This is a genomic window from Segatella baroniae DSM 16972 = JCM 13447 (assembly GCF_000426585.1).
GTDB classification, from domain to species: Bacteria; Bacteroidota; Bacteroidia; order Bacteroidales; family Bacteroidaceae; genus Prevotella; species Prevotella baroniae.
The window spans coordinates 1-115,343 of sequence record NZ_AUFQ01000007.1 but is presented as its reverse complement, the minus strand read 5'-3'; the positions used below and the strand labels follow the sequence as shown (position 1 = coordinate 115,343).

The window sequence follows — 115,343 nt, the reverse complement described above, 5'->3', positions numbered from 1 at the left end:
AGAAGTCGGGCATGTTTCCGTTCTTGTTCTTCACCTCATAGCCTGCCGGAATCGTGATGAACACATAGCCATACTTCTTCTTCGACGACAGATAGTAGACTCCGCTGTCGTCCGTTGTTGTCACTTCGACACCATCCGACACCTCCACCCGGGCCAGTCCACGGCCTTGACAGGTCACCCTGCCCTTGAGGGTCATGCCCTTTCTGTCTTGGATGACAGCCTCCTGGCCAGGCTTGTCAGGAGCCGTGTGTGGATTGACGGTGTCCGCCCTCGCGCAAGCTATCAAGCCTCCGGCGAAGATTCCAAGCACAAACAGCAGCAAATCCGTATGGACGGATTTACCAAAGCTGCGGTGTCGTTCCATAAAAATCCTCCTTTCTTATTTCATTCTCCTCGCGACTTGAGGAGCAGTTTGCCAAATTCGGCGATGTTGAGGGCCGTGATGTCGGGCTGACGCTCGTACTTGAGCGACATCTCCAACGTGGTTTCGCCCGACAACACCAGCACCCCCAGCGAACCTGCGTTCTGCGCCGTGGCCACATCGGTGTAGATGCGGTCGCCGCACATGGCGATTTCATCCGACTTCAAACCGTACTTGTCGCGGATGCAATAGAGCATGTTCGGGTTGGGTTTGCCTATCACGATGTCTGGCCGGCGGCCTGTCGCCCCCTCTATTGCCTTGCAAATGGAACCACAGTCCACCAAAATCGTTTCCTCATCCGTGGGACACACCCAGTCGGGGTTGGTCGCGATGTAGGGAATTTCGGGCTTCGACGCCCACCACGCGGCACGGCACAGGCGCGAATATGCCAGCGTCATGTCGAAGGCCACGACCAGAATGTCGGGCCGGTCTTCGGCGTTGTCTTCGCAAAGGATGAATCCCGCCTTCTCAAACTCGGCCTGCATGCTCGGCGTCCCCAAGCAGAAGAGGCGCTTGGCTTCGGGATGGTTCAGGCGGATGTAGTCGATGGTGGCGATTGAAGAGGTGTACATCTGCTCTTCCGTGGCCTCAATGCCCAGTCGTCCCAGCTTGGCCAGATAGTCCTTGTTGCTCTTCGTGGGGTTGTTGGTCAGGAAAGAGTAGGATATTCCGTGGCGGGTGAGCATGTCCAAGAAGTCCTTTGTATAAGGAAACAGCGTGCTGCCCAGGTATATGGTGCCGTCCATGTCGAGGGCCACGTGCTTGATTCGTGCACAGGCCGCCATCAGTTTCCCCTCCGAAAGGGGCGATATATATTTGTCAAAGTCCATCTCCATCGTCTATTCTTCGTCGTAATTGATTTGCTGACTGCGTGCGTAGCCGTCGCGCGGGGCCTGCCACATCGAGAGGATGATGAGCATTCCGATGACAGCCACCAAGATGATGGTTTCAAAAACGCGTGTCCATCCGTACATGTCGGCCACGTAACCTACGAGCAGACCGCTGAAACCAGAACCGATGTAGCCCAGGATTCCGGCTATGCCGTTGGCTCGTGCCGACGCTTCCTTGGTGGCTTGCTTGCTCAATTCGATACCGACGAGGGCCTGCGGGCCGTAGATGCAGAAGCCCGCACCTATGAGAACGGCCGCCGTTATGGTGATTCCCGCACTCTGGGGGAGGAACCGGAAGAGCGTCATGAACGCGGCGGCACCCAGCATGCACACCACGCACATGTGGTGACCCTTGCCCTTGAAGATATGGTCGGTGGCCCAACCGGCAAACAGGGTGCCCACTATGCCGGCTATCTCGAAGGCCGCCACCGTCCAGCCCGCGGTCGAAATGTCCATTCCCCGGCTCTCCGTCAGGAACTTGGGGCCCCAGTCGAGCACGCCCATACGCACCACATATACGAACATGTTGGCAATGCAGAAGGTCCAGACCCAGCGGTTTCTCCACACCATAACGCACTCGAACTTCTTGCGAGCCTTGCCGCTCATGCCCTCGGAGTAGCTTCCGAGCGACGTGTCGGGCAGGTCGGGCAAGCCCACTTCCTTGGGTTCGTCACGCAAGCCCACGAAGATGAACACGGCACCGGTCACCGCCAGACAGGCCGGAATCCAGAAACACCACTTCCAGGCACCGATATGCGTGGCATAGGTCAGCGCCTGTGTCGTCGCGTTGGCCACGTCGTTGTTGGTCAGATTGGCCGTAATGCGGGCCACGACCTCCGCGTTGGCGCTCATGTCGGCGCCCATCGACCCCATGATATAGCCGCAGACAATCACGGCGAAGGCCGCGCCTATCGAGTGGGAGGTGTTCCATATCGACATCTTCGTTGCCAGTTCGGCGGGATGAATCCAGTGGGGCAGGATGCGGGCGCACGGCGGAAAGCCCATGCCTTGGAAGTATTGGTTCAGAATTATCGTGATTCCCATCACCAGGATCAGCGCGCTTGTGAAGTCGGGGCCGCTCGTCGTGCCTGTGAACACCTGACTCAGGTTGACACCGAAGCCGAAGGCGAAGTTGGCTGCGGCGCAGAGCAGCAGGCCGAGGGCCATGACGATGCGCCCCTTGACGCGGTCCACCGTGTAGCCGTTGATGAATCGCGAGAAGCCGTAGACCAAAGAACTGGCGAAGATAATCCAACCGAAGCTCTTGTTGGTGATTCCGTATTCAGCCGTCAGGCCGGGCATGGCCAGCGAAAAGTTCTTTCTTACGAAGTAGAAGATGGCATAGCCCAGCATGGTTACCAAGATTGTTCGCATCTGCCAACTGAGAAACTTCTTCCGCTGTGAGCCCAACGAACTGTAAACATCCATTTTTTCCATGTGATTGATAGATTGTGATATGATTGATTGACTATTGATTCTTCTTGATGAGATATTGTTCTTCCTTGTAAGTGAGGCCCATGAAGACTATCGACATGACGCAGGCGCCGATCAACAACACGAAGGTCCAACTCCAACCGGCGGCATCGGCCACGTAGCCGATGACCACATTGGCCAGCAGGGCCGTGCCCAACACGTAGCCCATGAAGCCTGTCAACCCGGCTGCGGTGCCCGCCGCGTTCTTCGGGGCCAGGTCGAGGGCCTGCACGCCGATGAGCATCACCGGCCCGTAGATGAAGAAGCCGATGGCGATGAGGCAGACAATCACGACGTTGATGTTGTCGAAATTCCGCCAATAGATGAAGATGAAGACGGCCACGACGGCCATGAAGAGTATCGTGGGCAAGGCGCGGCGTCCGTGGAAGAGGCGGTCTGACATCCAACCGCAGATGATGGTGCCCGGAATGGCGGCCATCTCGTAGGCGAAATAGGCCCAACCGGCGTTCTTGATGTCGATTCCCTGCTCGGTCAGGATGGTCGGCGCCCAGTCCAGGCAGCCGTATCTCACCATATATACAAAGGCATTGGCAAAAGCAATGTACCACAGGAACTTGTTGGAGAGCACCGTCTTGAAGATTTCCATGGTGCTCAACACCTGCTCGGCCTTCTCGTTGTAGGTCTTGGCATAGTCGTCGCGCCACTTCTCGATGGAGGGAAGACCGCACGACTGCGGCGTATCGCGGATGAGACTGTAGGCGACGATGGCGATGAGGATGGCCACACAAGCCGGAAAAAGGTAAGTGCCGATGAGGAAATAGCGCTGCTCGTCGGCACCGTAGAACCAGCTGCCGAACCAGACGGCGCCATAGACGGCCATCGGACCGACCAACGCTCCGCCCACGTTATGAGCGCAGTTCCACACCGACATCCACGTGCCACGCTCCTGAATGCTGAACCAGTGGGTCATCACACGGCCACACGGAGGCCATCCCATGCCATTGAACCAGCCCACAAGGAAGTTCAACGCCGCCATCAACGCTATGGCCAGACCCTTGTGGTCGGGGCCGATCCACTGCACAGGCACGATCATGAACATCATGGAAACGGCGGCCAAGACCAGTCCCAGCGGCAGAAAGCGGCGGGCATTGCTGCGGTCGGACACGCTGGCCATGATGAATTTGGAGAAACCGTAGGCGATGGCGTTCATCGAAAGCACGACGCCAAGCTCGCCTTTCTCGAACCCGAAAGGCGCCAACATCGGTATGGCCATCGAGAAGTTCTTGCGAACGATATAGAAACCCGCGTATCCGATGAAGATACCGAGGAATACCTGCCAGCGCAAAGCCTTGTAACGGGCGTCGGCTGCTGGGCCGGTCTGCTCCGTCTTGTACACTGGAGGTGTCAGGAAGTTCCACATAACGATTCAGGTTTGGTTACAGAATATTTCCAACGATATGCAAAGTTAATGATTATTTAGGTGCGCCGGGCTGGCAGAACATGAAAATCCTACGAATCAAGTACGTCCTTTTGGCTTCTTCAAGCATTCATCCGGCGGGTCTCCTCCACGTCGAGGGCTTCGGCAACGATACTGATGGGGTTCTTCACACCGCAGCCGGTCGACATTTCTATCTGCCATTTGCAGGTCTCGCAGTCGGTCGACACGCAGTCGGGGGCCACCTCTTCAATCTGTCTGAACACGCCCGAACCGATTTTCTGCGACCTTTCGTAGTTCTCTTTCTTGAAGCCGTAGGTGCCCGCAATGCCGCAGCACTGGCTTTCGAGCATGACGAGTTCCAGTCCGGGAATCATCTTCAGCAGTCCCGTGGAATAGGGAATCCAGCCCAGACGCTCCATGTGGCAGGCGCTGTGGTAGGCCGTCTTCATCTTGAAATCACGGCGGAAAGCCAGCTTCAGCTGGCCGTCCTCCACCATGCGGTAGAGCCAGCGGGTGGCCAGCGTCAAGCTGTCGCGCACGTCGCCGTTGTCTATCCCGAGCAGATGGCTGTACTCGTCGCGCATGGTGAAGGTGCAAGTGGAGCTTGTCGTCAGGACAGGCTCGCCCTTGGCCACGGCCTTGCGCATCGACGCCATGTTGACTTCGCCCTGCCGGCGGGCCTGTTTGGAGAGACCGTTGGCAATCAGGGCCACGCCACAACACTTCTCCTTCTCCAACAGATGCACGCCATAGCCGCAGGCATTCATGATTTTGACCAAATCCTTGGCCAGCTGCGGATAGTTGTAGTTGGCATAGCAGCCGTGGAAATAGGTGACGAAACGGCCGAACCGCTGCTGTTCGGCCTCATGCCGGCGGTACCATTGCTCGAAAGTATGGAACGAATAGGCTGGGAACGTGCGGTGCCTGTCTATGCCCATCACGCCATGGAGCACCGCCTTGACAGGAGCCAGCCGCAAGGCGAAGTTCGTGAGCGGCGCGAAGTTGTGCGCCAGCGTGCCCACAAAGTCGGTGTTGGCCAGCATGCGGTCGCGAAGACCAGGCGTATGGGTGCTGTATCGGATGCGGGCAGCCTGGATGATGTCGCCCACCTTCACGTCATGCGGGCACGCCACTTCGCAACGCTTGCAGTTGAGGCACAGTTTGAGCGACTCGTTGAAGAACTCCATGCCCTTCAGTCGGTAGCGTTCGTTGTCCGGCCCCGACTGTTTTGGACCCGGATAGTCGGGCTCCACGGCCGAGACGGGGCAGTAGACCGTGCAAATGGAGCATTTGAGACACTGCTCGAAGTTGAACGCGCTTTTGCTTTCTATCTGTGTTTCGTCTGCCATTGTCTTACTTTTCAAGAATGTTGTGGGCCACCTGCAAGGCCGTGAGCATGTCGACGCCCGAGCCGTCGGCCAGTTTCAGGGCGTCGTGGCCGCTGAGCACGGAGCCTGCCGCGTAGAGATTGTCGATGCGGGCGCCTCCGCGACAGGTCAGCAGCCGCTCGTCGGTGCGCACACCGAACCGCATGTAGGGCTGGGCGTCGTACACATATTCGGCCGTCCAGGCACGACGGTCGCCGGCCGCGTCGACATCGAGTCCGAAAACAGGCTCGAACACGCCATGGTAGTTGCTCATCAGGCCTCTACTTTGAAACGAACCCGTGGCCAGCACGAAGTGGTCGGCATAGAGACGTTCGTCGGGCATGTTCCCGATGGTGACATAACGCAGGCGACCGGCTTCAAAACAGCCGCCCGTCACGGTGTCGGACGCGCAGAACATGCCGCCCAGCTGCTGATAGGTCTGCCGCAGACGGCTCTGCAAGCGCACGCCGGGAACGGACGGCGGCATGGTGGCGACAAAGCGGACCGGCCTTTCCACGAGCTGCCGCAGGCTACTTTCGGTCCGCGCGTCGGCCATACCCAGCACGGCCGGCAGCAAGACGACCTCGCCATCGGCCCCCAGCGCGTCGATGGCTTCGACCACCCGGCGCAGCGAAGTCTCGTCGGCCAGCACCTTGGCCACGTTCGTCGCCCGCATCTCCGACGGACTGCGACGCGCCTGTTCCAGTTCGGGCGTGGTGAAATGCTTCACCTCCACGTCGGTGCCCATGCGGCGGATGTTGTCCACAAGAAACTCGGTGGGGATGTCGAGAAAGCCCCGGATGTTGGCGAAAGTCACCTCCCGCCAGGGCAAGGTCTGCTCTTCTGTGCTCTGCACAAGGCCTTGCAGCGTCAGCCACGTCGGCTTTCCGACGCCCATCGGCGTGAGTCTGAAATGGTTGCGGGCCGCCGTTCCGTCCATCGGAAGGCCGGCCGAGGCCAGCAGTCCCGCGGCCTCTTCGGCCAACGCGCCCACGTCAGCCACTTTATGGTAAGGGTGTGACGCGCCCAACGCGGGTATGGCGTCGAGCGGATGGAGCACCGTCCGGCCCTGTTCGTCGTAGCCCAGCAGATCGATGGAGCCCGAATGGAAGTGCAACGTGCTCTGTCCGGCCGTGACGAGGGCCGTCCGCTGTCCGGCCTTGGCCAGCGTCAGCGCGCACGTGAGGCCCGCGAGGCCTCCACCTATTATAATAGAGTCGAATGTCATAAGGCTATCTTCTTGTCATCTCCACAGAGACGGTTGAGGCCGCAGAGGCCTTCATAGATCGTTGCGGTGAGCTGCGCCTCGCCCAGCGTGTCGCCCCAAGCCACGGGACGGGCCCCTTTCCACCGCTCGGCCATGAAGGCGGCCAGGTCGTGCTCGGCGGCACGCGGCTCGGTGCGGGCCACCTGGCAGAGCACGTTGGCGCCACGGCAGGCGCAAAGCTCGCCCTGACAGGTGCCCATGCCCATGCGGGTGCGGCGGCGCAGGTTGATGAGGTTGCGCACGTGGAGCTTGTCGACGGCAAACTTCACTTCGCCCACCGTCACATCCTCACATTCACACACCAAGGCACGCGTCTCCACGCTGCCGGCGTCTATCAACCGCGTCATCGTTCCGTGCCGTCCTTCCTGCGCGTGGGTGCTGTATTCGGTGGCCCGACGGCTGGTGTGGCCCGCGGCCACGGGCTTTTCGGAGCCAGGCAGCGGCGTGACGGCCGTCAGACAGGGCTTGTCGACGCCCAACTTGCGGCAAACCAGGTCGGTGGCCAGCTGGGCCATCATGCGATAGGTCATCATCTTGCCGCCCGTGATGGTGATAAGACCCGCCAGACCGTCGCGCATCTCGTGGTCGAGGAGGACTATGCCACGGCTGATGCTGCGGCCCGACGGGTCGTTGTCGGCCGCCACGAGGGGACGCACGCCCGCGTAGGCACGCAAGATGCGGGTCTTCGCCAGGGCCGGAGCCAGCTTCTCGCCTTCACGGAGCAGCACGTCCACTTCCTCGGGGGTTGCTTTCAAATGGTCTATGGTGTCGAAAGACACGCGGTCGCTGGTCGTTCCGATGACGCAGACGGTGTCGTCCGGCACGAGAATGTCGGCGTTGGCGGGCCGGCGGCAGCGGTTGACGACCATGCCGTTGACCCTGTGGCCGAAGACGAGCAGCGTGCCCTTGGCGGGAAACATGTTGACCGTGACGCCCGCCAGCCTGGCCACGAGGTGGCCCCAAATGCCCGCGGCATTGACGACCATGCGCGAACGCACCTCGAAAGTGTCGCCCGTGTGGTTGTCGCGCAGCCTGACGCCCCGCACGCAGCCGCTCTCCACAACGAAGCCCACGGCCTCGTGATAGGTCAGCATGTCGGCCCCGTGGCGACGGGCGTCGATGACATTGGCCGTCGTCAGGCGGAAAGGGTCGACCGACGCGTCGGGAACACGGACGGCGCCGATGAGCGACGGATTGACGGCGGGCTCCAGACGACGGGCCTCTTCGGGCGAGATGATGTCGGCCCTGATACCCGCCTTCCGACATGAAGCTACGAAAGTAGCCTGATAGGCAAGGTCGTCTTCGGGCAGGGTGATGAAGAGTCCGTCGGTCTCGTCGACGCAGTGGCGGGCTATCTTGCGCAGAATCATGTTCTCCTTGATGCACTCCGAGGCCGACTCGGGGTCGGTCACGGCGTAGCGCGCGCCACTGTGCAGCAGGCCGTGGTTGCGTCCGGTGGCGCCGTTGGTGAGGTCGTACTTCTCCACCAGCAGCACCTTGAGCCCACGCATGGCACAGTCGCGGGCCGTTCCGGCACCGGTGATTCCTCCGCCGACAACGACGACATCGTATTCTTTAAGGATATCCATGTCCATTGTAATGCAACTTGATGATATAAACGGGCTTTATCCACCCGAATGGAACAGAAACAAAACTTACGTTGCGAAACGTTTTTATCTTCTAACGGAACAAAGATAGCTTTTATTTGGTAATAATTGTGCTTTCATAGCTAAGATTTAACAATTATTCAACACAATATCGTTGCGAAAGCAAGCCTTTGCTTTCGCAACGATACCGCACGACGACCACGACGCCGCGGCCTTATGGGCTTCCCAAAGGGTGGTTGTCAGATGGGTCAGGCTGCCGTCCGGCGCGCGCGAAGAAAGGCGCCGGCGCACGGACTACAGCAATTCGGGCAATTGAAAGAGGCGGATTCCGTTGCTGCCTTTTATCAATATGTCATAACCTTGGGGCTGATGGGCGCGAATGGCGGCCTTCACCTCGTCCACGTTGCCGAACTTCCGGTAAGCCGTCGTGGTCTTGGCGAACTCCCCGCCCACGAGCCACACCTCGTCGAAGCCCTCCCGGCGGAGCTTGTCCACCACCTTCTGGTGCTCCGCTTCGGCCACTTCGCCCAGCTCGCGCATGTCTCCCAAGATGGCCATCTTGCGCTCCGCGTCCATCAACTTGAAGTTGTCGATGGCGGCATTCATGCTCGATGGGTTGGCATTATAGGCGTCGACGAGCAGTCGGTTGTGTGCCGTCACGACGAGTTGGCTGCGGTTGTTGGTGGGTTCATACCCTTCCAGCGCCTCGCTGATGCGGGCGGGAGCCACTCCGAAGTGCAGCCCCACGGCGATGGCGGCCAGCATGTTGTCGATGTTGTAGGCCCCGACGAGCCGCGTCCGCACCTCGTAGACGGCCCCAGGAAGGCACGGCGGAACGTCGGCCTGCCACTCGAAGCGCAGGAAGGGGTCGCAGGCCACCACCCGGCCGCTGACGGCATACTCGCCGTCCGTGCTCTGTCCGTAGCCCACCACACGCTCGAAGGCGCGGCGGAGGGCCATCTCCGTCAGGTCGGCGTTGCCCTCGTTGAGAAAGAGCGTGCAGTCGTGGGCCTTCAGATAGTCGTAGAGTTCGCCCTTGGTGCGCTTCACGCCCTCGAAACTGCCGAAGCCCTGCAGGTGGGCCCGCCCCACGTTGGTGACCAGTCCGCACGTGGGTTCCACGTAGTCCACCAGCTTCCGGATGTCGCCGGGGTGGCTGGCGCCCATCTCCACCACGGCAATCTCGTGGTCGGCGGTGAGCCGCATGAGCGTCTTGGGCACGCCCACGTCGTTGTTGAAGTTGCCTTCGGTGTGCATCACGTTGTACTTCCGGGCCAGCACGGCCGAAATCAATTCCTTGGTCGTGGTCTTGCCGTTGGTGCCGGTGATACCGATGACGGGGATGTCGAACTGCCGCCGGTGCTCGCGGGCCAGCTCCTTGAAGGTGGTGAGCACGTCGTCGGTCAGGATGTAGCGGTCGTCGCCGGCCACGGCATATTCCTTTTCGTCGACGACGGCGTAGCGGCAACCTTGCTGCAAGGCCGAGGCGGCAAACTTGTTGCCGTCGAACGAATCGCCCTTGAGGGCAAAGAAGATACTGCCCGCCGGACAGTCGCGGCTGTCGGTGGTGACAACGGGGTGTTGCCGATAGAGTTTATAAAGCTGATGTATGTCCATTGTAGAAAGGATGAGGGGGTGTTGAGGGTGAAAGGATGAAAGGGTGAAAGGATGAGGGGTGGAGTGTCAGAGCCTGCCCTCTTCGTGATAGGAGTAATAACGGCCGTCGGTGACGATCACGTGGTCGAGCAGATGGACGCGCATGAGCTCAGAAGCCTCCTTGATGCGCTGCGTCAGCGTGTCGTCCATGCGGCTCGGCCGGGCGTTGCCGCTGGGATGGTTGTGGCAGAAGGCCAGCACGGTGGCGTTGCAGAGGATGGCCTCGCGCATGATGACCCGCACGTCGACGGCCGTCTCGCTCAGTCCGCCGTGGCTCACGCAGAGCGACTTGATGAGCTTGAAGTTGCGGTTCATGAGCAGAATCCAGGCCTCCTCGACGTCGAGGTCTTGCACGCGCGGGTGCATATAATTATAGATAGCGGTGGCGGAACCCAGGTCGGGCCGCTCCTCGGGCCGTTCCATGCCGCGTCGTTTGCCCAGTTCGCAGGCCGCCAGGATGGTGATGGCCTTGGCCGGACCTACGCCGTTGTACTGCTGGAGCTGGCGGATGGTGAGCTTGCCCAGCGTGTTGAGGTTGTTGTTGCAGTCGTTCATCACGCGTTTCATCAGGTCGACGGCGCTCTCCCGGGGCGACCCCGAGCCGATGAGGATGGCCAGCAGTTCGGCATTGCTCAAGGCCTGGGCGCCCAGCCGCTCCATCTTTTCGCGGGGGCGGTCTTCTTCGGCCCAATGGTTGATGGTCAGTTTTTCCATGACACGGTGTAAAAGGAATGCGCCGGCGGCTATTGATAGAAGTTCTTGCTGTAGGCCTGGAACTCATCCTGCCCGCGCACGCAACGCTTCCACCAGGCTTCGAGGAAGCCGCAGCCGTAGCCCAGCAGCTGGATGAAGGCCGAAACGACGCTCAACAGGCCTATCCGGCAACTGTCGTTCCGCTGCGTGGCGTCCACGAAAATGAGCAGACTGTAGAGCGCGAGCGGCGCGAGAGCCAGCAGACTGACAGCAATGCCCAACGCTTGTTGCATGCCCGGGGGCAAGGTGAAGAAGAGAACGACGCCCGCAAGGAAAGCCGATGCGAGCAGGGCGCAGCCCACCGTGAACACCATGGGCAGCAGATGGACCGGTTTGAGGCTATCGGGATATTTCTTGTAGAGGTTGATTCGGGCGATACCGCTGTTGTAGACTTGCCGCCAGAACTTGCGGAAGTCGGTGCGACGCTTGTGCCACACCCACGCTTCGGGGAAGAGACGGCAGCGGCATCCGGCCTTGAAGATGCGGATGGAGAAGTCGATGTCCTCGCCGAAACGCATCTTGCTGAAGCCTCCGAGGCGCATGTAGACGTCGCGGCGAATGCCCATGTTGAACGAGCGGGGATAGAACTTGTCGAGCTTTTTCTTGCCGCCGCGAATGCCGCCGGTGGTGAAGAAGCTCGTCATGGAGTAGGAAATGGCCTTCTGCACGTCGGTGAACGACGCGTGGGCACGGTCGGGGCCGCCGAAGGCGTCGGCCGGCTGGCGGCGCAACTCGCTGTCGACGGCCTTCAGATAGTCCGTGGGCAACACCACGTCGCTGTCGAGCACGATGAGATACTCGCCCCGGGCGCGCTCGGCCCCGTAGTTGCGGCTCTGTCCGGGGCCGCTGTTGGGCTTGTCAAAATACTTCAGGTCGAGCCGGTCGGCATACTTGTCGCAGACCGAACGGCAGCCGACCGACGAGCCGTCCTCGACGATGATGACCTCGAAGTCGCGCAACGACTGGCGGGTGAGGCTTTCGAGCAACTCGTCCACCTCGTCGGGACGATTGAAAACAGGGACGATAACAGAGTATTTCATGGGCAAATGGTAATCGGTGGAACGACTTGGAGACGCCGTCGACGGTGTGGCTGATTGCGGCCGCAGGCTACTCGTTTTTCAAAAGCACTGCCTTCGGCCGCCAAAAGGGCTGCTTCGGCACGCTGAAAGCACTGCTTTGACCTGCTGAAAGCACTGCTTTCAGCCGCCCAAAGGGCTGCTTTCAGAAAGTCCAAGGGCCACCCTGACCGACCAAGCGTCTAAAAACCATTGGGTGATGGCTGCCGACCGAGCCGATCGTCGCAGCCATCACCCAATGCGGATTGTATCTTGTTTATTCCTTGACGCGGCTCAGATAGCTGCCGTCGCGCGTGTCGACCTGGATCAGGTCGCCCTCGTTGATGAAGAGGGGCACACGCACCTCGACGCCGGTTTCGAGCGTTGCGGGCTTGGTGGTGTTGGTGGCGGTGTCGCCTTTGATACCCGGTTCGCTGTGGGCGACGCGCAGATTGGTCTTGACAGGCATTTCGGCAGAGAGAATCGTGCCGTCGGAAGTGTCCGTAACGACATCAACGACGTCGCCTTCCTTCATGAACGCGAAGCCGGTGACCTGGTCTTTGGCGATTGGGATCTGCTCGAACGTCTCCTGGTTCATGAAGATGCAGCCCGTAGGGTCTTCATAAAGATACTGGTAGGGACGGTGTTCCACGCGCACATCGTCCAACTTGAAGCCCACCTGGAACGTACGTTCGAGCACACGCCCGTCGGCTACATTCTTCAATTTGGTGTTCATGACAGTGTTTCCCTTTCCGGGTTTGCGGTGCTGGAAGTCGATACATCTCCAGATGCCGCCGTCCATTCGGATGCAAGTTCCGATCTTGATTTCCTGTGAGTTGATCATTTTTATCTTGAAAAAAATTATTATTCTACAACAATCGTTAGAATCCGGCTGCAAAGTTACGGCAAAATGGGAACAACACAAAAAAAATACAGCGAAAAAACAGCTGGTTCTTTGGTATTTCGAAAAATATGAGTAATTTTGCAACCCAAAAGGTCCGAGGCCATCGGCGGGCCTGCATCATCCGTGCTCAACGGACGTTGGCAAGCGAACAATAAACAATAAACAACATACAAGATGAAAAGAACATTTCAGCCTCACAACCGTCGTCGTGTGAACAAGCACGGCTTCCGCGAGCGCATGTCCACCAAGAACGGTCGACGCGTATTGGCTTCGCGTCGCGCGCACGGCCGCAAGAAGTTAACTGTTTCTGACGAGCGCCACGGCAAGTAATTACCAAGCAAGCGGAATATTAGCAGAAAACAGAAAGAAGCAGGGCGTTGTCTTTGCTTCTTTCTGTTTTTTTCGTACTTTTGCATATATATAATATGTCTTATGAAGTCTTCTGAATTCATCAGGAAGTTTAAAAGCTGGTATCTCTGGGGCAACATCATGGCCATGGCGGCCGTCGTTGCGGGGCTGCTCATCGGCGTCAGATACGGCATTGACGTATATACACATCATGGAGAAGCCATCGCCGTGCCTGACCTGAAGCACCTGAAATACGCCGACGCCCTACACATCCTGCAAGACAAAAGGCTCGAAATCGCCGTCAGCGACACGGGATATGTCAAGAATCTGCCACCCGATTGCATCTTGGAACAGATTCCCGCCGCGGGCTCCAAGGTGAAAGCGGGACATATTATATATGTAATCATCAATTCAAGTCACTCCCCCACGCTGGCACTCCCCGACATCATCGACAACAGTTCGCTCAGAGAAGCCATGGCAAAGCTGACCGCCATGGGATTCATCCTGGGCACGCCGCAGATGGTGACGGGCGAAAAGGACTGGGTCTACGGCGTGACGGTGCGCGGCAGACACGTCGTGGCGGGCGAACGCATTTCGACGGAAGACTCACTGGTCATCCAGGTGGGCAACGGCATGAGGAGTTCGGAAGACGACATCGACTTCATCGACCCCGCACGGCTGCCCGACGAGGAGGAAGGAGACGTCGACGAGTTCGACGTGGTGACAACACCGGACCCATCGGAACCCGCACACAAGCCCGAAACACCGCAGAAACCCTCAAATCCCTGACGTGCGACAATGGAACAAAACGACATGATCGAGATGGCAGACGACTTCTTGGAAGACTACGAAGCCTTGGACAACGACAACAACGGCCTCTACGAGCACTGGAAAATGGAGGTGGACCCGGGACAGAAGCCCGTCAGAATCGACAAATACCTGGCCGAGAAGAACCCGTACCAGAGCCGCAACCGCATTCAGAACGCAGCCGACGCCGGCTTCATCCACGTGAACGGAACGCCCGTCAAGAGCAACTACAAGGTGCGTCCGGGAGACATGATCACGCTGATGCTCGACCGACCGAAGCACGACACGTCGATTGTGGCTGAAGAAATACCGCTGAATGTCGTCTACGAGGACGACCAACTGATGGTCGTCGACAAGGAGGCGGGCATGGTGGTGCACCCGGGGGCGGGCAACTTCACGGGTACGCTCATCAACGCGGTGGCCTGGCACATGAAGGACGTCAAGGACTTCGACCCCAACGACCCGGAGGTGGGACTGGTGCATCGCATTGACAAGGACACGAGCGGGCTGCTGGTGGTGGCCAAGACGCCCGAGGCCAAGACGGCATTGGGCAGACAGTTCTTCAACAAGACGACCCACCGAAGCTACAACGCCTTGGTGTGGGGCAACCTGACGGAGGACGATGGCCGCATCGAAGGCAACATCGGACGCGACCCGAAGGACCGCCTGCGCATGAAGGTGTTCGCCCCCGACTCGGAGACGGGCAAGCCGGCCGTCACCCACTACCGCGTCATCGAACGCTACGGCTACACGACATTGCTGGAATGCGTGCTCGAAACGGGACGCACCCACCAGATACGGGCCCACATGAAGCACATCGGACACCCGCTGTTCGGCGACGAACGCTACGGCGGAACGGAGATATTGCGGGGACAACGCAGCAGCACCTACAAGGCGTTCATACAGAACTGCTTCGCGCTCTGCCCACGCCAGGCCTTGCACGCCCAGACCCTGGGCTTCGTCCACCCCGCCACCGGACGGCAGATGGACTTCGACAGCGAATGGCCGGACGACTTCAGACGGCTGATCGACAAATGGCGAAACTTCATCAAGGGCACCACGGCCGACACATTTGAACAAAATCAAACCGTAAAATAAATGGAAACATTCAAGAGAAACATTGCCATCGTCTGCGGTGGAGACTCCTCGGAACACGACGTATCCCTCCGTTCGGCGCAGGGACTCTATTCCTTCTTCGACAAAGAGAAATACAACATCTATATCGTGGATATCAAAGGACAGGACTGGCACGTAGACTTGCAGAACGGAGAGACAGCCCGGATCGACAAGAACGACTTCTCCTTCCTGCTCAACGGCAAGGCCGTGCTCTTCGACTACGCCTACATCACTATCCACGGACAGCCCGGCGAGAACGGACTGATGCAGAGTTACTTCGAACTGCTGGGCATTCCCTACAGCACGAGCGGCGTTCTGGTCGAGGCGATGACCTTCGACAAGTACGTGCTCAACAACTACCTGCGGGGCTTCGGCGTCAATGTGGCCGACAGCATTCTGCTCCGTCGCAATGACACCTACGACGAAGCAGCCATCGAAAAGCGCATAGGCATGCCCTGCTTCGTGAAGCCCGCGGCCGACGGGAGCAGCTTCGGCGTCTCGAAAGTGAAGAACGCAGACCAGCTGGCGCCCGCGCTTCGCGTGGCATTCATGGAAAGCGACGAGGTGATGGTCGAAAGATACCTCGAAGGAACGGAGATTTCGCAAGGCGTCTACAAGACGAAGGACAAGAGCGTGGTGCTTCCCGCCACGGAAGTGGTCACCAAGAATGAGTTCTTCGACTATGACGCGAAGTACAACGGACAGGTTCAGGAAATCACGCCGGCCCGCCTTTCGCCCGAGACCGCTGAGGCGGTGGCCCGCGAGACCGGCCGCATCTACGACATCCTGCACGCCAACGGCATTATCCGCATCGACTACATCATCACGAAAGACCAGGAAGGAAACGACAAGGTCTACATGCTGGAAATCAACACGACCCCCGGCATGACCGTCACCAGCTTCATCCCGCAGCAGGTTCGCGCCGCCGGCCTCGACATCAAGGATGTCTTGACCGAGATTGTGGAGAACCAGTTCAACGACTGAAGACCAGCAAACAAAAAGTTGTTTTTTTATAGAAAACAGGCCGTAGCAGTGTCATCACACCGTTACGGCTTTCTTTTTCGCAGATGACATGTGGGGGATGTCAGAAATCCAGGTAGGGTTCGACGCGCGCAAGGGCCTGGGGCGTGAACGACTTGAGCAAACGCAGGTCGCCGATGGCATGGATGGGACCGCGCAACCGTCGGTAGTCCACGATGTCGCGGGCCTGGGTATAGGTGATGTAGGGATGGCGGCTGAGCTGCGAAAGGGTCGCGGTATTGACGTTGAGACGCACCAAGTCGTCGTCGGGAAGAATGAAATAGGACAGCGACTTCTCGGGGAATCCTTCGATTTCACGCAACTGTCCGATGCGATGGAAGCCGCCGAGACGCCGTCGGTAGTTGACGATTTGGCGGGCGAAATAGCTTCCTATGCCGGGTATATGGCGGAGCAGGGCCGTGTCGGCCTTGTTGAGGTCGACCCTTTCGACGTCGGTTATCTTCCTTGGAAAGCGCATGCTGTCGCGCGTAAAGGCAGGGGCCTCGTCGGCCAAGGCCGCCACCGGGAGATAGTCGGGGCCGATCTTGATGTGCGGCAGCAGCAGCCGGAACTCCTTGCGGGTGAGCCCGTAGAGCCTCGCAAAGTCGGAAGGACGCCGATAAATGCCGCCTTTGGCCCGATACTTATAGATGTTTCTGACTTGCCAAGGCCGCAGACCAAGGGCCAGCAACTGGGTGCTGTCGGCGGTGTTGGGGTCGAAGTCGAACAGCCTGGCGGCAGCAATGGGCACTTGGTAATAGCTATGGGGATGGCGGCGGGACGGATATGGCCGGGACTTCTCCGACAAAGTGTCGCCGACGATGGCCGTAGAACGGTCGAAACGCTCGGAAGTGAAGTACACGAAGAGCATGAACAGGAAGCCAAACGCCAAGGCGGTCAGCAACACGATGCGGTCGCTCTTGATGAAATAGGTAAGGTCGCTCCACTTCATAGGCCCTGTTTTCCGCTAAATCACATTGAACTGGTGGAGCAGGATGGCCAGGATGGCCAGCGGGCAGAAGTATCTGACGAGGAACAAGTAGAACCCGAAGAAGCGCAGGCTGGTGGTTCCCCAGTTCGTAAACTCGTCTTTCACCAGCTTCCTGGGCACAAACCACCCCAGGAAGATGCAGGTGAGAAGCCCTCCTATGGGCAGGAATATCTGCCCGGTGATGAAGTCGAACCAGTCGAAAAGGCTTTTTCCACCGACTGTCAGGACATCCACCGCCCCCAAAGAGAACGAGCAGAGCGCGCCAATCACGCAGGTGGTGGCCGTCACGAGGGCCGCGCCGTGATTCCTGGAGATGTGGAGTTCCTCGTAGAAGAAGGCCGTGCTCACCTCATGGAGGGAAATCAGAGACGTGAGGGCAGCCAGGGAAAGGAGCGTATAGAACATGATGGCGAACAGCCAGCCCACAAACGGCATGCCCGCAAAGGCCAGGTTGAAGACGTTGGGCAGGGTGATGAAGATCAAGGAGGGGCCGCTGTCGGGGTTGACGCCCACGGAAAAGGCCGCGGGAAAGATGATCAGACCGGCCAAGACGGCCACAAGCGTGTCGATGGCAGATATCTGGACAGCCGAATTGAGCAGCTTCACCTTGCGGCTGTAATAGGAGGCATAGGTGCAGATGCAGCCCATGGCAATGCTCAACGAATAGAAAGACTGGCCCAAGGCGCCCAGGAATACGTTCTTGTCGACCTTCGCGAAGTCGGGTTTCAGCAGAAACTCGACGCCCTTTCCTGCGTCGGGCAACAGCAATGCCGCCACGACGATGACCAGCAACAATATGAACAAGGTGGGCATGAGCAGCTTGGAAGCCTTCTCTATGCCCCCTCTGATTCCATGGATGATTACGAAATGGGAGACCAGAAGGATGGCCACCGTCCAAAAGACAGGGCGGACGGGGTTGGCCGAGAAGGTCTGGAAGTAGTGGAGCACATAGTCGGGATTGCCGTTCAGCTCACCCGCTATCGAGGCATAGACGTACTGCAGGCACCAGCCGGACACCACCGCATAGTAGCCGGTGATGAGATAGCCCGTCATCACGCCCATCAGTCCCACCAGTTTCCATGCTCCGCGCGGCGAAAGCGTGGCGTATGCACGATAGGTGTTGGAGGAACCGTGGCGGCCGATGATGAATTCGGAGACCATGCAGGGCAACCCCAGCAACAGGACACACCCCAGATAGATGAGGATGAAGGCCGCTCCGCCGTTCTGACCGGCCATATAGGGGAAACGCCAGACATTTCCGAGCCCCACGGCACCGCCCGCCGTGGCCAATATCATGCCGACTTTACTTCCAAAACTTGCACGTTCTTGTGACATACGCTACGCTGTATTGGTTTTGCAACGCAAAAATATAAAATAAATCTGTATCCCGGAACAGTATGAAAGCAAAAAGACCGCAATGGCGTTACTTCTCGTTTTCCAGGCCATCGTCCACTTCCAAATCGTCACACCAGAGCCTGTAGGGATGCGTGAGCAGGTTGGAGTTGTAGAAGCGGCGGTCTCCCGTCACCTCCCTTCCTATGAAATCGGGCTTCTCAAAGGGCTCGTCCGCGTCACGAAGCTCCACCTCGGCCATGACAAGACCACTGTTGTCGCCGAAAAACTCGTCCACTTCGAAGACGTGGTCGCCGCACGAAACCAGGTAGCGACGCTTGTCGATGACACCTCCCTTGCACAGTTTCAGAAGTTCGGCGGCCTCCTCCGGCGTTATCTCCTTCTCAAATTCATAGCGCGTCAGGCCGTCGTCGCCGGCATGCGACTTGATGGTGAGCCACGCGCTGTCGTCCCGCGTCCTCACTCTCACCGTCGCGCCGTCGGCCGGAATGTAGCCCTGGCGGATGTGACTATCAGAAAAGGCGACACGCTTAAACGTATCGCCTTTCTTCACCAAAAACTTGCGTTCTATTTCTAACCCACTCATTACGTCAAGATAGAATATAGCATAAACAAAATCGCCAAGATAATCAAGGTGCCGAATATGCCATTGACAACCTTTCTGGCCTGTTCTTCCTGTTTTGCCTCGCGCTTCACGCGGGCCATTTTACTTTTTTCACTCATAGTACATCTGCCTTCCTTTTGCCTCGCCACAAAGGCCGAGGAGTGTCGCAAAGGCGTAGACACTTAGGTTAATTCTTCGATTAATTACTAAAACTCAAGTTAATTTAAATGTTATAGATACGTTATTGTCGATAAAAATATGACTCTACTTTGATTTACAGACATGCTTTCTTGTCGCATCGCGCGGCTTTTCATCCTGTCACGAGTGGCTCCATGGGAGTTCTTTTCACGGTGTGGCCTTGCCGCCTCAGTCTTCCTGCACGGGAAACTCCATGAGGTAGGCCTTGATGAAGTCGTCGATCTTACCGTCCATCACGCCGTCCACGTCGGCAGTCTGGTAGTTGGTGCGATGGTCCTTCACGCGTCGGTCGTCGAAGACGTAGCTCCGAATCTGGCTGCCCCACTCTATCTTCTTCTTGCCGGCCTCTATCTTGGCCTGCGCCTCCAGGCGTTTCTTCATCGCCCGGTCGTAGAGTTGGCTCTTCAGGAGCAGCAAGGCCTTCGCCCTGTTCTTGGGTTGGTCGCGCGTTTCGGTGTTTTCGATGAGGATTTCCTCTTCCTCTCCCGTGTCCGGGTCTTGGTACCAATAGCGCAACCTGACGCCCGACTCCACCTTGTTGACGTTCTGTCCGCCGGCGCCACCCGACCGGAAGGTGTCCCATGACAGGCGGGCGGGGTCGACAAACACCTCTATCGTGTCGTCGACGAGCGGCGAGACGAAGACCGAAGCGAAGCTTGTCATGCGCTTGCCCTGGGCGTTGAAGGGGCTGACACGCACCAAGCGGTGGACGCCGTTCTCGCTTTTGAGGAATCCGTAGGCGTATTCGCCGCCGGTGATTTCCATCGTCACGCTCTTGATTCCGGCCTCATCGCCCTCTTGCAGGTTGATGACGGACGTCTTGTAGCCGTGCGCCTCGGCCCACCGCATGTACATGCGCATGAGCATGGCCGCCCAATCCTGGCTCTCGGTGCCTCCCGCGCCGGAATTGATCTTCAGCACACACTCCATCGGGTCTTCCTTCTGGCGCAGCATGTTGCGCAATTCCAGGGCTTCGATGGCCTCGATGGCCTTGGCGTAGTCGCGGTCCACTTCGGCCTCGGTGACCATATCGTCCTTGTAGAAGTCGAAGGCCAGCCTCAATTCCTCGGCCAGCTGCTTCACGTTTCTGTAGTCGACGAGCCATTGCTCTATGCCTTTCACGAGTTTCATCTGCGCCTGGGCCCGCTCCGGGTCTTCCCAGAAGTCGGGTGCCTGCGTGCGCAACTGCTCCTCCTCGAACTCCACTTGTTTCCTGTCTATGTCCAGATAGCGGTGCAGTGCGTCGGCACGTTCCACCACATCCTTCAACTGTTCTGCCGTTATCATACGTTCAATTACTCCTCGTACATCTTGTCGATGAGCGACTTATATATTTTATTGATTACCGGACGCTTCAACTTCAGCGTGTTGGTGAGCTCCCCTTTCTCCATGGAGAAGTGATGGGGCAGCACCGTGATGCGCTTGATCTGCTCGTAGGGGGCCAGCCCCTGCTGCAAGGTCTGGATGCGTTCCATGAGCATTCCGTGCACGAGCTTGTCGGCACAGAGCTCCTCGCGCGAGCCGAACCTTATGCCGTGGTCGGCCGCCCATTGCTCCATCGTCCTGAACTCGGGCACCACCAGGGCCGACACGAACTTGCGCTGGTCGGCGATGACGGCGCACTGGTCGATGTATTTGTCCACCAGCAGCAGGGCTTCGACCTGCTGCGGGGCCACATACTTGCCGTTCGAGGTCTTGAAAAGGTCCTTGATGCGCTCTTTCAGGAATAGCTCTCCGCTCTCCAGATAGCCCGCGTCGCCGGTATGGAAGAAGCCGTCCTTGTCGAAGGCTTCGGCATTGATGGCGTCGCGCATGTAGTAGCCGGGCGTGATGGTCGGACCTTTCAGCAGCACTTCGTCGTTCTCGCCGATCTTGATCTCTATGCCTTCGATGGGCCGTCCGACCGAACCTACGGTGAAAGGTTTGCCCCGATGGTCGCACGAGACGGTGGCCAGACTCTCCGTGAGGCCGTAGCCCACGATCATGTCGATACCGATGGAGTGGACAAACTCCTCCACTTCGGGCGACACGTAGGCCCCGGCCGTGGGGAAGATGTTGGGCTCTTCCAGTCCAATCTGCTTCCTGACGAGGCTCAATATCGAGCGGTTCAGCACTTTATATTCCAATTCCACGGCCAGCGGAACGCGTCTGCCGCGGCTCAAGTATTCGATGTTGCGCTTGCGGCCGACGGCCAGCGCGTGGTTGAAAAGCGCGCGTTCCACGGCGTTGGCGCTTTCCATGCGCTGCTTCACGGCCACGTAGACCTTCTCCCAGAAGCGGGGCACGCTCGACATGCACGTGGGATGGGTCTCGCGCATGCTGTCCTGAATCTCCTTCGGATAGGTGTTGATGATGAGCCGCGCGCCCTCGGTCAGGGCCAGATAGGCCCAGCCGCGCTCGAACACGTGGGCGAACGGCAGGAAGTTGATGACCCGGTCCTTTTCGCCCACAGGCACACACTTGTCGTTGGCCTCCATCGCGGCGTGATACTGGCGGTAGTTCAGGATGACACCCTTGCTCTCGCCCGTGGTGCCGCTGGTGTAGAGGATGTTGCAGATGTCGTCTTCGCAGGCCTGTTTCCACAGGTTCTCCACCTCCGACTGCCGAGGAAGGCCCTCGCCCAGCTTGATGAAGTCCTCGAAATAGAGGGCCGCCGGGTCGTGCGTACTGATTCTGACGCTGTCGTCGAAGATGATGATGCGCTCCAAAGAGGGGCACAGGGCGAAGATGCGGTGGGCCTTGTCGTACTGTTCCTGCTCACCTACGAAGAGGAAACGGACGTGCGCGTCGTTCACTACATATTGGATTTGCTGCTCGCTGCTGGTGGCATAGATGGGTATCGAGACGACCCTGTCGCCGTAGGCTCCGAAATCGGTATAGAGATAATGGATGCAGTTCTGCGAGAAGACGGCTATCTTCTCCTGGGGCTTCAGGCCCAGATTGAGGAGCGCGTTGCTCACCTGCTTCACCCGCAGGGAGAACTGTTTCCAGGAAACGGTCTTCCATTTCAGGCTACCAAAGCTGCGAAAAGTCAGGGCCGGTTTGTCTCCGTACTTTTTTGACTGTTCGTGGATTAGCACTGATAGATGACATCGTGTTTGCATACGTAAACCTGTTAGTGAATGCGCAAAGGTAATTATTTCTTCAAGAAACGAAAAATCTCTTTGGATTTATTTGTTTTTATTAAAAGTAATGTGAAAGAGCTGACGAGAAGGAACTTGGCTCCAAGAAGATGAAACATCCAAACTACCGACGGTGCCGCCAAGACATGCGTGGGTGGATCATGGTCTACTGTTGTCAGGCTGATGGGGCTTTGAAAATGTTTGTTGCGCCCTGCTGACCCAATTGCAAAGATAGCAAATATCTGGGAAAATGCAATTATCTTGCGTGAAAATCATTTAAAAAGCTTATTTTTGCGCTATGAAACCTTCCGAAAGCCATCTGGAAGAAGCTGTTCGGCTTCTTTCGCGTCTCATTTCGATCCCTTCCGTCAGCGGCGAAGAGCGAGAAGCGGCCGACTTCTGGGCCTCCGTCGTCGGCTCGTCGGGCTTCGACTGCCGCCGTGCGGGCAACAACGTGTGGGCCGTCGACCCATTCTTCGACAGCCGACGCCCCACGCTCTTGCTCAACGCCCATCTCGACACGGTGAAGCCCGTGGCCTCGTGGACGCGCGACCCCTTTGCTCCTGCCGTCGCCGGAGGCCGCCTCTACGGGCTGGGGAGCAACGACTGCGGCGGCGGTCTCGTGACGCTGCTGCTGGCGTTCCGTCTCCTTTGCACCGACGAAGCGGCCGCCCGACGGCGTCACTACAACCTCGTCTACCTGGCTTCGGCCGAAGAGGAGACTTCGGGGGCCGACGGCATCGGCCTGGCGCTGCCCCTGCTGCCCCACATCGACGTGGCGCTCGTGGGCGAACCGACCTCCATGCAGCCGGCCATTGCCGAGAAAGGACTGATGGTGCTCGACCTCATCGCCCGGGGAAAGAGCGGCCATGCGGCCCGGAAAGAGGGCGTCAATGCCATCTATGAGGCGCTCGACGACTTGATTTGGCTGCGCGACCACCGCTTCGAACGCGTCAGTCCGCTGCTGGGGGACACCCGGATGACCGTCACGGTGGTCAACGCGGGCACACAGCACAATGTGGTGCCCGACCGGCTGACGGCCCTCATCGACGTGCGTCCCAACGAACTGTACACCAACGAGGAGCTGCTCAGCTTCATCCAAGCCCACTGCCGTTCCGAAATCAAGGCCCACTCGCTCAGGCTGCGCTCGTCGCGCATCGACCCCGCCCACCCGCTCGTCCGCAAGTGCGTGGCCATGGGCATGACGCCCTTCGGCAGTCCGACGCTCAGCGACCAGGCCCTCATGCCGTTTCCGTCGTTCAAGCTGGGTCCTGGTGCGTCGGCACGCTCGCATTCGGCCGACGAGTACATCGAGATCGACGAGCTTCGCCGCGCCCTCAACGTCTACGTCGACCTGCTGTCCTGACCGTTTCGCGCCGCGCTGAAAGCCCTTTTGCGGCGCAATCCCCGCCCGTCGGTCTGCCAAAGCAGCCCTTTCGCAACGTCAAAGCGGCCTTTTTACAACGCAAAAGCAGCCCTTTCGCGTCACGAAAGGGCTGCTTTGATATTTCATCGGAATGCCATTTCACATTCCACACTTCACATTTTGCAAATGACAAGATGGGCAAAGGGGGGCAGAACGTGCAGAAATCGCCATAAAGCAAATAGGGACGCACGGCTTGTGCGTCCCTACATGCGGGCTTTTGAGGTGCCCTTTTTGTGAACAAATCAGTTTACTTGAACTCCTCGTAACCGGGATTCTGCTGGATGGAAGCGTCATTTGTGTGGGTCCTGATTGAGATTGGCCACAACGTCTTGTAAGCTTCCGCCTCCGACAAGATAGGCTTCTTGGCTCCACCGGGGATGAACAAATAGTTTACATCAGCATTGAAGACCAGCGCTTTGCCCGCTTGATCCGTCATGCGCTGCAGCGCAAACCACCTCTTACCTTCGAAAACAAATTCTTTATCCAGCTCACCGAGGATGTTGAGGGTGTTCTGATACTTGCCCTGATTGGCGAAGTTGTGGGCAGTGTTGCCGTAGGCACGCTCACGAACCTTATTTAAATAAGGTGTGGGATCGCCACCCAGGTCGTTCTCTATCTCTGCCATCAGCAGCAGCGCCTCGGCATAACGGAAGATGGGACCGTCGCAATCGAAGCGATGGGTGCCTTCGTCGGGATAGTAAGTTCCCGAGAATTTCTTGAGCAGAATGCCGAAATTGCTGCCCGTCTTCGGCGCGGCAGGATTGTTGCACACCACGAAGAACGTGGCATCGCGGCGTGTATCGTCAGCGTCGTAAGCTTTCCAGAGCGTTTCCTTATACTGGTAACGAACGAGTCCGCCCGTCAATGTGCGGTTGCCATAGGAATCGTTGTCCAGCGCAACATGTTTGCCGTCCTTGTCATAGGCTGCGGTGAGCAGAGCTTCCTGTGCCACACAGTGCGAGATGTAGGGCATGTAGGCATTATCGGTCTTGTTATAGGGCACGGCCAGAATCATTTCCTTGGTTGTACTCTTGGCGTCAGTCCTGAAAGTTTGTACGAAGCTGGGCGTCAGCGCGAACTTGTTGCTATTGATAACCTCCTGCAAGGCAGCCTTGGCGGTTTGCAAGTCGGCATTGCCCGTAGCTTTCTGGTCATCCGTGGTGACAGTAGCAGCCCACGCATAGATGTTGGCCTTGAGCATGAGAGTGGCATATTTGCTCCAAGTATATTTGTTGCTGAAGCCGTCTGCACCGTAAGCGCCATAGGCTTTCTCCGATTCGGTAATGTCCTGTTTGAGCAAATTCATGATTTCCGAAGCCTTGGCGCGTGGGCGTTTCAGTCTTTCGGCCGACACCTGACCTTCAGTAATCGCTACGTCGGTCACCAACGGCACACCGCCCCAAGTGGTATAAAGCAGATAGTAATAGTAAGCACGTATGCCATAGGCTTGTCCCAAATAGAGATTCTTCTGCGCTTCGGTCAGTACCGAGGTTTTGCTTATCTCCTGAATCGCGAGGTTCACGCGCACGATTTCCGAGTAAAGGCCGTTCCAGTTGTCCATGCCGGCCTTGTCGGCAGTCAGGTCTTGCTTGATGATATTCTGGTTGTCAAGCGACTCACCCATCACGGATGTGCCCATGCCGTCGTCACCATCACCCAGCAATCCATTGCGAAGTTCGCCCATGACAAACCAACTGCTGTAGGTACCGCGCAGGTAAGCATGCAGGCCAACCATATAGCCCGAAGCCTGGGACTGGTCTTTCCAGAAGTTGCCGCTGCCAAAATAATCTTGCGGTGCCTGGTCAAGAGATTCACAAGCGCTGAAACTTGCCATCATGCCGAGGCACAGAACAAAAGTCAATATCTTATTCTTTTTCATTTGTACTGTCTATTTATAGTAAATGATACATAATTGGGAAATAGCTCAAAAGGGTTAGAACGTTACGTTCAGACCGAGCACGAGCATGCGAGGCAATGGATAGTGGCCATAGGTTGTAGACACTTCGGGTGTAGCCATGGAGGGTGCTTCGCACAGATAGCCGAGGTTCTGGCCCGTCACGGAGACCCGAACAGCTTCGAGATGCAACGGTGCAAGCCACAACTTAGGCAGATCGTAGGACAATGTCACTTCGCGGAATGACAGATAGTCGCCCTTGTAGCAGAACATAGAGCTACGGCGTGAGTAGTTACGTGCATTCTGCTGATCGGCCCAAATGTAGGTAGGATACTTGGCATTGATGTTGTCTTCCGACCAGGTGTCCTTGACATTGGTCAGCGTGTTGTAGGTTCCCTGCGCGTTACCCATAATCCATGGTGTGCGGTAGTCATACTGTACGAAACCGAGCGCGAAGTCCAGGCGAGTAGAGAGAGTGATTCCTTTCCAAGAAGCGGCCAGGTTGAAGCCACCTATCCATTTGGGAGTAGCGTTGCCTTTCTTCACCAAATCGTAGTTATCGATCACGCCATCGCCGTTCACGTCTTTCCATTTCACGTCGCCGGGCCTGATGGCCATGCCGCCGGCATCCTTTCCTTTGGACTCATAGATAGCAGGTCCGTAGAGCACTTTATTGTTTCCACCGTAGTAGCTATCTGCCGTTGACCTATCAATCAGGTTGCCCGGAATCTCTTCGGCTGTGCGATAGATACCTTCGGCTTCGAAAACCCAGACGTCGCCCGGGCGTTCGCCTTCGGCATAGCCGCCTACCCATTTCTTCTCATCGCCATTACCGGTGTAGACTTGGAAGCCTCCCTGGCGGTTCTTCTCGTTGCCGTTGGCAGGCAGCTTGATTACTTTGTTGGTGTTTCGGGCCAGGTTCAAGCCTATGTCGAGACGCCAGTCCTTGGTCTTGATGGCATGATAGTTGAGTTCAAGCTCAACACCCGTATTCTGGAAAGTACCGTTGTTAGAAGTGACCGTTGTCCAACCCGATGAAGCGGGGACGGTGATATTGGCATATTTGTCTATCGTACGACGGTTGTACCATGTGAAGTTGGCTTGCACCTTGTTGTCGAGGAATGCCAGATCGAGACCGGCTTCAAATGTGCGTGAGGTCTCCCAAGTCAGATAGGGATTGGGGATGTTGTTGAGATAGTAACCTTGCTGACCGTTGTAGGTAGTCTGTAGGTAGTTGCCCTGCACGGTGTAGTTACCTACCCAGTTTCTGTTCACATTACCATTTTTACCATACGAAGTGCGGAGTTTGGCAAAGTTCAGCCATGAGGCGGTATTCTTCATGAAGTTTTCTTTTGAGAATACCCAACCCAAAGACAGTCCTGGGAATACGCCCCAGCGGTTTTCCTTGCTCAGTTTGGAGATTCCGTCACGGCGGATGGTGAAGCTGGCCAGATACTTCCCGTCGTAGTCATAGTTGGCACGTGCAAAGTAGGATTCGGTGATGAACTTGCTGTGCTCCGAGTCTACCGTGCGTGCGCCCTCGTCTTTGATAGTATATTCCAGATCGGGGAAATAGTTGTTGTTGGGATTGTAACCGGCACCTCTCAACATATTATACTTCTGGTGGAAATATTCCCAACCTCCCAGTACTGCCACATTGTGGAGACCGAAGTTTGCATGGTAGTTGAGCAGGATGTTGTAGGTCTGTGTCAACTGCTTCCGCGTCTGCGAAGAAGAGTTGTGCCTGGTGTTGTAGCTGCCCGGTGATTGCAGGTAGGTATGAAACATGTACTCATTGGTATAGTATTCATAGTACCAGTTGCCCTTGAAGTCGACATCCAAGTTCTTCACCGGCGTGATTCTGAAGTCTTGCGCAATGTTGAATTTCTGCCAGTTGTCGTCCTGCCATACGGCGTCTTGCAGAAACTGCTGGTTACCATCGCCCGAATTCTTGCCCAAAAGCAGTTCGCCATCCTTGTTGTGGGTGCGGAATGTCGGAGGATAAGAGAAGTTGCGTGAGAAGTAATTGGCCTCTCCTGCGAACGGAGAGATATCCTGTTCCTTGGAAGTAGAGACGTTCACGTTGCTGATCGACATGAGCCACGGCTTGATTTTATAGTCGACATTGAGCAGCCCCGACAGGCGACGGCTGTAGTTATTGATGGCGCTACCCTCACTCCTGTTGTAACCCAAGCCGGCATAGTAGTGACCACGTTCATTACCGCCACTGAAACTGAGGTTATAGTCTTGTGAGAAGCTGGGGCTCTTGATGTTCCAGTCTTCCATCTTGTTGTTGATGTAGACCAGTTCCTTTTTTGTCACGGGGTCTATCATGGTTTTATACCCCTTGCTCAGCAACTCGTTGTAGAGTTCCGGCGTCAAGTCGTCTTTGGCATAGACGCCCCAGATACCGCGAGAACTCTTGTTACCGTCGGCATTGTAGTCGTTGCCCGTTCCGTAAGGCTGGTTGCCCGAGAGCGAATTTAGGTTGGTTGAGCCTCGCTGTGAAGCGTACTGATAGGCCCGGCGCATATAATAAAGGTAGTCGCCGGCGTCTAAGAACTCGTAAGGATTGTTGAAGTAGTTCCACGACAGCTTGGTGTTGAAGTTGATTTTCGACGTTCCGCTCTTGCCCTGCTTTGTGGTGATAAGGATAACACCGTTGTTGGCACGCGAGCCATAGATAGCGGTGGCGCCGGCGTCTTTCATCACTTCCATTGACTCAATGTCGTTAGGGTTGATGTCGTCCATACTACCACGAATCATACCGTCGACCACCACCAGCGGTGAACCGCTGCCGTCGTAATCGGTACCGCCACGCAGAATGATCGTAGGGGCTGATGTCGGGTTACCGGAGCTTTGGATGACACGCAAACCCGCCACACTACCGCTCAGAGCCTGTGCGGGGTTGGAGAACATTCCTGTAGTGAGGTTTGAGTTCTTGACTTTCGAGATGGAGTTCGTTAGTTTAGAACGGGTGATAGAGCCGCTATAACCCGTCACCACAACTTCATTAAGTGACGTAGAAGCCTCTCGAAGCGTAAAGGTGAGCCCCCCCCCCCCCATCCAAGTCTTTTCCATGGCGTCATATCCGATGTAAGACACCTGAATGACAGAACCTTTGGTTACATTGGATAAGGAGAAATTACCCTCCAGGTCTGTCACCGTCCCGTTCTTGGAACCTTTGACAAGGACTGTGGCGCCGATAATCGCCTCACCGTTTGCGTCTTTTACCACGCCACGACAATCACTTTGTTGTTGGGCAATCTGCGTAGAATAGCCTGAATGCGCCAATACGTTGGCTGCCGAGCACGCCAGTATTGAGCACACACTGAAAATTAATATTTTGCGCATAATAAATAAAGGTTAGGTAAATAGTTTTAATGGTAAACTTTTGCAAATATAAAAAAGTATATTAATTTACAAAAATATTTCCAATTGATTTGCAAATATAATTAAATATTTTTACGAAATACATCCCGGAAGAAAGAAAGGAATTAACAAATGGTTCCACATCATAAAACCTTTAAGGTATAAGTTCGTTGTTTTATCTCGCCATAGGAATGATATGATGAGACCGACCTGGTATGAAGAAGCTATAAAAAGAAAAAAGGATATGTCCTCAAAACGACATATCCTCTTCTGAATGGGTATCTGTTTGCAACATACAAAGTAAATCTACGTTAGTTGTATGCCGCCGATGACACATCTACACGAACGAGATGACGCCCTGCACGGGCTCGCTCCCTCCGCCTTCGGCGTCGTCTTCGGACATCTTCCCCTGGGCTTGCTTGCGTATCTCCTCCAGCTGTTGGCGCGTCCTCTTGTAGGTCGGCGTGTTCTCGATGGCCAGTATCACGTCTTCGTTGTTGAGGTCGTCGGGGTGGAAAAGGTAGATTTGCGGGTGGCGTTTGTACTGGTTGGCGCCCCCCTGACGGCCATAATAGGTTTCCATCCGCTCCTGACGTCTGGCCTTCTCCTCCTCTTCGCGGGCGCGACGGTCGGCCTCTTCCTGCGTATACTTGTGTCCGAGGTGCTTGTGCATACCGTCGACGTCCTCTATTCCGAAGCCTGTGGCGAGGATGGTGACCTTCACTTTCTTGCCCAATTCGGGGTCGAAGGCCACGCCCCACTTGATTTCGAAGCTGCTGTCGAACTTCGCCATGAAGTCGTTGATTTCATTCATCTCGTCCATCATGAGGCCTTCGTTGTCCTTCTCCTTGGCGAAGGCGAGGCTGAGGAGTATCTTCTTGGAGTTGTAGACGTCGTTTTCGCTGAGCAACGGCGAGTTGAGCGCGTCCTCGATGGCGGCCTTCACGCGTCCCTCCCCTTCGCCGTAGCCGGTGCTCATGATGGCAACGCCACCGTCTTTGAGCACGGTCTTGACGTCGTTGAAGTCGAGATTGATGAATCCGTGCGTCGTGATGATCTCCGCAATGCTCTTGGCGGCAATGCTCAAGGTGTCGTCGGCCTTGGCAAAGCCGCTCGTCAACGACAGGTCGGGATAGATTTCGAGCAGCCGTTCGTTGTTGATGACGAGCAGGGCGTCCACGTGTTTGGCCATCTCCTCTACGCCGTCGAGGGCCTGGTCGATCTTGAGCGGACCCTCGAAACGGAACGGAATGGTGACGATTCCGACCGTCAGAATGCCCATTTCCTTGGAGACGCGGGCGATGACGGGGGCCGCTCCCGTTCCGGTTCCGCCCCCCATGCCGGCCGTGATGAAGGCCATGCGGGTGCCGTCGCTCAGCATTTGCTTGATGTCCTCTATGCTCTCCTCGGCTGCCTGGCGGGCCTTCTCGGGCTTGTTGCCGGCTCCCAGCCCTTCGTTGCCCAGCTGCAGATGCACGGGGACGGGCGAATCGCTGAGCGCCTGGTTGTCCGTGTTGCACAATACGAACGTTACATCGTGGATTCCTTCACGATACATGTGGTTGACGGCATTGCCGCCGCCGCCGCCCACACCGATGACCTTGATGATGCTGTGCTCCTTCGAGGGCCCTACAAAATTGACTATATTGCTTGACATATACGCTTTCGTTTGATGTGATTACTCTTCTTCCTTGATCATTTGCTCACCGAAGCTCTTGGCTTTTCTGAAGACCTTGTGCCAGAAGCTGTTCTCCTTGCGGCGGGCGGCCTCTTCCGCCTCGAGCCTCTCCTGCTCCAGACGGGCCGCCTCCTCCTCGGCGTCCTTCTTCCTGCGCAGCTCTTCCTCGGCCTTCAGCTTTTCGGCTTCCGTGCGGACGACGCCGCTTCCGGCCACTTCGTTGACCTGTCGGGCGGCCACATGGGCCTCGCCGGCGTTGGGCATGGGCCTGGCGCCGTCTTCGGAACTGAACAAGTCGCTCCTCAACTCCGCGCCGGCACAGTTCATGTCGCCCTTGGCAAGCAGTCCGAGGAGCGTGTTCATTTCGCCGTCGTGGCGGTTGACGTCTTCGTTTGTGGAGTTGATGGTCTGCGTTACGAACCTGGCAACGCGTATCTTCTCGACCTGGGTGTGGTTGCGGAAGGCCGTCTCGATGTTCTTCATGCTCGAACCGCCGCCAGTGAGGACGATACCTCCCAGCAATTTGTCGAGATATTCGTTCGGCACTTGGAACCAAGCGTTCCTTATTATCTCCTCCAGTCTGCCCTCGACAATCTCTATGAACTTGCGACTCTCTATCTTCCTGTCTTGGTCGAGCGGCAGCATGAGCGTGTTGTCGATGTCGTTGACGGGCGTGTAAGCACTGGCGTATTTCAGCTTCATCTGCTCCGCGGCCGCCTCTTCCAGCTGCAACGACGCGATGTCCTTCGTGATGTTGTCGCCTCCAAGCGGGATGACGGCGAGGTGGCGGAGTATGTTCTTGTAGTAAACGGATACGGTGGTGGTGCCCGCTCCCAGGTCGACCAACACGCAGCCGGCCCTCTTTTCCGCTTCGGTCAACACGCTGTCGGCCAACGCCAGCGGCGCGAGATACATCTCGGCGATGGCGATTCCCGCCTGATCGAAGCACTTGTTGAGGTTGCGATAGAACGTTTTGGCCCAGAGGATGTTCAGGAAATTGCCCTCCAGATGGCTGCACTGAATACCTACGGGGTCCAGCTGATACTGCGCATCGACCTTGTATTCCTGGGTGGCAGAGTCAAGAATCTCCTGGTCGGGATAAGGCATGCTGCGGTTGGAGTCCATCAGTTCGTTGATCATGTCCTGCGACACGAGCGTGTCGGCGGGCAACTCTTTGGCGATGGTGTTCTTCACGCTCAGGATGGACTGGCCTCCCACCCCGACATAGACATGCGTGATGTTTGTCTTCAGCGCCGTCTTGAGCCGCTGCATGATGTTTGACAGACATTGCACCGTCTTGTCGACGTTGTAAACCACGCCCTTTCTGATACTGGATGTAGCGTCTTCCTCCACTACAGTCAGCACGGTGATGCTCCCGTCGAGATTCTTTTTTCCCGCAATGCCTGAAATCTTGGTCGATCCCAGTTCGATTGCCACAATAAATTCTGCCATACTTTATCTTTTTATATCTTGTATCTAATGTGTTATAACGCCTTTTTCTTCTTGCAGATGATTTGGTTGTCAAACTCCAGATTGATGTAGGAATACTTGTTCCAGCCGGCCTGTGAGAGGCCATACTTGTAGAAGTTCTCCAGCCGCTGGAGCTTTCTGTCCATGAACTCGCCGACCAGTTTCGTCCTCTCCTCCTTGTACTTGCTCTCCGGCAGGCGGCCTATCTGAACGATCTGGTCCCCCACCCGGGGCACCAGCTCTATGCTTCGGTCAGGCAATACATTGATCTGCACAATCTGGTTCTTCCACAGATTGTCGTCCATGATGGCCTTGCTCATCGGTGAAATGTAGTTCATGGCAAACCATTTGGATATGTATCCCGTCGCAATGATCAAGTCGGAAGTGTAGTGGGAGTTGGGCATGATGCAGTCGTGGTCGTCCAAATAGTAGTCATCCCCTTGAACGGCTTTGATTCTGACGACAGGCATTCGCTGCGTCAACAGTATGCAGACGTGTCCGTCCTGCGTCTTGAAGCACTCCGCTGTCTTGACGAACGGACTTGACTTGAGCCGCTCTTCAATCTTCCTTGCGTCCACATAGCGCATCGGTTTGTCCAGCGGATAGAGCTTGTCGGCCTCAAGTCTGTGCTTGATCTCCTGTGTATTGATGAATCCGTTGGTAGCTTCGTCTTGGATGTCGATGGTAACCTTGGTGCATACGCTGGCTTTCTCATCCGGCTTGTTGAACCTTGTGAATGCCAAAATGAGGTATACGCCAATCAACACGTCGAGCGTCAAGGTCATCGTCTTCTTCCAATTGATTCTCATTTACTTTCTATGATCTTGGCCATCTGGGGCACATAGTTGTCCAAGTCGCCCGCTCCCAGCACGATCAAGACGTCGAAGTCCCGGCTCTTTACAAAGTCGATGACGTCTTCCCTGTGTATCATCCGCTTTTCAACACCTGGCTTCAGATTATCATAGATCAGCTTGCTGGTGACACCGGGGATGGGTTTCTCGCGAGCAGGATAGATGTCGCACAGCACAACTTCGTCCAGTTGGCTCAACGCTTCGGCAAATTCCTTGTAGAAATCGCGTGTCCGTGTGTAGAGATGGGGCTGGAAGATGGCCGTGATCTTCCTGTCGTGATACAGCTCTCTCATGCTCTTGGCACTCTGGAAGATTTCCTTGGGGTGGTGGGCGTAGTCGGAGAGGAAGACATGGCGGTCGTTCTTCACCTTGAAATCAAAGCGGCGGTCCACCCCGCCATAGGTCTTCATGCCGTATTTCAGCTCTTCGGCCGTGCAGCCGTTGAGTTGCGCCATGGCCATGGCGGCCACCCCGTTCTCTATATTGATGGGTACGGGCTGTCCCAACACGATGTTCGGAACATTCTCGATGGGGGAAATGAAGTCGAAAGTAATCTCGCCATTCTTCATCCGAATGTTGGCGGCATGGAAATCGCCCTCCTCCAGACTGTATTCATATACCTTCACGCCTTCCGAAACGTCCTGTTTCATCTCCAGATTCTTGTGCAGAATGAGTGCGCCTCCGGGCTGAATCAGGGTCGTGTAGTGGCGGAAGCTCTCCAGATAAGCCTCCTTCGTGCCGTATATGTCCAAGTGGTCGGGATCCGTAGAGGTGATGACGGTCATCCAAGGGCGCAGCCAATGGAAGGAACGGTCGAACTCATCGGCCTCGATCACCACGTAGTCGCTGCTGTCGGACAGGATGTAATTGGTGCCGTAGTTCTTGGATATGCCGCCCAGGAACGCGTTGCAGTCCAGATGACTCTGGTGCATGATGTGCGCGCACATGGTCGACGTGGTCGTCTTGCCATGCGTTCCGGCGACACACAGCCCCTTGTGCGTCCGCGTCAGCGTACCCAACACCTGGGCGCGCTTCTCTATCTCGAATCCGTTTTCGCGGAAATAGGCCAGTTCCCGATGGTCGGCGGGGATGGCGGGCGTGTAGACGACGAGACAAGCGCTCCTGTCCCGGCAGGCCTGCGGTATCTCCTCCACGTTCTCTTCATAGTGAATCAGCATGCCTTCCTGCTCCAATTGGCGCGTGAGGGCCGACGGAGTCTTGTCATATCCGGCCACGACCATTCCCTTGTGAATGAAGTAACGGGCGATGGCGCTCATGCCAATGCCACCCGCCCCTACGAAATATACGGCTTTGATGTCTTTCAGTTCCATGATGATTGGTTTGCCAACGCGATCACTTTGTCGGCAATCGTGTCGGCAGAGTCTTTTAATCCTAACTTGAGAATGTTCTCCTTCAATTGCTTCAGCTTCTCATCGTCGCCGACAACGGCCAGCGCCTGCTTGATGAGGACATCGGGGGCTTCGCTGTCTTTCACGTAGACGGCGGCATCCTTGTTGACCAACGCCATGGCGTTCTTCGTCTGATGGTCTTCCGCCACGTTGGGACTGGGCACCAGGATGACCGGTTTGCCGATCAGGCAGAACTCCGAAATGCTGCTGGCGCCGGCCCGGCTGACGACCAAATCGGCCGCCTCATAGGTAGCCCCCATGTCGCTGATGAAGTCGGTAATGACCAGATTGTCGGGCTTTCCAAGCTCCTTCGTCCGTCGTTGCATCTCTTCCAAGTACAATTTGCCTGTCTGCCAGATGAACTGCACGCTGCTTTGGCCTATTTCCGTCAAATGGTTGAGCACGCTCTCGTTGATGGTTCTGGCCCCCAGGCTGCCGCCCACGAGCAGCACCGTCTTCTTTTCAGGGTCCAGTCCCCATGCCTTTCGGGCCTCTTCCTTGCCTACTTCCGCGGTCAACACGTTCTGTCTCACCGGATTTCCGGTCATGACAATCTTGTCGGCAGGGAAGAATCGCTCCATGCCCTCGTATGCCACGCAGATGACCGCAGCCTTCTTGGCCAGCAATTTGTTGGTCACGCCCGCGTAGGAGTTCTGCTCCTGTATCAGACAAGGTATGCCTTGGTCCGCGCATACGTTGAGGGTCGGTCCGCTGGCGTAGCCTCCCACGCCGACAGCCACCATGGGTTTGAAGTCCTTGATGATTCTCCTTGCCATGCGCTGGCTGCGCCAAATCTTCAGCAGAACGCCGATGTTCCTGAGCAGATGCTTGCGGTCGAACCCGCTGATGGGCAGTCCTTTGATCTCATATCCCGCAGCGGGGACGCGCTGCATCTCCATCCTGCCCAAGGCGCCGACAAACAATATCTTCGCATCGGGACGCTTGGCCTTGATGGCATTGGCGATGGATACGGCCGGGAAGATGTGTCCTCCGGTTCCTCCCCCGCTGATAATGATCCTCAATTGCTTATCCATTTGATTCTTATCTATATTGCAAAAGTAATCAAAAAAATCCTTTTCCACTCATTTTGCCTGTTTTTTATGCTTTTGCCGACAATCCGTCGCCCGCAGCCTGCGGCACTTCGGGCTGCCGCCCGGCGTCTTTCTTCTTCTTGGCCGACCTGCTGACGCTCAGAATGGCGCCTATATAGATGCAGTTGATCATCGACGACGTGCCGCCCTTGCTTATCAAAGGGAGCGGCTGTCCCGTGACGGGGACCAGCCCAACGGCCACACACATGTTGAAAAGAGCTTGTGTCACGAGCAGCAACGCCAGCCCCATGGCAAGGAAGGCGGGGAAGTTGTTCTCGCACCGCATGGCGATGTTGCCGGTTCGGAACAGCAGGATGATGTAGAGCAAGGCCACGAAGACGGCCCCTGCTATGCCGAGTTCCTCGATGATGATGGCATAGATGAAGTCGGAGAAGGCCTGCGACAGGAAGTCGCGCTCTTCGGAATTGCCCGGTCCTTTGCCGATGACCTTCGAGGAGGCGATGGCGATGTTGGCGTGCGCCGTCTGCGCATCCTTGTCCAAGTCGACTTCCGAAGGCTTGATGTCTCTGTTGTTCACGAACGTGAGCACGCGTCCCTTCCAGGTGTCGGCTCGATGAAACAAGAAGCTGGAAGCCCCTTCTTTCTTTTCGGTTTGCGCTCCGGCAGGAATCCGTTTCTCCGTCAGCGTCCTGTTGGCGTCGACCGCCTCGTTCTCATGTCCCACCAACATGATGAACGACAGGGCGCCGACCGCGACAAGCATGACGACTCCCATCAGCATTCCTATCTGCCGCATGGGCACCCGTCCTATGATCATCATCATGACCAGGACGGCTCCCAGCAGCACGGCTGTCGAGAAATTCTCCTTCGCTATCAGCACGATGAAGATGGCGGAAGTCCACAACACGTACTTGAAGGCGTTCTTGTCGGCTCCCCTGTCCGTCTGCATGGCGCTCAATATCTGTGCCGTGGCCAGCACCAGCGTGCCTTTCGCTATCTCGGAAGGCTGGAACTGCATGCCGAAGAAGCTGATCCAACGCTGCGCTCCGTTCGTGGCGCTGCCCGCGACGACCACCCACACCAAGGTCACCAGCGAGATGATGAGCAGGAAGGGGGTCAGCAGCTTGAAGTAACGGCACTGTATGTTCAGCGTGACGACCATGAAGAAGATTCCCAAGAGCAGGATTCCGATGTGCTTCAACATCGGCGCCCAGTAGCTTCCTCCTTTGTAAGTGAGTTCGGAAGAGGCCGAAAACACCTCCACCACGCTGATGATGCAGAGGAAGAAGAACACCATCCATATCACCTTGTCGCCCTTGAAGACGTTGCCAAGTGTTTTGTTCATGACGCCATTCTTAGAGGTTTCTCACCAATGTCTTGAACTGGTCGCCCCGGTCTTCCATGTTCTTGAACAGGTCGAAGCTGGCACAGCAGGGGCTCAACAGCACCGTCTCGCCCGGCTTGGCCATCTCATTGCAGGCCTCCACGCACGCTTTCATGCTGTGGGTGTCGCGCACGGGAATGCCCAAGGCGTCGAAATTGTCGTGCAACTTCTTGTTGTCGGCTCCGAGATAGACCAGTCCCACGCACTTCTCCTTCACGAGTTGCTTGATGGGTTCGTAGTCGTTGCCCTTGTCCTTGCCGCCCAATATCAGGATGGTCGGCGTCTTCATGCTCTCCAAGGCATACCAGCAGGCGTCCACGTTGGTGGCTTTCGAGTCGTTGATATACTGCACGCCGCCCACCTTGCACACCTTTTCGAGCCGGTGTTCCACGCCCGGGAAGTCGCTCAGGCTCTTGCGGATTACGTCTTTCCTGATACCGGCTATGTTCGTGGCGATACCCGCCGCCAGGCTGTTGTAGATGTTGTGCTTGCCCGTCAGCGAGAGTTCTTCCTGCTCCATGTTGAAAGGCGTGGGCTTCTCGATGGTGTATTGCCCCTCCTCGATGTAGCCTATCGAGCCGGCTTCCTTGAGTTCGGAGAACGGACACTGCACGGCCTTGATGTCATACTTCGCCAATTCCTCTCTGATGATGGGGTCGTCGTTCCAATAGATGAAGCTGTCCTCGGCCGTCTGGTTCCGGATGATGCGCATCTTGGCCGCCGCGTATTTCCCAAACTGGTTGTCGTAGCGGTCCAGGTGGTCGGGGGTGATGTTGAGCAGGATGGCGATGTTGGCGCGGAAGTCGTACATGTTGTCGAGTTGAAAGCTGCTCAATTCGATGATGTAGTAGGCATGCGGGTCCTCCGCCACCTGCAACGCCAGGCTCTTCCCTATGTTTCCGGCCAGTCCGGCGTCGTAGCCGGCGGCCTTGAAGATGTGGTATATCAGCGACGTCGTGGTCGTCTTGCCGTTGCTGCCCGTGATGCACACCATCTTGGCGTCGGTGTAGCGGCCGGCAAACTCTATCTCGCTGATGATGTGAATGCCCTTTTCGATGGCCTTCCGAACCATCGGCGCTTCCTTGGGAATGCCCGGACTCTTGATGATTTCGTCCGCATTGAGGATGGCGGCTTCCGTATGGCGCCCTTCCTCCCACGCGATGGCGTGGTCGTCGAGCAGCTTCTTGTACTTGTCCTTGATGACGGACATGTCCGAAACGAAGACATCGAAGCCTTCCTTCTTGGCGAGCACAGCGGCTCCGGCACCGCTTTCAGCCGCTCCCAGCACTACTATTCTTTTCATATTTCTATCTGTAATTGTCCAGTAATAATCTATATGTTTCCAAAAGGGCGTCTTTCGCCGTATGAAAGCTGCCCTTTGACAAGGCAAAAGGCCAGCGGTTGCCGCCTGAAAGCTGCCCTTTGACAAGGCGAAAGGGCAGCGGTTGTCGGCCGCCACGCAACGGCCATCCGTCAACACTCATCTCCTATCGCCTCAACAGCCATCCGTCGTCGCGCGACCGCCGTCACCTGATCTTCAGCGTGATGATGGCCAGAGCCGCCAGAATGATGGTCGTAATCCAGAAACGAATCGTTATCTTCGACTCGTGGAACTGCCGTTTCGGCCAACCTTTCAGCAGATAGCGGCTGGTAGGGTCGAGTTGCGCGTCGAGCTTGCGGAAGTTGTCGTGGATGGGCGTAGCCCTGAACACGCGCACACGCTCTCCCCGACGCTTGCGGTACTTGAAATAGGTGGACTGGATGATGACGCTCAGGCTCTCCACGAAGAAAATGCCGCACAGGATGGGCAGAAGCAGTTCCTTGTGGATGATGACGGCGCACACGCCGATGATTCCGCCGATGGTCAGCGATCCGGTATCGCCCATGAACACCTGCGCGGGATAGGCGTTGTACCACAGGAAACCGATCATCGCGCCTATGAAGGCACAGAGGAAAACCACCAGTTCCTGCGACCCGGGGACATACATGATGTTGAGATAGGCCGCGTATTCGATGTGGCTCGACACGTAGGAAAGGATTCCGAGGGCCACGCCGATGACGGCGGCGTTGCCCGCGCACATGCCGTCCATGCCGTCGTTGAGGTTGGCCCCGTTGGAAACGGCCGTCACCACCAGTATCGTCATGACGACAAAGAGTATCCAGCCCGCGGCCGTCTTGTACTTGCCGCAGAACGCCATGACCTCGGAATAGTCCAGGTTGTGGCTCTTGACGAACGGGATGGTCGTCTTCAGCGACTTCACGGCTTCAGACTTGTGCGTCACCACGGTCCCCTGGCCCTGCCGCTGGGTCTCGATGTTCAGCCTCACCTTGGCGTCCGGACTGGCCCAAAGGGTCAGACCGACGATGAGTCCGATACTCACCTGCCCCACAATCTTGTACTTTCCCTTCAGTCCCTCTTTGTTCTTGCGGAATATTTTGATGTAGTCGTCCAGGAAACCGAGGAACCCCAGCCACACCGTGGTGGCTATCATGAGCAGCAGATAGACGTTGCGCATGCGCCCCAACAGCACTACCGGCACGAGAATGGCGAAGATAATGATGATTCCTCCCATCGTGGGCACGCCCTTCTTGGCCGTCCCGAACGGGTCGATGGAGGCGTCGCGCTGCGTCTCGGAGATGTTCCTTCGCTTCATGTACTTGATGAACCGCTCGCCGAACCATGCCGAAATGACCAGCGAAAGAATCAATGTCAGCAACGCCCGGAACGAGATGTACTGCCAAAGATGGGAGCCGGGAACGTTGAACTGGTCTAAAAATCTGAATAAATAGTACAGCATTTTATTTCATTCTTCTTGTTAACACAAATGTGGATGCTCAGCCGTTGAAGATGTCGCGCACCACTTCCTTGTCGTCGAAGTGGTGTTTCACGCCCTTGATTTCCTGATAGTCCTCGTGGCCCTTGCCTGCGATGAGGACGACGTCGCCCTTCCGGGCCAGCATGCAGGCCGTGCGAATGGCTTCGCGGCGGTCGACGATGCAGAGCACTTTCTTCATCTGCTGCGCGTTGAGGCCGGCCAGCATGTCGTCGATGATGGCCTGCGGCTCCTCGAAACGGGGGTTGTCGCTCGTGATGATGACCTTGTCGCTCTGCTTCACGGCCTCCTGGGCCATGAGCGGACGCTTCCCCTTGTCGCGGTTGCCGCCCGCGCCACACACCGTGACGACCTTTCCCTTGCCGTCGAGCACCTCGTGGATGGCGTTCAGCACGTTCGCCAGGGCGTCGGGGGTGTGGGCGTAGTCCACGATGGCCGTATAACCTTCGGGCGAACGGATGGGTTCGAGCCGGCCGCTCACGCTGTGCAGCGTGCTCATGACGAGCAGAATGTCCTCCGGCCGCTGGCCCAGCATGACTGCCGAGGCATAGACGGCGAGCAGATTGCTCACGTTGAACTTGCCGATGAACTGCACGCCGACCTCGTGGTTGTCGATGTCGAGATACATTCCCTCGAAGTGGCATTCGATGATGCGGGCCTTGAAGTCGGCCATGCTCCGTGTGGAATAGGTCTTGATGGTGGCCTTCGTGTTCTGCACCATCACCATTCCGTTCTTGTCATCGGCGTTGGTGATGGCGAAAGCGCTCTTCGGCAGCGCGTCGAAGAAGGCCTTCTTGGCGTTGCGGTAGTTCTCGAATGTCTTGTGATAGTCCAGGTGGTCGCGCGTCAGATTGGTGAAAATGCCTCCTGCAAAGGTCAGTCCTCCGATGCGTTTCTGGGCTATGGCGTGGCTCGAACATTCCATAAAGGCGTATTCACAGCCAGCTTCCACCATGCGGGCCAGCAGCATGTTCAGCTCGATCGGGTCGGGAGTGGTGTGGTCGGCGGGCACGGCTTCATCCTCGATGTAGTTGCATACGGTGGACAGAAGCCCGCACTTGTGACCCATCTTGCGGAACATATTATATAATAAGGTGGCGATGGTGGTCTTCCCGTTGGTTCCCGTCACGCCCACCAGCGTCAACTTGGTCGACGGATTGCCGTAGAAGTTGGTGGCGGCGCGGCCCGCGACGTCTTCGGTCGAGGGCACCTGCACGTAGGTTACGCCTGCTTTCAGCTCCTCGGGCATGTCCTCGCACAGGATGGCCCGCGCCCCCTGGTCTATGGCTTTGCCTATGAATTTGTGACCATCGGCCAGCGTTCCCTTCATCGCGATGAAGAGATGACCGTTCCCGATGCGGCGCGAGTCGATGTTCACGCCGCAAATCTCTACATCCATGTCACCCGCAACCTGCAGGGGCTTGATGTTTTTAAGCACTTCGCTTAATTTCATATCGTGTAATGTTAAGTTTTCAATGTGAAATGAGGAATGGGATATGTGAAGTTAGGAGTGTGAAATGGGAAATGCGAAGTGTGGAATGTGAAGTGAGAAGCGGTGAATGAAGTGGTCATTTCACATTCCACACTTCACATTCCGCATTTCCCATTCCTCTTTTCTCATTCCAATTCCAGCCTGCATCTCATGCCTTCCCGAATGTTTGTGCCTGCTTCCACACTCTGTTTCACCACTTTTCCGCGCCCTTTGATGGAGGTTTTCAAGCCTCGACTCTCAAGGATGTACACGGCGTCGCGGGCACCCATGCCGATGACATCGGGCACCTGGCGGCGTCCATGCACCTTTTGGCGTTGCAATGTCACGGTTTTATGGCGGGCCTCGGCCCTTCCCCAGATGGGATTGCCGTCGGCATAGCTTCCCGACCAGTCCTTGTTGGTGCTGATACCGAGGTGCGACAGCACGTAATCGGCCGCCAGCAGGTTGCCGTCCTTGACCCCCGGCACGAAGACGGAGGCCGTGTCGCGGGCGTCTTTCACGTCGAGTTTCAGGCTGTGGGCCATGATTCCCTCGGCAATGTCATGGAAAACGACGCCGCTCATGCCGCCTCCCGAAGCCGGCAAGCCCGACTTCTGGATGCAGACGATGCAGCTGTAGCGCGGATTGTCGTCGGGGAAATAGCCGGCGAAGCTCAACAGATAGTTGGTGCCGCCGCTCTTGTAGCCCTGCGCGCCCTTCGACATCTGCGCCGTTCCAGTCTTTCCGGCCACCCGGAAGGAAGCCGAACCGGCCTTGTGGCCCAGTCCTTCGCTGACCACACGGTCCAGAATGCGTTGTATTTCCTTCAAAGTCTTCTCCTTGCAGATACGTTCGCGCATCACCTGCGGGGGGAAATCCATCAACACCTCGCCGTTCTTCACCACCTGCTTGACAAACCGCGGGCGCATCATCTTGCCGCCGTTGGCGATGGCATTGTAGAAAGTGAGGGTCGATATGGGCGGTATCTGGGTCTCGTAGCCGATACTCATCCAGGGCAACGCGGTGGAACTCCAGTTGAGCCATTGGCCCCTGTCGTTCTTCTTGGGCATTCGGATGCGTGCCGGGGTGGCCCCGACGAGCGGTATATGCAGGTTGTCGGCCAAGCCGGTGCGGTAGATTCCCTTGACAAACTTCTCGGGATTGTTGCGGTAGTGGTCGTCGATGATGCGGCTCACACCGATGTTTGAACTCACCATCAGCGTCTGCGGCAACGTCAGCAGCCCGTAACCGCCCCGCCGCCAGTTGTGGTCTTTCATCTCACGGCCGTACATGGGCCACACACCTCCGGCCGTTTCCACGCGATAGGTCGTATCGACGACGCCGTCGTCGAGGGCCACCATGATGCTGGCAGTCTTGAAAACGGAGCCAGGCTCAAGCAAATCGCTCACCGCATGGTTGTGGATTTCACGGTATTCGCCGTCCACGCACTTCTCCATGTTGACGATTGCCTTCACATCCCCCGTGGCGACTTCCATCACAATGGCCACACCCACGTTGCCATTGATGAGCTTCAGTTCGTTGATGAGCGAACGTTCTGCCAGGTCCTGCATGCCGACGTCGATGGTGGTCACGATGTCCGCGCCGTCAATGGGCGGCGTGTCCATGATGTCGAGGAACTTGTTGAGCACCTTGCGGCGGTGGATGATACCGTTGGTTCCACGCAGAATCGAGTCGTAGGACAGCTCCAGACCGAAGCGGGCGGCGTCTTTCGCGCCATACATGGCCCCGATCGTGCGGCTGGCCAACGAACCGTAGGAGCGCTTGCGGGCGTTGTTTTCTTCATAGTGGAAGCCGCTTTTATAGGCGGTCAGGTTGAAAACAGGCAGGTCTCTTACCTCCGTAAACGTGTTGTAGTCAATGCGGTTGGACCAGATGGGCCAGTGGCGTTTGCGTTTCTTCTTTCCTTCTTCGAGATGGGAGCGGAACGCCTTGGCCGTCATCTGGGGGAAAATGCGGTTAAGCCCCATGCAGATGGAGTCGACCTTGGCCTCCCACAGCGAGTCGTTCTCGGCGTCGTGCAAGGCCTGGAAGTCCATGAACACCTTGAACTCGGGCAGGCTGCTGGCCATCAACTTGCCGTCGCAGCTCAGGATGTTGCCTCTGGACGGCTTGATGTCCACACTGTCTTTCTTCACACGGTCGGCCACTTGCATCCAGTAGTCGTGCTTGGCCGTCATGATATACAAGGTTTTGCCGATGACGGCAATGGCCATGATGGACATCAGCAACGCGAATGCGTTGTAGCGCGGCATGATTTTATGATGATCGAACTTACTCAAGGATGTGAAGATGTTTAAATGTGAAGTGTGGAATGTGAAGTGTTGAATGGGGAATGCGAAGTGTCGAATGGCGAATGTGGAGTGTTGAATGTGGAAGCGTGAAGCTGTTCATTTCTCATTGCACACTTCTCATTCCACATTCCCCACTTTTCATTCTCCTGGAACATTGATGATATACGGTGGTTGGCTCGGTATCTTGAGCACACTGTCCTTATTATCTTTCAGCATATCGAGCACATGACTCTCCCGACTGATTTCCGTGAGCTTGCTGCTGCTCGACAACGCCTTGTACTTGGCGTCCTGCAACCGGGTGTTGAGCCTGTCGATCTCCAGCAAGTCCTTCTGAATGCTGTAGCGATTGGCGATGTAGGCAATCATGAAGACAACCACGAGCAGGATGACCCATATCTGATTGCGCAGCGTCTCGGTAGAGAGGATGTCGCCACCGAGCACCTTTTTCAGCGTAAACTTGGCCGAAGCAGGGGCTTCATCCTCCGTGGCCCGCTCCATGAGCACCTCTTTCAGCGAGATTTGCTCCTCTTTGTGGTCTTTGTTTTCCTCTTCTTTCTCCATAACGGGATTGTTTTAGAATTGCTGTCGTTCGTCATTTCTTTTCCGCAATGCGCAGTTTCGCACTCCTGCTCCTGGGGTTTCGCTGCTGTTCGTCGGCGTCGGGCACGATCACTTTCGTGTTGACCAGCCTGAAAGGCGTCTCTATACGGCCGTAAAAGTCCTGCTGCACCTTGCCTTCGGCATTGCCCGACTTCATGAAGTTCTTGACGATGCGGTCTTCCAAGGAGTGGTAGGTGATGACCGACAGCCGTCCACCGGGGGCCAGCAGCCGCGTGGCGGCGTGCAACATCTCCTTGAGGGCCGCCATTTCGTGGTTCACCTCGATGCGCAACGCTTGAAACAACTTGGCCATGTCCTTCTTTTCGCGCTCGCGTTTGAAGAGCGGTTCCACGGCCGCGGCAAACTCCCGTGTCGTCAGGATGGGCTTCCCGGCCCGCGCCTTGACCAACAACGCGGCGATGCGGCGGGCGTTTTTCAGTTCGCCATACAGATAGAACACGTCGGCCAAGGCCTCTTCCGAATAGCCTGCGACGATGTCGGCGGCCGTCATTCCGGCCCTTTTGTTCATCCGCATGTCGAGCGGCGCGTCGAAACGGAACGAGAACCCGCGCGTCTCGTCGTCGAAGTGGTGGCTCGACACGCCGAGGTCGGCCAGCAATCCGTCGATACGGTCCACGCCATAATACCTCATCCAGTTGCTCAGATAGCGGAAGTTGGAGCGCACAAAGGTGAAGTTGGGCGGACACCCGTCGCCCAAATTCCGCTCCGCGTCGGCGTCCTGGTCGAAACCGTAGAGGTGTGCCGACGCGTCGAGCCGACGAAGGATTTCGCGGGAATGGCCGCCACCGCCGAAGGTGACGTCGACATAGACGCCACCCGGCTTTATTTCCAGGCCGTCGACGCTCTCGCGAAGCAGCACCGGCACGTGATATGTTTCAGCAGTCTTCACCATCATCTTCTCATTTTTCATTTCTCACTTCTCATTTCACACTTCTCCCATGATTTCTTCCACGGCTTTTCCGAACTCATCGACAGGCAGCTGCTCGCGGGCCATGGCTTCCGCGCTCCATATCTCGATGGTGTCGTCCACCCCCACCAGGTTCACTTCCTGCTGAATGGCGGCCATCTGCAAGTAACGTTTGGGTATGAGAAAGCGCCCGTTGCCGTCGAGCGTCAGTATCTCGACATCGGAAACGAACTGTCGGAACACCTGTTGTTCCTTGCGGTTCCAACGGTTCAGCCGCAACCGCAGCATGTCCATCACGCCGTTCCACACCGATTCGGGATAGACGACAAGACACGACTGGAAGACATCTTTCCGAAGAACGATGTTTTGCTCACCGGCAGCCTGCAAAATCTTGCGGAATGCCGCCGGCATGAACACCCTGCCTTTCGCGTCGGTCTTTCCTGAAATGTTGCCTATGAATCGCATGCACACATATTTAATATGGATTTCGCCGTCAAAGATACACATTTTTCCCCACACCGCCCCACTTTTCCCCACAAAATAGCAGCGATTGAATGAAAAATGTGCAATGTGAAGCGTGAAATGACCTGCCAAATATGTCCTTATGTCTTTATGTCTTTAAAACCTCCAACAGCCAATATGTCCTTATGTACTTATGTCTTAAAAGCCTGTGGATATGTCTTCAAAAGGCAAGGGGCAACCAGGCCTCTCGCAACCGCTGCCCTTTTGCGCGCCAAAAGCAGTGCTTTTGGCGCGCAAAAGGGCAGCGATGATACGATGAAATGGGGCTTTTTTGAAGACAAAGGCTCACTTCCAAGACGACCGAAACCAAGGGACGACGGCATGAAAACACGACGCTCTCATGACCAGGAGTTTATAAGAAGGGGCAAAAAGTCGCCGTTTTTTGCGTCAAACCTTATATTTCCGTCGCAAAAGGAAGCATATTTAGAAAAGAAATGTTATTTTTGCAAGGTGTTAGTATTTCGTACACATGAGAGAAACGATAGAGAAAACAATCGACATTGACAAGATTTTGAAAGGCAAGATGGGCACGAAGGCACGCTATGTGCCTCGCTTTGTCGTGTCATGGCTCAAGCGTCTCGTGCATGAGGACGAAGTGAACCGCTTCCTGTGGGACAGCCGTCACCTCTCGGGCACGGAGTGGTTGACCGAATGCGTGCGCTATCTGAAGATGACATTGATTGTCGAAGGCGAGGAAAACCTGCCCGACAAGGACGACGGCAAGCTCTACACGTTCGTCTCCAACCATCCGCTGGGCGGCCAGGACGGCGTTTCGCTCGGCTCCATCATCGGCCGTCACTACGACGGCAACTTCCGTTACCTGGTCAACGACCTGCTGCTCAACCTGCCGGGGCTCAAGCCTGTCAGCATTGGTATCAACAAAACGGGCAAGCAGAGCCGAGACTTTCCACGCATGGTGGAGGCCGGTTTCAGCGGCACCAACCATCTGATCATGTTCCCGGCAGGCCTCAACAGCCGCATGATCGACGGCGAAATACACGACCTTCCTTGGAAGAAGACCTTCATCACGAAGAGCGTCGAGACCCATCGCGACATCGTTCCCATCCATTTCAGCGGCCGCAATTCCAACCGTTTCTACCGCATCGCCCGCTTCAGCGACCGCTTTCTGCCTTTCAATCTGGCCATGCTCTTCCTGGTGGACGAGATGTACAGGAACGTAGGCAAGACCTTCCGGGTCGTCATCGGCAAGCCGATTCCCTGGCAAACCTTCGACAAGACGAAATCACCGATGGAATGGGCGAAATTCGTCGAAGACAAAGTATATGAACTGTAGTGCCCCACGCCGTGAAGGAAGGCGAAGGCACGACAGCCAACGACCAATAACAGCAAAGAAAATGGAAGAAGAGATCATCCAACCGATTCCCAAGGACGTGCTCAAGAGAGAGCTCACGCCGGAACGTCAGCTACGCATGACCAACAAGAGCAACAACGAAATCTACGTCATCACGGCCCAGGACGCGCCCAACGTGATGCGCGAGATCGGCCGGTTGCGTGAAATCGCGTTCCGTTCGGCCGGCGGCGGCACCGGAAAGGCTGCCGACATCGACGAGTTCGACACCATGGAGGGCGGTTGCAAGCAGCTCATCGTGTGGAATCCCGAGGCCGAGGAAATCATCGGAGGCTACCGCTATCTCTTCGGCAACGACTGGAAGCTCGACGACAAGGGGCAGCCACTGCTGGCAACGAGCCACATGTTCCATTTCTCCGACCAGTTCATGCGTGACTACGCGCCCTACACCGTGGAGCTGGGACGCAGCTTCGTGTCGCTGGAATACCAGAACGTGCGCACGAACACGAAGAGTATCTTCGCCCTCGACAACCTGTGGGACGGCCTGGGAGCCCTCACCGTTATCAATCCCGACTGCCGGTACTTCTTCGGAAAGATGACGATGTATCCTTCCTACATCCGCCGTGGCCGCGACATGATACTCTATTTCCTCAAGAAACACTTCGACGACAAGGACAATCTCATCGTGCCGATCAAGCCGCTGACCATCGAGACACCCGAAGACGAACTGTCACGGCTGTTCGACCAAGCCTCTTTCCGCAACGACTATCGCATACTGAACCGTGAAATCCGCAGGCTGGGCTACAACATCCCGCCTTTGGTGAACGCCTACATGAGCCTCAGCCCCACGATGAAGCTCTTCGGCACGGCCATCAACTACGGTTTCGGCGACGTGGAAGAGACGGGAATCCTGATCGCCGTCGACGAAATACTGGAAGAAAAGCGCGTGCGCCACATCGACAGCTACGTGAAGGAGCACCCCGAAGCCCTGAAGATCACCAGCGGAGCCAACAAGGTGATTTACAAAAGCCGTCACGAACATTGACCTTTGCTATAAAACATAAGTTTGTTGCCGTTTTCATGGTGGACGATCGTCTGTAAACAAATTCCTTTTTGTCATACTTTATTTTTCAAACCATGAAGAGAACAGTTTTCCACGGAGCACGTTTCAAGGCACTTTACCTGCTCGTGCTGTGCCTGTTTCCACTTTCGCTGCCGGCCGAAGAGTCGGGACTGAGGGTGGAGTTTCAAACCAAAGGCGCTTTCTTTTACAAGGATTTCAAGCCTTACACCTTGGTGGCGAATGTCGGATACGACATCACCAACCGGCTGTTTGTGCACGTAGAGGGGGCATACGCCATTGACCTTTTCAAGCAAAAGGGCGTCAAGGACTACTATGCCGACCCGATAGCAGGTGTCAACGTGGGCTACACGTTCCTAAAAACGACAGACTTGAAGCTCGATGCACGCATCGGCATTGGCGACAACTTCAAGACCAAGCGCGATTGGAGATACAACTATTACGACGCCGGCGTGTACGCGCATCTGGGATCGGGCCGCGTCAAGCCCATATTCGGCGCGGGCGTGCGCCACTACAACGCGCATAGCGCGCTGTTCAAAGACTACACCCGCTTCTATGTAGCCATCGGCTTCGGGTTGTAAAAGACCCAAGCAGAAACCCACCCCGGCCCTCCCAAAGGGAGGGTGCACTAACTTGAGCGACAATTGGCATGCCAGTCGTGTCTTTCATTAGTGCACCCTCCCTTTGGGAGGGCCGGGGTGGGTCTCTGTTTGGGCCGGGGTGGGTCGTTGTTGTGTTCCTGTTTGGGTGCGACAGACCCCTACACTCGCGGCAACGATATGCCGCAGATCTTCTGATAGACGTCCAAGGCGTAGACATCCGTCATGCCGCTGATGTAGTCGAGGACGGCCATGATGCGCGTTTCCAGGTCTTCGCTCTGGATGTCGTACTGGCTGCTGACGCGCTTGATGAGCTGTTGCGACTGGAAACGCTGCGGGTTGACGGCGGCGTCGACCATCGTCTTCATCAATGTCTCCATGATTTTATAACCGCCAAGCTCCACGTCGAGCACGGGCTTGCTCTGGTAGATGCGCTGGAAAGACACCCGGCTGCAATGGCGGTAGGCCTCGCGCTGCACGGGAGAGATGTGGTCGATGAGGCAACCCTCGAACTTTCCATCCAGAATCTGCCGCTCGTTGTTGGCAAAGGCCAACACGCATTCGTGTTCGAGCTTGCCGATGACGCAGGCCCGCATGTAAACCACCCGCTCGTTGACATCGGTCACCTCCTCCTCGTCCATGCGGCGACGGATGTTTTCCTGCTCTTCGGGGTCGAAGAAGCGCAGCAACAAGTCTTCCGTCTCTTGATAAGAGAGGATGCGAAGCTTGTGCGAATCCTCGATATCCATAATCTCATAGCAGATGTCATCGGCCGCTTCGACAAGGTAAACAAGCGGGTGACGCACGTAACGGAGGGGCTCTCCGGGGAACGAAAGACGGGTAATGCCGAGATGTTCGGCTATTTTCTCGTAGACACCGCTCTCCGATTGGAAGAAGCCGAACTTGCCGTGACGCCCCGCATAGTGGCTGGCGAAGGGGTATTTCACGATACTTGCCAGCATGGAATACGTGAGAACGAAACCTCCCTTGCGGCGTCCGTTGAACTGATGGGTGAGCAGTCTGAACGCGTTGGCGTTCCCTTCGAAGTGCGTAATGTCCTCCCAAAAGGGCTTGCTGAGCCGCTCCTTGAGGCAAGCCCCTTCGCCTTCGGAGAAGAATGCCTGAATGGCTTTCTCGCCACTGTGGCCGAACGGCGGGTTCCCCATGTCGTGGGCGAGGCACGCCGCATGCACGATGGTGCTGATTTCCTCGAAGTTCGTGTCCTTCAACTCGGGGTGACGGGCGACCAGAATGCGGGCGACATCGCTGCCGAGCGACATTCCCAGCGACGCCACCTCCAAGCTGTGGGTCAGCCGGTTGTGGACGAAGACGCTGCCCGGAAGCGGGAACACCTGCGTCTTGTTCTGTAAACGACGGAAGGGAGGTGAATAAATCAGGCGGTCGGAGTCACGTCTGAACTCGGAGCGGGCGTCATGATGCGACGCCACGGAGTGCTCCTGACCGAACCGGATGTTGGAGATGAGTTGTGACCAATTCATGTATTATCGTCTTGCATATCAATGAGATAAATGCAAAGATAAACTAATTTTGCCTTATTTCTTGCTTTTTAGGTTTAAAAAGTGGAGCTTTGTAAAGATAAATAGCTATTTTTGCATGTGTTTTACGTATCTTCACAGGGTTCATGATCAAGATAAAAGTTGTCAACCGAGGCCGTCAGCCACTGCCGGCATACGCCACTCCACAGAGCGCGGGCATGGACTTGCGCGCCAATATCGAAGCCCCCATCCGCTTGAAGCCCCTTGAGCGCCGCCTCATCCCCACGGGATTGCACATCGCTTTGCCCGCAGGCTACGAGGCACAGATACGTCCCCGCAGCGGATTGGCACTGAAAAAAGGCATTACAGTGCTCAATACGCCGGGCACGGTGGACGCCGATTACCGTGGCGAAATCATGGTTTTGCTGATCAACTTCTCACAGGAAGACTTCGTGATAGCCGACGGCGAGCGCATCGCCCAGATGGTGATAGCGCGCCATGAGCAGGGAACCTTCGTGCAGGTGGAGGCTTTGGACGAGACCGAACGGGGCACAGGGGGCTACGGCCACACGGGGGTGAAGTGAGCGGAAGCCGTCCGCGGACGGTCGATGACCACCTAATTATAATATGTTTAGAAGTATTCAAAAAATCTTTTTCCTGTCTTTCGCCGCCATGCTTGCCTGCGTGGCGCGCCCCGCCATGGGCCAAGACACGCTGTCCGGCGACCCTGGGCGCGGCTACGACGAGATCTTTCTCGAAGGATTGAGGCTGTATCACGCCGACAAGATGGACTCCGCCTTCATCCAATTCAACCGCTGCGTGGCCCTCACCCCCCAAGGAGCGGAAGCTTACTACATGCTTTCGATGTTCCGGAACGAGCTGAAACAGGACAGTCTGGTCATGAACTATCTGCAAAAAGCCGTGCAGCTGCGTCCCGCCAACGCCACCTATCGCGAGCGGCTGGCGCAATACTACATCAACGCGCGGCAGTTTGACAAGGCCATCGAGGCCTACGAGCAGCTCTACCGGACGGACAAGAGCCGGACGGACGTGCTCGACGTGCTGATACAACTCTATCAACAACAGAAGAACTACGACCGAATGCTGGCCTGCATAGCCCGCATGGAACAGGCCGACGGTAACAGCGAAGAACTCACTTTGTCGAAAGTGAGGGTGTACGAACTTAAGAACGACAAGAAAGCGGCCTACAACGCGCTGAAGCAACTGGCCGCCGAGCACCCCTACGACCCGAACTATCAGGTGATGTTGGGCAACTGGCTCATCCAGAACCGACGCGCCAAGGAAGCCTTCCAGCTGTTCAAGACGGCGCTGGAGGACGAGCCCAACAACGCCTACGCGCTGACTTCGATGTACGACTACTACCAGGCTGCGGGACGGAAGGCCGACGCCGACGCCCTGGCCGAGCAGATTCTGGTGAATCCGAAGGTGGCTTTCGACGCCAAACCGACCCTCGTGCGCGCCCTCGTCCAGCAGTCGGAAGCGGCCGGAGACGACAGTATCAAGTTGCTGAAGCTCTTCGACAAGGTGCTGGCCGCCAACCCCACGGACACCAACATGTATGCCATGAAGGTGGCCTACATGACCATCAAGAAAATGCCCGTCGACTCCATCAACGCCGATTTGCGCCGTTGGCTCAAGGTGGCGCCCGACAATGCCGCGGCCCGCATCCAACTGTTGCAGAACATCTGGCCCGCGAAGGACTGGGACGAGATCATCCGCATCAGCAAGCCGGCCACCGAATACAACCCCGAGGAAATGGCTTTCTACTACTTCTTGGGCCTGGCCCATTTCCAGAAGGACGAAAACGACGAGGCCCTCGACGCCTTCCGACGTGGCGTGAGCGAGATAACACCCGCAAGCAACCCCGACATCGTCTCGGATTTCTACGCCATCATGGGCGACATCCTGCACCAGAAGGGACGCAGCAAGGAGGCTTTCGCGGCCTACGACAGCTGCCTTCAGTGGAAACCCGACAACTACGGTTGCCTCAACAACTACGCCTACTACCTGAGCGAGGAGCACGGCGACCTTCGGAAAGCGGCCGAAATGAGCGCCAAGACGGTGAAGGCCGAACCCAAGAACGCCACCTATCTCGACACCTACGCGTGGATATTGTATCGCAGCGAACGCTTTGCCGAAGCGCAGATATACATCGACCAGGCCGTGGCCAACCTGGATTCGACGCAACACAACAGCGTCATCTTCGACCACGCGGGCGACATCCACGAGCGGATGGGCGACCACGAAGCGGCCGTCGGCTACTGGATGAAGGCGATGGAAGGCGGCGACAAGGCCGTGCTGGAGCAGAAAATCCGTCCGAAAGCGATTGTAAAACCCAAGAAACATAGGAAATGAAGACATCAAATAGCATCATGACACTGATTGCGGCAGGAGCACTGCTGCTGTCGGCGTGCGCATCGAAGAGGAACTTGGTGAAGGAACCGGGCCAACAGCCCACGATTCCACACGCAGAGACCAGGCAGGAGGCGTTGAACGCGGAACAACAACAGTTGCGCCGGCTGCAGTTCATGCAGCGGGTGGTCGACAACAGCGTGTATGTGAAGAACATCGTGGGCGACATGAAGTTCAACCTGAAGGCCGGTTCCAAGGACATCACCGTGTCGGGGAGCCTCCACATGCGCAAGGACGAGGTCATCCGGCTGCAACTTTTCATGCCGTTGCTCGGCACGGAGATAGGCCGGTTGGAGTTTACGCCGGCCTATGTGCTCGTCATCGACCGCCTGCATCGCGAATATGTCAAGGCCGACTACACGCAACTGGACTTCCTCAAGAGCAACGGACTCACCTTCTACAGCCTCCAGGCTTTGTTCTGGAACCAGCTGTTCATGCCCGGACGGCAGTCTGTTGCGGAGCAGGACCTGGCCACTTACGACGTAGACACGAGCGCAAGCGACGTCGTCGGGGTGAAACTGCGCAAGGGCAACCTGTCCGTCGATTGGCAGACAGAACCCATGTCGGCACAGATCCTGGGCGCAAAGGTCAACTATGCTTCGCAAAGCCACGGCGCATCGACCCTCGCCTGGGCCTATTCCGACTTCAGGGCGGTGGGCGTGAAGCAGTTCCCCGCCACCCAGAAATTCACGTTCACGACCTCGGCTACGAAGAAAACGCAAACAGCAACGGTCACCATCCGCATGGACGAGGTGACGACCAAGGACAAGTGGGATGCCGAAACCAAGGTTTCGGACCGCTACAAGCAGATTCCCGCACAGGACATTCTCAAGAAAATCATGAGTCTCTGATATGAGGAAGTTAGGCATTACACTGCTGATTGCCTTGTCCACGCTGGCGGCCACGGCGCAAAAGCACACGCCCGCCAGGAAGGGAAAGGCCGCCACGACGGCAAGGAAGACGAACAAGACCCAGGCAAACACAAAGGGGAAGGCCCCGAAAGGAAAGAAGACGGCCGACTACGCCAACGCCACCATACGGGGACTGCAGAACCAACGCTCGCAGATACAGAAGAAACTGCGCCAGCAGGAGCAGGCCTTGCGGGCCAACCAGGCCGACGTGAAGAAGCGGTTGCAGAACCTCCTGACCATCAACTCGGCCATCGACGACCGCCAGAAGGCCATAGAGGGAATACAGAACGACATCCACCACATCGAAGGGAACATCGGCATACTGCAGACGCAGCTCAAAATGCTGGAGGAACAGCTCCAGGAACGCAAGGCGAAGTACATCAAGTCGATGCGCTACATGGCCCGCCACCAGACGATGCAGGACAAGATGATGTTCATTTTCTCGGCCAAGAACCTGGCGCAGATGTATCGCCGGCTGCGCTTCGTGCGCGAATACGCCAACTACCAGCGGGCGCAGGGCGAGATGGTGAAGGCCAAGCAGGCCCAGGTGGACGGCAAACACGAGCAGCTCAAACTGGTTCACGGACAGAAAAACATACTCCTCTACAAGGACAAAAAGGAGAAAACGGCCTTGCAGGGACAACAGGACGAGCAGCAGAAGATCGTCACCTCGCTGCAAAACCAGCAGAAAACCATCCAGAAAATCATAGCCGAGCAACGCCGGAAAGACGCCGCCCTCAACGCCGAAATCGACCGGCTGGTGGCCATCGAGGTGGAGAAGGCGCATCAGCGGGCCATCGCCGAGGCCAAGCGAAAGGCGGAAGCGGCGGCCGCCGCCAGGCAAAGGGCGGCCGAACTGGCCCGCAAGAAGGCCGAAGCGGAGGCGGCCGCACGCGAGAACGCCAGGCGCATTGCCGAGGCAAAGGAGCGTGAGGCCCGGTTGAAAGCCGAGGCGGAGGCGGCTGCCAAAGCGGCGGCAGAGGCCAAACGCATAGCCGACGCCAACGCGGAGAAGGGCAAACGGGAGACCGTGGAGCGAGAAGCAGCCGCTGCCGCCAACCGAAAGGCGCGGGCCGAGCAGGCCGCACGCGAGGCGGAGGCGGCCCGTGAAGCCGCCGAACTCAAGGCACGGACCGAGGAAAGGCGCAACAAGCAGGAGATTGCCGCGGCCAAGGAGGACGTGGAAGAGTCGCAACGCCTCAGCACCGTCGACAGAATGGTGAGCGGAGGGTTCACCGCCAACAAGGGACGGCTGCCCATGCCCATCACAGGCCGCTACAAAATCGTGAGCCATTTCGGCCAATACAACGTGGAAGGGCTGCACGGCGTGGTGCTCGACAACAAGGGAATCAACATCCTGGGACAGTCGGGCTGCATGGCACGGTCCATCTACGACGGCGAAGTGAGTGCCGTCTACAACTGGCAAGGCTCCATGTTGGTCATGGTGCGACATGGCGCCTACATCTCCATCTACTGCAACCTGAAGTCCGTAAGCGTCAGCAAAGGCCAGAAGGTGTCGGCCCGCCAGGCGCTCGGAGCCGTCGGCGCAGACAACATCCTCCAGTTCCAGCTGCGCAAGGAGACCGCCAAGCTGAACCCGGAAGCATGGTTGGGCAGATGAGGAATGTGAAGTGTGAAATGAGAAATGTGAAGTGAGGTATGTGAAATGACATTCCAATGAAATATGGAAGCAGCCTTTTCAGTTTGTCAAAGGGCTGCTTTCATTTTGCAAAAGCAGTCTTTTTACCTCGCAAAAGCAGTCCTTTTACGTTGCAATCGCGGCCCTTTGGTGAAGCAATCGCGGCCCTTTTGCCGGACAGTCTACGCATGTTGCCGTGCGGACGCTGTCGGGGCGTTCATCCGTAGTGCTTGACGGCCATGAGGAGGAGCATGAACGACAGGTAGTTTTTCAGGTTTTTCTTGAGCAGTTCGATGGCTTTCTGCTTGTATCTGACGACCGATTTCACGCTGATGTCCAACTCCTTGGCAATCTCAATGTTGTTCTTTTCGTCTATATAAGACGCGATGAAGACCTGCCGGTGCTGCTCGGGCAGTTGCCGCAGCAGGTCGGTCAGCATTTCATAGAGCTCCTTTTGCGTGTAGAGCGCATGGGGCGAATCAGCGTAAACGGGCGCTTTGTGGCGGCCCGCGACGGCATAGTCCAGTTCGAAAGCATGGTGTTTCAGATGGTTCAGACACAGGTTGGTCACGATTCTGCGGATGTATTCCACGGCGGTCTCGCGTTGCAGTTGGTCGCGTTCTACCTTTTCCCACACGATGATGAAGGCCTCCGACACGATGTCCTCGCATGTCTGGCGGCTGTCGACGAATCTTTTGGCGTAGATGCAGAAAGGCGCGTAGTAGTCTTCAAACAAGCGTTTGAAGTACTGTTCTTTATCTTTCTTTCCGAAGTTCGGTATCATAGGGACGACAACTGATGGGATGACTGACCTGCAAAAGTAATCATTATTTTACTGAAAAATGAAAAACAGAGATGAACGACAGGCCGACGACGTGAAAAAAGTGAAGCCCGATCCGGCTTGGGACCGGGCTTCCAGATTCAAGTACACCTGTTGTTATCTCTGAAAACCTGATAAATGTGAAGTGTGAAATGTGGAATGAGAAGTGAGGAATGTGGAGTTTGAAGTGTGAAATGGATATCAGAATGGGATATGAAGAACGAGATGTGTGGAGCGTGGAGTTCATTTCACACTCCACATTTCAAACTTCTCAATTCACATTCCTCACTTCACACTTCACATTTATCAATTCACATTCCACATTTCACATTCCTAATTTACTCCGGACAGCGCACGGCATCCACGAACTTCGGTTTGCCCCATCCTGAGAAGGTGGCATGGAAACCATGACCGGTGATGTCGGTTACCACACGTTCGTTTTCCGCAGACGACTCGTTGAAGCGCCAGTAGGCTAAGAGTCCCTTCGTCGTTGGGTCTACCCAACAAACGTTGTTCTTGAGTTCGGCGGCCGTGCGGGCCGTTGTCCATACTCTTACTTCGCTTACCCAGCCGTCCATATAGCGGTCGTCGGCAGCAGTCTGGCCGATATAGAATGCTTTCTGAGCATAGAAACTGGTCAGGTCGATTGACTTTCTGGCGTCGACGATCTCGCCTTGCAGTTCGCCGTTGATGTAGATATACTTCTTGCCCTTGTCGCTATCGAAGACGCAAGCCAAGTGAACCCATTTGTCGTTGGGCAGAACATCGCGCGAGTCTACGTGGCCGTTGCCGGCAAGCTGTAGCTTCCAGCCGTCTTTATTGCTTCCGGCCGTTCGCAGACAGAAGTTCTCTTCGAGTCCCATCACGGAGAAACACCACTTGCGGCTGTGCTTCGTCATCCTGCGGAAGCGTACGCGGGCCTCGTAAGTTACTTGTTTGCAGGCCTTCGTGTCGATTTCAGGTTGTGAACCGAAGTTCACCCGATAGTAGCAGTAACTGTCTTCCAAATTGGCTGCCCGGGTAATGATGATCTGATTGACCACGATGTAGAGCGTGCGCGAAGCTTCGATGACCGATAGGTTTTTGTCGGAAACGTCGGCTATGCTGACCGGTAACAGATAGGTCGTTCCTTCCTTCAGTTCGTCGCGGCTGGTGATGTTCAGCTTCATTCCTTGCGAAGAAACGTGTTTGCCCGCTTCGATTTTGAGGGCCGTATTCTCCAGTTTGTAAGCGTTCTTGGGCAACAATACGTAGTTCTTATGGAACTTCTTGTTGAAGGATTCCACCAGTTCGGGGCTCTCCTTCATGCTGACCGTTACGTCATCTTGAGTAATGTCGGACGATGCTACGTTTACGGCGATGGCCGAGGGGAGGTCGTCTACGGTGAGCGTGGCTGTCACCTCTTTACCTTCTGTGCCCATGATATAGACACCATCATAATATTTCTGGCTTTCCTGACATGCCGCCATACTTAGCAGCAAGGCCACGGTAGCTATTCGATAGATAAGTTTTTTCATAATCGATAGGATTTATTTGTGCTTTGACATGATTTGTATGGCTTCGCGGGTGAAGCGATAGTTGGGGGTGGAGTTGTAGTCATTTTCCATGTGATAGGTACCGCAACCACCCTTGCGTGTGGCTATCTTGCCGTTGTATTCGGGCAGGAAATGAGCCATTCCCAGCAGTGAAGGAACGTGTTCGCCCTCTCGCAGCTGATGATTTACGCCACCTTTTTCATACATCCCACCTTCAAAGGTTTCGGCAAAGATATATTTCTCGGGTGTCCAACCATTGGCCGCAGCTCGGTTGAATCGGCCTTGCAGGTCGTAGAAACCGCGGGATTTATAGGATTGTACAATGCCGTAGTTGAAGTATTCCACCAGTTCGGGCTTCACGTCGTAAGGCACTCCGTCGATGAGCAGCAAGTTGGACGTGCCCGATTTGGGGCCGATGAACTCGCCGAGCTTCTTTACGAAGATGGCCATATTCTCCTTATAGTTCGGCCACATGTAGTTGGGGCCGACCAACGGGCCATTGAAGACGCCGCCACCCGGTTCGAGCAAGCCCGGCTCATAGTCGAGGTCGATGCCCTGATAGCCTTCTCGCTTCATACGTTCCACGAGCGATACCGCATAGGCTTCAATGCCCTCCTTTGTCACTTGATCCTTTTTCTCGCCCGACATGAATTCTTCCGGAATCTTATGGGCGAAGATGGTAAAGGTGACACGTGTACCTTTCACTTTCTGTACGTACTCCAAATCCTCTCTGTTAGGGGTGCCGCTCCAGATGGAAACGATGTCTACACTGTCGGGAATACTGCGCAAGAGTCCGATCATATCTGGTGAATCCGCATTCCAGTTACCGAACCAACCGAAGAATACTTCGTGGTCGTTACGGGCCTTATAGGCACGGAGGTCGGCGTAATATTGTTCCGATTTCTGGTCGGGTACGACCAGGTTGAGCGCTTCTATCTCGGTGTTGCAGGATGTCAACGTGCTTGCCAGCGAAACAGCCGATAGCACGAGAGCAAATATTTTATTCTTATTCATATTGCGATACTAAAGATTTGATGTTGTTGTTTGTCGGTTTATTCCTTGTCCCACCATAGGCGTGTGCCTCCGGTATCGGGACCTCCGCCCAAGAGCGTGACTGCTTTGAGCACTTCGGCGTTGTTGCCGGAGTATTCAGACTCGGGGAACGGCAGGCGGCGAACTTGTATCTGTGTGTTGACTTTGCCGTCGCTCATGTTGTCGACAATAGGGAATATCTTGGGATAACCCGTTCGACGGAACTCGCTCCAGGCTTCCTGGCCTATCGGATAGAGCGCGATCCACTTCTGCGTGATGATTCTTTCGAGCTGTCGTTCCTTGCTGTCGGCGTCATCCCATGCCACGGTAATGTCTGACGGAGCAGGCATACTCAGGCTGCTTGAGAAGCCTTCGTATTTCGCCGGCTTGTTATCGCTGTTGATATAGGCATCAGCCTGAGCGGCCAGTCCATGCTGTTCGAGCGACTTTCTGATACCTTCTTCGTAGAGTCCGCGGGCTTCGCCCTTCATGTTCCATTGCTTGAGCGCACCCTCAGCACGCAGGAAGTAAACCTCGGCGGCATTCATCCAAAGAGTTGGATCGGATTGCTTGATGGTCGGTTGCGACAGACGTGCGTCGCCCATGAATTTAAGTCCGTTCTTGAGACCATTGCGCAGACCGCGGTATTTTCCATCTTTGACTTTTGTAAAGAATACCGGCAGGCGCGGATCTTCGAATCCGTTGAGATAAGCGTCCATTGAAGCTCCCATGCGATCTTCGTTATATCCCTCTTCGCTATACAGATTGTAGAAGGGATTGAAATAAGTGAACGACAGGGTAGAATTGCTTTGCATTACCGGATTATCGGTGTTGTTTTCGATAACACCATACTTGTTGTTAACCGCTGCCTCGGCAATCTGCTGTGCCTCGGGGTACACTTTGCTCACACGCATGGCCAAACGCAACTTCAGGGAGTTGGCGAATTTAATCCATTTGGATATTTCACCATTATAAATAAGGTCGAATTTCTCTAACGGTTTGGTATCGGGGTTGGCCGCGTCGTACTCTGTCATGATGCCGATGGCGTGATCCAACTCCTTAAAGAATGCTTTGTAGACCTCTTCCTGTGAATCGTATGGAACAGGAGTGACTCGTCCGAAGCGAGTATAGGGGATGGGACCGTAGATGTCGGTGGTCTTGTGCATGGCCAAAACCTTTACAACTTCGGCCACGGCGTAGAGCACCGTAGACTCATTAGTTTTCTGTCTCAGCACGTTCCATGATGAAAGGAAATCGACAAAAGCCACCTTGAACGGGCGGTTGAGCCATCCGCTGGGGAATGCGTAGGTAGTTCCGTTGTTGCCGCCCTCCCATGACTGTGTGCCCGCGAAGTAACCTGCGTACATGTTGCCCACGAGATCTTCCGCAAGCTGATAGTCGTTTTGGTCTTCGGGCACGACTCTGCGTTCCATCGTCGTGAGGTAAGTGCCCCAGAGATTGTCCTTATTGAGTTCGCTCTCTTGTATCTTGTCGGGGTCCAGATTGAGGCTGTCCGACATGCAGCTGCTCAAGGATACGGAGGCGGCCAGCATGCCTATTGAAAGGCATGAGATGAATGATATATACTTTTTCATTATTCTTTGTGTAATAAACGTATTAGAAATTCACTTTCAATCCAAATCCAAGGCTACGCAAGCTGGGAGGCATGAAGTAGTCGAAACCTTGATAATAGGTTCCGGTATTGGCTGTCAATTCCGGATCGAACGGTGCCTTGTTGTAAATCATGAACAGATTGTGAGCCGTGAGCGAAACGCCCATGCGGAGTTTGTCTCTGAACCATGAAGCGGGCAGATCATAGGATAATGACAGTTCGCGCAAACGAACGTTGGTGGCACTGTAGGCATAATGGGCCAACAGACCGGTCTTTCCACCGGCCACTACACTGTAATATTGCTCGGCGTTGAGCTTTCCGTTGTTGACACGAACACCGCCGTTATCTCTTGCGTCAGCCGTCTGCTTCGACACACCGAACTGATCCATCAGGGCTTGTGTGGCCGAAACGACAACGCCGCCTACACGGGCATCGAGGAGAAAGTTGAGCTCAAGGCCTTTCCAAGCGAAGCTATTGCGGAAACCCACGTTGTATTTAGGAGCTGCCGAACCCACTTTAATGAAGTTATTGTCGTCTTTAGACACGCCACCCGAGCAGAGAATGTCGCCATGAAGGTCTTGCTTGAGCTTGCTGGCGTAGATATCCGACATGGTACCGCCTTTCTTGAGTATCATCTTATAGGACTCCGCGCTTGATACTTCAAACTCCGTAGGCGCCTTGACGGTGGTGTTCGTCTTGCGGTCGGTGACGTATTCGGGCAGTAGTTCCTTGATTTCGTTGCGGTTGAGCGAGTAAATAAGGTTGGCGTTCCAGTCTACAGGACCTATCTTCTGGTTAACACCCACTGTCAGTTCGACACCCCAGTTGTTGACCTTTCCGGCGTTTTCAAACGCGTATGAATAACCCGTGCTTGGCGGCAAGTTGTAGCGGAAGAGCTGGTTGTAAGTGTTAGAATTATAATAGGTAGCGGCAATGTTCAGCTTGTTGTGGAACAAACGCAGATCCATACCAAATTCAAAAGCCTTGGTCATTTCAGGTTTCAGGTGACTGGCAGGCGTGAAGCTGGAACCGGTGGCATTGCCGTTGGCCAGTGTTACCATTGTATAGGGCAGATAAGCGGATGGGGGATTACCTACTTGAGCGTATGAACCGCGTATCTTCCAGAACGAAATGATGTTCTTGGGCAAAGGAAGTGCTTCTGACAGCAACACCGACAGACCGGTAGAAGGGTAGAAGACATAGTTCTTGTCTGTTCCCAAGAGGGTGGAGAAGTAGTCAATGCGGCCTGTGGCGTCGATGAAGAGGAAGTTCTTCCAGTTGACTTCGGCCTTGCCGTAGAACGACTGCGTCTGAGTATGCAGGTTCGAATGGGTTGTTCTCGTTTCGGCGGGTGACATGTTGGAAGAGTGGAAGAAGTTGGGAACTCTTACCAAGTTACCTTCGAAAGTGTGAGATTTGTATTTCTCGTCATAATAGCTGCCGCCGATGTTGGCAAGGAAACGGAAATCTTCGCCGAACTTCTTGTCGATGTTGACAAGGAAATCGAGATAGACGGAAGTGTTCTTGTCATCCTGTGTCATCCAGTGGCCTTGCGGTTTGGCAAAGAGACCGTCGGTCGAGGCATAGAGCTTGCGCTCGAACTCCATATAAGCATGGTCGGTTCGGCCGCGGGCAATGACGTTCATCCAGTCGGTGATGTTCCATTTCACCGACAGTGTGATGATGTTACGGTTGCGGTCGGTGTTGAACATATTGCGGTTGACAATCCAGTAAGGATTCTGCATGCCCAAGCCCATGTTGTGATAAGGCCAATTCTGGGTCTTGAAGTTGCGGCTGCCGTTGTACATTTCGTAGACCACATACTTGTTGATATCGTCGCTGGGAGGGAACAGATATGCGGGAACCAACGGATTGTAGTACATGCCCTGGCCTACACTATTCTGATTGTTCTGCTTGATATAGAAGAGTCCCATGTCCATGCTCAGAACGTCTTTGATGACATCCCAGGAGTTGCGGAACGTAAAGTTGTAGCGGTTGTACTTGTTGTTAGGTACAATACCTTGTGAGTTGACACTGCCGAAAGAGATGTGTGTCTGGTTGGTTTCCGAGCCGGTCGACAGCGCAACAGAGTTCATAACGTTGAAACCTGTCTGGAAAAAGTCGAGCGGATTGTAGGAAGAAGGCTTCTCGAGTTTCTCTCCCCAACTTGCGAAATCGCCGTCCTTGCGACCATAAGTATTCTGAAACTGAGGTGTCACGAACGGACTCATGAAGCTCGTGTTGTGAGAGTAAGCTACGCGCGGCTTGCCGATGGCACCCTTCTTGGTCGTTATCAGGATGACGCCGTTGGCACCCTTGTTACCGTAAAGAGCCGCGGCCGAAGCACCGGTAAGTACTGACATGCTTTCGATGTCGTCGGGATTGATGTTTGAAATACCGTCTCCATCGGCCACTTCAACGGCCTCGTAGAAGTTGTCAGACTGTTTGGTGCGAAGTCCTTGCATGGGGATGCCGTCTAAAACGTAGAGCGCGTTGTTCTCGCCAAACAGCGATTTGGTACCGCGCATCATGACACGTGAAGAACCACCGACGCCGGATGAACTCTGGTTGATGGTGACACCGGCCACCTTACCGGCCAGACTGTTGATGAAGTTGGCGTCTTTCACGCCGGTCACGTCCTTGGCCTTGAGTTCCTGAACATTATAGGTGAGGGCCTTGGTCTCGCGCTTGATACCCAATGCCGTAACCACTACTTCATTGAGTAGTTGGTCGTCTTCCTGCAGGATGATGGTGATAGGCTGGTTGCCCGACACCTTAACGGTCTTGGTGGCGTAGCCAATGTAGGACACTTCGAGCAGCGATCCGTCGTTCACCTGCAGGTTGAAGTTGCCGTCGATGTCGCTGATGACGCCCGTAGTGCTGCCTTTCCGCTTGACGCTGACGCCGATGAGCGGTTCACCCTGACTGTCCTTGACCGTGCCCTTGAGCGTGAACGCGTTGGCGGGACTTTTCTTCTGATTTTTCGTAGAGAGAATAATTTGGTTGTCAACGATAGTATAGGTGACATTCGTTCCTCGGAAAATATGGCTCAATATTTCCTTTATGTCGCCGTTTTTGCTGTTGACACTGACGATTCTCCGAGTGTCAATCGTCTTGTTGTTGTAGAGAAAGACGTAGCTTGAAGCCTTTTCTATCTGATTCAACACCTGTTCAATGGAAACATTGGAGGCTGTAATAGGTTTCCCGATGCGTTGGGAATAAGCCTTGGGAGCTACCAACAGGCATGCTATCATACAGAAAAGTATAATACTGTTCCTCATCTGATTGTAAGTTTTAAAAGAATCACGCTTTGCCGAGGACGATGCTTACCGACCATCCTCTTGGGTTGCGCAATTAGGTTGATTATTGGATATTACGGTTAGTTTTGTTTTCCTTCTCGCTGAGAGAATGGCTGAAATAAGGTTGCGGACGGGCGTCGCCGGCGCGGCGGCTGCCGTCTGTCTGTGGCTGAGGCGTTTTGATTTTATGTCATAGTCATTGGGCTTTAATGGATGTTTTACATAAGGTTGATATGATGAAAGCCGCACGGACGGACGGCCGCGGGGCCTTGTTCAATACAAGTCCACCCGCACGCGTCGCCGGGAAGGCTTGGCACCGGCGGCCGGCGCGGGCTTCTCGAAATGCCATGACAGCGCGGCCGACTTGCTCAGGTAGTCCATGATCTGCGGAAGGGTCTCGTCGTAGAACGTCGCGCGGTATCGGTATTGCTTTCCTGAGTGGTTGACAAAGGTGATGTCGATGTTGAAGTGGCGTTCCAAATGCTGGAAAATCTCTTCCAACGGCATGTCCCTGAAGACGAGCTTGCCCTCTTTCCAGGCCACCTTCTCCGCCGTGTCGACGCGTCTGGAGGTGATTTGTCCGGTCTGTTTGTTGTACGAAAGGATTTCACCCTGCTCCATCGTGTACTGCGTCTTTCGGTTGGGAACGACGACATTGACGTGTCCTTCCTCCAGAACCGTCTCGATGCAGTCGCTCTCTTCGTAGGCGGAGACGTTGAAGTGGGTGCCGTACACATAGACCTGAAGGCCGTGGGAGGTGTTCACATAGAAGGGGGATTGCGGGTCGGCCTTGACCTCGAAGTAGCCTTCCCCTTGCAGTTCGACCTGTCGGTTGGCCTTGGCGAAGTGGACGGGGAAACGCAGACGGCTGCCGGAGTTGAGCCACACGACCGACTTGTCGGGCAGTTCGTAACGCAGGATGGCTCCTTTGGACGAATGGATTTCGGTCATCCGCCCGTCGTCCGTGGGCCTGTTGGTCAGCAGGTAGCCCAAGGCGATGGTGCTGAAGAGCAGCGGCAGGGTGAGGATGGCGGCGTATCGGGTGACCCGCTGCCGCCACACGTGCATCTTCCTGCGCTGCAGTTCCGCCCGCACTCTGCCGTAAGCCGCGGCCGTGTCAATGCTTTCGAGGGCTATGATGTCGTCGGCCATGGCCTTGGCCTTGCGCCATAGCTGTTCGGTTTCGGGTGATTGCTGTTCGTCTTTCAAGTGGTTGGTCTTTTAGATTGTTCTATTGGTAATACAACTGACAATCGAAAGAGGGACAGCCAATGCGTGTTTTTTTTATTTTCCGCCGCATTTGGCGGAAGAGAATGGGAAATGAGGAATGTGAAGTGTGAAGTGTGGAATGTGAAATGGGGCTTCGCTGAATGTGAAATGTGAAGTGTGGAATGTGGAATGACATTCCAATGAATGAGAAATGTGAAGTGAGGAATGTGAAATGACATTCCAATGAATGAGAAATGTGAAGTGTGAAATGTGAAATGACATTCCGATGAAATATGGAAGCAGCCTTTTCAATTTGTCAAAGGGCTGCTTTCATTTTGCAAAAGCTATCCTTTTATCTTGCAACCGCAGCCTTTTTACCTTGCAAAAGCTGCCCTTTTACAGCGCAATCGCGGCCCTTTCACCTTGCAAAAGGACAGCTCTTGCGCGGTCAAAGCACGGCTTCTGGAATGCGGAAGGACGGCGGCGGGTCGGACAGACGCGCACGACGGGACGACGGAACTATGCGCCGGCGATCTGCTTCAGCACCTCCTCCGCCACCTCGCACAGCTCCTTGTACCACGCTTCGCCGAAACGACGCTTCAAGGGGCCGGCCAAAAACTTGTAGACGGGCATGCCGATGGCGCGTCCTCTGGCCACGGCGTCCTTGCAGATGTCCCACCGATGATAGTTGATTCCCGTGAGGCCATGGCCGAACTCCTTCACGCGGATGGGATAGAGGGCGCACGAAATGGGCTTCACGAACGCCGTCCTGCCCTCACGGAAGGCGCATTCCAGGGCGCAGAGGCAGCAGTCACGCACGACGGTTCCATCGTCGAGCGTCAGGTCTTTGTACTCCGTGAAGACGCAATCCCTGCCCCCCACGATGCTCGTCACAAGGTCGCCATCGCGGTCGGCATAGGCCACGCCCTGCCTGTCGACCACCGCCTGGGCCGAGGCGCCCATCCGCGACCACACGGCGTCGAGCGAATCCTCGATAGCCCCTATCTCTTCGAGCGTCACGGGAGCACCCGCGTCGCCCTCGATGCAGCACTTGCCCTTGCATTTGGCCAGGTCGCAGCAAAACTTCTCGGTGATGATGTCGGGCGAAACCAGCACGTCGCCCACCTGCAAAATATGTAATTCGTCTTGATTCATCTTGACATGATAGCTTGAAAAGGGGCTGTCGGCCCCATTGCCGCCTACTGACAGATTGTCAACCTGCAACCGGTCGGCCCGTCCACTTGCCCGCACGCCCACTTGCGGGGCTACCATTCGACGGGCGTCAGCCCCTTGCTCTCCAGAAAAGCGTTGCAGCGGGAGAACTGGCGGTTGCCGAACCAGCCGCCGCGGTTGGCCGACAGGGGCGAAGGGTGGACGCTTTCGAGCACGAGATGGCGGTTCGTGTCGATCAGATACTTCTTGCCGCGGGCGAAACCGCCCCACAACATGAACACGAGATTGTCGCGGCGGTCGCTCAAGGCCTTGATGGCCGCGTCGGTGAAGGTGGACCACCCCAGCCTCTGGTGGCTGTTGGCTTCATGCGCCCGCACGGTCAGCGTGGCGTTGAGCAGCAGCACTCCCTGGTCGGCCCAGCGCGTCAGGTCGCCGTTTGGGGGCATGGGCTTGCCCAAGTCCAGCTCTATCTCCTTGAAAATGTTGACGAGCGAGGGCGGCGCCGGTATGCCTTCGGGCACCGAAAAGCTCAGCCCCATGGCCTGTCCCGGCTCATGATAGGGGTCTTGACCGATGACGACGACCTTCACCCGGTCGAATGGACAAAGGTTGAAGGCGTTGAAGATGAGCGGCCCAGGGGGATAACAGGCGTGATGGAGATACTCCTCGCGCACCAGCCGCGTGAGATTCGCGAAATAAGACTTCTCAAACTCGGCCCCCACCTGCCGCCTCCATGATTCTTCTATCTTTACGTTCATACAGACTGTGTCGTTCGCCGATGTCGCGCAAGCGCCGCTTTCCGGCTCCAAGAACTTGCCGACATTCGGTCGGTTATCGCACGCAAAGGTAATGATTAACTGTCGTAAAACGTTAAAAATGCGGAAGTTTCATGCCAAAAGATGGCAAATGGTATTATCTTTGCACAACGATTTCATAGAGAAAATACAAGCCATGCGCCCTCGACGGACGAAAACGACCGCGGGGCCGCGGCCAATCATCACTTAAAGCAACAAGGAAATGGAAGTAAAAGAATTGGAGAAGATGATCAGAGAGCAGGAAGGTTCTCTGTCATTGGCTTTCCCCGCGCTCATGCGCAAGGTATATGTATGGATGGCGTTGGCCCTCGCCCTGACGGGCCTCACGGCCTACGGCATTGCCGACAACACCAATCTGGCGTTCACGCTGATCGGCAACCGGGCTTTGTTCTGGGGCATTGCCATCGCCGAGTTCGCCCTCGTGATGTTCCTCACGGCACGCATCCGGAAGATGTCTCTCACGACCGCCACGCTGTCGTTCCTGCTCTACAGCGTGCTCAACGGCGTCACCATGTCGATCATCTTCCTGGCCTTCACGGCCTCCAGCATAGCCACGACCTTCTACATCACGGCCGGCACCTTCGGCATCATGGCCTTCTACGGCTACGTGACCAAGGCCGACTTGAGCAAGTTGGGCAGCATTCTGCGGATGGCGCTGCTCGGACTGATCGTCGCGCTCGTGGTGAACATCTTCATGCGCAACTCCATGTTCGACCTGGTCATCAGCGCCGTCGGCGTACTGATATTCACCGGGCTGACCGCCTACGACTCGCAGAAGATCAAGACGGCCCTGGCCATGCAGGAACACCCCGACGAGACCGCGCAGAAGGTGGCCCTCCTGGGCGCCCTCACGCTGTATCTCGACTTCATCAACCTCTTCATCTACCTGCTCCGCTTCTTCGGACGCAGCAACAACTGAGCGATCGGCAGCAGCTCGACAGACAAGGATGAACCGCGGGCACGCGACCGGCGCGTCATCCTTGTCTTTTGCCCCTGAGGCAATGGAAAGAACACGCATAATCCACATATAAACGACAAGACAACAAATGAAGAAATCCAAAGTCATGGCGGCCGCCCTGCTGGCCGCCGGCACCCTGTTGACGGGCTGCGGCGCCGCAACCGGCGGCAAGACGACAGCGACGACAGGCGACGTCCTGGGCAGCGTCGTGGGTTCGGCCACCAACCCCAACACCATCGGCAACATCCTGGGCAGCGTGCTCGGTATCAACAAGCCGTCGACGAACGACCTCTACGGCACCTGGAACTACTACGAACCGGGCGTAGCCTTCACGAGCGACAACGCCCTGGCCCGCGCGGGCGGCGAAGTGGCGGCCGGTTCCATCCGCGAGAAGCTCTCGGGAGGCTACGGAAAGTTCGGTATCAGCTCGGCCAACACGCAGCTGCGGTTCAACAAGGACAACACCTTCACGGGCACGGTGGCCGGCCGAAGCCTCAGCGGCACATGGACTTACAATGAAAGCGAACAGAAAATCATGCTGAAGACATTCCTCTTCACCTTCCCCATATATGCCACCCGCACGTTGAAAGGCATGAGTTTCACGACGGAGTCGAAGCGACTCCTCACCGTCCTGCAGACCGTCGGACAGCTGACGGGCAACAGCAACATCGCCGCCATCGGCGAACTGAGCAAGAACTACGAAGGGGTGCGCGTGGGATTCGACATGAGGAAATAGACATCTCCCGCCATTTCACCCACCGACAAAGGGCAGACCGTCGCGCGACGGCCTGCCCTTTTCCGTTCAAGAGGGCCCCGTATCGGACGGAAAAGGCCGCTTTTGCGCGCATATATATACGCTTCCAAGCATAAAAAAGCCAGCGATAGTCAAAAAATATGCACTTTTATTTGGACATTTCGATAGATATACATAATTTTGCAGTCAACAACGAATAAATATACAATCGAATGAAAGTCAAGACAAGCAGAATCGAGACGTTGAAGATGTTGATTTCCAGCAAGGAACTTTGCAGTCAGGAGGAAGTGCTTCAAGAACTCAAGAAGGAGGGATACACGCTCACCCAGGCCACGCTCAGCCGTGACATGAAGCAGCTGAAAGTGGCCAAAGCCGCCAGCATGAACGGCAAGTATGTCTACGTTTTGCCCAACGAAACGATGTACCGGCGTGTACACAAGCCGCTGCCGGCCGGCGAAATGACGCGCAACTCGGGCTTTCTGTCGGTGCAGTACGCGGGCAACATGGGCGTCATCAAGACCCGCCCGGGCTATGCCAGCAGCATTGCCTACAACATAGACAACAGCGACATCCCGGCCATTCTCGGCACCATCGCCGGCGACGACACGATATTCGTCGTCATCAAGGAGTACGCCAACCTGGAAGAGCTGACCTTGGACATCACCAAGGCCGTCGACTCGATATTCTGAAGAAGGACGGAAAGGAATGGAAGAGATTGAAGTGATGGTGGCCGATGTGTCGCATGAGAAGTTCGTGGACACGATTCTCAAGACAATCGAAGAGGCGGCACAAGTGCGTGGCACAGGAATCGCCAAGCGCACACACGAATATCTGCTCACGAAAATCAAGGAAGCCAAGGCCGTGATAGCCCTCTCGGGCGACAGGTTCGCGGGGTTCAGCTACATAGAGACGTGGGGCAACAAGGAGTATGTCACCACTTCGGGCCTCATCGTACACCCCGACTTCCGGGGACGGGGCGTGGCCAAGCGCATCAAGGACATGACTTTCACGCTGGCCCGCAAGCGTTGGCCCCACGCCAAGATATTCTCGCTGACCAGCGGGTCGGCCGTCATGAAGATGAACACCCGCCTGGGCTACCACCCCGTGACCTTCAGCGACCTGACCGACGACGAAGCGTTCTGGCGTGGCTGCGAAAGCTGCTGCAACGTGGACGTGCTTCACCGCACCGACCGCCACTACTGCATCTGCACCGCCATGCTCTTCGACCCTGAAGACCACCTGCCGGCCAAGATTCCGGCAGAGGTGATGGAGAGGATAAGGCGGATGGAGGGCAGACACCAGGCTGACCAATGACGGCGGAAGCCCCTTGGGGGAATCCACCCGCAGGCCATCGCCATCGAAAAGGGCGTTCCCCCGCAGGCCGCCAAATCGCATCATATAAACAAGGAGACATGGAACAACAAACAAACAACAGCCTTGCGGCGGCGACATCCCACCGCCGCCGAAAAGGACCGGGCAGGGTCGTCGTGGCCTACTCGGGCGGACTTGACACGTCCTACACCGTCATGAAACTGAAAGAGGAGGGCTGGGAGGTCTACGCGGCCTGCGCCGACACGGGAGGTTTCAGCCCAGAACAGTTGAAAAGCAACGAGGAGAACGCCTACAAGCTGGGCGCGGTGAAGTACGTGACGCTCGACGTGACGCAGGAATACTATGAGAAGAGCCTGAAATACATGATATTCGGCAACGTCATGCGCAACAACTGCTACCCCATCTCGGTGAGCAGCGAGCGCATTTTCCAAGCCATCGCCATCGCACGCTACGCCAAGGAGGTCGGCGCCGACGCCATTGCCCACGGTTCTACCGGGGCCGGCAACGACCAGATACGCTTCGACATGACGTTCCTCGTGATGGCCCCGGGCATGGAAATCATTACGCTGACACGCGACCACGCGCTCAGTCGACGGGAAGAGACCGACTATCTGAACGCACACGGTTTCCATGCAGACTTCACCAAGCTGAAATACAGCTACAACGTGGGCGTCTGGGGCACGAGCATCTGCGGCGGCGAACTGCTCGACCCTACGCGGGGACTGCCCGAAGAGGCCTATCTGAAACACCTGACACGCGACGACGCGTCGGAATTGCGCATCACTTTCGAGCACGGAGAGATTGCGGCCGTGAACGGCGAAGCCTTCGCGGACAAGGTGAAGGCCATCCGCCGCATCGAAGAGATAGGCTCCGCATACGCCATCGGCCGCGACTGCAACGTGGGCGACACGATAGTCGGCATCAAGGGACGCGTGGGCTTCGAGGCAGCCGCCCCGAAACTCATCATCGAAGCCCATCGGCTGCTCGAAAAGAGCACGCTCAGCAAGTGGCAACAGTATTGGAAAGACCAGGTGGGAAATTGGTATGGCATGTTTCTGCACGAAAGCCAATACATGGAACCGGTCATGCCCGACATCGAAGCCATGCTCACGAGCAGCCAGCGGCACGTGAACGGCACGGCCATCCTGCGCCTCTTCCCATACGGTTTCCAGACGGTGGGCGTGGATTCGACCGATGACCTGACCCGGTCGAAGCTCGGCGAGTATGGCGAGATGCAACACGGATGGACGGCGGACGACGCCAAAGGCTTCATCAAGGTCAGCTCCACGCCGCTCCGCGTGTTCTACGGCATGCACCCCGACGAGCAGCGATAAGCCGCAGGCGGCGCAACCTTTCCGCACCGACGGACGTCTAACGTTCAACGACAACCTTTAAAGACAAGAAAATGACAAGAAAAAAACTATTGAGGTCGACCAACGACAAGTGGATTGCAGGCATTTTAGGCGGTATCGCCGAGTATTTGGATTGGGACCCGGCCATCCTGCGCCTGGCCTACGTGTTGCTTTCGGTGTTCAGCGCAGGCTTCCCGGGCATTCTGATCTACATCTTCCTGTGGATCGTCATGCCCAAACAGTAGGACGACGAACATGATAAAAGTTGGTATTTTAGGTGCGGCCGGCTATACGGGCGGCGAATTGACCAGTCTGTTGCTCAACCATCCCGAGGCGGAAATCGTCTTTGCCAACAGCGAGAGCAATGCGGGCAACCGGGTGAGTGACGTCCATGAGAACCTGTATGGCGAGACCGACCTGACGTTTACGGCCGACATGCCCTTTGAAAGGGTCGATGTCGTCTTCTTCTGCTTCGGTCATGGCAAGAGCAAAAGGTTCATGGAAGAGCACAAGATACCCGCCAACGTGCGGGTCATCGACCTGGCCCAGGACTTCAGACTGGCCCCGGAAGCGGTCTACGGGCTGCCCGAACTCCACAAGGCGGGCATCGCCAAGGCCCGTTTCGTGGCCAACCCGGGCTGCTTCGCCACCTGCATCCAACTGGGATTGCTGCCTTTGGCCAAGGCCGGACTGCTCAAACACGATGTCAGTGTCAACGCGATCACAGGCAGCACGGGGGCCGGACAGAAGCCCGGAAACACCACCCACTTCTCTTGGCGCAACGACAACATCAGCGTCTACAAGGTCTTCAGCCACCAACATCTGGCCGAAATACGACACAGTCTGGCCGAATTGCAAGGCTCACTCGACGCCTCCATCGACTTCATCCCTTATCGCGGCGACTTCACGCGCGGCATTTTCTGCACCGAGGTGGTAAGGTTTGACGGCGACGAAGGAGCTTCCTCCAACCCCACCGCCGGGCAACTCGTCTCCCTCTACGAGGACTTTTACCGCGAAGCGGCTTTCACCTATTATATATATAAGGCACCGGATTTGAAACAAGTGGTGAACACCAACAAGGCGCTTGTCCATCTCGAAAAGTTCGGCAACAAGGCCGTCGTCACCTGCGTAATCGACAACCTGCTGAAAGGAGCCGCGGGGCAAGCCGTCCAGAACATGAACATCATGTTCGGACGGGACGAGACGATGGGACTGAAAACAAAGGGAATCGCCTTTTGAAAAGTGAAGTTCGCATCATCTCAGACAGAGAATACAACCAAACAAAGAACGAGCGGTGCCCCAACAGCGACCCCCCGCGAGGCACTCTCCTCCTTGGGAGGGGTCGGGGGAGGCAACATGAACTTATTCAACGTATATCCCCTATTCGATGTAAACATTGTAAAGGGAAAAGGAACAAGCGTCTGGGACGACCTTGAACGGGAATATCTCGACCTGTATGGCGGGCATGCCGTCATCAGCATAGGCCATTGTCATCCCCATTACGTGGAAAAGATGACGGCACAACTGGGCCGCCTGGGCTTCTACAGCAACTCCGTCATCAACGAGTTGCAAGTTGAATTGGCCGAACGGCTGGGCCGCATCAGCGGCTATGACGGCTATCAGCTGTTCTTGGTCAACAGCGGTGCCGAGGCAAACGAGAACTGTTTGAAGCTGGCTTCGTTCCAAACGGGCCGCACCCGTGTGCTTTCCGCTCGGAAAGCGTTCCACGGCCGCACGTCGCTGGCTGTCGAAGTGACCGACAATCCCAGCATCATCGCGCCCATCAACGCCAACAACCACGTGACTCACCTGCCACTCAACGACCTTGAAGCCTGGGAGACGGAACTGGCCAAGGGCGATGTGTGCGCCTGCATTCTGGAGTGCATTCAGGGTGTCGGCGGCCTTGACATGGCGACACCCGCATTCGCCCAAGGCCTACAAGCAGCCTGCAAGCGACATGGGACGGTGCTCGTCTGCGACGAAATCCAATGCGGCTACGGCCGTACAGGCAAGTTCTTCGCCCACCAGTGGCTGGGCATTCGCCCCGATCTGATCAGCGTAGCCAAGGGCATGGGCAACGGTTTCCCGATGGGTGGCGTGCTTGTTTCGCCCGATTTTCAGCCCACCTACGGCCAACTGGGTACGACGTTCGGCGGCAACCATTTGGCCTGCACGGCCGCATTGGCCGTACTCGACGTATTTGAAAACGAAGGACTCGTCGAGAACGCGCACCTCGTCGGCGAATATCTCGTCGATGAATTGAAACAACTGCAACAGCGCAACCCCCACATTCTGGAAGTTCGTGGACGCGGTCTCATGCTCGGCGTACTGCTGGACATCCCCCACAAGAATGTGAGAGGCAAGCTCATCTACGAACAACGCTGCTTCACAGGGTGCGCCGGAAGCGACATGTTGCGCCTTCTGCCGCCGCTATGCCTGTCGAGAGACAATGCAGACGATTTCATCCGACGGCTGGAAACCGTGCTAAACGACTGACTTACGCATAAAAAGGCTGCCTCTTGCTTGCGAATCGGAAAAGATTTGCTACTTTTGGAGGCGGCTATATTCATCAACAGATTATTATGGAAGATTCATTGAAACAAATAGGCCAGCGCCTCAAAGGACTTCGTGAGGTGCTCGACATCCCCGCGGAAGAAGTGGCCGAGTTGTGCGACATCACCCTTGAACATTATCTAAAGATTGAAAACGGCGAAGCGGACCCGTCCGTCTATCGCCTTTCCAAGATTTCCAAACGCTACGGAATCAGCCTCGACGTGCTGATGTTCGGCGAAGAACCGCGCATGGACGCGTACTTCCTGACACGCCGCAACCAGGGGCCGACCGTCGAACGCCGCAAGGATTACAAGTACCAGAGCCTGGCCAGCGGCTTCAAAGGGCGCAAGGTGGACCCGTTTCTGGTGCAGGTAGACCCGCTGCCGGACGACGCAAGGTTCAACAAGAACTCACACGACGGGCAAGAGTTCGACGTGGTGATCGACGGTCGGCTCGAATTGACCCTCGGCGAGAAGACACTGGTGTTGGAAGTTGGCGACAGCATCTACTTCGACGCCCGCCAACCCCACTGCATGCGGGCCTTGGATGGCAAGCCTGTCAAGTTCTTATGTATAGCCATCTAATTCTAAACAGACAATGATTGAAAGATTTTTAAAGCAGACCCGCTTCTCTTCGGAGGAAGACTACAGGCAACATCTCAAGTTCATCATTCCCGAAAACTTCAACTTCGCCTACGACGTCATCGACGCATGGGCTGAAGAAGCGCCCAACAAACCGGCACTCTTGTGGACTGACGAGCATGGCAAGGAACTCCGTTTTACGTTCAAGGAGCTGAAAGAGCAGACCGACCAGGCCGCAGCCTACTACCAAAGCTTGGGTATCGGCCACGGCGACAAGGTGATGCTCATCCTGAAACGCCACTACCAGTGGTGGCTGTCCATGCTGGCGCTGCACAAACTGGGGGCCGTGGCCATCCCCGCGACCCACATGCTCACCAAGCACGACATCGTATATAGAAACGAGCGGGCCGGCGTGAAAGCCATCCTGTGCGTCAATGACGAATATGTGACCGGTCAGGTGAAGGCCGCCATGGCCGAAAGTCCGACCGTGAAGGTGCTGGTGGCCGTCAATTCGCTGTCGGAGGAGACGAAGGCCGTGCCCGAAGGATTCCACGATTGGAGCAAGGAATGGAAGCAAACGGACAAGTTTCGTCGACCGGCATTTGTCAACAGCAACGAAGACACCATGCTGATGTACTTCACCAGCGGCACCAGCGGCGAACCGAAGATGGTGGCCCACGACTTCCTCTATGCCTTGGGCCACCTCACCACGGGCGTATTCTGGCACAACCTCGACGAGAACAGCATTCACCTGACCGTGGCCGACACGGGATGGGGCAAAGCCGTGTGGGGCAAACTGTACGGACAATGGTTCGCCGGAGCCACGGTCTTCGTCTTCGACCATGAGAAGTTCACGGCCGAAAAAATCATGCGGCAGATGGAAAGGTATCGCGTCACCTCCTTCTGCGCGCCGCCCACCATCTATCGCTTCATGATTCAGGAGGACTTCACCAAGTACGACCTCTCGTCGCTGACCTATTGCACCACCGCCGGTGAGGCTTTGGAGCCCGCCGTCTATGAAAAGTTCCGCCAACTGACGGGTATCAAGATGATGGAGGGCTTCGGCCAGACCGAAACGACCATGACGTTGGGCACCTTCCCATGGATGACGCCGAAGCCGGGAAGCATGGGCAAGCCCAACGCACAGTACGACATCCGGCTGCTGAAGCCCGACGGCACGGAATGCGAGGACGGAGAGAAGGGCGAAATCTGCGTTCGCGTGGGCGACGAGAAGCCCTTGGGGCTTTTCAAATGCTACTACCGCGACGAGGAAAAGACCAAGGAGGTGTGGCACGACGGGCTCTATCACACCGGCGACATGGCTTGGCGCGACGCCGACGGCTACTTCTGGTTTGTCGGACGCATGGACGATGTCATCAAAAGCTCGGGCTACCGCATCGGACCGTTCGAGGTCGAGAGCGCGCTGATGACCCATCCGGCCGTCGTGGAGTGTGCCATCACAGGCGTTCCCGACCCGATTCGCGGCATGGTGGTGAAAGCCACCGTGGTCCTTACAAAGGAATGGAAGGACAAGAGGGGCGACAGCTTGGTCAAAGAGTTGCAGGAACACGTGAAGCACGAGACCGCGCCATACAAGTATCCACGCATCATCGAGTTCGTGGACGAGCTTCCCAAGACCATATCCGGCAAGATCCGCCGCGTGGAAATACGCGAGAAGGACAATCGGAAATAGGCGGCCGCAGACCACACGGCCGCGGGGAGCGACAGAACGACGACAACTCATAAACAACCGACCACGCTTATGAAGACCTTTTTCAACGTAGAAGACTTGGGCGACCTTGCCCAGGCATTGCAGGAGGCACGGGAAGTAGAGAAGAACCGCTACGGATTCCAGCACCTTGGCCGCAACAAGACGCTGCTGATGATATTCTTCAACAACAGTCTCCGCACGCGACTCAGCACACAGAAGGCCGCGATGAACCTCGGAATGAACGTCATCGTGCTCGACGTGAACGCCGGCGCGTGGAAACTGGAGACCGAACGCGGCGTCATCATGAACGGCGACAAGAGTGAACACCTGCTCGAAGCCATCCCCGTGATGGGCTGTTACTGCGATCTGATCGGCATTCGGAGCTTCGCCGGGCTCACCGATAGAGAGTTCGACTACGCCGAAACCATCGTCAACCAGTTTGTCGAGCACAGCGGCCGGCCCGTCTTCGCCATGGAGACGGCCACCGTCCATCCGCTCCAAGCCTTCGCCGACCTCATCACCATCGACGCCTACAAGCCCTGCCGGCACCCCAAGGTGGTGCTCACGTGGGCTCCCCACTGCCGCGCCCTGCCCCAAGCCGTCCCCAACAGCTTTGCGCAATGGATGAACGCGGCCGACGTCGAACTTGTCGTCACCCATCCGCAAGGCTACGAACTCGACCCGAAGTTCGTCGGAAACGCCACCGTAGAGTATGACCGGCGCAAGGCTTTCGTAGGCGCCCACTTCATTTATGCCAAGAACTGGAGCTGTCCGGGCGTCACCCGGCCGGCCGACTACGGAAAGATTCTGACCGAAGATGCCGCCTGGACGGTCGACAGCGCATCCATGGCGCTGACCGAAAACGCACGTTTCATGCACTGCCTGCCTGTGCGCCGTGGGCTCGTCGTCACCGACGAGGTCATCGAAAGCCCCCGAAGCCTCGTCATCCCGGAGGCCGCCAATCGTGAAATCAGTGCCGAAGTGGTCATCAAACGCATGCTCGAAACCCTTTGAAAGCCGCCATCCATCCCGTTTTGTCCACGAACGGACGCTGCAACGACATTTTTCTGATGAGCCTTTGCCAATATTATGCAAAAAAAATGTAGCTTTGCAGCCAAATAATCAAACAACCAATGATATCTTTTGAAAGCGACTACAACAATGGTGCGCACCCCAAAGTGCTGCAGCACCTTGTCGAAACCAATGAGAAACAGACACTGTCATACGGTTTCGACGTCTATTGCGACAATGCCAAAGAGAAAATAAAGGCTGCTTGTGACGACCCGGAAGCCGAGATATTCTTCCTCGCGGGGGGCACACAGACCAACGCAACCGTCATCGATTCCATCCTGCACACCTACGAAGGCGTGGTCAGCGTGGAGACCGGGCACATCAATACGCATGAGGCGGGCGCGATAGAGTTCACCGAACACAAGGTCATTTCCATCAAAGAAGAGAATGGAAAGATGAACGCGCAGGCCCTGGACGATTATCTCTACAACTTCCTGCACGACGGAAACGCCTCCCACTCGGTCTACCCCGGCATGGTCTACATCACCTTCCCCACCGAATACGGCACGCTCTATTCGGCTCGCGAGCTTGACGAGATCTTCGAGGTCTGCCGCCGCTACAAGCTCCCGCTCTACGTGGACGGCGCACGCTTGGGATACGGTCTCATGGCCGAAGGCAACGACATCACGCTCCCCTACCTGGCCAAGCACTGCGACGTGTTCTACATCGGCGGCACAAAAATCGGCGCATTGTGCGGCGAAGCGGTCGTCTTCACCCACAACAACGCCCACGAGCACTTCTTCAACATCCAGAAACAGCATGGGGCACTCATGGCGAAGGGCCGGCTGCTGGGCGTCCAGTTCGACGCGCTCTTCACCGACAACCTCTACTTCGACATCTCCCGCCACGCCAACGACATGGCCATGCGCATGAAGCGGATATTCCAAGCCAAGGGCTTCCGCTTCTTCATCGACTCGCCCACCAATCAGCAGTTCGTCATTCTCAGCAACGAGACCGTCAAGCAGCTGTGCCGGAAAGACATCGTCTTCACGCATTGGGGGCCTTACGACAAGGAAAACATGATCTGCCGCTTCGTCACCAGCTGGGCCACGAAGCCGGAAGAACTGGACTATCTGGAAGAAAACCTATAGACGGAAGCCTGCGATGCGTCCGTCGCCATCGATTCATGACCGAGCCCCATGCGGATTTCACGTTGCAAATCCGCATGGGGCTCGGCTTTTCACGCAGCGTCGGAGCCGGCGCCCCGACCTCTTCACAACCCCATCTGACGGTTGTTGCCGATCTTCACCCTGCTACATCCGCTCAATCTATAAAGCTCCTGCGCCTTCATCGTGCCGCCGTCGGGAGACGCCACCCGATTGCCCGCCACCTCCAAGCCCCGCACGCTCTTGGCAAAAAGGACGGGATTGCCCCATGTTTTGAACCTGTTGTGGAGAATGCGGATGTTGAAATGGACGGGAGTTTTCGCGTCGACGACCGTATTCGACGGGTTGACGGCGATGACGGCATGCTCCGGATGGCCGTTCGGCGCGCAGTCGATGAAGTCGTTGTCATCGATCAACACGTCCTTCACCGGCCCCGATTCGAACCAACCGGCCGCATCGGCCTCGATGAGGATGGCGCTCATGCCGGTGGAACGATAGGTGTTGCCCGCGATCACGACCCGTCGCGGCGTCGTCACAAGCGTACCCCGGGTGCTCGTATGGGTGAACAGATTGTTTCTGATTTCCACCTCCGGCGTGCAGGTCAGGTTCTCTACGTAGTCGCTTCCGACCCGCAGCGACCTCGGAACGGCACGGTCGAGCGTCAGCTCCACCACCCTGTCCGAGATGCGCAAGGCCCCTTTCACCACGGCCGTTGCGAAGCGTTGCATCGTCGCCGGAGCCACAAACGCCACCGTATCGTTCGCGAAGAAGGCATTGAAACCGTAGCTCTGGTGGTGCATGAAGCGCACGCGCAACCTGTTTTCGGCCAACACGCTGTCGACGCGCAGGGTGGTGCCATGCACGTTGATGCAGTCGTCCTGCGCCCCGGAGAACCTGCCGTCGCGCACGACTATCCTACCGCTGCATCCCGAGAAGTGGAGGAAGTCGGCCGAAGAGGCCAGCACACGCCCGCTGCCCGCACGCGGCTCGCAATGGATCCGCTCCATCGTGACATTGCGGGAATACTGGCTGACGATTCCAAGTCCGTGCATATAGTGCACCGACACGTCGCTGAAGGAGATGTCCTCGCTTTCCAAGATCAGCATGCCCACTTGGTCGCGGATGATGTCGCGGATGGTGAGCACCTCCCCCTCCTTGGGCTCCAGCCCCGCCGGACGGGGGAAACGCAACAGTCCGGGGGCCACTTCCGTCGCTTCGGAAGCCGACAGCAGCCGCCAGTCGCGGCTATAGGCGAAGCGGTCGGTTGCGGGATTGAACTTCACGCAGTGGTCTACATTCGTCTTCCAGCCCTCGCCATAGAGCGCCACCCGACCGCCGTCAACCGCATAGCGCGTGTCGGGATGGGCCCGCAGCTCGACCGAATCGGGCGTGACCCGCGTGTAAGCGAACTCTGAACCGCCCGGACGCTCGAAGTCGAAATGCACGTTCCGCAACCCGATTCTCTTGCAGTGCAGCATGGCCAGCATGGTCATCTTGCCATGGAAGACGAAGGTGGCCCCGCCGCCGTCGATGGTCAGGTCGGCCATATCTTCGAGCAGCAGGCCTATCACCTTCTCTTTCGACGGGCATTCGGTCTCCGACGAGGTGTTGGAAACGAACAACTCGCGCCACGATGCGCCCTCCGGCCAGAAGTCATAACGCCCTGCTTCAAAGCGCAACACACGGCAATGCCGCTGCCGACACTGCCACAAGGCCTCCTGCACCTGCGCCACGCAGTTGGCATACGTGTTGGGTCGAATGCCGAGCACGGCCAGCGAAAGCGTGTCGCCGGCCCGCAGACCGACGGCAGGAACGGCCGACAGCAAGGCCGACAGCCAACAAACAAATCTCGTCTTTATCTTCATGACATCATCTTGGGGATTGTCGGGGGTGGAAAAAGCAAAACCGGACGCGTCGTTCCGCATCCGGTCATTGACGGGGGATGGTCAACAGCTTGCCGACCGTGCCCTTGTAGCTGTGGACGGTCAGGTTAATCGTGCCTTGAAATCCCTCCAACGGCATGCTGACCACATGGTGCGTCGTGTAGTATTCGGGCACTTTGTTCTGCCGATGGCTGAACGCGACGCTTCGTTCCGCCGTCCCGTCGGGCAGCCGTCGCTCTCTGACGAGCACCAAGTCCACCGTCTGTCGGGCCTTTCCATCGGCCGTCCTGCCGGTCTTCAAGCCGAAGGCGATGTTGAGATACTTGTGGTTTTCCGAAATCCAAGCACTCTCAAAGACGACCGGATCCATGCCCAAGGCCTCCCCTTCGGCACGGGGGCGGAGTTTCACCACAGACACGCGACGCAGCGAGAAAGGCTCCGTCGTGCCGTCGGCGGCCACCTGTTTGTGGTAGAGCAGTGCCCGATAGGTGGAATCGGGGGTCGTGGCCCAGGCGGCCTTCACGGGTTTCGTGAACGCCAGCCGCGCGTTGTCGTCGGTCAAGGCCTGCACAAACTGGCTGTTGCCGTCGGTCGCCGCCTCCACATAATGAGCCTGGAGATAGGAATATTCCCCATCCCCACTCTCATAAGTCTCGTGCTTGCAAGCCGTCAGGCCGACGGCCAGCAGGCCGACGACCCAGACCGCGACGCGTCTCGTTGGGCGCCTGCTCATTTCTTGAACGAGAATCGGTTCTTCAACGACTTGAACATGCCGCCCTCCGTGGCCGCCTTGGCCGCCAGATAGTTCTTGGCCGGATAGGCATACTGGCTCAACAGGCAGGTGCGCAGGAAGCGGTCGTCCTTGTTCTCGATGTCGATCTTCGCCAACTGACCGGCCACGTAGGCCTCGAAACGTTCATAATCCTCCTCCTTGTAGCGGTCGGCGTAGACCTTCGTGTCCTGTATCATGTCCAGCGCGATGTAGTTGCACGGGTAGATGCGGTAGCTGCGATGGATCTCGGTGTCGATGTGCGCGGCGATTTCGTCGAACAGTTTGTTCTTGGGTTGCTCCAGATCGACCGTCTCCAGCCACTCGTCGATGCAGGGTGCGGCCTCGTAATGGATGTGTCCCTTGTAGCCCTTGATACCCACCAGCATGCTTTCGATGTCGTCTTCGGCCGTCTTCTTCCAGAACGGAACGTCGCGGCGCAGCTGATATTCGCGTGCCTTGAGATAGTCGCAGGGGTCGTATTCGTAGGAGATGGCCAGCGGTATGATGTGGAGGGCCTGCAACCGCTCGGCGACGGTGCCCTCGCCGCCCATCGCCATCATCTTGAGGATGGCCGGTTGGGTCAGGTCGTTGGAGTTCTTGGCCCGTCCCTGCCGCTGCGCTATCCACACGTTCTCGTTCTTCCGGGCCACGGCGAAGTGGATGTACTCCGACATGCGCTTGCTGGCCTTGAGCATTTCGACGGAGTGGAGCGCCCTTTCCACGGTGAACGACTTGTTCACTCTCACCAGGTCTTTCACCCAGGGCAAGGTCAGCAGGTTGTCGCCGATGGCGATTTCGCACGTCGTCTCGAAGCCCACGTCAATCAGTATCTTGTCGAGGAAGGCCGAGTCGAGCACGATGTCGCGGTGGTTGCTCACGAAGGTGTAGCGTTTCTTGATGTCCAGGTTGTAGGCGTCGACGTCGATTCCGGCGCTGACGGTCTGCACCAGCTGCTGGAGGAAGGGATAGCAGAAGGCTTTCTGGAAATCGAGGTTCGTCTTGCACTGCTTCATCTTCTGCCCGATGGCCTCCACGGGGACGCCCGGATAGAGGTAGGCCAGCACGTGCTGGAACTGCGGGTCGGCCAGCAGACGGTCAAACACTTCAGGCAATTCTTCGGGTTCGAACGGCCTTATGGGGTCAAACTCTGAAGGTATCTTCATAATGTTCTAAATAAAATGAGAAAGAAAAAACAAGAGAATAAAAAAAGAAAGGGGCCCGGAACACACGCGACTTGGCCGCTCATCAACGGACCAACTCGTCAACTCACCACCTCATCAACTCCCTTTTCCGTGCGCAATGATCAGTTCTATGCCGAGTTCCTCTATCCGCCGCACGTCGGAAGGCTTCACATGGCTGTCGGTGATGATCATGTCCACCTCTTCCATGTCGCCGATCTTGGCGAATCCCTTGCGCCCGAACTTCGACGAGTCGGCCAGCACGATGGTCTTCTGGGCCGCCTGCATCATCTTCTGGTTCAGATGGGCCTCCCGCATGTCGGTGGTGGTGATGCCGAAGTCGAAGTCTATGCCGTCCACGCCCATGAAAAGCTTGCTGAAGGCGCAGCCTTTGAGCAGCACCTCGCTGTAGTCTCCCACCACCGACTCGCTGCTGTGGCGCAGCATTCCGCCCAGTTGGATGATGTCGATGTTGTCGTCTTGCGACAGTACGATCGACGACTGTAGCGACGCCGACACGACCGTCAGCTTGTTGACGGGCTTCACGCAGTGGGCGAAAGCATGGATGGTGGTGCCTGAGGCGATGATGATCGAGTCGTTGGGGGTGATGAACTTGGCGGCTTCGGTGCCTATGCTGTACTTCTCTTCTGGGAAGAGCTTTTCCTTCTCGTTGACCGAACGGTTGCTCGTGAAGGGGTTGATGGCGATCGCTTTTCCATGGCTGCGGTATAGTTTTCCAGCTTTTTCAAGGTCAGTCAGGTCTTTTCTGATCGTCACGGACGACACTTCCAGCAATTCAGCCAGGTCTGAGACCAACACAGAGTCTGCCTTAAACAATTGTTCCAGAATGGCATTGTGTCTATCTTCTTTCGTCATCTCCTGATTGTTGTTGATTAATGCGACAAATATACGACTTATTTCATAACCTTATCATTTCCTTTCTCATTTTAAATATATATTAACACAAAACGATGGTACGGCCCGACCAAGCGACAAAAGCGCAGCGACCGAAAGGCGAAAGCTGCCCTTTGACGCGGCAAAAGAGCAGCTTTCGCAAGCTCGAAGCACAGCTTTCAGCAGGTCAAAGGGCAGCTTTCGCAACGCCGCCGCGCTGCTTTTGAAAACAGGCGACGGCCGGCGACGGCGCAAGCGGGCATAAACGACTGGCTTCAAGCACTTTTCCTGCACGGCAAGCGCCATCCTTCCTTTATGTCGAAGCGGGCGTTGACGAGTAAAAAAACGGCGAGAGACCGATTGCTGTCGAAGCCTGCCGGCGAAGGGCGGCCCTATGCAATGTTTCACAAGGGGAGAAACGAAGGGAAATGCCCTACGGCCGATTCTTGTTCGATTGAGAATCTATCATTACCTTTGCATCAAACAACCAACTTCAAATGCCATGAGTTACTCCAAACTCTATTACCACATCGTATTTCGCACCTATCAATCCCAACGAACCATCAACGAAGCTCATGAGCGGGACCTCTACGCATACATATTGGCTTACTGCAGAGCCCATGACATCTGCCTTCTCAGGATCAACTCCATGCCCGACCACATCCACATGTTTGTTTCTTTGCGCCCCGACGTTTGCCTGGCCGATTTTGTAAGGGAGCTGAAAAAGTCTGCCGGCAACTTCATCAAAAGCCATCCCCGCGAGTTTCCCATGTTCAATGGGTGGGGAATAGGCTATTGCGCCATTTCCTATAGCGAGTCCGAAAAGGCTTATGTGGTGGAATATGTCAGGAGACAGAAGGAGCACCACAAGAAGATGTCATTCATAGATGAGCTAAAACAAATCATGCGGGAGGTCGGTATTCAATATGATGAAGACTATTTCCGAAAAGACTGGATAGAGTGAATGCTTCGGGGGATAGTCCATGGATGGCCAAACTGCTCGTGGGCGACTCCGCTGGAGTCGATACTCTCCACGCAGTACTTGCCTCTCCCCCGCAGTCAGCCTATCGGCATGACTGCGGGTTACAGAAAGGTGAAGCCTCTGGCTTCATCACATGACCGCTATCGACTGTCTCCGACCAGGCACACGCACGCTCACATGACTGCAAACCACAGACATGAGGAGACATGCAGCCACTCACATACCCCAAACTGTAGACATGGGGAGGCATACGACCTGCTCACATGACTGCAAACCACAGACATGAGGAGGCACACGACCACTCACATGACCGCAAACTACAGACATGGTGAGCAGGACGGATTACCCGCTACGCGAAGGCGACCGATGATGAAGCCAGAGGCTTCACCTTTCCATAACCCATAGTCATGCCGACAGGCTGACTACGGGATGTCCCGCTCGCCTTCATCGACCCCAGCGGGGTCGCACACAAACTACAGATACAGGAAATCATACGACCCGTCACATGACCGCAACCTCACAAACCCAAGAAAGGCACGCAATCCACCTCATGACCACAGCCCGCAGCCCCCCGGAAAGACACATTACATGCCCCCAAACCGCAGACATGGGGAGCAGGATGGACCGCCCGCTACACAAAGACTGCCGATGATGAAGCCGGAGGCTTCACCTTTCCATAACCCGTAGTCATGCCGACAGGCTGACTACGGGATGTCCGGCCCCTCTACATCGACCCCAGCGGGGTCGCCCACAAAAGGCGCAATCCATGAACGCCGACGCACGACCACCCCACACCTCGCCCACGACCTGCCTGCAAAAGAGCAACAACGACACCCCGCCGCATATCCCTCCATCGTTCCTATGCCAACGCAAGATGGCCAAACTGCTCGTGGGCGACTCCGCTGGAGTCGATACTCTCCACGCAGTACTTGCCTCTCCCCCGCAGTCAGCCTATCGGCATGACTGCGGGTTACAGATAAGGTGAAGCCTCCAGCTTCATCACATGACCACGATCCGCTGTCTCAGGACAGACACACGCACGCTCACATGACTGCAAACCGCAGACATGGGGAGACATGCACCCACTCACGTGACCGCAAACCGCAGACATGAAGAGGCACACGACCTGCTCACATGACCGCAAACTGTAAACGTGAGGAGGCATACGACCTGCGCACATGCCCCCAAACCGCAGACATGGGGAGCAGGACGAATCGCCCGCTACGCAAAGACGGCCGATGATGAAGCCGGAGGCTTCACCTTTCCATAACCCGTAGTCATGCCGATAGGCTGACTACGGGATGTCCCGCTCGCCTTCATCGACCCCAGCGGGGTCGCCCACAAAAGGCTCGATCCATGAACGCCGACGCACGACCACCCCACACTTCGCCCACGACCTGTCTGCAAAAGAGCAACAACGACACCCCGCCGCATATCCCTCCATCGTTCCTACACCAACGCAAATCAGCCACGCTCTTCCTCTGAGAGCGTGGCCGACCTTTTAGGAGTCCGTCAAGGACAAGCTGCTACTTGAGCATTTCCTCGACGGCACGGCGAAGTTGCGCGTCGTTGCCGCTGAGATAGTCCTCGGGCGTGTTGTAGACTTCTATGTCGGGCTGCAAGGTGTTGTTCTCGCCATACACGCCCTTCATGTCCACGCAGCCCACTTGCGGTATGCCGAAGACCATCTGGTTATCGAGCAGCGACTCCCACCACACGGCCGTCATCGTACCCGCCACGGGAGTGCCAATGAGTTTGCCGATACCCAACGTCTTGTAGACGAACGGGAAGCCGTGACCGTTGGAATAATCATCCTCGCAGATGAGCACACAACTCGGTTTCACCCACTTGTTCCAGGGATCCCAGCCGATGAACTGGCCACGGGGCACGAAGCTCTGATACTGCTTGCCGCCCAGGAGCGTGCAGAGGTCGTCGTGGAGCCAGCCGCCGCCGTTGTGACGTTCGTCCACGATGACGGCCTTCTTCTGCCGGCTGCTGTCGGAGAGGAGTTCGCGGAAGACCGTGCGGAAGCTCTCGCTGTCCATCGCCCGCACGTGGACATAGGCCAGCTGCCCGCCAGACCACTTGTCGACCAGCGCGCGGTTGCGGTCCACCCAACGCTGGTAAAGCAGGTCGCTTTGAGTGCCCTTGCCTATCGCCCGCACGACGACATCACGCTCTTTGCCGCCACTCTTCACCGTAACGCGCACCGGCTTGCCGGCCTTCCCGTCGAGCAGATGGTTGTAGTCCTTGCCGGCCAGAATCCTTTCGCCGTCGATGGCTTCGATGATATCGCCGGCCTTCACCTTCGTATCGCGCACGTCAAAAGGCCCGCGCTTGATGACTTCGGCTATCTTCAGGCCGTCACCCGTATGGCTTTCGTCGTAGAAAAGGCCCAGCGCGGCCGTGCGCAGGTCGGCTCCGTAGGAATAGAAACGGGCGCCGGTGTGCGACGCGTTCAGCTCGCCCAGCATTTCGGAGAGCATGTCGCGGAAGTCGTAACGGTTGTTGATGTAGGGCAGGAAACGCTCGTAGGTCTTCTTGTAACCGTCCCAGTCGACGCCATGCAGCTTCGTATCGTAGAACTTGTCCTTCACTTGTTGCCAGATATGGTTGAACATGTAGGCGCGCTCCGCGTAGGGACGGTAGTTGAAACGGGCCTCGAAGTCGACTGACTTCGTGGTGTTCATGGCCACGTCGAACTTCTTGATACCGCCATTGCAGAGGTAGATGTTCTTGAAATCCCTGTCGGCCGTCATGCCGCCGCCACCGATTCCTTTGGCCACTATCACCGTGCTGCCCTCGCGAAGACTGTGCTTCCACAGGTCGGCGCTGCCCTCGAAGCGGGCTTGGTAATAGATGGCGTCGCCCTCCTTGTTGAGCAGGAAGTCGCCCAGATGCGACGAGTTCACCGTCAGCCGAACCACGCGGTCGCGGCAGTTGTCGACATCCAGCTCCAGCGGTTCCACCTTCTCGGGCTTCACGGCGTTGGGATTTTTCTTCTTGTCCTTGGCCTGTTTGGCTTCCTCTTTCTCACGCTTCTCGGCCTCTTTCTTCTCGGCTTCGCTGGTTTCCTTCCATCGTGCGTACTCTTCCTTGGTCATCTTGAACTGCTCATAGGCGTCGAGGTCGAAGAACATGATGTAGGCGTCGCTCTCCGAACCCCACGAACCGTGGCTGCGGTAGCCCGCCCGGTCGCTCTCGAAGACCATGGCCTTGCCGCCGAGCACCCACTTGGCGTTGCCGTCGCTATAGCCGCTGTTGGTGAGATTGCGTATTTCCCCCTTTCCATCGGCCGAAACGAGGGCCACGTCGCTGTGGTTCCAGCCGCCGTCGCCGATGTAGCTCGCCAGCAGCCAACGGCTGTCGGGACTCCAGGAGAACCATTGGTCGCCGTCGCTGTAGCTATACATGTACTTGCCGGCCATCAGCGTGCGCAACACATGGGTCTTCACGTCGACGGCACGCAGCGTGGTGCGGTCTTCGAGATAGGCCACGCTCTTGCCGTCGGGACTGTAGACGGGCTGGAAACTCGTCTTGTCGCTCTTGACGAGCTGCTCTTCCGTTATCTCGGAAGCGTAGGTGAAGAGGTCGTCCTTCTTGTTCTTGATGGTACTCTGATAGATTTGCCACAGCCCATCGCGCTCGCTGGCGTAGACCAAGCCGCGTCCGTCGGGTGCAAAATCCACGCTGCGCTCCTGTTCGGGCGTGTCGGTGATCTGGCGGGTGGTGGCATATTCCACCGAAGTGACGTAGACATCGCCGTGCAGGATGAAGGCCACTTCCTTGCCGTTGGGCGACAGGGCTATCTCGGTGGCTCCGCTGCGGCGTATCTGCCGCTGCAAGTCCTGGTCGTTGCGGTCGGCCGTCACGGTGACCTCCACACGCCGGGGCTGCTGTCCTTCGCGCAGGGTATAAAGCTCGCCGTCGTAGCCGAAGCTCAGCACCCCATCGTCCGAACGGGTCAGGAAACGCACGGGGTTGCCCTTGAAATGCGTGAGCTGTTGCTTGGCCGTGCCGCTCAGGTTGGTCTTGAAGACGTTGAATGTGCCGTCTTCCTCGCTTAAATAATAATAGGTTTCGCCCTCTCCCCACACCGGATTGCGGTCTTCACCGTTGAAATGGGTCATTTTTGTGAATTTCCCGTCCCTTTTGAGCCATACGTCGCGGCAGATGGGCGACGTATGATGCTTGCGCCAGACGTCCTCATAGCCTTTCACGTCGTGGTAGAGAACAGCTCCCTCCTTGTTGATACTAATTCCCGGCATGGAAATTTCGGAGAAAAGGCGGGGACGGCTACCTGCCGTCGTCTCCACCTGGTACACCTGCGTGAAGGAGCCGTTCGGGAAAATGATGTTTTGCGGCGAAGGCATACCGGAGCATTCAAACAGCACATGCGTGTCGTCGACAAAAGCCAAGGGCGTCTCATTGCCGCTATCTGTCGTCAATCGGACGGGGGCACCGCCTTCACGGGCTATCAGAAAGACGTCAAGACTGCCTTCACGGGCCGATGAAAAGGCGATTTTTTGCCCATCAGGACTCCATACGGGGTAGGAATCGTAGGCTGCGTTGGATGTCAACTGACGGGCTTCACCGCCGCTGGAAGGCACCGTGTAGAGGTCGCCTTTGTAGGAAAAGGCGATTGTCCGACCATCGGGCGAGATGGCACCATAGCGCATCCAGAGCGGACGCGACTGGGCCGTAGCACCCAAGACGACAGCCAGCAGGGAGGTTGCCGCCAGAAGCCGCTTGCCAAACAAGGACTCCTTGTGAGAAAGATGTAGTTTAGACATAAGTTTTTAGATATGATTAAAGGATTGTATTTTCTGACGAACATAAGCCTGGAGGCCCACGTCGCCGAGGATTTCGATGTCGTCGTAAAGTCCAAGGATGAAGCGTCCGATACCGACATAGCTGGCCAAGTCGGCCTGAAAAAGCCAGCGGCCATCGGCCGTTGGCGTAAAACAGCCCGATGAAATGGGATATTCTTCAAGCATGAGGTTGTGAGAAAGCTGCTTCATCAGCAACCGGACAGGCAGGCGTTCGGGGCCGCTGAACATAAAAATGTCGGTAAAGAGCCGGCTATGTTGCTCCTCGTAGATCCAGGGCGTGTCGTAAACCTCCACGCTTCCGATGCGTGCCAGCTTGAATGTTTTGCACATCCGCGTCTTCAATTCATAGCAACGGATGTCGAGGTTCTCGTTCAGCAGCTGGTAGGGTTCGACCACCCGGTCGCTGACGGTGTTGCTGTGAGGCGATGAATAATCCTTCAGGCACACCACGCGTTGCTGACGGATAGCCTCCATCAGTGCGTGAAGTGTCTCGATATTGTGGGCCTTGAAGCGGGTGTCGGTGAACTGCCGGAGATGATAGAAGCGTTCGAGTTTGCGCCTGATGGTCGGCACCATCGGGTTCTTTTCATCCGTTCCATCGAGCAGCCGATGCAGGAAAGTAGCCTCGACATCGGTGAAATTGACGGAGCGGGCCAAGCTCAGGAAGAACGGGGAGTCGGGGGAGAGCCGATGAGTCTGGTTCTCTGTGACCACGACAAAGCCCATCTCACGAAACTTCCGCAGGTAATTGTAGATTTGGCGACGCGTGATGCCAATCCTGTGACAGAGGTCTTCGGCCGTATAATCAAAGCCGTCGACCATCAGAAGGATGAGTTGGAGTTCTTTCGACATCATGGCAGGTCTTGTTCTTCAAAGTTTATTTCGAGTTCGTCGGTGCCCAAGAGATTGTAACTGCGCCGATGAAATGGGGTGATTCCATGCAAACGAATCGCCTCACGGTGCTTTCGCGTGGGATAGCCCTTGTTGCTTTGCCAATCGTAAGCAGGGTATTGGAGCGCCAACGCGTCCATGTAGTCGTCACGATAGGTCTTGGCCAGAATGCTGGCGGCGGCAATCGACTGATACTTGGCGTCGCCTTTCACGATGCAGGTATAAGGCAAAGTCTTTCCTTCGTCGGGCAATCCCTCGCCCACGCGGTAGGGATCGAAACGATTGCCGTCGATGATGAGTGCCTCGGGACGGAGTTGCAGTTGGTCGATTGCACGGTGCATGGCCAGGAAACTGGCGTGAAGGATGTTTATCTTATCGATTTCATCGGGCGTGACAATGCCGACGGCCCATGCCAAAGCGTCGCGTTCAATCTGCTCCCGAAGTGCGTGGCGACGACGGTCGGTGAGCTTCTTGCTGTCGTTGAGTGCCGGATTATCATAGTCGGGAGGCAGAATGACAGCCGCGGCATAGACGCTTCCGGCCAGGCAACCACGCCCCGCCTCGTCGCAACCGGCCTCAACCACCTCTTTATAATAATGTGACAACAGCATAAAACAGACCCATTTAGTTAACAAACGTTATGCGTTAACAGATTTAACGAAGCCGAATTGCAGAGTGAAAGAATGCTTCCACCCATACGACTAACTTTGCATCTGTAAATTAAAACAAGCAAAAAGAGCAACCCTATGGCAAAGAACATCTCTCTACAACCGTCCTCCAATCTACATCTTCACCAGTTTCGACAAGTCATCCGCCAAGCCGTCGAGACAGCCAAGGCACCCTTCAACGCGCTGCGCCGATACTATGGCGCCGTCCTGGGCAAGGAAATCAGCGCCCGCCAGACCTGGCTGCTATTAAAGGTGCAGGCCGCTTTCGTACTGGCAGGATTCCCGATGGAATCGCCCGTTTTTCTACGGCTGGCTTGCGTCGCGTGGTTTGTACAGGCCCTGTTGGCCTGTCGGCGAAGCCTCGCTTAGAACATGGTGGCCACGCGCTTGACGGCAGCCACCAACACGTCCACTTCCTCACGGGTATTGTAAAGCGCAAAGCTGGCCCGCGCCGTACCGAGAACGCCCAATCGCTCCATGAGTGGTTGGGCGCAATGGTGTCCGGTGCGGATGGCAACGCCCAGCCGGTCGAGCAGAGTGCCCATGTCCATATGATGGATGTCGCGCAACTGAAAGCTGACGACTGCGTCGTGGCGCAACACCGTGGTGTCCACATCGGCCGGAATGCCGAAGATGCGCATGCCATCGATTTGCTGCAATTGGCTGACCGCATAGCGGGTGAGGTCTTCCTCGTGCCTTTGAATCGTGTCCATACCGATGGCCGACACGTAGTCGAGAGCCTTGGCGAGACCCGTCGTCGCGATGTAATCGGGCGTTCCGGCCTCAAACTTCAGCGGCGGACGCTCGAACGTGCTCTTTTCGAAGCTCACATGCTCGATCATCTCGCCTCCTCCCTGATACGGCGGGAGGCGATCGAGCCAGGCTTCCTTGCCATAAAGCACGCCGATACCGGTAGGCCCATAGACCTTATGACCGCTGAAGACGAAGAAATCGCAGTCCAGCGACTGCATGTCCACCTTGAAATGAGGCGCGCTCTGGGCACCGTCGACCACGACAGGGACATCATGTTCGTGGGCGATACGGATGACTTCCTCCACGGGATTGATGGTTCCGAGCACATTGCTGACATGCGAAATGCTGACAATCTTGGTCTTCGGCGACAACATCCGACGGAACGCCTGCAAGTCAAGCGTGCCGTTTTCATCCATCGGAATGACCCGAAGCGCAATGCCCTTGCGGGCCGCCTGCAACTGCCAAGGCACAATATTGGAATGATGTTCGACCGTGGAAATGACGACTTCATCGCCCTCCTGCATGCAGGCGTCGCTGAAACAGGAGGCTATCAGGTTCAGTCCTTCGGTGGTGCCACGCGTAAAGACAATCTCCGTCGTGCTGCGGGCATTGATGAATCGGCGGACGGTCTCACGGGCACCTTCGTGCAATTCGGTGGCCTGTTGGCTGAGCCAATGCACGCCCCGATGGACGTTGGCATTGACATTGAGGTACTCGTCGCGCATGGCATTGAGCACACACAACGGCTTCTGCGTAGTGGCCGCATTGTCGAGATAAACCAGCGGCTTGCCGTAGACCGTGCGGGACAAGATGGGGAAGTCAGCCCTGATCAATTCTATATCCATCGGTGATTACTTGCAAAGTTTACAACCATCGCACTTGTTGAGTTCTCCGCGGAAGCGTTTCTCCACCAGATAGTGCAACCGGTCGCGCAAAGGTTCAAGCTCCATCTTGTCGATGACTTCATTGACAAAGGCAAACTCCAGCAGCAACTTGGCCTCCCGCTCGCTGATTCCACGCTGACGCATATAGAACATGGCCGCGTCGTTGAGCTGACCCACGGTGGAACCATGGGCGCATTTCACGTCGTCGGCATAGATTTCGAGCATGGGCTGCGTGTACATACGGGCCTTCTTGGTGGCCACAAGGTTCTGGTTGGTCTCCTGACTGATGGTCTTCTGCGCGTCTTTTCTCACCAGGACACGACCCGCAAAGGCGCTTGTAGCCTCATCGTCAAGCACATATTTGTAAAGTTCGTTGCTGGTGCAATGGGGCACCTGGTGGTCAATCAGCGTATTGTTGTCCACATGCTGGTTCCTGTCGGCTATGACACAGCCGTTGCACTGGCACTCCGCGCCTTCGCCCTTGAACACCAAGTCAAGTCGATTGCGGGTGACGCCATTGTGCAAGGTGATGACGTTGTGGTTGACACGGCTGTCTGCCTGCTGCTCAATATAGACATTGCTGATGCGTGTATTCTTGTAATGTGTCTCCTCCAGGCAGTTCAGTTCGAGGCTGGCATTGCGCCCGACATAGGCCTCGATGACCTGCGTAGCCAGGAAACGGCGGTCGTCGGAAGCATGGTCACAGAATAAAAACTTGGCTTCGGCACCCTCTTCGAGCACAATCAGCACACGGCGGTTGACCATCAGGTCGACATCGGAACGAAGGATGTTGATGACCTGCACCGTGCGGTCTACCTTCACGTTGCGCGGAACATACACCAGAAGCCCGTCCTGGGCCAGCATCGTATTCAACGCCGTGATGGCGTCTGTCCCTGTTTGGGCGATTTTAGCGTAGTATTTCTCGATGAAATCGGGCTTTTCTGCGGCCACACGGCGCAAGGAATCCACGACGACACCATCGGGAATATGGGTCTGTGGCAGCGATTTCGTGTAGAAACTGTCGTTGACGACAAAGTAAAGAGAGGTGCTGAGATTGGGAACGTCGCACTTGAAAGCCTGATAAGGATTGACGGGGATTTCAAGACGGTTGAGATTCAACCCGTAATCAGGCTTGAACAACTGCGCCATGTCGGTGTATTTATACCGCTCGACCTTGCGGGAGGGGAAGCCCTGTTCCTTGAAATCTGCGAAAGCCTTGTCGCGCACGGCGTTGAGCACATCGGCAGAATGCCGCTTGACCAGGTCGGCAGCTTCGGTGTATAAGTCTATGTATTGCTGTTCGCTGTTCATAACTTTCCGCCTTTACTCACCAAACGCCAGGTCGGCAGCTTCCTTTATCCAATCGTAGCCGCGCTGTTCAATCTCCTTTGCCAGCTCCGGCCCGGCCGTCTTGACAATCCGTCCGTTGTAAAGCACATGCACCACGTCGGGCTTGATCATCTCAAGCAGCCGCTCGTAATGGGTGATAACGATGGCCGAAGTCTTGTCGGTGTGCATCTTGTTGACGCCATCCGCCACGACACGCATCGCGTCAACGTCAAGTCCCGAGTCGGTTTCGTCGAGTATGCTGAGCTTCGGTTCGAGCATAGCCATCTGGAAAATCTCGTTGCGTTTCTTCTCCCCGCCCGAGAATCCCTCGTTCACCGAGCGGTGGGAGAGCTTGCTGTCGAGGTCGACCAGCTTGCGCTTTTCCCGCATCAGCTTCATGAAATCGGCCGCGTTGAGCGGTTCCTTGCTCTCATACTCGCGCTTGGCGTTGATAGCCGCACGCATGAAATTGGTCATGGAAACGCCTGGAATCTCCACGGGGTATTGGAAAGACAGGAACAAACCGGCGCGAGCACGGTCTTCGGGCTTCATCCGAAGCAAGTCCTGCCCCTCGAAAATGGCCATTCCTTCGGTCACTTCATACAGGGGATTGCCGGTAAGCACGGCACTCAACGTGGATTTCCCCGAGCCGTTCGGCCCCATGATGGCATGGATTTCTCCATCCCGGACGGTCAGGTTGATACCTTTCAATATTTCTTTGCCAGCAATGGTGGCATGTAAATTGCGAACTTCTAACATATTATCTTGATTATATTATCCTACGGTTCCTTCCAGACTGACATTCAACAGCTTCTGCGCTTCTACGGCAAACTCCATCGGGAGCTTGTTCAGCACCTCCTTGGCATAGCCGTTGACAATCAGGCCGACGGCCTGCTCGGTGGGAATGCCGCGCTGGTTGCAATAAAACAGCTGGTCTTCACTGATCTTGGAGGTCGTCGCCTCATGTTCTATCACGGCCGTTTCGTTATGAATGTCCATATAGGGAAAGGTGTGCGCACCGCATTCCGACCCCAGCAACAATGAGTCGCACGAACTGTAATTGCGGGCATTGTCGGCATTGGCCGTGGCCCGAACAAGGCCACGGTAAGAGTTTTGGCTGTGGCCGGCGGAGATTCCTTTCGAGATGATTGTCGACTTGGTGTTCTTCCCCATGTGAATCATCTTCGTGCCGGTGTCGGCTTCCTGATAATGATTGGTGACGGCCACGCTGTAGAACTCGGCCACGGAATTGTCTCCCCGCAGGATGCAGGAAGGATATTTCCAGGTAATGGCCGAGCCTGTCTCCACCTGTGTCCAACTCAATTTGGAACCTACGCCACGCAAGTCGCCGCGCTTCGTCACCAAATTGAACACGCCGCCTCTCCCGTTTTCATCACCGGGATACCAGTTCTGGACTGTCGAATACTTCACTTCCGCACGGTCGTTGACGATGATTTCGACAATGGCGGCATGCAGCTGGTTCTCATCCCGCATCGGCGCCGTGCAACCTTCAAGGTAGCTGACATAGGCATCATCGTCGGCAATGATGAGCGTTCGTTCAAACTGTCCGGTGTTGCGGGCGTTGATACGGAAGTACGAACTCAACTCCATCGGGCAGCGGACGCCCTTAGGTATATACACAAAGGAGCCGTCGCTGAACACCGCGCTGTTCAGGGCCGCGAAGAAGTTGTCGCGATAGGGCACCACGCTTCCCAGATACTGACGCACCAAGTCGGGATGTTCCTTGATGGCTTCGCCGATACTACAAAAGATGACACCCTTCTCACGAAGCTTCTCCTTGAAGGTAGTCTTGACCGAAACGGAGTCCATGATAGCGTCGACAGCCGTGCCGCTCAGGGCCAACCGTTCTTCCAAAGGTATGCCCAGCTTGTCGAAAGTCTTCTCCAACTCGGGATCAATCTCCTTATTGACCGGCTTCTTGGCCATCGGATCCGCGTAATAAGATATGGCTTGATAGTCTATTTCTGGGAGATGGACATGCCCCCATGACGGTTGTTTCAATGTCTTCCAGTGCCGAAAAGCCTGAAGACGGAAGTCGAGCATCCAATCCGGCTCGCCCTTCTTGTGCGAGATTAGGCACACAACGTCTTCGTTGAGCCCTTTCTCTATAATTTCGGTATGTACGTCAGTGGTGAATCCGAACTCATATTTCTGTTCGGCCACTTGCCTTACATACGCGTTCTTTTCGTTTTTCTCTTCCATGAATTTATCCTTTACAGGGATATGACAAACATCGTACCTTTCTCCCAAGGCTGCAAAATCGGTAACAAATGCGACCAAATGACAAAGGATCGCTTGTAACCACCAACGGTAGAAGTGCCCTAAGGAACCCCTACCGCAGTGGAAAATACTGATATATCCGTCTTTAGGCAGCCGCGTCGTCGCAAGATGTTTCGGGCAACAGCTTGCCGTCTTCGGGAAAGCGTCTTAAAGTTTCTGCTCCACCTCTATCTCCGTGAAGGTTTCGATGATGTCGCCGGCCTGGATGTCATTGAAGTTCACCAGGCTGATACCACACTCAAGACCTGTGGCAACCTCCTTGACGTCGTCCTTGTAACGCTTCAGCTCATCGATGTCGGCCGTGCGAATCACAATGCCGTCACGCACCACGCGGGCCTTGTCCTTGTTATGAACCTTGCCTTCCATGACCATTCCACCGGCAACGGTACCGACTTTGCTGATCTTGAAGACCTGCTTCACCTCAATCTGGCCTGTCACAATTTCCTTCTTCACCTTGTCCAGCATGCCCACCATGGCACTCTTCACATCGTCGATGGCGTCATAAATAATAGAATAGGTGTTGATTTCAACGCCTTCGCGGTCGGCCAGCTTGCGTGCGTCGGACGAAGGACGAACCTGGAAGCCGACGATGACGGCGTCGGAGGCACTGGCCAACATGACGTCGTTCTCACTAATCTGGCCTACGGCCTTGTTGATGACATTGATCTGAACCTTCTCGGTGGACAGCTTGATGAACGAATCGGACAGTGCTTCGATGGAACCGTCGGTATCACCCTTCACGATGATGTTGAACTCGTGGAACTCTCCACGGGCAATCCGGTGCGAGATGTCGCCAAGTGTCAGGCGCTTCTGCGTGCGCAAGCCCTGCTCACGCTGCAGCTGTTCACGCTTGTTGGCAATCTCTCGCGCCTCCTGGTCGGTTTCGAGCACGTGGAATGCGTCGCCCGCCGTCGGTGCCCCGTTCAATCCGAGGATGATGGCCGGCTCTGCGGGAGCCGCGGATTCGATGCGCTGGTTACGCTCGTTGAACATGGCTTTGACGTGTCCCCAGCTTGTTCCGGCTATCACGACGTCGCCCACCTTGAGCGTTCCGTTGCTCACGAGCACCGTACTTACGAAGCCACGGCCCTTATCCAAGCTCGACTCGATGATGTTACCGGTCGCCTTGCGGTTGGGATTGGCCTTCAGGTCAAGCATGTCCGCCTCAAGCAGAACCTTCTCCATCAGCTCATCCACGCCAATGCCTTTCTTCGCGCTGATTTTCTGACACTGGTATTTACCCCCCCACTCTTCTACGAGCAGGTTCATGTTGGCCAGGTCTTCACGTATCTTATCAGGGTTGGCCCCCGGCTTGTCTATCTTGTTGATGGCAAAGACCATCGGCACACCGGCAGCCTGCGCATGGGCAATCGCCTCCTTCGTAGTGGGCATGACGGAGTCGTCGGCCGCGATGATGATGATGGCAATGTCGGTAACCTGGGCACCACGGGCACGCATGGCGGTGAAGGCCTCGTGGCCCGGCGTATCAAGGAACGTCACCTTGCGGCCGTTCTTCAGCGTCACGCCATACGCGCCGATGTGCTGGGTGATACCTCCGGCCTCACCGGCAATCACGTTGGTGTTGCGGATATGGTCGAGCAACGACGTCTTTCCATGGTCGACATGACCCATCACCGTAACGATGGGCGCACGACTCACGAGATCGTTCTCGTCGTCTTCCTCTTCGCTGACAGCCTCCTGCACCTCGGCACTGACATATTCGGTCTTGAAGCCGAACTCATCGGCCACCATATTGATGGTTTCCGCGTCGAGACGCTGGTTGATGGACACCATGATACCAATGCTCATGAGCGTCGAAATGACCTGTGTCACGCTGATATCCATCATCGTGGCCAACTCGCTGACCGTCACAAACTCGGTCAGTTTCAGTATCTTGCTGTCCTTGCGCTCTGCGTAGGCCTCCTGCTGGAGCTTCTCCTGAACAGCTTCGCGTTTCTCCTTGCGGTACTTGGCGCCCTTCTTGTTCTGGTTGCTCTTGCTGGTCAGGCGGGCAAGTGTCTCCTTCACCTGGCGTGCTACAGCCTCGTCATCCACCTCCAGAGGCTTCTGATTGCGGTTGCGGTTTTTCTTCTTGCCGCCACTGTTGCCCTTGGCGTTGTTGTTTCTGCTGTTGGCATTGCCGCCATTACCCGACTGCTGATTGGCAGCGGCGTTGATGTCGACACGCTCTTTGTTGATACGGACGCGCTTCTTGCGTTCGCCACCATGCTGGGAGGCCACTTTCTCCTCGCGTTCCTTCCGTCTTTCCTCTTTAGTTTTCTTCTTGGGGCGCGTGCTTTGGTTGATGGAGTCCAAGTCAATCTTGCCCAGAACGTTCACCTTGGGTGTATTCAGGATTTTCTTTTCGCTCTTCAACTGGAACACGCCTGGCGTGCTTTCCTGCTTCGGCGTCTGCTCCGTCTCAACCTCGGCAGCCACTTCCTCTACGGGTTTCGCTACCGGTTGTTCCTTTCCGACAGGTTCCTTTGCAGGCTCCACCACAGCTTCGACCTTCTTTTCAACCACAGGTTCGGCCTTCGCCTCCACGTTCGGGGCGGCTTGTTCGACCTTCTCCACGGGTATCTCCACAGGCTTCGACTCCGGCTTGGGACTGACGGCAGCAGTCACTTTTCCGGCAGTTTCCGGCCGGCCGGCGGCAACAGACTTCACAGCTTCCGGCTTCTTCTTACCGACTTGATCGAGGTCTATCTTGCCCAACGGCTTGAATTGCTGCTGGGAAGAAGAAGCCAGCAGACTCTCCGCACGGTTGTCGGAAGCCTGTACGCTTTTCTTTTCCTTGTTTTTCTTCTGAAAGAGCTTCTCCGCCTGGCTGCGAACCTCGGCGTCCTGCTTGAAGGCGGTGACCAAAGCATTGTATTGGTCATCGTTCAACTTAAAGCTCGGCTCCGGTTTCACTTCACCCAGTTCGGTTCTCTTTTCCAGGAATTCAACTGCCGTTTGAAGTCCTATGTTCAATTCACGTAATGCTTTATTTAATCTGATGCTCATCTTTCACTTATTCCTTATTACTTCTTTTCCATTTTCTACTGTTCAAACTCCGCACGCAACACTCTCAGTACGTTGTCGACAGTCTCTTCTTCAAGGTCTGCCTTCTCCACGAGCATTTCACGCGGCGCATTGAGCACAGCCTTCGCCGTATCCAGACCGATACTCTTGATGGCGTCGATGACCCACTGGTCGATTTCGTCGGAGAATTCCTCCAAGTAGATGTCCTCGTCGGCCTCGCCTTCCGGCACTTCGCGGAACACGTCGATCGTGTATTCCGTCAGCATGGAAGCCAACTTGATGTTCAAGCCGCTGCGGCCGATGGCCAGGCTTACTTCCTCGGGTTGGAGGAACACTTCGGCCTTGCGGGTTTCCTCGTCGATGTTGATACTGCTGATTCGAGCGGGGCTCAGGGCGCGCTGGATGAACAGTTTCGTGTTCGACGTATAATTGATGACGTCGATATTCTCGTTGCAAAGCTCGCGGACAATGCCATGTACACGGCTGCCCTTCACGCCGACGCAGGCTCCTACGGGGTCGATGCGCTCGTCAAAGGTCTCCACGGCAATCTTGGCACGCTCACCCGGCATGCGGGCAATCTTCTTGACGGTGATCAGACCGTCGCTGATTTCGGGCACTTCCGCTTCAAGCAGACGCTCCAGGAAGACGGGACTTGTGCGCGACAGGATGATCTTCGGGTTGTTGTTCTCGTTGTCCACGCGAAGGATGGCGGCACGAATCGTCTCGCCCTTGCGGTACACGTCGGATGGAATCTGCTCCGACTTGGGCAGGATGAGCTCGTTGTTCTCATCGTCCACCACCAGCACTTCACGCTTCCATATCTGATAGACCTCGCCCGAAACCACCTGGCCCACGCGGTCCTTATACTTGTTGTAGAGCGAGTCGTGCTCCAGTTCCAATATCTTGCTGGCCAAAGTCTGACGCAGATTGAGGATGGCACGGCGGCCGAACTTCGTGAAGTTCACCTGCTCGCTCACGTCCTCCCCCACCTCGTAGTCGGGTTCGATCTTCTGCGCGTCCTTCAACGCTATCTGTTTATTTTCGTCTTCCACCTCTCCATCGGCCACAACCACGCGGTTGCGGTAGATTTCGAAGTCTCCCTTGTCGGGGTTCACAATCACGTCGAAGTTCTCGTCGCTGCCGAAGATCTTGGCAAGCACATTGCGGAAACTTTCCTCCAACACGCTCACCAGCGTAGTACGGTCGATATTCTTGGTCTCCTTGAACTCCTTGAAGGTATCGATCATACTGATTTGTTCTTCTTCATTTTTCTTTGCTGCCATAGCTATTTGAAACTTATTATGTATTTAGTATATTTCACTTGATCCATCTGGAAAGCGTGGTCCACGTCCATCTTCTGCGGACGTTTCTTTCCTTCCACCGTCACTTTCTCATTGACCGTAACCACGAAATCGTTGCCGTCCACGCTTTTCAAGACTCCTTTCGTCTTCTTGCCGTCGGCGCCGAGCACTTCCACCGGCTTGCCGATGCAGTTCACGTATTGCTGCGCCACCTTGAAAGGCTGGCCCAATCCGGCCGAACCCACTTCCAATTCATAGTCTTCTTCGTCACGGTTCAAGCGTTCCTCTATGTATCGGCTCAAGTCCTCGCAGTCATTGATCCACACCCCATCGGCGTGGTCTATCTCCACTACAATCTTGTCATTCGGACTGACTTCGACATCCACCAGGAAGTATTCTTTGTCAGCCAACCACTCGTTTACAATCTGTCTAACGGCGTTTTTGTCAATCATACATTTTATTATATATGCCAATATAACGAAAATGAGGAACTCTCTTGGAGCCCCTCATTCCACTGAATGCTGCAAAAGTACGAATAAAATCCGTATCTGCAAAGCAATTGCGGCTTTTTTAATAATTATTTGTCGGACAGGTAGGGCCAATCGGGCCGGTCAGACCTGTCCGACCGGCCCGGATGGACGGTTGGTTCGCCGACTCACTTGGGCGCCCGCCGCGTCTCGGCGTCGCGGTTGTCATGATAAATCTGCTTGGCGCGCTTGCCGCCGAAGCTCCAGGTGGCGCGGAAAGCCACATAGCGGGCATGCACGTCGAAGCGATTGCGCGAAACGAAACCGTCATAGCGTGCCTCGGTACGGCTCACGACCCACCCGAACGGGTCGCCGCAAGCCAGGCGCAGCTTCAGCCGGTTGTCCATGCAGGCATAGTTCAAGGCCAGGTTGAGCCGGTCTACGGGACGGGTTCGGTTCATCGACCAGTAAGTGGAGAACGCATGGCTGTAGGCGACCGACGCCACCATCGTCTTCCTTGCGTTGAGCAGGAAACCCAACGTGGCGCCCACACGCTTGCCCCAGCCATACATCGGCCGCAGGTTGGAACGATGGTCGGCGCGTGAGTCGTGGTAGTAGGCCTCACCCTCGGCATTGACATTCAGCCAGGACAACAGATTGCGGTTGTACGTGGCGTAGAGGCCGCTCTTGTCATGTCGCACGCCGTTGACGGGACTGCCCACCTGCGCGCCGTCGCTGCCGAACGTGACGCTGTAGCCCAGTTCGTCGCTGCCGTGGTCGTTGTAGAGCACCAGATAAAGGCCCTGTCCGTTGTTGTAATTAAGCTCCGCATTGCGCGTATAAGCCGCCGTCAAGTGCGGGTTGCCCGTCACATAGTTGTGCACGGTGGTGTAGGCACGCCACGGATTCAGGTCATTGAAGTTGGGCCGGTCGATTCCCCAGTTCACGGCAAGGCCGACATGCCGCCCCGCTTCGCCATCCCAACCCAGGTGGAAGGACGGAAAGAAGCGGCCGTAATGCTGGCGGTCGGTCTGCCGCATGGTCACCTGTTCACCCTCGGTCCAGGTGTATTCGTAGCGCAGTCCGACCTGCAGCTGTAGGCGGTCGGCCAGCTTCGTGCGTGCAGACACATAGGCGGCCAGTCCCCGTTCACGGTAGTTGAAGTCGTTACTCTCGTCCGCATTCTTCCGCCAAACGGCCCCGTCCTGCGTTTCCACGTCGATTCCCGTCTTGTTGGTGATACGCGTGAAGGCCGCGCCCGTTTCCAAAGTGAAAGATCGGAAGGGCAAGGTGAAGTCGAGTTTCAGGGCATGGATTCGATAGCGGGCATGACTTGCGGAGCGCAACCGTTCGACCAGGCTGCCCGTCCTCGACTCGTTCTCGCTGCGCAACGGGTCATGGCTGTTGAAGAAGTTGTAGTTCAAGTTCATAATCTTGCCCAGCGAATCGAGCCGCCAGTCGGCATAGAGCGTGGCGTTCACGCTGTTGTTCCACACGCCCGGCAGACGGGAAGAGCTGCGGATGGTGTCGGTTTCCATCGTGACATCGGTCTGGTTTCCCTCCATGCGGTCAACGTGCAGACCTGCCATCAGGCCCACTTCCAGCCGCTTCGTGGGCAGATATTTCATGATGGTGCTGGCGTCGGCCATGGGCCAGAACACCTTGTTCACCCTGTCGGACGTGCGCCGATGGCCGTCCGTGAACGTGTAGACACTGTATTGTTTGTTGATGACATGGCCGACATCGGCGTTGACGGCGGTCGACATCTCGAACTTCGACGACACATAGCTGACCGACGCCTCGGGCAACAGCCGCAAACGATACTGCGCCTGCGGCTCCATCGTGAGGCTGCCGCTCCATCCCCGGGTCTGATCTTTGCGTGTAACGATGTTCACGTAGCCGCCATTGGCCTCGGCCTTGTACTTCGCCGGTGGAATCGTCATCACCTCCACACGGTCTATGTCTTCGGCTTTCAGGCTGCGCAACTTGGCCTTCACGGCCTCATCCCCCATATCGAGCACGTGGCCGTCGAGCATGAAACGCGTGGTACTCTTGCCCACAATCGACACCGTTTCGTCCACCACGTTGAGCATGGGCACCCGCCGCATCAGCTCCAGCGCGTTCATTCCGACGGCGTAGGGGTCGTTGCCGACGAGATATTGCAGGCGGTCCACCTCGCTCTTGACGACCTTGCGGACGGCCTTCACGTCGACATTGCGCAGCATATAGCTGTCGGGCGTCAGCCGAAGCGTGCCCACGTGGCCGGCCGACACCGCCCTGTAGAGCGTCTTGAAACCGACATACGACACGCGCAGCAGCACCTGCCGACGGGTAGAGGGGATGACGAAATCGCCGCCGTCGTTGGTCACGCCGCCGTTGACGAACGCCGAATCCACCGGCGACAGCAGGGCGACGTTGGCCAAAGACACGGCACGGCCGGCCGAATCGACCACGCGCCCGATGACCTTCCACGGCTCTTTCTGGCTGCACTCCACGAAAATCAGGCTGTCGCCGACGGTCAGCTGCATGGGATAGAAGCCCAGAACGTCGCGCACGGCCTCGGGAATCGTGCGGTTGCGGAAGTCGGTCGTGACGGTGAAATCCTCCAGTTCGTTATAGATGAAGTTGACGGTGTAGCGTTCACTGGCATTGTCCAGGTCGGTCAACACTTGCGACAACGGCGCGTGGCGATAGCTGCGTGTCACCCGCTGGGCCGCCGCGTGGCAGGCCATCCAGCACGACAGGCAGAGAAGAAACAAGCTTTTCATATCGACGCTATCTGATGGTGATGACGGCATGGTCGAGCGTGAGGTCGACATGGTGGAACATGTTGAGCGACGCCACCACCTTCTCCACCGGCAGACTCCTGTCCCACCGGTAGCGCAGGCGCAAGTCGCCACTCTCCTCACGCAGGCAGACGACCCGCACATGGTAATAGGCGGCCATCTCCCGCACGATGTCGACAAGCCTTTCGTTGTCGAACTGACGGAAATCGGCGGCGGCAGGCAACGTCCTGGGGGCTGCCGTGTCGACGGGAAACGCCGTTTCGACGCCCCGTGAGGCGTGTGATGGCGCGGCGACGGCGGCCGTTTTCTCCTGTCTGGCGGCGCGGTTGGTCCGCACGATGTGGATGGCTGCCAACGCAAGCCCCGACACGAGCAAGACACCGGCGACGGCGGCGGCCACCCGATAGCGGCGGCGCAACGCCGGACGACGCCCCTCGACCAGCCGCCGCCACTCCCTGTCGAGTACGTCGTCGGGCAGTTCCCTTTGCCGGGCATACCTGCCGGCAGCGGCTGCGTCGGCCATGAGCCGGTAATATTCACGCGCCTCATCGTCACGCAACAAGGCGTCCAGTTCCTGTTCGCTGAAAAGCTCGGGATGTTCGATGGCTTTCAGCAGTCTAATCGATGGCTTTTTGCTGTCCATTTGGTATCTAATTGAAGTGTCGTCGCAGCCCTTTCAGCGCATGAAAGAGGTGCTTGTACACGGCGGTTTCACTGATATTGAGTTGCTCGGAAATAGCTTTGTAGGAGAGGCCCTGGTGAAAGCGGAGCGTGAAGACGGCACGGGTTCGCGGCGTGAGCTGCGTTTCGACGAAGCGGTTCACGGCCTCGTAGCGCGCTTCCGTCGGCTCGACGGGCGACAGTTGCGGCTCCGTGTCGACGGCAAGCAGCCGCTCCACCCGCTCCCGCACCTGCCGACGACTGAGCAGGTCGAGGCAACGGTTGCGGGTGCAGACGAGCAGCCAGCCGGCCAACTGCCCGTCCGATTGCGACGTGGAGCCTGCGGGCAACGACGAACGGCCGTCCAACAGGCGGGCGAACACTTCACTTGCGGCGTCGCGGGCCTCGTCTTCGTCATGCAGCAAGGCCACGGCCAAGCGGAACATCCGGCTGTAGTTGGCACGAAACAGGCGCTCTATTCTCTTGTGGTTCATCATTCGTTTGGCAAACGTTTTATACATATAACGGACAAACGGCCGTTTTCCCAACCCCAAACTTCATTTTTTTATAGAAGAAACGACAAACCCCAAAAGTCTTTGGCCGACTTTTGGGGTTCGATTCCGTGCGACGGAGGCTTGTCGCCGACGAGCGGTCGCGTCATGCGCGCTGCCGCTTCATCCTCACCAACTCGATGGCTTCCTTGCCTGTCATGTGCTCGATGTCGAGACAGATGACCAGCATGTGGCTGAAACTCTTGGCCAATTCCCTGCCGAGCGCTTCCTCGTGATGGGGATGATAGCGGTCGCCGAGCAGCCGGGCGGCCGCCATCCGCTCCGTTTCGTCTTCAAGAATGCGGATTCGTCCAAAGGCGATGACGCTGCGGAAGTAGGTCGTGTACTCCTCGCCATGCACCTCGTCTTGCTCGATGACGCAAAACGAAGCCTTGTCGCAGCCTCTGATGGCGTCGACTTTGTGGCCTTTCAGAGCGCTGTGGAAGTACAGTTTGCCGTCGGCGTGGACATAACTGATGGGTACGGCGTAGGGATAGCCGCCATCCCCTTGCAGGGCAAGGGTTCCCGACGTGGCGTTCTCCAGGATTCCGACGCTCTCTGCGTCTGAAAGTTGCTGGCGTTTGCGCCGCATTTCTCTAAATGCCATATTGTCCAAACGATTCATAGAAATATAATCTTGCCTGTCTGAGGGCTGCAAGACTATCTCGGCGTCTCCTTCCAAGGCGGTGCAAAGTTACGAATAAACGTCGAACATCGGGCTTTCCGCCTGATGTTTTTCGCCCATACGGGGCGCAATCCCCCGTCTCCAGGGGGCTTCGGACTACGGATGCAGTATCTTCCGGTAGCGGTCGGAGTCGCCCAGCAGCTTCACGGCCTCGTCAAACGTCTTGTCATGTTTCAGCCCGTATTCGATGGTTCCGGCCTGGTAGTAGTACGACGGCAGGATTTCCTTGGCCAGAATCTCCATCAGTTGCTGCTTGTTGCGCCGCAAGTCCTTGGCCAGGTTGTGGCTGAGCTTCGCCTTCAAGGCCTCGAATTCGGGCTTGGCCTCGTCGTAATAGCCTTCGAAGCGGGCCAGTTTCTCCAAGTTTTGCAAGTACTTTTCCGAGTCGCGGGCGTAGGTATAGCCGCTGTCCACCACCCTTTTGGCAAACGCTTCATAGTCGGCGTCGGTCAGTTCGAAGTCCTTGGGCGCGGCCACCGTCGGATGTTTGGCGATGTAGTCCACGACATAGTTGAGCAGCAACTCGCTCGAATCGCGCGTCATGTAGGGGCTGGAGTTCAGCAGACTGATGGTCAGGTTCGACAAGGTGTCGGGCTTCACCTCCACGTCGGGCGTGATACCGCCGCCATCTTTCACCACCCTGCCGCCTGCCGTGCGGAACTCTTTGGTCAGCGAATCGGGCACATGCTCCGTGTAGCCGCCGTTGTTGTGCTTGTAGTTGATGGCCTGTATGCAGCGTCCGCTGGGTATGTAGTACTTGTTGGTGGTCAGTTTCAGGCTGCCGTTGTAGGGCATGGGCATGGTCATCTGCACCAGTCCCTTGCCATAGGTGCGCGTTCCCATGACGACCGCTCGGTCCAGATCCTGCAAGCTGCCGCTCGTAATCTCGCTCGAACTGGCCGTTTCGCCGTTCACCAGCACCACGATGGGCATGACGGTGTCTATCGGTTCCACCGTCGTCCGGTAGTCGTTGTTCATGCGTTTCAGGCGTCCGCGGTTCGAAACGATCAGCTTTCCCTTGGGCACGAACATGTTCACAAGGCTCACAGCCTCCTGTTCTACGCCGCCGCCGTTGCCCCGCAGGTCGAGCACGAGCTTCTTCATGCCCTTTCCTTTCAGGTCGAGGAACGCCCGCCGCACCTGTTGGGCGCAGCCTTCCGTGAACTGGTTCAGGTTGATGTAGCCCACGCCGTCCTGCCGCAAGCCGTAGTAGGGCACCGAAGGGAGCTGTATGGCGCGGCGCGTCACCTTGATTTTCATCACCTTTCCCGTGCTGGGCCGGCGTATCTTGATGACGAATGTGGTGCCCGCGTCGCCCCTCAGACGGTCGCTCACATAGCTGTTGTCCCTGCCTTCCATCGACTGGTCGTCGATGGCCAGTATCACATCGCCCTTCTTCAGGCCCGCTTCGGCGGCCGGCATGTTGGCGTATGGCTCTTCAATCACCACGTTTTTCCGGGAGAAGTCGTAGCGTATGAGCGAGCCGATACCGGCATATTTGCCCGTCACCATCATCTTGAAGTCGCCTTTCTTCTCGGCCGGATAGTACTCCGTATAGGGGTCGAGGGAGCTGAGCATGGCGTCGATTCCCGCGCCGATGGTCACTTTTGGGTCGAGCGTATCTACATAGAACAGGTCCAACTGCTTGTAGATGGAATTGAAAACATCCAGGTTTTTCATCACCTCGAAGCGATGGTCGTCCTTCTCCTGGGCTGCGACGGGCAGGGCCAAGACAAGCAGCACACCTATTATATATTGTCTCATCTTCATTGAAAGGTAATCGTTTATTCCTGCAAAAATAGCATATTATGTTCTATATTGCCGCTTTGGAACGGCAAAAAGCATGGCCAATTAAAAAAAATTAGCCTATTTGCGATTTTTCCATCAAAACATTTGGAGGAATCAAAAACTTGCTTTAACTTTGCAACCGCAAATCAGAAATGAGGACGCAATGCTTCAATAGCTCAGTTGGTTAGAGCACCTGACTGTTAATCAGGGGGTCGTTGGTTCAAGCCCATCTTGAAGCGCAAGGGAATTACTTCGGTAATTCCTTTTTTGTTTTATGCCGTTTTCGGGACATTCCGTGGACGGCGACAGCACGGCACGCGGCGAAGAAAGGCCAACGGCGTGCCGGCGCACGCCTTCAAACGCTTTCCTCAACCATCGCTGCCCAGAAAGGGGACGCAGTCCGTCGGCTTCTACGATTTCAACAGATAGGCCTGCCTGGAGGCGACGATGTCCTCCATGTTGCCGACGGCCCACCCTATCAGGCTGTCGACGAAGGGAAGCAGACTCTGCCCACGCTCCGTCAGCTCGTATTCCACCCGTGGCGGCACTTCCGGATAGGCCCTGCGCAGCACCAATCCGTCGGCTTCGAGCGTCTTCAAGGTCGTCGTCAGCATTTTCTGGGAGATGTCGGGGATGGCCCGCTGCAACTCTTTGAACCGGCCCACATGGCGCTGTTCCAACGTAAACAGCACCAGAAGCGACCATTTGTCACCTATCCTGCTCAAGACATTGCGAATCGGACAGCCGGGATAAAGGCTGTCCCTTACTTCTGTTCGTGTCATAATCTCCTATTTAAAGCATTAGGCTACAAAAGTAACCAAAGGCAATCTATATATGCAAAGCTTTGTGTTAAACTTTGTAAAAGCCATCTTCCGCCACGGCTTTGTCCATCCAATGCTTACCCACAGGTAACCATCCCACCTTTGCGTGCCTACTTGTGAAGCCCCCGGATTCGTCCTATCTTTGCGTCAGTAAATGGAAAATAATCATTCATAAAAAGACAAAGACAATGAAGACAATTGAAATCACAAAGAGCGGAAAGAACTTTACGGCCGTCAACATAGGCCGGATGAGCGACATCAAGGACTACGAACTCCACATGGGACCTGACTTGACGATTCCTGGAAAGGTGTTCATCGGGCAGGCACTGGCCGCCACGGGCAGCGAACTGTCGTTCCAATCGTTGGTTCCGGGCCAGGACAGCGGCTTCCTCCACACCCACAAGAGCCACGAAGAACTCTACTTCATCCTCAAGGGAGAGGGCGAATATCAGGTGGACGGTGAGATTTTCCCCGTGTCGGAAGGCAGCATCGTCCGTGTGGCACCGGCCGGAAAACGGGCTATAAAGAATACGGGGACTGCCAAAATGCTCATGCTCTGCATTCAATACAAGGCCGACTCGTTTGGTGAAAACGATTCTCCCGCGGGCGACGGCGTCATCCTCAACGAACCTCTGGCATGGTAATCGCCCCGCGTTTCCTCACCATCCGGAAGACACCTTATTATATATAGGGGACAAAAGCGACCGACCCAACTCCCTGGGCCGGTCGTTTTTTCGTCATTCTATGCGCCGACATGCAGTCAGTCTTGCGTTTCGCGCCGGTAGCAGACGATTCCGTCGCGCTCGATGTTGGCGATGAATTGGGGATTGCGCAGCCTGTGAAAGATGTTGACATCGACGAAATAGGGGATGCGCGACTCGTAGAGCAGGGTCTTCAACCGAACGACATGCCTGTCTTCGAGCCGTGGGCCGCGCAGCGAAAGGTCGATGTCGGAAGCTCTCCGATAGTCGCCACGGGCCCTCGAACCATAAATCACGGCCTCTTCAATCTCCGGTATGGAGCGGAGAATGGCCGTCAGCTCGTCAAGATATTTGTCGTCAAGTCCGAATCGCATGGCTGAAAGGAATTTATTTACACGCTCTCGATGAGCAACCACACGTTGAGGGCCGTGACGATGGCGGCCAGGGAGTAGAGGAAAGCGGTGTTCCAGGGGCGGTTGGCATACTTGCCCATGACGCGTTTCGACGACGTGAGGCTCACTTGCAGGAAGACCGTGAGGGGCAACTGCACCGAAAGCACCATCTGCGAGATGATTAATCCGCGGAACGGGTCGCCGATGAAGAAGATGAGGAGCAGGGCAATACCGAGCGAAAGCACGATTCCGACGATGGAATGGGTGTCGCGGGCGTTGTACGACTCGCCGAAGAGCCCCGAGAAAATGCTGCCCGCCGCCATGCCACTCGTGATTGTGCTCGATATGCCGGCCAAGAGAAGGGCGATGGCAAAGATGTTGGCGGCGTTGTCGCCCAGCAGCGGCTGGAGCATGGCCTGGGCCTGCGAGAGTTCGTCCACGTGCTGGCCGTGCGAGAAGAAGGCACTGGCCGCCAGCAATATCATGGCGGAATTGATGGCCCAGCCCACGATCATGGAGAAGAGGGTGTCGATGAACTCGTATTTCAGCATGTGGCGGATGCGCGCGTCGCCCTTGAGATGAATCTCACGGCTCTGCACGATCTCGGAATGCAGGAAGAGATTGTGGGGCATGACCACGGCGCCCAGCACGCTCATGATGATGAGCAGCGACCCCTCGGGCACCGATGGCACGAACGCGCTGCGCACGGCCACGGGCCAGTCGATGTCGACCAGGAACAACTCGTAGATGAACGACAGCCCGATCATCGACACGAAGCCGATGATGGCCCGCTCCATCTTCGCGTAACTGTTGGTGAAGAGCATGACGAGCACGGCCGCCGTCGTCAGCACGGAGCCGGCGGGGATGGCGATTCCGAAGAGCATTTGCAGGGCGATGGCACCTCCCAGGATCTCGGCCAGCGACGTGGAGATACTGGCCAGGATGGCCGTCACCACGATGGGACGCCCCAACCAGCGGGGCGCGTACTTCACGGCGGCCTCGCTCAGGCACAGTCCCGTGACGATACCCAGGTGGGCCACATTGTGCTGCAGGGCGATGAGCATGATGGTGGAGAGCGTCACCACCCACAGCAGGGCGTAGCCGAACTCGGAGCCGGCGGCGAAGTTGCTGGCCCAGTTGCCCGGGTCGATGAAGCCGACGGTGACGAGCAGGCCCGGACCGATATACTTGAAGATGTCGAAGGCGCCCAGCACGTGCGGGTGGTCCTTGCGCTTCAGTTCCTTGATGATATTTTTCATACGCGATGGTTCTTTGACTGCAAAGGTACGACTTCTTGCTGAAAAACGCTCCGCCGCGGCCCCTTTACTGCCCGCCGGGCGGCAATTATACCCACTCTCGGGTACGGAACGACACGCGGTAAGCCTTCCGGCACCGTCGGAACTTCACACATGAAAGATGAAAAAGCACGGGGCGACAAACAGATTTGAATGCGGCAATCCCACATTCAAAGCCTTCATTTGCGAAAAGTCACGGACAAGCCCGCGCTCAGAACAGGGCTCCGGCCAACCAGAAGCCTACCAGTATGCCGAGCACGATGACTCCAATCCGTACAAGACAGCTTCCCATCCGATGCTTGCCATCGGAGAGGCTCTCCAGAGAACTTTCCTTTCTTCCCGGAAAACTCATCAGCACGACATAGGCGCCAAGGGCTATGATTCCAAGAACAACACAGATCCACATATAATTTATAGTTAAGCCCCAATATCTCACGACAATGGAACGCAGTTTATGAAACCAAGAGACGAAGAGAGGCGTGGAAACTAAAGCCGATTGCCAATCTGAGGTTCTGCAATACCCACTACCAGCAACGAGCATTAGCCCACGCCGGTAGATATATCACACCTTTTTGAAAGGCATAATCATCCAGACGTGGGCGTTGTCTCGACTGCTCCCGGTAGTTGAAATTTTGCAGATTTCAGATAAGGAACAAGCGCGCAAACGCCCTTTTCATATACACGTCCTGCTTCATGGCGCACTTCTTCGCTCAGAAATGCTGGCAGTCCGGTCTCCATCTTCGGCGGAAGAGGCCTTCGGAGTCGTCTGATTCCGTGGCGTCCGCCAGGGCTTGGCCAACGCCGTGGCCGTTCCCCACACCGTATGACGCGGTGTTGTTTCGACAAATGTATGAAAAAAAAGCACAATTACCGCGCCACAAAGAGAAAAAGAATGTTAAACGGCCTTCCTTCTTCACCTGTTTCGGGTGGCGGAACGCCCCTCCGTCGAAATCACCGCCCCACCGCCGTTTTCCCAAAGCCCCCCGACGGTCGTGAAAAAGGCCAGCGGTTGCCGTACAAAAGGGCAACAATCACCCTCCAAGATAGTTTTTGGAATGTATCTAATTGAAAATAAAGAAGTTATCTTATTGTGCAGACTAGGCTGGTAACGATTTGGAAACGAGCGAATTGCTTTTAGTCGCAAGTTTCTGCATTAACAAAGAACGCTTGTTATTCTGTCTGCAAAGATAATCATTTGCTTTGAATAACAAGCGTTTTTGATGAAATATTCCAGTAGTTGCACTTTAATATGTGTTCCTATAGGTTTAAATTCTGTCACTTGAGTTTCTTCTAATTTTCCTCCCTTCTCCAATACTCCTCAAGAGCGATTTGAGCACAATACTCTTGAAATTGTGCAGGAGTTTCCTTCTCTATCGAATCTATATGTTGCTCAACATCACTCATTTTTTCCAAGTATTCGGATAATATCTTTTTTGCCATTTCTCTTCTATTATCTTTACTCATGTAAGAAAGTTTTATCACCTTATCAATTCGACCTGGGCGAGAAGAAACATACTCACCATTGTCATTTGGTTTGCCTATAGCCTCGTCTACTTTGTGGATATTATTAGTTGTTATTATTGTAAATACGCCAATAGATTTATCAACACCATCAAGACAATTAATGAAACAATCAAATGTTAACGGTTGCATCACCTTAGCCTGAGATGTATCATTATCTTCATTTCCCCCAGTTGATGTATTAGTATAGAAAGGCACTTTTTGACAGATATTCTTTCTACCATCAAATATATTATCAATATCTTCTATTAACGCAATACATGGTATATTTAGTTGTAGATTTTTCCAACAATCCATAAGAGTCCCATTACTCATTTGAGCAAGTGAGAAAACATAAATAGGAAGGTCAAGGTCTTCAGCAAAAGCTCTTACAAGTGCAGTCTTTCCTGTACCAGGAGGACCATACAATAACCATCCCCTTTTCCAAGGAATATTTTTTTCTTTATACCATTGCTCACTCTTAACCCATAACTCTATCGAACGAATTAATTTTTTGATATCGTCAGGGAAATAAAGATTGGAAATCGCAGAACCTTGGGTAGTTTTCTTTCTCCCCAACTCGTCCTTCCCCGTCCCTATTAACCGATATTGATTCTGTTTGTACCACACTAGGCCATCTTTCTGCTTCTGAAAATATTTTTGATTATCAGTTTCTTTATCTGGAAGATAAAAAATTTCAAACCGGTCAGTTTTTCCTTCTTTATCTTCTATATTCCAAGCAAGGTTGTTTCGTACTTTTGTTGCCTCTTTAATTATTTGGTCGATATTAATAGTACCCCTGATAAACAGTAAAGAAGAAAACACCTTATTGGTATCAACTTCAGAGTATTCTGTACCGTTACCTTTAGGGTTCTCTTGTTTGATGGAGAATACAAATGGGAAATTTATAAAACATTTCTTACTCCTATCAAAAAATATCATACTTTTTTTGCCAAGTTGCTCATACGAAACCAAACCGTATTTTCCTGTCCTGTAAGATTCATTTTGTGCTCCGAATACCTGGTCGTATATTGATACATGCTTGTACTCCTTATAGAGATATGCAATAATTGTATTATGAGCCTCTTCAGTAGTTATATCTGCTTTTTGTATTAATATTGAGACTATTGACCATAAAAAAGACTTTATTTGATTCCAAAATCCTATTACGGCACCCAAAATAGCACCACCTGTAAATAAAGATAAATCCATGTAATATCGTAGAATTGAAAATAAGCAACAATTATAGATTACAATTTAGTAATTATTAAAAAAAATGATTTTTATAAAATGATATTTTTGCAAAATCAATTGGGGATATATTAGCATTTCTACACCTTGACTACACCTTGACTGTGTATAGAAATTGAAGTTGGATACTATTAAAGCTGTGCATAAACTATCTGTATCAAAGGTCTTGCCCAAGCGATTTATATATTTTCTTAGTGCTAAGCATTGCATATGAGATACAAAATTACATAATTTTATTGTATCTCGTTAGGAAAACAACTTATATTTGTGTCTATCTCCGAAAATTTAAACATTAATTTATTCCTCTCCCTCTTTTCTTCTTTTTCTTGGCTTGGTTTCTGAGCCTGTGCTGCCATACAGTCTCAGCATAATTATCACCGTGTGTCTGCGGGTTGATTAATCCGCCTGCTCCGAAAATGATTTCTTCGGCAGCATTTATGGCAGTACTTGCCACATTACCTACGGCTTGTGCAATAGATGAACTTTCTTTTGTGTTGGCAGGTGACGTATAGGAACGGCCGGGAGGAACAAGTTGATAACCTGTATCGGATTGAGTTTTGTTCTTTGCCGGCTCATCTGCCATTGTCGTGGCTTTCTTTGGTTCTGTCTTGTTGCTTATCTCAAAGTTCTTCTGCAAGGAACGGTAACCGAACTCCCTGCCGATTTCAGAAGCCTTGAAAGTCTGGCCGTCGTATGCGAACTTCAAGCCATATATCTTTCCCTGTTTGCTCTTTAAGCGTTCAATGGTTACGCCACTCTTGCTAAGGTTGTAGAGGAATATGGAGTGTCCTGTGATACCTGTGCCTTTATATTTGTTGAGCAAGGCATAGCAAATCTTTTGTACCTGCAGCTTTGTTTGTTCTCTCGTTGAGTTAGCTTTTGGCTTCTGATGCTGCTTTTTCGCCTTGACCTCCTTTGCGATAGTCAAGCCTTTCTCCCGACTAATGTCCTCCGCTACCCTTGCTGCCTTATTACTCACAAAAGTGGTATCATAGATCTCTCCGTACAGGCTGATGCGGTTGGCAATGATGTGAATATGCCTGTTGTCGGTGTCCTTGTGCGTTACCGCCACCCATTGGTGGTTGTCAAGTCCCATTCGCTTGGCAAACAAATGGGCTATCCGCATAAGTTCGGATACAGGCAGTCTTTTCTCGTCCTGTGGTGCTATACCTATTTCGATGCGTAGGAACTTGTTCCTGCAACGGCTATTATAGTCGCTGACCACTTTCATTTCCTCATAGATGGTCTTTGGCTCCCTGCTGCAAAGATTGTGGAAGGCAAGCCGATTGCCGAGTTTGCCTTCCCTAAATATATAGTCCAAGGCCGTGCTTCCGTGTGCTATCGCCTTACATTTACCTATCATCTCTTCTCATATTTAAGACCTTATATACTTCGTCGTCCACACGAAAATGAGGGTTGTAAAACCGCTTAAATGCTTCCTTTGCACATAGGGAGAGGTTCTTTGTGATATGTAGCCAATCCTCGTCCTTGACCTTAATGAGGTTGGAAACCTGCCCGTAGAACCGTCCTGTATGTTGGAGTATGGCAATGGCTTCCCTCTCGTTGTCGGTCATCTTGGGAACGGCAATCACTTCTCCGTTAAGGAGTATCTCACGGCAGTAGTCTGAGAACTTCCGTCCCGTGCTTTCTGCCTTTGATTTAATTCGTTGCTTCTCCTCTAAGGTGCACCTTACCTTGATGAACTCCGTCTTGTTCATCCGCAGTTCTTTCTTCTCCTGCTGCTGCCATCGGGCAGTTTTTCCATTGTATCTGTTCATATAAGTTTCCTTGAAAGTTAATCATTGTAGATGATTTGTTATTGCTTAATTTCTGAACACTGACCGATGAGAACGGAGTGATTACGGTCTAATCTCCCCGACAATTAAACGAGGGGAGCAAGCGCAGTTTGTGGGTACAAACTGACGTCTTGCAATGCTACTAAACAAACTGTTTACGCTTAAAGTGTTTTATAGCCTAAAAACGAATGCCGTGCATTCCATGACTAACTGCATTCGTGGCATTCTCACAGAAAACTAAGCTGAAGAATAAAAGGTAGACCTATTTTGAAGAAAGGGTAGACCTTTTCCCAGAAAACCGTCTACCTTTTTCTTGTAGTTTACAGTCTTCTCCATTTCTCTATGTCCTCATCGTATTCCTCTAGATGTTGGCGGATAATGTTTTCTACGAAACTTGAAAGGTTGCTGCCCCTATCGCCTAATCTGCGAACGATGAAGTCGGCACGTTCCTGTGTCTCCCTGCTCAGGTAAACCACTTTTCTCTCACTTAGCTTTGTTGGAACAAGGAACGCTTGCTTGTATGCTTCGAGTGTCTCTTTTCTCATCTTGGCACTGATGCGTCGTTGAATAGTTGCATGCTCTGTATGCAGTACAGGCTCGGATGGCGTGGCATGCTCTATGGCATGCTCTGTTTCTTGTTGTTTTTGCTCTTGAATATTTTTCATTCCCCTTGCCCGAAATTCAGCTACAGTTTGTTCACTTGAACTTTCAGCTTGCCTCATACTGAAAGATTTCCTGATGGTATTTTCCATTTCCTCTTTGCTGACTGTTTTCTTTTCCATACCTCTATCTTATTTTAAGTCTGACTTGTTTTCTTTTGTTGCTTATATTGGGAGTTTTCTCCAACTTTTTCTGTTGTTCACGGACACGACTGACATGAAACTCGTTGAGGTCTTTGAAGTCTCTATAATACACTGCCATATCTTCTACCTTAAAACCTGTGTTTACAAATTCCTGCACAGCTTTTCGACCTGCATCGTCATTATCAAGAAAAGCACGAACAGAGGTTATATTTCTTTT

General features: G+C 55.6%; 96 protein-coding genes and 1 tRNA gene (1 of these 97 running past the window's edge). 29 read left to right on the top strand and 68 right to left on the bottom strand.

Translation table 11 applies throughout. The features are described from left to right. The 11 genes from K334_RS0107005 to efp all read right to left on the bottom strand — a co-directional run. Positions 1–364 carry the beginning of a calcineurin-like phosphoesterase C-terminal domain-containing protein gene (locus tag K334_RS0107005; RefSeq protein WP_081658052.1) on the bottom strand. 1,352 nt of this gene lie to the left of the window's left edge, so only the first 364 of its 1,716 coding nucleotides appear in the window; its start codon is at positions 362–364; the stop codon falls past the left edge of the window. Positions 365–384: 20 nt separating this feature from the next. Continuing rightward, positions 385–1,251 carry an HAD-IIA family hydrolase gene (locus tag K334_RS0107000; protein ID WP_021588692.1) on the bottom strand — a complete coding sequence of 289 codons (867 nt, stop codon included), beginning with the start codon at positions 1,249–1,251 and terminating at the stop codon, positions 385–387. Between the two features lie 9 nt (positions 1,252–1,260). Next, on the bottom strand, positions 1,261–2,748 hold the full coding sequence (locus K334_RS0106995; protein ID WP_025881912.1) for an MFS transporter: 1,488 nt from the start codon (positions 2,746–2,748) through the stop codon (positions 1,261–1,263). A gap of 31 nt (positions 2,749–2,779) precedes the next feature. Next, complete coding sequence (gene pgtP, locus K334_RS0106990) at positions 2,780–4,165, bottom strand: phosphoglycerate transporter protein PgtP (protein WP_025881910.1); 1,386 nt, start codon at positions 4,163–4,165, stop codon at positions 2,780–2,782. Between the two features lie 119 nt (positions 4,166–4,284). Beyond that, positions 4,285–5,532, bottom strand: coding sequence for an anaerobic glycerol-3-phosphate dehydrogenase subunit GlpC (gene glpC, locus K334_RS0106985; RefSeq protein WP_025881908.1), 1,248 nt, complete (start codon positions 5,530–5,532; stop codon positions 4,285–4,287). Positions 5,533–5,536: 4 nt separating this feature from the next. Further along, positions 5,537–6,778, bottom strand: a complete 1,242-nt coding sequence (gene glpB / locus K334_RS0106980) for a glycerol-3-phosphate dehydrogenase subunit GlpB (RefSeq protein WP_025881906.1) — start codon at positions 6,776–6,778, stop codon at positions 5,537–5,539. Beyond that, positions 6,775–8,412, bottom strand: a complete 1,638-nt coding sequence (gene glpA / locus K334_RS0106975) for an anaerobic glycerol-3-phosphate dehydrogenase subunit A (RefSeq protein ID WP_027444735.1) — start codon at positions 8,410–8,412, stop codon at positions 6,775–6,777. The genes glpB and glpA overlap by 4 nt, the downstream gene beginning before the upstream one ends. Positions 8,413–8,718: 306 nt before the next feature. Next, positions 8,719–10,041 (bottom strand): UDP-N-acetylmuramoyl-tripeptide--D-alanyl-D-alanine ligase, encoded by a 1,323-nt coding sequence (locus tag K334_RS0106970; protein WP_027444734.1) that lies wholly within the window; start codon positions 10,039–10,041, stop codon positions 8,719–8,721. A gap of 66 nt (positions 10,042–10,107) precedes the next feature. Next, entirely contained in the window at positions 10,108–10,794 is a 687-nt protein-coding gene (gene radC / locus K334_RS0106965; protein ID WP_021588709.1) for a RadC family protein, read from the bottom strand. A gap of 29 nt (positions 10,795–10,823) precedes the next feature. Next, positions 10,824–11,873 (bottom strand): glycosyltransferase, encoded by a 1,050-nt coding sequence (locus K334_RS0106960; RefSeq protein WP_025881775.1) that lies wholly within the window; start codon positions 11,871–11,873, stop codon positions 10,824–10,826. Positions 11,874–12,165: 292 nt separating this feature from the next. Beyond that, on the bottom strand, positions 12,166–12,732 hold the full coding sequence (gene efp / locus K334_RS0106950; RefSeq protein ID WP_021588797.1) for an elongation factor P: 567 nt from the start codon (positions 12,730–12,732) through the stop codon (positions 12,166–12,168). A 234-nt stretch (positions 12,733–12,966) separates the two neighbouring features. On the opposite strand from efp, the gene rpmH reads away from it, so the two are divergent. The 4 genes from rpmH (at position 12,967) to K334_RS0106925 (ending at position 16,047) form a co-directional block, all read left to right on the top strand. Then, positions 12,967–13,122: a 50S ribosomal protein L34 gene (gene rpmH / locus K334_RS0106940; RefSeq protein WP_021588762.1), complete on the top strand. Its 156-nt coding sequence runs from the start codon at positions 12,967–12,969 to the stop codon at positions 13,120–13,122. Between the two features lie 102 nt (positions 13,123–13,224). Further along, on the top strand, positions 13,225–13,929 hold the full coding sequence (locus K334_RS0106935) for a PASTA domain-containing protein (protein ID WP_025881781.1): 705 nt from the start codon (positions 13,225–13,227) through the stop codon (positions 13,927–13,929). Positions 13,930–13,962: 33 nt separating this feature from the next. After that, on the top strand, positions 13,963–15,045 hold the full coding sequence (locus K334_RS0106930; protein ID WP_025881782.1) for an RluA family pseudouridine synthase: 1,083 nt from the start codon (positions 13,963–13,965) through the stop codon (positions 15,043–15,045). Further along, the gene (locus tag K334_RS0106925; RefSeq protein ID WP_021588678.1) at positions 15,046–16,047 is read left to right on the top strand and encodes a D-alanine--D-alanine ligase; all 1,002 of its coding nucleotides are present in this window, start codon (positions 15,046–15,048) and stop codon (positions 16,045–16,047) included. A gap of 100 nt (positions 16,048–16,147) precedes the next feature. Here the strand turns inward: K334_RS0106925 and K334_RS0106920 are convergent, their stop codons facing one another. The 5 genes from K334_RS0106920 to K334_RS0106895 all read right to left on the bottom strand — a co-directional run bounded on the left by K334_RS0106920 (position 16,148) and on the right by K334_RS0106895 (position 22,333). Continuing rightward, a complete protein-coding gene (locus K334_RS0106920) occupies positions 16,148–17,035 on the bottom strand; it encodes a ComEA family DNA-binding protein (RefSeq protein WP_025881784.1) in 888 nt (295 codons plus the stop codon). Between the two features lie 15 nt (positions 17,036–17,050). Next, entirely contained in the window at positions 17,051–18,409 is a 1,359-nt protein-coding gene (locus K334_RS0106915) for a sodium-dependent transporter (RefSeq protein WP_025881785.1), read from the bottom strand. Positions 18,410–18,497: 88 nt separating this feature from the next. Continuing rightward, entirely contained in the window at positions 18,498–19,013 is a 516-nt protein-coding gene (locus K334_RS0106910) for a CYTH domain-containing protein (RefSeq protein ID WP_025881786.1), read from the bottom strand. 384 nt (positions 19,014–19,397) lie between these two features. After that, positions 19,398–20,516: a peptide chain release factor 2 gene (gene prfB / locus K334_RS0106900; protein ID WP_021588766.1), complete on the bottom strand. Its 1,119-nt coding sequence runs from the start codon at positions 20,514–20,516 to the stop codon at positions 19,398–19,400. An 8-nt stretch (positions 20,517–20,524) separates the two neighbouring features. Continuing rightward, complete coding sequence (locus tag K334_RS0106895) at positions 20,525–22,333, bottom strand: AMP-dependent synthetase/ligase (RefSeq protein WP_021588663.1); 1,809 nt, start codon at positions 22,331–22,333, stop codon at positions 20,525–20,527. A 316-nt stretch (positions 22,334–22,649) separates the two neighbouring features. Here K334_RS0106895 and K334_RS0106890 point away from each other — a divergent pair, with 316 nt between their 5' ends. After that, positions 22,650–23,717, top strand: a complete 1,068-nt coding sequence (locus K334_RS0106890; RefSeq protein WP_027444733.1) for a M20 family metallo-hydrolase — start codon at positions 22,650–22,652, stop codon at positions 23,715–23,717. Positions 23,718–24,024: 307 nt separating this feature from the next. Here the strand turns inward: K334_RS0106890 and K334_RS0106885 are convergent, their stop codons facing one another. The 15 genes from K334_RS0106885 to mraZ all read right to left on the bottom strand — a co-directional run bounded on the left by K334_RS0106885 (position 24,025) and on the right by mraZ (position 45,497). Next, positions 24,025–25,656: a RagB/SusD family nutrient uptake outer membrane protein gene (locus K334_RS0106885; RefSeq protein ID WP_025881788.1), complete on the bottom strand. Its 1,632-nt coding sequence runs from the start codon at positions 25,654–25,656 to the stop codon at positions 24,025–24,027. Between the two features lie 54 nt (positions 25,657–25,710). Next, entirely contained in the window at positions 25,711–29,025 is a 3,315-nt protein-coding gene (locus tag K334_RS0106880; protein WP_081658051.1) for a SusC/RagA family TonB-linked outer membrane protein, read from the bottom strand. A gap of 355 nt (positions 29,026–29,380) precedes the next feature. Beyond that, a complete protein-coding gene (gene ftsZ / locus K334_RS0106875) occupies positions 29,381–30,700 on the bottom strand; it encodes a cell division protein FtsZ (protein ID WP_025881790.1) in 1,320 nt (439 codons plus the stop codon). 21 nt (positions 30,701–30,721) lie between these two features. After that, positions 30,722–32,173: a cell division protein FtsA gene (gene ftsA / locus K334_RS0106870; RefSeq protein WP_025881791.1), complete on the bottom strand. Its 1,452-nt coding sequence runs from the start codon at positions 32,171–32,173 to the stop codon at positions 30,722–30,724. Positions 32,174–32,205: 32 nt separating this feature from the next. Further along, positions 32,206–33,000, bottom strand: coding sequence for a cell division protein FtsQ/DivIB (locus tag K334_RS0106865; protein WP_021588741.1), 795 nt, complete (start codon positions 32,998–33,000; stop codon positions 32,206–32,208). After that, a complete protein-coding gene (gene murC / locus K334_RS0106860) occupies positions 32,997–34,373 on the bottom strand; it encodes a UDP-N-acetylmuramate--L-alanine ligase (RefSeq protein ID WP_025881792.1) in 1,377 nt (458 codons plus the stop codon). Before murC ends, K334_RS0106865 begins: the two co-directional genes overlap by 4 nt. Then, the gene (gene murG, locus K334_RS0106855; RefSeq protein ID WP_027444731.1) at positions 34,364–35,485 is read right to left on the bottom strand and encodes an undecaprenyldiphospho-muramoylpentapeptide beta-N-acetylglucosaminyltransferase; all 1,122 of its coding nucleotides are present in this window, start codon (positions 35,483–35,485) and stop codon (positions 34,364–34,366) included. The genes murC and murG overlap by 10 nt, the downstream gene beginning before the upstream one ends. 64 nt (positions 35,486–35,549) lie before the next feature. Beyond that, positions 35,550–36,848 (bottom strand): FtsW/RodA/SpoVE family cell cycle protein, encoded by a 1,299-nt coding sequence (locus tag K334_RS0106850; protein ID WP_027444730.1) that lies wholly within the window; start codon positions 36,846–36,848, stop codon positions 35,550–35,552. Positions 36,849–36,858: 10 nt separating this feature from the next. Further along, entirely contained in the window at positions 36,859–38,190 is a 1,332-nt protein-coding gene (gene murD, locus K334_RS0106845; protein WP_027444729.1) for a UDP-N-acetylmuramoyl-L-alanine--D-glutamate ligase, read from the bottom strand. Positions 38,191–38,413: 223 nt separating this feature from the next. Beyond that, positions 38,414–39,685 (bottom strand): phospho-N-acetylmuramoyl-pentapeptide-transferase, encoded by a 1,272-nt coding sequence (gene mraY / locus K334_RS0106840; RefSeq protein WP_027444728.1) that lies wholly within the window; start codon positions 39,683–39,685, stop codon positions 38,414–38,416. A 37-nt stretch (positions 39,686–39,722) separates the two neighbouring features. Beyond that, positions 39,723–41,174 (bottom strand): UDP-N-acetylmuramoyl-L-alanyl-D-glutamate--2,6-diaminopimelate ligase, encoded by a 1,452-nt coding sequence (locus K334_RS0106835; protein WP_025881795.1) that lies wholly within the window; start codon positions 41,172–41,174, stop codon positions 39,723–39,725. 164 nt (positions 41,175–41,338) lie between these two features. Then, complete coding sequence (locus K334_RS0106830) at positions 41,339–43,492, bottom strand: PASTA domain-containing penicillin-binding protein (protein ID WP_027444727.1); 2,154 nt, start codon at positions 43,490–43,492, stop codon at positions 41,339–41,341. A 150-nt stretch (positions 43,493–43,642) separates the two neighbouring features. Then, entirely contained in the window at positions 43,643–44,065 is a 423-nt protein-coding gene (locus K334_RS0106825) for an FtsL-like putative cell division protein (RefSeq protein WP_021588635.1), read from the bottom strand. Positions 44,066–44,096: 31 nt separating this feature from the next. Continuing rightward, a complete protein-coding gene (rsmH, locus tag K334_RS0106820) occupies positions 44,097–45,017 on the bottom strand; it encodes a 16S rRNA (cytosine(1402)-N(4))-methyltransferase RsmH (protein ID WP_025881797.1) in 921 nt (306 codons plus the stop codon). A gap of 33 nt (positions 45,018–45,050) precedes the next feature. Beyond that, positions 45,051–45,497, bottom strand: coding sequence for a division/cell wall cluster transcriptional repressor MraZ (mraZ, locus tag K334_RS0106815; protein WP_027444726.1), 447 nt, complete (start codon positions 45,495–45,497; stop codon positions 45,051–45,053). A gap of 105 nt (positions 45,498–45,602) precedes the next feature. Between mraZ and K334_RS15010 the strand changes: the two genes are divergently transcribed. From K334_RS15010 to K334_RS0106800, 4 genes are all read left to right on the top strand, one after another. After that, positions 45,603–46,058: a hypothetical protein gene (locus K334_RS15010; protein ID WP_161625379.1), complete on the top strand. Its 456-nt coding sequence runs from the start codon at positions 45,603–45,605 to the stop codon at positions 46,056–46,058. Then, positions 46,024–46,848, top strand: coding sequence for a lyso-glycine lipid O-acyltransferase GlsA (locus K334_RS0106810; RefSeq protein ID WP_025881798.1), 825 nt, complete (start codon positions 46,024–46,026; stop codon positions 46,846–46,848). The genes K334_RS15010 and K334_RS0106810 overlap by 35 nt, the downstream gene beginning before the upstream one ends. Before the next feature lie 61 nt (positions 46,849–46,909). Continuing rightward, positions 46,910–47,908, top strand: coding sequence for a glycine N(alpha)-acyltransferase GlsB (locus K334_RS0106805; RefSeq protein WP_025881799.1), 999 nt, complete (start codon positions 46,910–46,912; stop codon positions 47,906–47,908). Between the two features lie 92 nt (positions 47,909–48,000). After that, positions 48,001–48,525 carry a hypothetical protein gene (locus K334_RS0106800; protein ID WP_248623508.1) on the top strand — a complete coding sequence of 175 codons (525 nt, stop codon included), beginning with the start codon at positions 48,001–48,003 and terminating at the stop codon, positions 48,523–48,525. A 179-nt stretch (positions 48,526–48,704) separates the two neighbouring features. Here K334_RS0106800 and dgt read toward each other — a convergent pair whose 3' ends face one another. Then, entirely contained in the window at positions 48,705–50,042 is a 1,338-nt protein-coding gene (gene dgt / locus K334_RS0106795; protein WP_025882365.1) for a dGTP triphosphohydrolase, read from the bottom strand. 143 nt (positions 50,043–50,185) lie between these two features. On the opposite strand from dgt, the gene dut reads away from it, so the two are divergent. The 4 genes from dut to K334_RS0106775 are packed head-to-tail and all read left to right on the top strand — an operon-like array spanning position 50,186 to position 55,004. Next, the gene (gene dut / locus K334_RS0106790; protein WP_025882363.1) at positions 50,186–50,623 is read left to right on the top strand and encodes a dUTP diphosphatase; all 438 of its coding nucleotides are present in this window, start codon (positions 50,186–50,188) and stop codon (positions 50,621–50,623) included. Positions 50,624–50,666: 43 nt separating this feature from the next. Continuing rightward, positions 50,667–52,415, top strand: a complete 1,749-nt coding sequence (locus tag K334_RS13645; RefSeq protein ID WP_081658050.1) for a tetratricopeptide repeat protein — start codon at positions 50,667–50,669, stop codon at positions 52,413–52,415. Next, on the top strand, positions 52,412–53,323 hold the full coding sequence (locus K334_RS0106780) for a lipoprotein insertase outer membrane protein LolB1 (protein ID WP_025882359.1): 912 nt from the start codon (positions 52,412–52,414) through the stop codon (positions 53,321–53,323). The genes K334_RS13645 and K334_RS0106780 overlap by 4 nt, the downstream gene beginning before the upstream one ends. Before the next feature lies 1 nt (position 53,324). Then, positions 53,325–55,004, top strand: a complete 1,680-nt coding sequence (locus tag K334_RS0106775; RefSeq protein WP_027444724.1) for a murein hydrolase activator EnvC family protein — start codon at positions 53,325–53,327, stop codon at positions 55,002–55,004. Between the two features lie 235 nt (positions 55,005–55,239). Here the strand turns inward: K334_RS0106775 and K334_RS0106770 are convergent, their stop codons facing one another. From K334_RS0106770 to ung, 8 genes are all read right to left on the bottom strand, one after another. Further along, complete coding sequence (locus tag K334_RS0106770; RefSeq protein ID WP_021588697.1) at positions 55,240–55,806, bottom strand: RNA polymerase sigma-70 factor; 567 nt, start codon at positions 55,804–55,806, stop codon at positions 55,240–55,242. Positions 55,807–56,180: 374 nt separating this feature from the next. Further along, positions 56,181–57,359, bottom strand: coding sequence for a DUF1735 and LamG domain-containing protein (locus K334_RS0106765; protein ID WP_025881671.1), 1,179 nt, complete (start codon positions 57,357–57,359; stop codon positions 56,181–56,183). Between the two features lie 12 nt (positions 57,360–57,371). Then, positions 57,372–58,391 (bottom strand): glycoside hydrolase family 18, encoded by a 1,020-nt coding sequence (locus K334_RS0106760; RefSeq protein ID WP_021588852.1) that lies wholly within the window; start codon positions 58,389–58,391, stop codon positions 57,372–57,374. Between the two features lie 38 nt (positions 58,392–58,429). Next, a complete protein-coding gene (locus K334_RS0106755) occupies positions 58,430–60,004 on the bottom strand; it encodes a RagB/SusD family nutrient uptake outer membrane protein (RefSeq protein WP_025881669.1) in 1,575 nt (524 codons plus the stop codon). 22 nt (positions 60,005–60,026) lie between these two features. Continuing rightward, positions 60,027–63,302, bottom strand: coding sequence for a SusC/RagA family TonB-linked outer membrane protein (locus K334_RS0106750; RefSeq protein ID WP_025881668.1), 3,276 nt, complete (start codon positions 63,300–63,302; stop codon positions 60,027–60,029). A gap of 291 nt (positions 63,303–63,593) precedes the next feature. Further along, positions 63,594–64,529: a FecR family protein gene (locus tag K334_RS0106745; RefSeq protein ID WP_027444723.1), complete on the bottom strand. Its 936-nt coding sequence runs from the start codon at positions 64,527–64,529 to the stop codon at positions 63,594–63,596. Between the two features lie 519 nt (positions 64,530–65,048). Beyond that, positions 65,049–65,684, bottom strand: a complete 636-nt coding sequence (locus K334_RS0106740) for a DUF3109 family protein (protein WP_025881667.1) — start codon at positions 65,682–65,684, stop codon at positions 65,049–65,051. Positions 65,685–65,794: 110 nt separating this feature from the next. Further along, on the bottom strand, positions 65,795–66,460 hold the full coding sequence (gene ung / locus K334_RS0106735; protein ID WP_027444722.1) for a uracil-DNA glycosylase: 666 nt from the start codon (positions 66,458–66,460) through the stop codon (positions 65,795–65,797). Positions 66,461–66,719: 259 nt separating this feature from the next. Between ung and K334_RS0106730 the strand changes: the two genes are divergently transcribed. From K334_RS0106730 to K334_RS0106675, 12 genes are all read left to right on the top strand, one after another. Continuing rightward, positions 66,720–67,436 carry a Bax inhibitor-1/YccA family protein gene (locus K334_RS0106730; protein WP_027444721.1) on the top strand — a complete coding sequence of 239 codons (717 nt, stop codon included), beginning with the start codon at positions 66,720–66,722 and terminating at the stop codon, positions 67,434–67,436. Positions 67,437–67,563: 127 nt separating this feature from the next. Beyond that, positions 67,564–68,211: a DUF4923 family protein gene (locus K334_RS0106725; RefSeq protein WP_025881666.1), complete on the top strand. Its 648-nt coding sequence runs from the start codon at positions 67,564–67,566 to the stop codon at positions 68,209–68,211. A 230-nt stretch (positions 68,212–68,441) separates the two neighbouring features. Continuing rightward, entirely contained in the window at positions 68,442–68,918 is a 477-nt protein-coding gene (locus K334_RS0106720; protein ID WP_025881665.1) for an arginine repressor, read from the top strand. 16 nt (positions 68,919–68,934) lie between these two features. Next, the gene (locus K334_RS0106715; RefSeq protein WP_021588859.1) at positions 68,935–69,543 is read left to right on the top strand and encodes a GNAT family N-acetyltransferase; all 609 of its coding nucleotides are present in this window, start codon (positions 68,935–68,937) and stop codon (positions 69,541–69,543) included. Between the two features lie 98 nt (positions 69,544–69,641). After that, the gene (locus K334_RS0106710) at positions 69,642–70,895 is read left to right on the top strand and encodes an argininosuccinate synthase (protein ID WP_025881664.1); all 1,254 of its coding nucleotides are present in this window, start codon (positions 69,642–69,644) and stop codon (positions 70,893–70,895) included. A 71-nt stretch (positions 70,896–70,966) separates the two neighbouring features. Beyond that, on the top strand, positions 70,967–71,158 hold the full coding sequence (locus K334_RS0106705) for a PspC domain-containing protein (RefSeq protein ID WP_021588747.1): 192 nt from the start codon (positions 70,967–70,969) through the stop codon (positions 71,156–71,158). Between the two features lie 10 nt (positions 71,159–71,168). Beyond that, on the top strand, positions 71,169–72,152 hold the full coding sequence (argC, locus tag K334_RS0106700) for an N-acetyl-gamma-glutamyl-phosphate reductase (RefSeq protein WP_025881663.1): 984 nt from the start codon (positions 71,169–71,171) through the stop codon (positions 72,150–72,152). 117 nt (positions 72,153–72,269) lie between these two features. After that, on the top strand, positions 72,270–73,409 hold the full coding sequence (locus tag K334_RS0106695) for an aspartate aminotransferase family protein (protein WP_027444719.1): 1,140 nt from the start codon (positions 72,270–72,272) through the stop codon (positions 73,407–73,409). An 86-nt stretch (positions 73,410–73,495) separates the two neighbouring features. Then, the gene (locus K334_RS0106690; protein ID WP_025881661.1) at positions 73,496–74,050 is read left to right on the top strand and encodes a helix-turn-helix domain-containing protein; all 555 of its coding nucleotides are present in this window, start codon (positions 73,496–73,498) and stop codon (positions 74,048–74,050) included. Positions 74,051–74,063: 13 nt separating this feature from the next. Next, complete coding sequence (locus tag K334_RS0106685; protein ID WP_027444718.1) at positions 74,064–75,740, top strand: AMP-binding protein; 1,677 nt, start codon at positions 74,064–74,066, stop codon at positions 75,738–75,740. A 69-nt stretch (positions 75,741–75,809) separates the two neighbouring features. Then, on the top strand, positions 75,810–76,772 hold the full coding sequence (locus K334_RS0106680) for a Rossmann-fold NAD(P)-binding domain-containing protein (RefSeq protein WP_025881659.1): 963 nt from the start codon (positions 75,810–75,812) through the stop codon (positions 76,770–76,772). Between the two features lie 119 nt (positions 76,773–76,891). Then, a complete protein-coding gene (locus K334_RS0106675; protein WP_025881657.1) occupies positions 76,892–77,920 on the top strand; it encodes a threonine aldolase family protein in 1,029 nt (342 codons plus the stop codon). Positions 77,921–78,042: 122 nt separating this feature from the next. Here K334_RS0106675 and K334_RS0106670 read toward each other — a convergent pair whose 3' ends face one another. The 4 genes from K334_RS0106670 to K334_RS0106655 all read right to left on the bottom strand — a co-directional run bounded on the left by K334_RS0106670 (position 78,043) and on the right by K334_RS0106655 (position 82,644). Further along, entirely contained in the window at positions 78,043–79,800 is a 1,758-nt protein-coding gene (locus K334_RS0106670; protein ID WP_025881655.1) for a right-handed parallel beta-helix repeat-containing protein, read from the bottom strand. Between the two features lie 64 nt (positions 79,801–79,864). After that, entirely contained in the window at positions 79,865–80,551 is a 687-nt protein-coding gene (locus tag K334_RS0106665; protein WP_025881654.1) for a NigD1/NigD2 family lipoprotein, read from the bottom strand. Further along, positions 80,548–81,753: a 1-acyl-sn-glycerol-3-phosphate acyltransferase gene (locus tag K334_RS0106660; protein ID WP_021588742.1), complete on the bottom strand. Its 1,206-nt coding sequence runs from the start codon at positions 81,751–81,753 to the stop codon at positions 80,548–80,550. The genes K334_RS0106665 and K334_RS0106660 overlap by 4 nt, the downstream gene beginning before the upstream one ends. Before the next feature lie 114 nt (positions 81,754–81,867). Then, the gene (locus tag K334_RS0106655; RefSeq protein WP_021588771.1) at positions 81,868–82,644 is read right to left on the bottom strand and encodes a DeoR/GlpR family DNA-binding transcription regulator; all 777 of its coding nucleotides are present in this window, start codon (positions 82,642–82,644) and stop codon (positions 81,868–81,870) included. Positions 82,645–83,164: 520 nt separating this feature from the next. Between K334_RS0106655 and tnpA the strand changes: the two genes are divergently transcribed. Beyond that, positions 83,165–83,626 carry an IS200/IS605 family transposase gene (gene tnpA, locus K334_RS0106650; RefSeq protein ID WP_025881651.1) on the top strand — a complete coding sequence of 154 codons (462 nt, stop codon included), beginning with the start codon at positions 83,165–83,167 and terminating at the stop codon, positions 83,624–83,626. A gap of 1,544 nt (positions 83,627–85,170) precedes the next feature. Here tnpA and K334_RS0106645 read toward each other — a convergent pair. Genes K334_RS0106645 through K334_RS0106635 form a run of 3 tightly spaced genes read right to left on the bottom strand, consistent with a single transcriptional unit; the run spans position 85,171 to position 89,978 of the window. Next, positions 85,171–88,437 carry a S41 family peptidase gene (locus K334_RS0106645; RefSeq protein WP_051218683.1) on the bottom strand — a complete coding sequence of 1,089 codons (3,267 nt, stop codon included), beginning with the start codon at positions 88,435–88,437 and terminating at the stop codon, positions 85,171–85,173. Between the two features lie 6 nt (positions 88,438–88,443). Further along, positions 88,444–89,331, bottom strand: a complete 888-nt coding sequence (locus tag K334_RS0106640; protein ID WP_025881647.1) for a helix-turn-helix transcriptional regulator — start codon at positions 89,329–89,331, stop codon at positions 88,444–88,446. After that, positions 89,328–89,978 (bottom strand): ribonuclease HII, encoded by a 651-nt coding sequence (locus K334_RS0106635; protein ID WP_021588765.1) that lies wholly within the window; start codon positions 89,976–89,978, stop codon positions 89,328–89,330. The genes K334_RS0106640 and K334_RS0106635 overlap by 4 nt, the downstream gene beginning before the upstream one ends. A gap of 135 nt (positions 89,979–90,113) precedes the next feature. Here K334_RS0106635 and K334_RS0106630 point away from each other — a divergent pair, with 135 nt between their 5' ends. After that, a complete protein-coding gene (locus K334_RS0106630; RefSeq protein ID WP_021588845.1) occupies positions 90,114–90,404 on the top strand; it encodes a hypothetical protein in 291 nt (96 codons plus the stop codon). Here the strand turns inward: K334_RS0106630 and K334_RS0106625 are convergent. The 12 genes from K334_RS0106625 to K334_RS0106570 all read right to left on the bottom strand — a co-directional run bounded on the left by K334_RS0106625 (position 90,401) and on the right by K334_RS0106570 (position 106,543). Beyond that, on the bottom strand, positions 90,401–91,633 hold the full coding sequence (locus K334_RS0106625; protein WP_027444716.1) for an aminotransferase class V-fold PLP-dependent enzyme: 1,233 nt from the start codon (positions 91,631–91,633) through the stop codon (positions 90,401–90,403). The genes K334_RS0106630 and K334_RS0106625 overlap by 4 nt on opposite strands. 6 nt (positions 91,634–91,639) lie before the next feature. Beyond that, a complete protein-coding gene (gene sufD, locus K334_RS0106620) occupies positions 91,640–92,983 on the bottom strand; it encodes a Fe-S cluster assembly protein SufD (protein ID WP_025881645.1) in 1,344 nt (447 codons plus the stop codon). Between the two features lie 12 nt (positions 92,984–92,995). Continuing rightward, positions 92,996–93,760, bottom strand: a complete 765-nt coding sequence (gene sufC, locus K334_RS0106615) for a Fe-S cluster assembly ATPase SufC (protein WP_025881644.1) — start codon at positions 93,758–93,760, stop codon at positions 92,996–92,998. A 15-nt stretch (positions 93,761–93,775) separates the two neighbouring features. Next, positions 93,776–95,224, bottom strand: a complete 1,449-nt coding sequence (sufB, locus tag K334_RS0106610) for a Fe-S cluster assembly protein SufB (RefSeq protein ID WP_025881643.1) — start codon at positions 95,222–95,224, stop codon at positions 93,776–93,778. Positions 95,225–95,449: 225 nt separating this feature from the next. Beyond that, a complete protein-coding gene (gene infB, locus K334_RS0106605; protein ID WP_027444715.1) occupies positions 95,450–98,311 on the bottom strand; it encodes a translation initiation factor IF-2 in 2,862 nt (953 codons plus the stop codon). 35 nt (positions 98,312–98,346) lie between these two features. Beyond that, positions 98,347–99,612, bottom strand: a complete 1,266-nt coding sequence (nusA, locus tag K334_RS0106600; RefSeq protein ID WP_025881642.1) for a transcription termination factor NusA — start codon at positions 99,610–99,612, stop codon at positions 98,347–98,349. A 2-nt stretch (positions 99,613–99,614) separates the two neighbouring features. Further along, positions 99,615–100,082 (bottom strand): ribosome assembly cofactor RimP, encoded by a 468-nt coding sequence (rimP, locus tag K334_RS0106595; RefSeq protein ID WP_025881641.1) that lies wholly within the window; start codon positions 100,080–100,082, stop codon positions 99,615–99,617. Between the two features lie 203 nt (positions 100,083–100,285). After that, positions 100,286–102,865, bottom strand: coding sequence for an outer membrane beta-barrel family protein (locus K334_RS0106590; protein WP_027444714.1), 2,580 nt, complete (start codon positions 102,863–102,865; stop codon positions 100,286–100,288). A 7-nt stretch (positions 102,866–102,872) separates the two neighbouring features. Further along, positions 102,873–103,526: a DUF4974 domain-containing protein gene (locus K334_RS0106585; RefSeq protein WP_027444713.1), complete on the bottom strand. Its 654-nt coding sequence runs from the start codon at positions 103,524–103,526 to the stop codon at positions 102,873–102,875. 7 nt (positions 103,527–103,533) lie between these two features. After that, on the bottom strand, positions 103,534–104,040 hold the full coding sequence (locus tag K334_RS0106580) for an RNA polymerase sigma factor (RefSeq protein WP_027444712.1): 507 nt from the start codon (positions 104,038–104,040) through the stop codon (positions 103,534–103,536). A 160-nt stretch (positions 104,041–104,200) separates the two neighbouring features. Beyond that, complete coding sequence (locus K334_RS0106575; protein WP_027444711.1) at positions 104,201–104,719, bottom strand: NimIJ family nitroimidazole resistance protein; 519 nt, start codon at positions 104,717–104,719, stop codon at positions 104,201–104,203. Positions 104,720–104,875: 156 nt separating this feature from the next. Next, positions 104,876–106,543: a S41 family peptidase gene (locus K334_RS0106570; RefSeq protein ID WP_027444710.1), complete on the bottom strand. Its 1,668-nt coding sequence runs from the start codon at positions 106,541–106,543 to the stop codon at positions 104,876–104,878. A 189-nt stretch (positions 106,544–106,732) separates the two neighbouring features. Here K334_RS0106570 and K334_RS0106565 point away from each other — a divergent pair. Then, positions 106,733–106,806 (top strand) — tRNA-Asn (locus K334_RS0106565). 171 nt (positions 106,807–106,977) lie between these two features. On the opposite strand, the gene K334_RS0106560 is transcribed toward K334_RS0106565, so the two are convergent. Then, a complete protein-coding gene (locus K334_RS0106560; protein ID WP_025881802.1) occupies positions 106,978–107,349 on the bottom strand; it encodes a winged helix-turn-helix transcriptional regulator in 372 nt (123 codons plus the stop codon). 227 nt (positions 107,350–107,576) lie between these two features. Here K334_RS0106560 and K334_RS0106555 point away from each other — a divergent pair, with 227 nt between their 5' ends. Next, the gene (locus tag K334_RS0106555; RefSeq protein WP_025881803.1) at positions 107,577–108,032 is read left to right on the top strand and encodes a cupin domain-containing protein; all 456 of its coding nucleotides are present in this window, start codon (positions 107,577–107,579) and stop codon (positions 108,030–108,032) included. Positions 108,033–108,148: 116 nt separating this feature from the next. On the opposite strand, the gene K334_RS0106550 is transcribed toward K334_RS0106555, so the two are convergent. From K334_RS0106550 to K334_RS13640, 8 genes are all read right to left on the bottom strand, one after another. After that, positions 108,149–108,463 carry a nucleotidyltransferase domain-containing protein gene (locus K334_RS0106550; protein ID WP_025881804.1) on the bottom strand — a complete coding sequence of 105 codons (315 nt, stop codon included), beginning with the start codon at positions 108,461–108,463 and terminating at the stop codon, positions 108,149–108,151. 17 nt (positions 108,464–108,480) lie between these two features. After that, positions 108,481–109,740 (bottom strand): Nramp family divalent metal transporter, encoded by a 1,260-nt coding sequence (locus tag K334_RS0106545; RefSeq protein WP_021588668.1) that lies wholly within the window; start codon positions 109,738–109,740, stop codon positions 108,481–108,483. A 247-nt stretch (positions 109,741–109,987) separates the two neighbouring features. Further along, positions 109,988–110,182, bottom strand: a complete 195-nt coding sequence (locus tag K334_RS0106540; RefSeq protein WP_025881805.1) for a cation diffusion facilitator family transporter — start codon at positions 110,180–110,182, stop codon at positions 109,988–109,990. A gap of 884 nt (positions 110,183–111,066) precedes the next feature. After that, positions 111,067–112,488, bottom strand: coding sequence for an AAA family ATPase (locus K334_RS0106535; RefSeq protein WP_025881806.1), 1,422 nt, complete (start codon positions 112,486–112,488; stop codon positions 111,067–111,069). Positions 112,489–112,819: 331 nt separating this feature from the next. Beyond that, positions 112,820–113,890, bottom strand: coding sequence for a relaxase/mobilization nuclease domain-containing protein (locus K334_RS0106530; RefSeq protein ID WP_025881807.1), 1,071 nt, complete (start codon positions 113,888–113,890; stop codon positions 112,820–112,822). Next, the gene (locus K334_RS0106525) at positions 113,880–114,305 is read right to left on the bottom strand and encodes a plasmid mobilization protein (protein WP_025881808.1); all 426 of its coding nucleotides are present in this window, start codon (positions 114,303–114,305) and stop codon (positions 113,880–113,882) included. Before K334_RS0106525 ends, K334_RS0106530 begins: the two co-directional genes overlap by 11 nt. Positions 114,306–114,643: 338 nt before the next feature. Further along, positions 114,644–115,105 (bottom strand): DUF3408 domain-containing protein, encoded by a 462-nt coding sequence (locus K334_RS0106520; RefSeq protein WP_025881809.1) that lies wholly within the window; start codon positions 115,103–115,105, stop codon positions 114,644–114,646. Between the two features lie 4 nt (positions 115,106–115,109). Then, on the bottom strand, positions 115,110–115,343 hold a 234-nt coding region (locus tag K334_RS13640), incomplete at its 5' end, for a toprim domain-containing protein (protein ID WP_036890084.1).

What these genes read in the sequence shown, in the direction of transcription:
- K334_RS0107000 (WP_021588692.1), bottom strand. Translation starts at nt 1,251, where the DNA reads ATGGACTTTGACAAATATATATCGCCCCTTTCGGAGGGGAAACTGATG.
- K334_RS0106995 (WP_025881912.1), bottom strand. Translation starts at nt 2,748, where the DNA reads ATGGAAAAAATGGATGTTTACAGTTCGTTGGGCTCACAGCGGAAGAAG.
- pgtP (WP_025881910.1), bottom strand. Translation starts at nt 4,165, where the DNA reads ATGTGGAACTTCCTGACACCTCCAGTGTACAAGACGGAGCAGACCGGC.
- glpC (WP_025881908.1), bottom strand. Translation starts at nt 5,532, where the DNA reads ATGGCAGACGAAACACAGATAGAAAGCAAAAGCGCGTTCAACTTCGAG.
- glpB (WP_025881906.1), bottom strand. Translation starts at nt 6,778, where the DNA reads ATGACATTCGACTCTATTATAATAGGTGGAGGCCTCGCGGGCCTCACG.
- glpA (WP_027444735.1), bottom strand. Translation starts at nt 8,412, where the DNA reads ATGGACATGGATATCCTTAAAGAATACGATGTCGTCGTTGTCGGCGGA.
- K334_RS0106970 (WP_027444734.1), bottom strand. Translation starts at nt 10,041, where the DNA reads ATGGACATACATCAGCTTTATAAACTCTATCGGCAACACCCCGTTGTC.
- radC (WP_021588709.1), bottom strand. Translation starts at nt 10,794, where the DNA reads ATGGAAAAACTGACCATCAACCATTGGGCCGAAGAAGACCGCCCCCGC.
- K334_RS0106960 (WP_025881775.1), bottom strand. Translation starts at nt 11,873, where the DNA reads ATGAAATACTCTGTTATCGTCCCTGTTTTCAATCGTCCCGACGAGGTG.
- efp (WP_021588797.1), bottom strand. Translation starts at nt 12,732, where the DNA reads ATGATCAACTCACAGGAAATCAAGATCGGAACTTGCATCCGAATGGAC.
- rpmH (WP_021588762.1), top strand. Translation starts at nt 12,967, where the DNA reads ATGAAAAGAACATTTCAGCCTCACAACCGTCGTCGTGTGAACAAGCAC.
- K334_RS0106935 (WP_025881781.1), top strand. Translation starts at nt 13,225, where the DNA reads ATGAAGTCTTCTGAATTCATCAGGAAGTTTAAAAGCTGGTATCTCTGG.
- K334_RS0106930 (WP_025881782.1), top strand. Translation starts at nt 13,963, where the DNA reads ATGGCAGACGACTTCTTGGAAGACTACGAAGCCTTGGACAACGACAAC.
- K334_RS0106925 (WP_021588678.1), top strand. Translation starts at nt 15,046, where the DNA reads ATGGAAACATTCAAGAGAAACATTGCCATCGTCTGCGGTGGAGACTCC.
- K334_RS0106920 (WP_025881784.1), bottom strand. Translation starts at nt 17,035, where the DNA reads ATGAAGTGGAGCGACCTTACCTATTTCATCAAGAGCGACCGCATCGTG.
- K334_RS0106915 (WP_025881785.1), bottom strand. Translation starts at nt 18,409, where the DNA reads ATGTCACAAGAACGTGCAAGTTTTGGAAGTAAAGTCGGCATGATATTG.
- K334_RS0106910 (WP_025881786.1), bottom strand. Translation starts at nt 19,013, where the DNA reads ATGAGTGGGTTAGAAATAGAACGCAAGTTTTTGGTGAAGAAAGGCGAT.
- prfB (WP_021588766.1), bottom strand. Translation starts at nt 20,516, where the DNA reads ATGATAACGGCAGAACAGTTGAAGGATGTGGTGGAACGTGCCGACGCA.
- K334_RS0106895 (WP_021588663.1), bottom strand. Translation starts at nt 22,333, where the DNA reads ATGCAAACACGATGTCATCTATCAGTGCTAATCCACGAACAGTCAAAA.
- K334_RS0106890 (WP_027444733.1), top strand. Translation starts at nt 22,650, where the DNA reads ATGAAACCTTCCGAAAGCCATCTGGAAGAAGCTGTTCGGCTTCTTTCG.
- K334_RS0106885 (WP_025881788.1), bottom strand. Translation starts at nt 25,656, where the DNA reads ATGAAAAAGAATAAGATATTGACTTTTGTTCTGTGCCTCGGCATGATG.
- K334_RS0106880 (WP_081658051.1), bottom strand. Translation starts at nt 29,025, where the DNA reads ATGCGCAAAATATTAATTTTCAGTGTGTGCTCAATACTGGCGTGCTCG.
- ftsZ (WP_025881790.1), bottom strand. Translation starts at nt 30,700, where the DNA reads ATGTCAAGCAATATAGTCAATTTTGTAGGGCCCTCGAAGGAGCACAGC.
- ftsA (WP_025881791.1), bottom strand. Translation starts at nt 32,173, where the DNA reads ATGGCAGAATTTATTGTGGCAATCGAACTGGGATCGACCAAGATTTCA.
- K334_RS0106865 (WP_021588741.1), bottom strand. Translation starts at nt 33,000, where the DNA reads ATGAGAATCAATTGGAAGAAGACGATGACCTTGACGCTCGACGTGTTG.
- murC (WP_025881792.1), bottom strand. Translation starts at nt 34,373, where the DNA reads ATGGAACTGAAAGACATCAAAGCCGTATATTTCGTAGGGGCGGGTGGC.
- murG (WP_027444731.1), bottom strand. Translation starts at nt 35,485, where the DNA reads ATGGATAAGCAATTGAGGATCATTATCAGCGGGGGAGGAACCGGAGGA.
- K334_RS0106850 (WP_027444730.1), bottom strand. Translation starts at nt 36,848, where the DNA reads ATGAACAAAACACTTGGCAACGTCTTCAAGGGCGACAAGGTGATATGG.
- murD (WP_027444729.1), bottom strand. Translation starts at nt 38,190, where the DNA reads ATGAAAAGAATAGTAGTGCTGGGAGCGGCTGAAAGCGGTGCCGGAGCC.
- mraY (WP_027444728.1), bottom strand. Translation starts at nt 39,685, where the DNA reads ATGCTGTACTATTTATTCAGATTTTTAGACCAGTTCAACGTTCCCGGC.
- K334_RS0106835 (WP_025881795.1), bottom strand. Translation starts at nt 41,174, where the DNA reads ATGAAATTAAGCGAAGTGCTTAAAAACATCAAGCCCCTGCAGGTTGCG.
- K334_RS0106825 (WP_021588635.1), bottom strand. Translation starts at nt 44,065, where the DNA reads ATGGAGAAAGAAGAGGAAAACAAAGACCACAAAGAGGAGCAAATCTCG.
- rsmH (WP_025881797.1), bottom strand. Translation starts at nt 45,017, where the DNA reads ATGGTGAAGACTGCTGAAACATATCACGTGCCGGTGCTGCTTCGCGAG.
- mraZ (WP_027444726.1), bottom strand. Translation starts at nt 45,497, where the DNA reads ATGCGATTCATAGGCAACATTTCAGGAAAGACCGACGCGAAAGGCAGG.
- K334_RS0106810 (WP_025881798.1), top strand. Translation starts at nt 46,024, where the DNA reads ATGAGAGAAACGATAGAGAAAACAATCGACATTGACAAGATTTTGAAA.
- K334_RS0106805 (WP_025881799.1), top strand. Translation starts at nt 46,910, where the DNA reads ATGGAAGAAGAGATCATCCAACCGATTCCCAAGGACGTGCTCAAGAGA.
- K334_RS0106800 (WP_248623508.1), top strand. Translation starts at nt 48,001, where the DNA reads ATGAAGAGAACAGTTTTCCACGGAGCACGTTTCAAGGCACTTTACCTG.
- dgt (WP_025882365.1), bottom strand. Translation starts at nt 50,042, where the DNA reads ATGAATTGGTCACAACTCATCTCCAACATCCGGTTCGGTCAGGAGCAC.
- dut (WP_025882363.1), top strand. Translation starts at nt 50,186, where the DNA reads ATGATCAAGATAAAAGTTGTCAACCGAGGCCGTCAGCCACTGCCGGCA.
- K334_RS13645 (WP_081658050.1), top strand. Translation starts at nt 50,667, where the DNA reads ATGTTTAGAAGTATTCAAAAAATCTTTTTCCTGTCTTTCGCCGCCATG.
- K334_RS0106780 (WP_025882359.1), top strand. Translation starts at nt 52,412, where the DNA reads ATGAAGACATCAAATAGCATCATGACACTGATTGCGGCAGGAGCACTG.
- K334_RS0106775 (WP_027444724.1), top strand. Translation starts at nt 53,325, where the DNA reads ATGAGGAAGTTAGGCATTACACTGCTGATTGCCTTGTCCACGCTGGCG.
- K334_RS0106770 (WP_021588697.1), bottom strand. Translation starts at nt 55,806, where the DNA reads ATGATACCGAACTTCGGAAAGAAAGATAAAGAACAGTACTTCAAACGC.
- K334_RS0106765 (WP_025881671.1), bottom strand. Translation starts at nt 57,359, where the DNA reads ATGAAAAAACTTATCTATCGAATAGCTACCGTGGCCTTGCTGCTAAGT.
- K334_RS0106760 (WP_021588852.1), bottom strand. Translation starts at nt 58,391, where the DNA reads ATGAATAAGAATAAAATATTTGCTCTCGTGCTATCGGCTGTTTCGCTG.
- K334_RS0106755 (WP_025881669.1), bottom strand. Translation starts at nt 60,004, where the DNA reads ATGAAAAAGTATATATCATTCATCTCATGCCTTTCAATAGGCATGCTG.
- K334_RS0106750 (WP_025881668.1), bottom strand. Translation starts at nt 63,302, where the DNA reads ATGAGGAACAGTATTATACTTTTCTGTATGATAGCATGCCTGTTGGTA.
- K334_RS0106740 (WP_025881667.1), bottom strand. Translation starts at nt 65,684, where the DNA reads ATGAATCAAGACGAATTACATATTTTGCAGGTGGGCGACGTGCTGGTT.
- ung (WP_027444722.1), bottom strand. Translation starts at nt 66,460, where the DNA reads ATGAACGTAAAGATAGAAGAATCATGGAGGCGGCAGGTGGGGGCCGAG.
- K334_RS0106730 (WP_027444721.1), top strand. Translation starts at nt 66,720, where the DNA reads ATGGAAGTAAAAGAATTGGAGAAGATGATCAGAGAGCAGGAAGGTTCT.
- K334_RS0106725 (WP_025881666.1), top strand. Translation starts at nt 67,564, where the DNA reads ATGAAGAAATCCAAAGTCATGGCGGCCGCCCTGCTGGCCGCCGGCACC.
- K334_RS0106720 (WP_025881665.1), top strand. Translation starts at nt 68,442, where the DNA reads ATGAAAGTCAAGACAAGCAGAATCGAGACGTTGAAGATGTTGATTTCC.
- K334_RS0106715 (WP_021588859.1), top strand. Translation starts at nt 68,935, where the DNA reads ATGGAAGAGATTGAAGTGATGGTGGCCGATGTGTCGCATGAGAAGTTC.
- K334_RS0106710 (WP_025881664.1), top strand. Translation starts at nt 69,642, where the DNA reads ATGGAACAACAAACAAACAACAGCCTTGCGGCGGCGACATCCCACCGC.
- K334_RS0106705 (WP_021588747.1), top strand. Translation starts at nt 70,967, where the DNA reads ATGACAAGAAAAAAACTATTGAGGTCGACCAACGACAAGTGGATTGCA.
- argC (WP_025881663.1), top strand. Translation starts at nt 71,169, where the DNA reads ATGATAAAAGTTGGTATTTTAGGTGCGGCCGGCTATACGGGCGGCGAA.
- K334_RS0106695 (WP_027444719.1), top strand. Translation starts at nt 72,270, where the DNA reads ATGAACTTATTCAACGTATATCCCCTATTCGATGTAAACATTGTAAAG.
- K334_RS0106690 (WP_025881661.1), top strand. Translation starts at nt 73,496, where the DNA reads ATGGAAGATTCATTGAAACAAATAGGCCAGCGCCTCAAAGGACTTCGT.
- K334_RS0106685 (WP_027444718.1), top strand. Translation starts at nt 74,064, where the DNA reads ATGATTGAAAGATTTTTAAAGCAGACCCGCTTCTCTTCGGAGGAAGAC.
- K334_RS0106680 (WP_025881659.1), top strand. Translation starts at nt 75,810, where the DNA reads ATGAAGACCTTTTTCAACGTAGAAGACTTGGGCGACCTTGCCCAGGCA.
- K334_RS0106675 (WP_025881657.1), top strand. Translation starts at nt 76,892, where the DNA reads ATGATATCTTTTGAAAGCGACTACAACAATGGTGCGCACCCCAAAGTG.
- K334_RS0106670 (WP_025881655.1), bottom strand. Translation starts at nt 79,800, where the DNA reads ATGAAGATAAAGACGAGATTTGTTTGTTGGCTGTCGGCCTTGCTGTCG.
- K334_RS0106665 (WP_025881654.1), bottom strand. Translation starts at nt 80,551, where the DNA reads ATGAGCAGGCGCCCAACGAGACGCGTCGCGGTCTGGGTCGTCGGCCTG.
- K334_RS0106660 (WP_021588742.1), bottom strand. Translation starts at nt 81,753, where the DNA reads ATGAAGATACCTTCAGAGTTTGACCCCATAAGGCCGTTCGAACCCGAA.
- K334_RS0106655 (WP_021588771.1), bottom strand. Translation starts at nt 82,644, where the DNA reads ATGACGAAAGAAGATAGACACAATGCCATTCTGGAACAATTGTTTAAG.
- tnpA (WP_025881651.1), top strand. Translation starts at nt 83,165, where the DNA reads ATGAGTTACTCCAAACTCTATTACCACATCGTATTTCGCACCTATCAA.
- K334_RS0106645 (WP_051218683.1), bottom strand. Translation starts at nt 88,437, where the DNA reads ATGTCTAAACTACATCTTTCTCACAAGGAGTCCTTGTTTGGCAAGCGG.
- K334_RS0106640 (WP_025881647.1), bottom strand. Translation starts at nt 89,331, where the DNA reads ATGATGTCGAAAGAACTCCAACTCATCCTTCTGATGGTCGACGGCTTT.
- K334_RS0106635 (WP_021588765.1), bottom strand. Translation starts at nt 89,978, where the DNA reads ATGCTGTTGTCACATTATTATAAAGAGGTGGTTGAGGCCGGTTGCGAC.
- K334_RS0106630 (WP_021588845.1), top strand. Translation starts at nt 90,114, where the DNA reads ATGGCAAAGAACATCTCTCTACAACCGTCCTCCAATCTACATCTTCAC.
- K334_RS0106625 (WP_027444716.1), bottom strand. Translation starts at nt 91,633, where the DNA reads ATGGATATAGAATTGATCAGGGCTGACTTCCCCATCTTGTCCCGCACG.
- sufD (WP_025881645.1), bottom strand. Translation starts at nt 92,983, where the DNA reads ATGAACAGCGAACAGCAATACATAGACTTATACACCGAAGCTGCCGAC.
- sufC (WP_025881644.1), bottom strand. Translation starts at nt 93,760, where the DNA reads ATGTTAGAAGTTCGCAATTTACATGCCACCATTGCTGGCAAAGAAATA.
- sufB (WP_025881643.1), bottom strand. Translation starts at nt 95,224, where the DNA reads ATGGAAGAGAAAAACGAAAAGAACGCGTATGTAAGGCAAGTGGCCGAA.
- infB (WP_027444715.1), bottom strand. Translation starts at nt 98,311, where the DNA reads ATGAGCATCAGATTAAATAAAGCATTACGTGAATTGAACATAGGACTT.
- nusA (WP_025881642.1), bottom strand. Translation starts at nt 99,612, where the DNA reads ATGGCAGCAAAGAAAAATGAAGAAGAACAAATCAGTATGATCGATACC.
- rimP (WP_025881641.1), bottom strand. Translation starts at nt 100,082, where the DNA reads ATGATTGACAAAAACGCCGTTAGACAGATTGTAAACGAGTGGTTGGCT.
- K334_RS0106590 (WP_027444714.1), bottom strand. Translation starts at nt 102,865, where the DNA reads ATGAAAAGCTTGTTTCTTCTCTGCCTGTCGTGCTGGATGGCCTGCCAC.
- K334_RS0106585 (WP_027444713.1), bottom strand. Translation starts at nt 103,526, where the DNA reads ATGGACAGCAAAAAGCCATCGATTAGACTGCTGAAAGCCATCGAACAT.
- K334_RS0106580 (WP_027444712.1), bottom strand. Translation starts at nt 104,040, where the DNA reads ATGATGAACCACAAGAGAATAGAGCGCCTGTTTCGTGCCAACTACAGC.
- K334_RS0106575 (WP_027444711.1), bottom strand. Translation starts at nt 104,719, where the DNA reads ATGAATCGTTTGGACAATATGGCATTTAGAGAAATGCGGCGCAAACGC.
- K334_RS0106570 (WP_027444710.1), bottom strand. Translation starts at nt 106,543, where the DNA reads ATGAGACAATATATAATAGGTGTGCTGCTTGTCTTGGCCCTGCCCGTC.
- K334_RS0106560 (WP_025881802.1), bottom strand. Translation starts at nt 107,349, where the DNA reads ATGACACGAACAGAAGTAAGGGACAGCCTTTATCCCGGCTGTCCGATT.
- K334_RS0106555 (WP_025881803.1), top strand. Translation starts at nt 107,577, where the DNA reads ATGAAGACAATTGAAATCACAAAGAGCGGAAAGAACTTTACGGCCGTC.
- K334_RS0106550 (WP_025881804.1), bottom strand. Translation starts at nt 108,463, where the DNA reads ATGCGATTCGGACTTGACGACAAATATCTTGACGAGCTGACGGCCATT.
- K334_RS0106545 (WP_021588668.1), bottom strand. Translation starts at nt 109,740, where the DNA reads ATGAAAAATATCATCAAGGAACTGAAGCGCAAGGACCACCCGCACGTG.
- K334_RS0106540 (WP_025881805.1), bottom strand. Translation starts at nt 110,182, where the DNA reads ATGTGGATCTGTGTTGTTCTTGGAATCATAGCCCTTGGCGCCTATGTC.
- K334_RS0106535 (WP_025881806.1), bottom strand. Translation starts at nt 112,488, where the DNA reads ATGGATTTATCTTTATTTACAGGTGGTGCTATTTTGGGTGCCGTAATA.
- K334_RS0106530 (WP_025881807.1), bottom strand. Translation starts at nt 113,890, where the DNA reads ATGATAGGTAAATGTAAGGCGATAGCACACGGAAGCACGGCCTTGGAC.
- K334_RS0106525 (WP_025881808.1), bottom strand. Translation starts at nt 114,305, where the DNA reads ATGAACAGATACAATGGAAAAACTGCCCGATGGCAGCAGCAGGAGAAG.
- K334_RS0106520 (WP_025881809.1), bottom strand. Translation starts at nt 115,105, where the DNA reads ATGGAAAAGAAAACAGTCAGCAAAGAGGAAATGGAAAATACCATCAGG.